This window comes from Acetobacter garciniae (assembly GCF_017377735.1).
In the GTDB taxonomy this organism is placed as follows: Bacteria; Pseudomonadota; Alphaproteobacteria; order Acetobacterales; family Acetobacteraceae; genus Acetobacter; species Acetobacter garciniae.
The window spans coordinates 170243-284436 of record NZ_JAFVMH010000003.1; the positions used below are offsets into that span (position 1 = coordinate 170243).

The following is a 114194-nucleotide window of genomic DNA, read 5'->3' on the forward strand; positions in this document are numbered from 1 at the left end:
GAATGACATTCCGGTTTTTGTCGCCCGCACCGCGCAGGAATTTCACGATCTGCTGCTGGCCACCCGCCCCGATCCCACAACCGGCAAGCCCGACCCCGCCCGCGTTGGGCCGTTCATGGCAACGCATCCCAACACGGCACGGGCGGCGGCCCAGGTTGCAAAACGGAGCATAACCAGCGGCTTTGCGGACGACACCTATCGCAGCCTCGACGCCTTCCGCTTTATCGATGCCGATGGCGTGGTGGTGCCCGTGCGCTGGGCGATGGTTCCCCTTGCGCCCGTTCAGGCCCCCGCAGCCCGGATCGAGGCCAACACCCTGTTCGATGGCCTGATCGCGGCATTGCGGCAGGGGCCCCTGCAATGGCGGCTGATGATAAGCATCGGCACGGTGTCCGATCCCACTTCCGATCCGACCGTCGCCTGGCCCGCCGACCGGGACCAGGTCGATGCCGGAACGCTGACACTGAACCGGGCCGAGAGCGAGGATAACGGTCCGTGCACCGGTATCACCTACGATCCGACGATCCTGCCTGTGGGAATCGCCGCATCGGACGACCCGATTCTGCCCGCCCGCTCGTCAGCCTATATGCGCTCTTTCGTCATCCGCTCGGGCGAGACCAAACCCCCCAGCGCCGTCAGCCCGGCAAGTATCGGGCCCGGAGGCCAGCCATGACCGTGCCAGCCACGATGCCCGTTATCCGTTTTTCCGTGCTGGCCAGGGTGTTGCACTGGCTGATGGCCATCATGATCCTGGGCATGCTCTTTATTGGCGTGTTCATGGCCGCAACCGTGGGGCCTGCCTATAACACCCTGCTCTCGCTCCACCGCCCCATGGGTATCCTGATCCTGGCACTGGCCCTTGTGCGGCTGGGCAACCGCCTGCTTGTGCCCCCGCCCCCCCTGCCGGACAGCCTGCCTGCCCTCCAGCGCGCGGCGGCGCTGGGTTCGCACATCCTGCTCTATGCGTTGATGATCGCAATGCCGCTGGTGGGGTGGGGCATGCTGTCCGCCGGGGGCTATCCTGTCGTGTTCTGCAAGGGCGTGCATCTGCCGCCCATCCTGCCGCACGATCCCGCCCTGTTCGCCCTGCTGCGGCATGTGCACACATGGCTGGGGCTGACGCTGTTCGCGGTTATCGTGATCCATCTTGGCGCGGCACTGCTTCACGCGCTGATCCTGCGTGACGGCGTGTTCCCCGCCATGGCATCGGCCCGTGCGGGGCGGCGCGATCCCGAACCCGTGCAGGGTGACAATAGGCACTGAGTGACAGATTGTGGTGCGTGAAAACCCGCAGGATTCACCACAACTGTATTATTCTGGCATCACTCCATGATTATATTCGCCCATATATAGGATTATGCACGCAGATATATGGACAACGGCGCATCGGGCTTGGCAGAAGGAGGACACATCATGTTCTTTATTCATAGTCTGGACCCATCGGATTTATGCACGATCGTTTTCATACCGTTTTCGTCGCCGGGACATTTAGCGCCCTGCTGCTGACAGGCTCGGCACTGGCAGCCCCCCTTGCCGCCACCCAGCAGGGCAAGACCGGCAGGCAGCCCGCCGTAAAAACGGCCACCACCAGAATACCGGCCTCCACACCCGCCAGCGCAGCCACCCAGACAACCCCTGCCAGCACAGCGCCTGCCACGGCCCCCGGTCGGGCCCCGCTTGCACGGGCGCGGGTTACCACGGCGCAGGCCACCACAGGCCCCATTGCCGGTATTCTCGATGGCTCCAATGGTGAGACGGTGAATGTCCATGGCCACCACGCGGCCGACGGCACCGGCGCCAAATACATGAACAAGATCGTCTATCTGGGCCCGCTGGGGAATAGGGACACGCTGGATACGCCCTATTCCGTCATGGGTGTGCCGCACGATGTCGTGGTCAACCAGCAGATCCGCAATATCAACGACATGGCGGAATATTTGCCTTCCGTGCAGCTTGAAATCCGTGGCGATCCCAACACGTCGCGCCCGCAGTCACGCGGGTTCGAGGCCGATGTGGTCTCCAACTCCCGCCTGGACGGGCTGAACGTGGTGTCCACCACCCCCTACCCGGCGGAATGGGTGGATAACCTGCAGGTTCTCAACGGCCTGGCGGGGGCCATGTACGGGCCTGAAAACCCCGCTGGCGTGTTCGAATATACGCTCAAGCGCCCGACCGACCGACGGACCGAACGGCTTTCGGTGGGGGTGGATTCCATCGGCACGCCCACGGTCAATGGCGATATTTCCGGTCGTGTCGGCCGCAATGGCTGGTTCGGCTACCGCCTGAACATGCTGCATGCCAATGGCACGGCCTACGCGCCGGATAGCTGGATCCGGCGTGAAATGGTCAGTGCCGATTTCGATATCCATCTGGACGACAAGACGGTCATCGAACTCGACGCCAGCCATTATACCTATGCCGAACGCGGCACCGCACCCGCCTTCGGGATTCCTGCCGCGGGCGTAGGCGGCAGCCTGCCCGAGGCACCGGACCTGAGCAGGCGTCTCGCCCCGGGCTGGAGCGGCTACAACATGGAAACCAACACCTTCCTGGGCAAGATCAAGCACCAGATCAACGATGACTGGAGCTTCACGCTGGGCGGGCTTTACCAGGACGCCATGCGCCAGTCCTTTGGCGTAACCGACACGCTGAGTGCAACCGAAGGGACGAAGGGATTTTATTCCGCGTCGACCAAAGCGGCCACTTCGGCAAACGATTTCCGCGTCGGCAGCAACATGGCGTATTTTAACGGTCGGGTTTACACCGGGCCGGTCAGGCACGACCTGGTTATTGGCACCAACGGCTACATGATGGGGAATTTCAATCCCGTCGGTGTGGCAGGGGCAGTCCCAAGCACCGGGCTGGCGATGGGAACGTACAATTTGTACGGGGCCGCGCCCACCAATGGCCAGCAGGCTTATTATAGCCAAAGGAATTTCAAATCCAGCAGTGTCATGAGCCAGTCCTTTATCGTCGGCGACACGCTGCGGATTGACAAGCACTGGTCGATCATGGGCACGCTGGCCTGGAGCTGGATCAACCAGAAAAGTCGTTCGACTGCTGCAAGTGCCGTGCGTCAGCTTCCGCCAACCAATGCGGCTTTCAGCCCGACGGCCAGCCTGCTCTATAAACCCACCGAAAACCAGACCCTCTATTTCACCTATGGCCGGTCGGTCGAAGCGGGTCCCGTCGCCACGAACAGCGCCAATATTTCCAACCCGAACGCCGCATTGCCTGTTGGACATTCCGAGGAATATGAAGTCGGATACAAGCTCCGTTACCAGAAAATGCAATTCAACGTTTCGGGTTTCCGCATGAGCTCACAATATGCCATGCCCGCCCCCGCCGCGAATTCCTCCTGTTCGGCCGGCAGTAACTGTCTGGCCTACGGATATTATGGAACGCAGCGCAATTACGGTGTGGAAACCCAGATTTCGGGCGAGGTTCTGCCCAACCTGTCTGTTCTTGCCGGCTTTACCTGGCTGGATGCGGAACTGGTGGGCAGCCGCATAGCCGCCTATAATCACAAGGAGATTGTGGGTGCAGCCCCCTTGCAGGCCAATCTTTTGCTGGATTACCGGCTGCCTGCCTCGCTTGGATCCTTCGCCGCTGGCTGGGCGTTCAACGCCAATGTCCATTACATGGCGAACCGTGCGGCAAATATCCAGAACACGCTGCATACCGGATCGTACACGACGCTGGACCTGGGCACGCGCTATGCCTTCCATGTCGCCCGCTTTCCCTGGGTGGTGCGTTTTGGGGTGAGCAACGCCACGAACGAACGGTACTGGGCTTCGGTCTATACAGGTGCGCCGGCGGGCACGTCGGGTGCGGCATCCAGCCTGTATGCAGGACTGCCCCGTATCTACCACTTCACCTTCTCTTCCGAGTTCTGATCTGCTTTTTCGAAAAACCGTCTAGGGAAAAGGGTTTTGCTGCGCGGGCTCGCAGCAAAACCCTGATTTGGCGCGAAGCCGGGCTTGTCTGCCGCGGCTTCGTATCAATCGATATGCTGACCGTATCCAAAAATTTCCGGGTGTCGCCTTTTTTCATGGGTGACGCTCCCTGACGCTTTTTGAAAAAAGCGCCACCAAAAACTTTTACCTTTATTTCTTAAGGCGTTGTTCGGTCCGGGGCTTGGGGGCGGCCCGCCGCGCGGTGGTGCGTGCTGTTTCTGCTTTCTCCCGGTCGATCGATACGGCAGGTGCCTGTCTGCGTCATGGCGGGGCCGCATGGGCATGCCTACAGGCTGTGGAGCGTTGCGCGTAAGGTGGCGCGCAAACAGTCGTGGAGAAGTAGAATGCCGGACACCGTCCTTTACACGCCCCAACAGGTTCAGGACCTCCTGTCCCGGGGGGAGGTCGTGTTGATCGATGTGCGCGACCGCAAGGATTTTGATGCGGGCCATCTGCCGGGCGCTCTCAACATGCCCGATATTTTTACCTATCTGGCGGAAACGACGCCCGAGGGGCTGAAAACACTCCAGACCACGTTTGCCGACCTGTTTTCCGGTTACGGGCTCGACGGTCAAAAGCTCGCCATTATTTATGAGGACGCCCTGCATACCCGCTATGGCGGGTCCTGCCGGGGCTACTGGATCCTGCGTTATCTGGGGTACCCCAGGGTCGGTGTGCTTGATGGGGGCCTGCAAGCCTGGAAACAGGCCGGCGGCACCCTGACAACCCAGGCCGCAGCCCCGGTCCGCACCGCCTTTCCCTTGAAGATCTGCTCCGAACTGATGGCGACCTATGAAGACGTGCGTTTGGCGCTGGATAACCCGCAGGTCAAGCTGCTGGACAATCGCGACCGGGTCGAATGGCTGGCCGAAAGCTCATCCCCCTATGGCGTGGATTTTGCCCCGCGCAAGGGGCGTATTCCCGGTGCTGTCTGGATCGAATGGTACGATTTCATGAAGGTCACCGATGCGCAGGCGTCCTTCCGTTCGAAGGAGGAAATCCGGGCCCTTGCGGCCTCCCGCGGGCTGGAGCCGGATGACGATATCATCATCTACTGTTTCAAGGGCGCTAGGGCGGCCAATACCTATCTTGCCTTGTCCGAAGCGGGTTTTCACAAACTGCGCATCTACATGGGGTCCTGGAACGAATGGTCGCGCAACCCGAACCTGCCTATTGAAGGCGGTATTCCCAAGGCCGCGGCACCCCTGCCCAGGCACTGAGCGGCAAAAACGGAGCAGGGGCATAGCGGCCCCCTGCCATAGCCGAACGGGCCCGGCAGGGCGTGGATAGCCGTATTGATCGACGATCCCGGTTTTGCAAAAAGCCCTGTCGCCTTATTTGAAGCGGCAGGGCTGGTCCACCGTCGGGGTTTCGTCGGTCTGGACCACCATCAGCTCCACCGGGCCATCCCCCACATTCCCCGCAAAATGCCCCACGCGTTTCTGCGCGTCCATGCGGCTGAGCTGGTCTTCCCCCAGCGAGACCTCGCCCGGGCCCATTATCACCTTCGTTCCGTCCATGGCGGTGACATACCACGCACCTTTGAGCGGAATAATCCACTGCACGACGGGGTCGGGGTGCCACAGCCCGTTCCAATGTGCGGGCTGGACGGTAAAAATGACCTGGGCGTGGCCAGCCTTCAGCCGGTCCTGCCATTGCGGGCCAGCGGGTCTGGACATGCTCTTGAGGTCGAAATTGCGCAACGGGCAGCGCGTCATGTGGCTGATGCCGTCATGGCTGGTCCAGTTGTGCCAGTACCACAGGGTGGGCGGCTGCGGGGTGCCGGTGCCGCCAACGTCGCCCGCGTCATGGCCGGTACTGCCCGCAGCCATTGCGGTTGCCTGCTGGCCCGGCGTGCCGGCGTGCGCCGCCCCGGCAGGGCCCTGAAGGCCCGCCACCCCCCCCAGCCCGGCAATGGCACAGGCGCGCAGGGCACGAAGCGTGGTGTAAGACAGAAGCCTGCGCATGGGTGTTGTCTCCCTGTCAGGGTAAAAATGGCACCGCCTGATGGGGGGCTGGCGGTGGTGGCAGGGCAGGATACACCGGTTTTGCCCCCCATGGGTATTGGCCGGTCGTGGATGTTCGCATGGCAGGGCGCTTCGCCGGGCAGGGGGTCATTGGCCCGGCAAGGTCTTCGCCCCATATGGGTGGGTGCGTTATTGCACCATGTGTTCCATTACCACTTCACGCTGGGCGTCTTCGGCCGGGGTGGTTCCGGTCCGGGGTGCGTGGGGCGTGCGGATCAGGAACACCAGCCCGGCGGAGATCGCGGCCACGGCGGCGAACAGCCACATGACCGGCCCTGCGTCATGGAAGCGCGTCAGGGCGGCCCCCATCAGCGACGTGGCGAAAAACCCGGCAAGATTGGCGAAGGAACACGCAACCGCCAGCCCCGCCGCCGCCGCCCGCCCGTGCAGGAAGGTGGACGGAATGGTCCACAGCGTGGGCAGCGCCCCCAAAAGCCCGGCATTGGCAATGGCGCCGAACACCACCAGCCATACAACGCCGTGCCCGGGCATGCCGCACAGGCCAAGGGCCAGGGCGCCGATCACCACGGGAATGAACAGGTGCCAGCGCCGTTCGCCCCTGCGGTCGGAACTGCGGCCCAGCACGATCATGCTGACGGCCGCGGCAATATGGGGAATGGCGACAATCAGCCCCAGCCGCCCGTAATCCCCCGCCATGCGGGCATGCAGGAAGGTGGGGAACCAGAACGCCACCGTATACAGCCCCAGCAGGATCGCCCCGTCGATGATGCCGAGCATCCACACCCGTATATCCGTGAAGGCAGCCGACAGTTCCCCCCGGCGGTGCCCGGCACTGCCTTCCTCGGCCAGTTCGCGCGCCAGGTGCTCGCGCTGGGCGGGGCTGAGCCATGTGGCGTCATGCAACCGGTCGGGCAGGAAGAACCACGCCCACACACCCAGCACAACAGGGGGCAGGCCTTCGATCAGGAACAGCCAGCGCCAGCCGGCAAACCCCGCACTGCCCGAAAGATGGGCCAGGATCCACCCCGATACGGGAGAGCCCAGCACGCTGGCCAGGGGAATACCCAGCATGAACAGCGCGATCACGCGCGCACGGCGTGCGGCAGGCACCCACTGGCCAAGGTAGAACAGTGCCCCGGGCATGAACCCCGCTTCGGAAACACCCAGTGCAAAGCGCGAGAGATGGAACAGCCAGGGCGTGTGGATAAACCCGCTCAGGGTCGAGATCAGCCCCCAGGTCACCAGAATGCGCGCAAGCCATGGGCGCGGTCCCACGCGTTCGAGAATGATGTTGCTGGGCACTTCGCATAGCACATAGCCCAGGAAGAACAGCCCGGCCCCAAGCCCGAAGGCGGCGTCGTCCATGTTCAGGTCATGGAGCATCTGCAACTTGGCAAAGCCGACATTCACCCGGTCGATATAGGCGGCCAGAAAGCCCAGCGTCAGGAACGGCACGATACGAAGGCATACGGAACGATGCAGTTGCGCAACGTCATGTGCAGCGGATTCGTGCGAAGGCGTGGTGCGGCTTGACCCCGAAGGCATGCGTGTTCTCTCCATATGCCGCGTATACGTCTTATCTGGCCATGCAGCATACCACGAAAAACCGGATGGGGAAAAGACGCGAACGGGGCGGCATTTTCCGTCCCCCCACAGGCACCGGCGTTTCCGGCACATGGCCTGTGTTATGCATGTGTCGGCGGGATTGTGCGTGGGGCGTAATAAATTTCTTGACGCGGGCGATCCGTTCCGGTCATAGGCATGTATAGCGTATACGCTATTAAATCTGTTTCCCATGCAGAATGAAAGGCCGCAAGTCATGTCAGAGGGTAAGCGCGTTGGTGTTGTCGGTGCCGGAATGGGGGGTATCGCGGCTGCGGCCCTGATGCAGCGGGCAGGCTTCGATGTCGTCCTGTACGATCAGGCGCCCAGCTTCATGCGCCTTGGCGCGGGTATCCAGTTCGGGCCCAATGTCATGAAGATCCTGCGCCGCCTGGACCTGGAAGCCCCGCTGGAAGCCGTGTCCTGCCTGCCGGACTACTGGACCAGCCGCAACTGGGATGACGGGGCAATTCTGGCCAATATTCCGCTCAATGCCGAGCGCGAACGCTACAAGGCGGCCTATATCACCATCCACCGGGGTGATCTGCAGCAGACCATGCTCAACGCCGTGGACCCCGCGCGCGTGCAGTTCGGCAAGCAGTTGACCCGGTTCGAGGATAACGGCAAGACCGTGCGGCTCGACTTTGCCGACGGCACGTCCGATACGGTGGATATCCTGGTGGCCGCGGACGGGATCAATTCGCGCATCCGCGAACAGATTTTCGGGCTCGATGCGGCTGTCTACACCGGTTGGGTCGCCCATCGCGCCATTATCCCGGGTGCGGCCGCCAAGGCCGTGGGGGCGGATGTGAACGCCAAGTGGTGGAGTGCCGACCGGCATATCGTGTGCTATTACCTAGACCGCAACGAGGATGAATTCTACCTCGTCACCGGTGAGCCCGATGAATGGACGAGTGCATCCGGCCAGTTGCCCAGCACGCGTGAAGCGCTTCGCAAGTCGTTCGAGGGCTACCACCCCATGGTGCAGGCCTATATCGACGCGACGACCGAGGTCACGAAATGGCCGCTGAAAACCCGCAACCCGCTGCCGCACTGGCATCAGGGCCGCGTTGTCCTGCTGGGCGATGCCTGCCACCCCATGAAGCCCCATATGGCCCAGGGTGCGGCCATGGCGGTGGAAGACGCCGCCGTGCTGACCCGCTGCCTGGCCGAACTGGGCACGCAGGATCTTGAACGCAGCTTCCGCACCTATTTTGCCTGCCGCAAGGACCGCGCCACCAAGGTGCAGCGTATTTCCAACGCCAACACATGGCTGCGCCAGCCCGAAGACCCGTTCTGGTGCTACGGGGATGATGTCTACCAGATGGACCTGCGCGCGGTCGAAGCCACGGTCTGATCCCCGGCCATTCACCCCCCGCCCGGCCCTGTGTCTGCGCAGGTGCCCGGTGGGGAAGGCAAGGCGGGGGGGCAACGCGGGCGCTAGGGGGCGATCTTGTCCTGCGTCCGGGTTTCGAAATCCCCGGCGTCATGGCGTTCGTGCAACTGGCTTGCGGGTTCGCCATTCACGCGGTTGACCATGCGCCCGCGCTGCACGGCGGGCCGGGCTGAAAGCCTGTCCGCCCAGGCTTTGACATGGGTGTAATCCTGCACGCTCAGGAACTCGGCGGCATTGTACAGCCAGCCTTCGACCAGCCCGCCATACCACGGGAAAATGGCCATGTCGGCAATGGTATATTCATCCCCCGCAACGTAAGGGCATTCGGCCAGCCTGCGGTCCAGCACGTCCAATTGGCGCTTGGCCTCCATCGCGAAGCGGTTGATCGCATATTCGATCTTTTGCGGCGCATAGGCATAGAAATGCCCGAAGCCGCCGCCGATATAGGGCGCGCTGCCCACCTGCCAGAACAGCCAGTTCAGGCATTCGGTCCGCCCGGCGATATCCTTGGGCAGGAACGCCCCGAATTTTTCAGCCAGGTACAGCAGGATCGACCCGGATTCGAACACCCGTAATGGCGTGGCTCCGCTATGGTCCACCATGGCGGGGATCTTGGAATTGGGGTTGATGGCGACAAAGCCCGAGCCGAACTGATCGCCCTCCCCAATGCGGATCAGCCAGGCGTCGTATTCCGCCCCGGCATGACCGGCCGCCAGCAGTTCCTCCAGCATGATGGTCACTTTCACGCCGTTGGGCGTGCCGAGCGAGTAAAGCTGGATCGGGTGGCGGCCCACGGGCAGCGGCTTGTCATGGGTCGGCCCCGCGACGGGGCGGTTGATATTGGCAAAACGCCCGCCGCTTGCGGCCTGCCATTCCCACACGCGGGGCGGCACATATTCTGGGGTGTCGGTCATTGGCGGAGTCTCCGGAAACAGGGGTTCTCCAAACTATGGCGACTGGCGCGAAAAAAAACAGACCGCTTTACGCTTTACGCCATGCCCCATCCGCGTTGCGTACCGCCTGGCCACGGGTTTGCAGGGCCTCCAGCGTTGCCCCCAGCACCTCGGTCGCGGCAGGGCGCAGGGGGGCGGCCAGGTTCTTGTAAATCCGTTCCAGCAGGGTGGCTTCGCTCTGCCAGTCGGGCCCCAGCATGGCGTGAATCTGTGCAAGCCGGCGCTGGCGGGCCCGGATCAGCCCTTCTATAAACGGGTGTGGCTCGGTAATCGGCGGGCCGTGGCCGCTCAGCACCAGGGCGTAGTGCTTTTCGTGGATGGTCTTCAGGCTGGTCAGGTAGGCATCCATGCTGCCATGGGGCGCGCGCATGACGACGGAGCTGGACCACCCCATGATATGATCGCCCGCGATCAGCCGGTTTTCACCAATATCGAGGCAGATATGGTCCATGGTGTGGCCGGGTGTTGCGATCACGCGCAGGCCGCATACCGTGCTCTGGTCCACCAGGGCGGGGCCGTGGCTGCCACCCAGAATGGGGGCGTCTGCCAGCCGGGCCAGGGCAGGGGCGCCGCGTTCATGGTCGGCATGGCCGTGGGTGACGACAATGGCGCGCACCTGCCCACCTGCTCCCGCCAGCACGGCGCGCTGGTGCGCGGGATCGTCCGGGCCGGGGTCGATCACCACACAGCCTTCATCGGTTTCAACCAGCCAGGTATTGGTGCCGTGATAGGTCATGGGCCCGGGATTGGGGGCCACGATCCGCGCAACGCCGCGGGATTCGCGCAAAAGGCGCCCGTATTCGGGTGCGTCCTCCGTATAGCGTCTTGCGCGTGTGTTCAGCTCGCTCACCTGGGCCCCATCTGCTTGTTGGCGCAAAACTATCGGACTGCCGCGCTACGTGCCAGCAAATGTTGCCCCGCCGCCGGCCCGCCCATGGCCCGCCCCGCCCGACATACCCCCCGCACGGCAGGGCATTGGGTGCGTGATGGAGCGTTCAGATAACCCCTTGCCGCAACGCGGCGTTGGCGCGCAGGCGCTGCCAGCCAGGCCGGGTCAGCTTTCTTGCGCAGGATGGTGCCTTCCATGCCTGCTTATCCGGCGCGCAGGTTCTGGCAGCGTCTGGCGGCCCGGTTCATGCGCGAACACATTTGCGTGGCAGGCATGCGGCCGATCCATGCCGGGGTCACAGATGCCTGCATGATCGTCTCCTTCACGCCGCAGTCTGAAGGGGGGAGGAAGGTGGTTCTTTCGGGCTCAGGACGCCAGCGCGATCGGGGGTGTTGGCGCGCGCCGTGCAAGCCATGCATCGATTTCGTCTGTCTCAAGCGGTCTGGAAAAGTAAAAACCCTGGATAACGTCGCATTCGGTGCGCCGTAACATGCGCCATTGCTGTTCGGTCTCGATCCCTTCGGCAACAACCGTCATGCCCAGGTTTTTGCCGATCTGGATAATCGCCCTGACAACTTTGCGGAGTTTTTCGTCCCGTTCAATCCCGTTCATGAAGCTTCTGTCGATCTTGACTTCATTGACCGGAAGGCTGGCCAGGTTGGACAGGCTGGAAAAACCGGTGCCGAAATCGTCCATCGACATGCCAACGCCGAACTGCCGCAACGTGCGGGCCGTGCGGATGGTCTGTTCATGATTGTCGATCATGGTGGATTCCGTGATTTCGATAATCAGCGATTCTGGCGGAATGCCGGTTTCATCCAGAATTCTGAAGATCAGATCAGGCAGTTCCGGATTATGGAAATGGATTGCCGACAGGTTGACCGAAACCGTATGGATGGGGCTGCCACTTGCAATCCATCTGGCCATCTGCTGGCAGGCCGTGCGCAGGGACCATTCGCCCAGTTGCCCGATCAGGTTGGCGTCTTCCGCCAGGGGAATGAAGCGGGCGGGAGAGATCGCCCCGAATTTCGGGTCCGTCCAGCGGGCCAGGGCCTCCATGCCTTGCAGGCGCGTATCCTGGACACGGATCTGGGGCTGGTAAACCAGGCGCAATCGGTTATTGGCAATGGCATCGCCCAAGGCCTGTACAAGAAAGAAACGCTCTTCCGCTTTCTGGTTCATTTCCGGGCTGAAAAACCGGTAATGGCTTTTATCGCGCTCCATTTGCGCATTTGAAAGCGCGGACTGCACGTGCTGGAGCAATGTTTCGACATCGTCGCCTTTTTCAGGCCCTGTGCAGATGCCGATATGCACGTTCGGGTTGATTGTAATGCCGTGCAGGCAAATGGGGGCGGACAGGCCGAAAATAAATCTGTTGCCGATACTTTCAGGGTCTTCCAGATGCCGTGTTGCCACGACTGCGAATGTGTCGCTGTCCATGCGGCAGACAGTGCCCCGGGTGCCGATCATCTCCTTTAACCGGTTGGCAAATTCCACCTTGATATCGTCGGTCGATGACTGGCCGAGGGCTTCGGCAATGCCTTCGACCGGATCGAGATGGATCAGGACGAGCGTCAGGTTTTTCCATACCGGCTGCCCGACCATTTTTTGCAGACTGCTTTTCAGCCACGCCAGATTGGGCAGCCCGGTCAGCGCGTCGTAACGGGCAAGCCGGGCAATGTGGCGTCGCGCATTTTCGCGTTCCAGCCCCAGCGTGCCCAGATGACAGCACTGGTCATGGATACGCCGCTCCCACTCCGTCGGCCCTCTTTGTGTGCGGAAATAAAACGCCATGGCCCCGGCCACCGTCCCGTCGCTCAGGATCAGGGGGGCGGACCAGCAGGCCACCAGGCCCAGCGGCAGGACAAAATCCTTCCACATGGCCCAGCGCGGGTCGTGGGCGATATCGGTTACGCTCACTTCCTCCCCGGTGAAAATGGCGGTCCCGCAGGAACCTGCCTGCGGGCCGACACTGCACCGGTCGGTCGCTTCCGCAAGCGCGGGCGGCAGGCTTGCCCGGCCCACCATCTGAAGGCGGTTCTCGTCATTCACCGCCACGACCGAGGCGACGACATCGGGGGCTATCAATTCGATCTGACGGCACATGAAATCTGCGATCTCATGGAACGGCAGGCTGGTTGTCAGGGCGCAGACAACGCTTCTTTGCAGGTTTTGCAGCTCTTTTTCATAAGTGATATCGCTCAGGATCATGATGACAGCCGTGATCTGGCCGTCCTTGTCCGTGACGGGCGTGACCGCCGCCGATATCCAGATATCCTTCCCATCCTGCTGGCGGGCACGGAATTCCATTTCCGACCTGACGCGCTCGGTGACAATGGTCGGAAGTGTTTGCAGGGTCGCGCTGTCGTCATCATGTCCCGACAGGACGTGGGCAAAATCGCCCTGGTCATCGGGTGAAAGAGTTTTACCAAAAACTTCTTCGGCTTTAGGGTTTGAAAATATAATATGATAATTCTGATCAAGCACAAGTACACCCCGGTCTGTCAGCCGGACGATATCTTCATAAATTGTTTTATGTTTCGATATCTTTACATTCATGCTTGTACTCAGCGCCCTTAATTTATTTACAAATTCTGCTCTGGGTCGACAGGGCTACGGGACATTGCTGAGCCGGGGCGGCTTGTCATTGATATAAGTCAATCCGCGGGCAATCCCGCGTGCCACGCATTCGGCGCTGCGGATCACACTATTGCGGGGCAGGGGATGCGTGCAGCCGCAATATGGGGGCGTTTGTGTTCCCCCAAGGCCTGGCGGCATTGTGGTGCGGGGTGGCACGGGTGGTAGGGCAGGGTTGTGAAAAACGCCCGGCGATAATCCGCCGATTCTGCGTGCAGCCGCACGATCCGCCGCGTTTGTCTGGGCGTTGCGGCAGGTAAGAGACCGTTTCGAAACAAACGATTGGTAAAAAGAATAAAAGTTTTGGGTGAAGCTTTTTCCAAAAAGCTTCAAAGAACCTCACCCTCCGCACCGGTCATGGGGGCAGAAGCCGAAGGCCCCCATGGTGCTGGCTGTCCGGGTGTCAGAACCACACGTCGGAAATGATATGCCCTTCGGGGTAGGGGTCCGTGGGGTCCAGCCCGTACTGGCCCATGCTGGTAATCCAGGCCTGTCCGGCAATGGTGGGAATGACCGCGTCGCGCCCGGCCACGGTGGTGGTGGACTGCACCCGTCCGATAAAGACCGTATCGGCAATGGAGACATGCTTGAAGCGTTCGCCCACGCCGATCTGGCCCTTGGCGTGCATGACGGCCAGCCGGCCCGACGTGCCCGTGCCGCAGGGGGAGCGGTCAAGCCTGCCATGCAGCACCACCGTGCCGCTGCGGCCTTCGACCCCTTCGGGCGTGCGGGTCAGCGGGCCTTCGAAAATCACGTTGGAGACGCCGAATATCTTGCTGTTTTCGGGGTGGACGGTGGCAAGCTGCTCGTTCACCGCCGCCTTGATCTTCTGCCCCGTCAGGCACATGTCGCGCGCTTCGTCCGGGGTGACGGCAAAGCCCAGCGCATGGGCGTTGACATGGGCGTAGGTCATGCCGCCATAAGACGTATCGACCCGCACGGTGCCCAGCCCCGGAACCTCGATATCCCTGTCCAGGTCATAGACAAAAGCCGGGCGGTTGGTGAACTCCACCTGTTCGACCTTGCCGTCCTTGCAGGTGCAGCGGCATTCGATCAGCCCGCCGGGGGCTTCCATCGTCAGGACCGTCAGCGGTTCGCGCATGGGAACAATGCCGGTTTCCAGAACCACCGTGGCCACGCAGATCGTGTTGGACCCCGACATGGGCGGGTATTCCGTGCTTTCGAGAATGACATAGCCGATCTCGGCCGCCGGGTCGCAGGCGGGCAGAAGCAGGTTGGCGTTCACATACGGCGCACCGCGTGGTTCGAACAGTACCAGTTTACGAATATCGTCGCAATTCGCCTGGAGGTATTCCATTTTTTCGAACATCGTCTGGCCGGGCACGTCGCGCACGCCCCCGGTTATCACGTTCCCGACCTCTCCGGCCGCGTGACAGCCGACAACCGTAAAACTTCTACTCCAGCGCATGAATTTTCCCTTGTTATGGTCCCATGACGTTCAGATGGCTGCGTTCTTGCAAGGCCCCTCGCCTGTGCGGGTTTTGGCCACGCTGCAAACCCATCGAAAGGCCGTCCGTGATGCCGATCGTTCTACAAACGCAAGAGTGTTGTATCCGATTGGCAGGGCCGTCAAGTAGAGGGAGCGCGCCCGCGCGATGCTCCGTAGGGTCCATGCCCAGCCTGTGGGCGGCCCGGTTTTTGCACGCAGGGCAGGGATGCCTGCCCTGCGCCCTCTCTCGCGGCGGCAGGGGGGACCCGCGCCTTCCCTCATCATCCCGTTGTCACCGAATGCTGGGGGAGATCGATGCCGGGCGTGGTGGGCCGGTTTACAAACGTCCCTGCCGGCGGATGGCGGGTTTTGCCTGCCGGGGGCCCGGCAGGATTGCCAGCCCCACGGCCGTAAGAAGGCTACAGGTCGAGAGCAGCATGATCCATAATGGCCAGCCTGAATCCGGCCGCCACATCAGGCTTGCCCACAACGCCAGCCCGGCTGCCAGCGCAGCCCCCGCGCGCAGGGCGTGGCGATGGCTGGGTGAAGGGGGTGCTGTCCCCAGTTTCTGGCGCGGCCAGGCCAGGGTAGCGGCCCAGAGCAGGCAGGCCGTCTGGGCCATGGCTGCGGCCAGCCATACCGCCCCGGTCATGGCCCGGCCTTCTTGTGCGACGCTTCGGCTGGCGCAGGCGCGTGGCCCTGGCGGTTCTTGCCGTGGCGCGCGCGGCCCAGGCGCGGGCCGTAAACGGCAATGGCCCCGGCCACAATGCCAGCAAGCATGCATAGCCCGTCCACCCCCGCGAACAGGCCGAAGGAGGTGGAAAATTCCGCGCGGGCATCTGGCGCAGTTGCCATATCCAGCACCGGCGTTGCCAAGCCCATAAGGGCAATGCCCGCCAGGATGGCGCGCCAGCCCTGGCGGGGGGCGACAAGGCTGCTCAGCACCACGCAGCCCAGCCAGGTGGCGAAAAACCCGCCAACCTCCACGTTGGGCCATGCGGGCCCTGCGGGCGGGGCCAGCCGGTTGAGGTACAGATAAACCAGGCAGGCGCAGGGCAGGCCGGTCAGCACGCCCGCATTCAGCCGCTCAAACACCACTGCGGGGCCCGATGCCGCGCTGGCCCGGCGGCGCGCGGTGTAGAACAGCAGCCCGGTGGCGACCATGGCGGTGGAGGCAAGCCCGCCCACGAACCAGAACCAGCGCAGGGTTGGCTCCATCGTGCGGCCCATATGCAGCCCATGCGCCAGGGCGGTGGCCTGTTGCGCCAGATCCGGGCGGGGGGCACCCGGCCCGGCTGGGGGGCCAAGAACGCGCCCGGTGGTAGCGTCGAACGGGATGGAAACCCGGTCCAGCGCCAGGCTGCCCGGCCGTGTGGCAAAGACCGCGACCTGCCCTGGCGAAAAGCGCAGGTGTTCGGGTTCATGCCCGCTCAGGGCGCGTGTCTGCTCCAGCAGCGGGGCAAGGGGGGTTGTGGGGGCCCAATGCGCCGCCACGGTTGGCCGCGGGGGTGGTGTCTCCCCCGCCCGGCCCAGTACAGGCAGCGCGTTCCCTGCCGCCAGGATCAGCCCTGTATAGGTGACCATGACATGGAACGGCAGCACGGCCGTGCCCGTCAGCACATGTACATCCAGCAGGAACCGGGGCAGGGCGGCGCGCAGCCTGAGCGTGAAGTAATCGGGAATGACCCGGGCCAGATGGATCAGGATTCCGCCCAGCAGTTCGATGGCGAACACGAAGGTAAAGGCCGCGACCAGGCGCTGGCCCCACGGGCGGGGCACGCGCAGGGAATAATGGAGGTCGAAGAAAAACGTGCCCCCTTCGGTGCGGGGGGCGGTGATCACATGCCCGTCACGCGGGTCCAGCACCGGGCCGGAAAAGGCATGCCCGTCAAACCGTTCGATCCGCAAGGTGGGGTCGCGCGGGCCGGGCAGGCGCAGGAATGCCGGGGGCAGGCCATTGGCATCGTCTTGGGCAAGCATCTGGCGCGCCTGTTCCAATGCCGCGGGCGTTGCCATGCTGCGGGCGGGGACCGTGGCGGTCTGGGGCTGCATCCAGCGGGTCAGTTCCGTGTCGAATACGGCCAGCGTTCCGGTCAGGGTCATGGTGTAGATCGCCCAGCTTGAAACCAGGCCGGCCCAGCGATGCAGCCAGGACAGGCGCGCGCGGGTTTCAGGCGTCACGGCGCTGTGGCCCCGCGCGGGGGCGGGGCATCCGGGCCGGGAACGGCCGATGGAGTCTGCGCCGGGGTGGGCAGGGGCACGACAAGAGCCATGGGGGCGGGTTTTACACGCGCCCCGGCGGCAGGGGGCAAGGCCTGGGTCATGGCCAGTACCGCTGCCCCGCCCAGCATGGCGCCCAGCGGCAGCCAGAACGCCAGCCGCCGGCTGCGCACAAGGAAAGGCCACATCATGAACGGGGCTGCCGCCGCCGTTACGCACAGGCGGTAGATCTGCGCACTTTCACGCAGGGGCAGGGTGGTCAGGGAACTGTAGAAATCGATCGCGTCCGAGCCCCATAGCACCAGGGCCGCCCACAGGCACAGGGCCCCGGCCAGCCGTGGCGCATGGGCCCGCAGTTCGCTCACAGATCGGCCGAGAGGGAAAGCTTGAACGTGCGGGGCTGGCCTTCAAGCAGGTAGCCGTTGAAGGCGGAGGCCCAGAAGCGCGTATTGGCCAGGTTGTCCACCCCGAAACGCGCGGTCAGCGGCTTGGACCCGACGCTGAACGTATAGCGGGCCGCAAGGTCGAAACGGGTCCATACCGGCAGGTGCTGCGTGTTGGCGACATTCACCCACTGCTTGCCGGTGTTCACCACGCGCCCGATCAGCGTTGCCCCTTTCAGGAACGGCAGGTCGTATTCGATATTGCCGTTGACCGTGTAGTTGGGAATGCCAATGGCCGTATGCCCGTTATCCAGCCCGCCCTGGGTGTGCACCAGTGCCGCATCGATCAGGGTGAACCCGCCGTTGAAGCGCAGGCCCCGGATGATCTCGCCATTGACGGTCAGTTCCATGCCGCGGTTTCTCTGCAAGCCGTTTTCACGAAAGATAAGCTGCCCGTTATTGCCGTAGGGTTCCGTATACGCGTTGGGCTGCGAAATCTGGTAGAACGCCAGCGCAGTGCTGAACCGCCCTGTATCGTATTTCGCGCCCACTTCGTATTGCACGCTCTGATAGGGTGCAAAGACCTGGCCGAGATTGACCACATTGGCCCCCGTCGCCGTCGGCCCCTGCGACAGGCCTTCGATCCGGTTGAAATACAGCGCCGTGTTATGCGTGGGGTGGATCACCAGGCCCACCACGGGCGTGAACGCGCCCTTGTTGTAATGGGTGCTCAGGCTGTCGTCGGATGCGTAATTATAGCCGTTTTGCAGGATGTTCTGGTACCGGAAGCCCCCCGTCAGCGCGATGCGGCCTTCCCAGAAGGTCATGGTGTCCGACAGGTACAGGCTGTACAGCTTTGTCCAGTTCGACCGCAGCGGGTCGTTCAGGTTGCCGCCTACCCAGTTCTGCGCGGGGGCTGCGATCTGGCGCGTGTTGTACAGATTGGTCGCAAGTGGGGCGGTGGGCTGGTAATACATGGCGTAGGCGGTGCTTGCGTCTTCCCACAAGGCGGAACCGCCGGCATTGATCTCATGCGCGATGGGGCCGGTATTCACATGGGCGCGAACGCCCGCGCGCGTGCTTTCGTTCATCTCGTTATAGGGCACGAACATGCTGCCTATCGTGCCATCGCCCGTGGCCGCGTTCGAGACCGTGACGGAGGAATAGGTGCCTTTTTCCTGCCCGCTCATGGCGCCGAAAGCCCCGTAGACGGTAATGTGTTTTCCAAAATCATGTTCGACGTTCAGCATACCGAACAGATAGTTCAGGTTGTTATAGGTCCAGGCCTGGCTGAAATTGTGCGACGGGGCCGCGGGCCGGGGCACGCTTGTCAGTGTGGAACCCAGGAACACGCCGCCCCGGCCCCAGTTCACGGCCTGGTTCTGGTACGCCATGTCGAGCGAAATGCGGGTGTTGTCGTCATGCCAGTCGAAATCGCCGCCCACGGCTGCATCGTGCCGGCGTTCGTGGTCGATGGAGGTTTCGCCGTCCATGCCCGCCGCGTTCAGGCGGAAGCCGAACGCCTTGTTGGCGCCGAACCGGCGGCCGAAATCAAGGGCCCCACCACCCTGGCCGCTGCTGGTATAATCGGCGGTGATCCGGTTCAATGCCTCGGCTTCGGCATGCTTGAACAGAAGGTTGATATTGCCGCCAATGGCCGAACCGCTGGGGGCGGCCCCGTTCAGGAAGGCGCTGGCCCCGTTGAGCACCTGCACCTGGTCGTAAAGCTGGGGCGAGACAAGCTGGCGCGGCACGATGCCATACAGGCCGTTGAGCGAGATATCATCCCCATCCACGGGGAAACCGCGAATGACGAACATTTCCGAAAAATTGCCATACCCCATGGTGGTGCGGACCGATGGGTCGTTCTCCAGCACCTGGCCCAGGGTCTGGGACTGCTGGTTGAGAATAAGGCTGGAATTGTAGCTGCGGATATTGAAGGGAACATCCAGCCCCTTCTTGGTACCCAATGCCCCAAGCTGGCCGCCGCTGGTTACCTCCATGCGGTTGTTGCGTGCCGCACGCACCACAATATCCTCGGCCTGCGCGGTCGGGCTGGCGGGCTTGCTGGCGGGCGTGGCAGCCGGCGCGGGTGCGCGCGCCACGGTGCCGGCGGCCCCTTGGGTGGCAATCTGCCCAGTCCCTTGCCCGGCACCCTGCCGCCCGCCCTGCGGCGTTGCCTGCGCAATGCGGGTGGTGTGGGCGTGGGCGGCCTGCCCCGTGGTCTGTGCCGTCGCCTGGCCCAGGGCGGGCGTGGCCGCGGGTTGCGGGGCAGCGGCGCGGGCGCCGGGCAGCCCACCCGCAAGCAGAAAACCGGTGGCCCAGGCTGCGGCACGGGCGGTGGGGAAAGGTCTGGACATTGGGCGGGACTCTTTGGTTCGCGGGCCTGTGAGGTGCACCGTGATAATGCGAGTTATTATCAATATCAAGGTGCCTGACGCTGGGCAGGTGCGGTTTTTCAGCATGGAGGGCCATGGGCTGGTCCCGCTACCCAATGGCGGCCGCACCACGGCCTCCGCGCAAAATTGGCCTTATCGGCCCGGCTGCTGATAGACTTGGCCCATGGTTTCCACAAGGCCCCGGCACAAAGCCGCCCTGCATGACGCGCAAGGCCCCAGGCACGCGGCTTTTGCCCCGGCCCCCAACAACAGGTGTGTAAAGACATGACAGACACAGCAACCGCGCCATCCCGCACCGGTGCCCCGGCCACGCCCCCGTCTCGCATCGCGCTGGTAACCGGGGCTTCCGCCGGGTTCGGTGCCGCCATTACCCGCCGCCTGGTGCAGGACGGCTTTGGCGTGATCGCCACCGCCCGGCGGCAGAACCGGCTGGACGCCCTGGCCCGGGAACTGGGCAGTGCCGTCCTGCCGCTGGAACTGGACGTGACCGATCATGCCGCCATACGCGCTTTGCCCGCCAGCCTGCCCGAAGCCTGGCGCGCGGTGGATGTGCTGGTGAATAATGCCGGGCTTGCACTCGGGCTGGACAAGGCCTGGCAGGCCGACAGCGACGATTGGGAGACCATGATCGCCACCAATGTCAGCGGTGTGGTGGAAATGACGCGCGCGCTCCTGCCCGGCATGGTCGAACGCAATCGCGGGCATATTGTCATGCTGGGCAGCACGGCGGGGCGCTATGCCTATCCGGGCGCGAATGTGTACGGGGCCACCAAGGCGTTTGTCGCCCAGTTTTCGCAAAACCTGCGCAGCGACCTGCTGGGGCGCGCCGTCAGGGTGACCAACGTGGCCCCCGGCCTGTGCGGCGGGAGCGAGTTCAGTCTGGTGCGCCTGCGCGATGCTGCAAAGGCCGAGGCCGTCTACGACAAGACCAAGCCGCTCCTGCCCGAGGATATAGCCGAAACCGTATCCTGGGTGGTGAACCTGCCGGCCCATGTCAACATCAACATGGTCGAGATGATGCCGATCTGCCAGGCATCGGCCGGGCTGGCGGTCGACCGCACGATGGGCTGAACGCCCCGGCCCTGCCAGGACGGGGGCAGGCCTATGCCCCCTTTTGGTAGCGCCAGATCACGGCAGGTAGGGTCATGTCGCCCCTGCCGTCGCAAATTAATGGCGAATAAAAATCGTATAATATATGGGGCTGCTGCTGCGCAGGATTCGCCGGGAAACCGGCAGTTTTACACGCTGGCATGCGCCTGCGTGGCCGGAACGCGGGACAGTGCCTTTAAAGCACGTGCAGGAAAACGATTATACACAGTATAGGGGCATATAGTCGTTTTCAGATCGGATAATATTGACATACCAAAATTCAACGATCATATATCGTTTACAAGCGCATCCATAATGCGTTCATATATGTGGAATTAGAGAACCACCTGTCCATGGGTTGAAAAGCCTGCCCAGCGTGGTGGCAGAGGCTCCCGCAGCCAGACAGGTGGAGAACGGAGGGAACAACGCATGGCGATTTATATGCGCGAAGGGGCTGCGGCCTGCGTGGTCGCAGGGGTTGCGTTGCTGGCGGTCTGCCTGGGTGACCCCCATGGGCTGAGCCTGTCCGCCCTGTCGGATGCCGCATCCTGCCTGTTCCGGTACTGAGCCATACGGCGCAATCTCTGGCAGGGGTAGCCAGGGCGGGCATGCCTGATCGGCGCCGGCCTGTCGTTTTGGGGCGGCCCGGGCTTGATTTTGCCGGGGCGGCTGCACATCCTTTCTGAAAGGAAAAACCACCAGCAGCGGGAGTACGACCCCATGCCATGGACCCCGGACGATGCGCCCAAGCATACGCACAAGGCCGATACGCAGGAACTGAAGCAGCTCTGGGCCAAGGTCGCCAACGAAACGCTGGATCGCACCGGCAATGAGGGCCGCGCGATCCGCGAGGCCAATGCCGTGGTGGGTCGGCAGGCGGAATAGCCCGGTCTGCGGTGGTCCGTTTCCGGCGGGCTTTTGCGCGGCGCGTTTGTGTCAGGCTTTGAGCAGGCGTTCGATCCGGGCAGCCAGGTGGAACAACGCGGTATCCCCCCCGTTGCGGCCCATCAGCATCAGCCCCACCGGGGCCTCTCCCGGTATGTGGATGGGCAGGCTGATGGCGCACAGGTCCAGAAAATTCGCGATAGCCGTATTGCGCAGCAGCAGCAGGTTGATGGCGGCGTAATGCGCGTCATCCGCAAGGCTGTCGATCGTCGGGGCGATGATCGGCACGGTGGGCAGGATCACCGCATCGTAGTGCTGCATGATATCCGCGGCCTGGCGGATCAGCCGCGTACGTGTGGCCAGCAGGGTAATATAATCCGTCGCACTCTGCTCACGGCCCCGCAGGATACGCCGCAGCACAAAGGGGTCGTACTGCTGTTCATGCGCTTGCAGCAAAGGCAGGTGCCATGCCAGCGATTCCGCCGCCGTAAACCCACCCTTGCCATTGGCCGTGGCGATATCGGTCACCGGCGGGCACGCAAATTCCTCCAGACCCACGCCCTTGGCCGACAGGGTGCGCAGGCAGGTCTCCCACGTGCGGGCGACGGTGTCGTCCATGCCGTCCAGCACCAGCGTATTCAAGATCCCCAGCCTTGGGGTGCCGCCGTCGCGCCCGCTTGGGGCATCTGGCAGGTTCAGGGTGCCGGTGGCCATCAGGCTGTCGGCGGCCCAGCAGCAGGCCACGCTGCGGCCCAGGCTGCCGACGGAATCCAGCGTGGTGGAAAGCGGCACCGTGCCGTCGGTGGAAATACGCGCAGCCGTTGGCTTGTAGCCCACCAGCCCCGTCAGGGCGGCGGGAATACGACATGACCCCCCCGTATCGCTGCCAATGCCGACAAAGGCCATGCCGTCGGTCACGGATATGGCCGCCCCGGATGACGACCCGCCGGGAATACGCCTGTCCTCGCGCCGCCAGGGGTTGGCGGGCGTGCCGTAATGCGGGTTGATCCCCACGCCGGAAAAGGCAAATTCGGTCATGGTCGTCCGGCCCATGCCCAGCAGGCCAGCGGCTTTCAGGCGGGCAATGGCGGGGGCGTCCGTGGCGGCGGCTGGGGCATCGGCCAGCACGGTGGAGCCCGCGCGGGTCACATTTCCTGCTTCATCGAACAGGTCCTTGACCGAAACCGGCACCCCGGCCACGGCAGAAGGTGCACGCCCGGCCTTGCGCTGGGTGTCCACAGTGTCGGCCTGCGCACGCACCTGTTCGGCATGCACGCTCATGAACGTGCGCGCGCCTTCGCCCTGCGGGTCGGCAATACGGGCCAGCGCAGCTTCCACCAGGGTGCGGCTGCTTACGCGGCCAGAAGCCAGGGCTTGTGCGGCCTGGAGCAATGTCATGGGGGAAGAAGGCTGCATGGTGCGAAATTCCGTATCGTTGGCGGAGCGAGGCGGCACCCCGCCCCATTCCTTTTTCATACATCCCACGCCCTATCAATACGCCGCATGGTCGCGGGCCGATCAAATCGGCCGGGACGGGCCCCCCACAGGATGGGGCTGGTATCATGGTCCGGGCATTTTGCTCCATGCGTCAAGACATCGGGAAAGGGTTTTGAAAGGGGTGCGCTCCGTCAAGGCACGAACCACCAGGCAGCGGTTTGGGGAGTGTTGCGTCAAAAAATCGGTAAAAATGCTCCTGCGCCGAGTTTGTTGTTGCCAAATACCGGCCTGTTGTCACTCTTTTTCAAAGAAGCAATCTTTCACGAGGAGTATCCGGTATGGCGATCAATCTCCTGTTCAACCAGACCATCGATTATTCCGTATCGGACCTGCTCAATCTTGCCGTTGGCGGCAATATCCTGATTACGAAGGACGCAGGCACCCCGGCGGGCGATCCGGTCGTAGTCAATCTCAGCGACCTGGCCGATGCGCAGGCGCTCAGCAAGATCGTGGTCGAAAACGGCGCGACTGCAGTGGTCGGGGGCGGGCTTGCCTCGCTCAAGGCCTTGTCCGGTGTCATTGTGGATGGCGGCACGCTGGAACTGTCCTCCAACATCGCCAATATCGATGCGCTCAACAGTATCTCGATCGGGCCTGATGGCGGGACCATCAAGGTGGATTCCTCCCTCCTGGGGCTTGGCGTCCTGTCTTTTCCCGTCAATTTCGTTGACCAGAACGGCAACACCACCACGACCGCGCCGTCCAATTTCACGGTCGATTTTCCCGATTCAACCATCACCTACGGTCACTACGATCCGCTTACGAACCAGACGACAATCGGGCTGGACCTCAATCTTATCGGGCTGATCAATGTCAGCCTGGGCCCAAGCCTGGTGATCAGCGGCAACCCGTTCGGCCTGGACCCCACGGGCCTGACATTCACGACCTGGACCAGCACGTCCAACCCCGACGGCAGCGGCGGTATCCTGATCTGCTACCTGACGGGCTCCATGATCCACACCCCATCGGGCGATGTCGCGGTGGAGGATCTGCGCATAGGCGACAGGCTTGTCGCGTACGTGGACGGGGCGGAGGACATACGCCCCGTCACATGGGTGGGCACGGCGCGGGCGACGGTCCGCCCCCACCTGCCCGATGACGAGGCAGGCTATCCCGTGCGTATCCTGCGCGATGCGATCGCGGATGGCGTGCCGTACAAGGACATGCTGATAACACCGGAACACTGCCTGTTCCTGAACGGAACATTCGTGCCCGTTCGGATGCTGGTCAATGGCCGCTCCATTTTTTACGACCGTTCCCTGACATCCTACACGTATTATCATGTCGAAACCCAGGCGCATTCTGTCATCCGGGCCGACGGCGTGCTCAGCGAAAGCTATCTCGACACCGGCAATCGCAAGGCGTTCCGTCAGACCGGGGCTGTGGTCAGCATTGGCGGGCGTGTGCGCAACTGGTCGCAGGATGCCGCAGCCCCGCTGAACGTCAGCCGCGAGCATGTGGAACCCCTGTTCCGCAAACTGCAAGCCCGCGCCGGGGTGCTTGGCTATGCCGCGCAGACCGCGCCGCCGGCCCTGAATGCCCATTCCGACCTGCATCTTGTGACGGATCGCGGGCAGAGCATTCACCCCACCCGCATGGTGCATGGTCATGCCCTGTTCATGCTGCCCAGCGGGGTCGGGTCGGTCAGGCTTGTCTCACGAACCGCAAAACCATCCCGGATTATCGGGCCTTTTGTCGATGATAGGCGCAACCTTGGCGTTCTGGTCGGGGAAGTCACCCTGCACAAGGCCAATACCACCTGCCCGATCGACAGCCACCTGACCACGGCGGACCTGCCCGGCTGGGCCGAGTCCGAAACTGCCCCGTTCCGCTGGACCACAGGCAACGCGACCCTGCCACTGGGCGATGGCCTTGCGCAGGCAGGTGCGATGCTGAGCATCCAGCTCATGGCAGGTGGGCCCTATATCGTCGAAGCCGATGCACCCCTGGCCGAAGCCCGATCCGCCTGAACCGTTCCGCCGAGAAAGTTCAGTTTCCGCCCTTGGTACAAAGCGACCGCGGCAGGTCCGTACGGGTGAAAACCCCGTAAGGCCGGGCTGTCGCGCTCAGCCCCGTTGACCGCAAGGCCGTTCCCTGCTGCACGAATATTCAAGAATGCATAACGTGGTGTCACGTCATCATGTCTTCGATACGTCTATCTGATAGGATAAGACGGTTTTTGAAGATATCCGGCGGATTTGAGCGCGAACAGGGGAAGTGGCGTGAGCTGTTTGAGGCAGGGACGAATCTTTCTTTTTCTGATTTCATGCTTTGTATTCATAAAGATATCTCATCTGGCGTCCGCTGCGTCCCCGCAGGACGACGAGGGCTGGATGACGTACGGGAACCCAGTAACCATTATGCAATTTGTTATCCGTCCCGGCTTCTAAAGGGACAGGCGACGCGTGATTTTGCGGATGAACAACGATTTTCAGCCTCCGATGGAGGTGCACTGTCAATATTCGAGCGGAGTTATTTTCGGCTGGAACACGGCAAGGAAACGGTGAAATCGTCCCTGCCGGAACTCGTGAACGATGAAAGTTCATATATGAAAGGTCGAAAAGGAAAAATAACCTATGACGTCATACGAAAAAATTGGGCCGTATTTTCGGGAAATGACGGCATAGCAAAAGAATTTTACGAAAAAATAATAAGGCAGGATTATCAGTTCGTTGTTTTTGAAATAGAATATCCCATTAGCGAGAGAGATAAATACAAGCCCATTGTCGAGCGTGTTGCGAGGTGTTTTTCAAATACGCCGCCAGATGAATGATCGTGTTCGTCTCATCCGGCGCAGGTTTAAAATACCCCGTTGATAAAAAGGATAAAGTTTTGGGGCCTGCTTTCTTCAAAAAAGCGACGGTCCCTCAAGCTTTTTGAAAAAGCTTCATAGAAAACTTTTATGAATTTGCGTGTTATTGCCCAGCATGGTGCGCAAGACGATGTTTACGCCTGCTTTTATAAGCATCAAGGAGCGGTGGCATGCGGGTAAGAGCGCGTCAACGCTGGTATCGTCTGAACACGAAGGGGCTCTGCTCGTCTACCGTTCCGGCAGGCGCATACTATATGACAGATCGCGATGTTCAGATTGTTGCCAGCATAATCACTCACTGAAAGTGAGTGGTGTCCCGTACGGGATTCGAACCCGTGTTGCCGCCGTGAAAGGGCAGTGTCCTAGGCCTCTAGACGAACGGGACAGAGGCGTTGTTGACGCTTCGTTTAGAGAGGTTTCTCGGGAGCGTCAAGCGTCAAGAAACTCTTTTTTGCAGTTTTTTCAAAGACCCGCATAACGGGCTGCGCGGCGCGCCCCGGCGCTTCAAACACGGGCGTGGTCACGGGGCGTGGTCACCGGGTGGGGGCGGCGGTCGTCCGCGCGGATGGCGGTCTGAACCGGTCTTGGCGCGTTCAGGCCATTCAGCGCCGTTCTGCGCTCGGGCGGCAGGCCTTCACGCTTTTCCCTTGGCCGTGCCTGATCCAGGCGTGCCTACAGGCCCAGTTGGGTCAGTGCTTTGAGCAGGGGCGTGGGCAGGGGGGCCGTCGTGGGGGCGTGGGTCAGGTCCGGCGGCGCGTCGGCGGCGTTGAGATAGCGCCAGCCCTGGAACGGGCGCATGGGGCGGGGCTCCACCGGGATGATGCGGGGGGACAGCAGCAGCAGCGTGCCGTTTGTTCCATCCTCGCGCGTTTCGGTGCGGATGTCGCGCAGTTCCTGCCGGCACAGGATCAGCCCGCCGATCACGCGGTAGAGCGAACCACCGGCCAGCAGGGTTTCGGCCTGGCGGGGGAAGGCGCGCGTATGCACCACGGGCAGCCGTTCGGCGTGGCCGTCGATCTGGCGGGTATTGTGCGCAAGTTTCTGCCGCGCCACCAGGTCTTCCAGCGATGCAACGCCGACAACAAGCTTGATAAGGTTCAGCATGGCCCCAGCATAGGCGCAGTCCGTGTCGCGGCAAAGGGTGGAAGGATGCGACGCAGGCCCAAGTATATGCCCGACACGGGCCGACCCCTGCGAGGCTACAGGACCAGTGCTCCCAGCAGGGCTTCCAGCCGCAGCCGCCCCTGTGGCGTGGCCCGCAGGGTTTGCGCGGGTTGGACGGTGCAGGTGGGATCGGCTGGGACGTTCGTATCCGCGCTATCCAGCGTCAGGTAGCCTTCTTCCAGGGCGGCGGCCAGAATGGTGGGGTCTACCGCCTGGTCCAGTCTCAGGCCCGTGCGCGCGCTGAAGCGGTCCAGCTTTATGCCTTCGAGCACGCGCAGGCCCATCAGCAGCATTTCGCGCGCGCGTTCGGTGGGGCTTAGTGCTTCCTGCGTGGTCTGCCCGGTGCCGGTGCGTTCCACCCGCTCGGCCCAGGGTTCGGGCGCGCGGTGGCGGCGGGTGGCGTATAGCGCACCGTCAAGGCTCAGCCGGCCGTGGGCGCCGGGGCCCAGGCCCAGATAGTCGCCATACCGCCAATAGGTCAGGTTATGGCGGCTTTCATGTCCCGGGCGGGCATAGTTGGACACTTCATAGGCTTCCAGCCCATGGGCCTGGGTAATCTCGGCCGTGGCGTCGTACAGGGCGGCGGCGGTGTCGTCATCGGGCAGGGTGAAGGTATTGGCGCGATACAGTGCCTCGAACTTGGTGCCGGGTTCGATCGTCAACTGGTAGAGCGAGACATGGTCCGCCACCAGTTCCAGTGCGGTGCGCAGTTCCTGCCGCCAGGCGGCCAGGCTCTGGCCGGGGCGGGCGTAGATCAGGTCGAAGGTCACGCGGGGGAACAAAGCGCGCGCCGTCTCCAGTGCGGCCAGGGCCTGTGGGGCGGAATGTTCGCGGCCCAGAAAACGCAGTGCCGCATCGTCCAGTGCCTGCACACCCAGGGAGACACGGTTGACCCCCGCCTGCGCAAAGCCGTGCAGGCGGCCTGCCTCCACGCTGGTAGGGTTGGCCTCCAGCGTGATTTCAAGCCCGGGGGCGGGGTCGAACAGGGTGGTGGCGTCCTGGATCAGGGCGGCCACGGTATCGGGCGCCATGAGCGATGGCGTGCCGCCGCCAAAGAAAATGGAGGTCAGCCGCCGCCTGCCAAGCCGTGCGGCTTCATGCGCCAGTTCGGCGCGCAGGGCGGCGGCGAATCGCGCCTGGGGAATAACCTCGCGCACATGCGAATTGAAGTCGCAATACGGGCATTTGGCCAGGCAGAACGGCCAGTGGATGTAAAGGGCGAGAGGCTCGTCCGCCCCGCCGGGACGTTCCGTAATCAGATTGCGACCTTCACGCCCAGTTCCACCACGCGGTCCGGCGGAATGCGGAAGAATTCCATGGAGGAGGTGGAGTTGCGGAACATGAACATGAAAATGGACATGCGCCAGCGCGACATGCGCGGCACGGAGGACCGGGTGATCAATTCGCGTGAGGTGAAGTAGGACGCCTGGAGCGCGTCGAAGTTCACGCCATTGGCGCGCAGTTCTTCAAGGGCGCGGGGGATGTTGGGCATTTCCATGAACCCGTAGCGCAGGATCACGCGGTAGATGTCGGGGGCCAGTTCCTCCACCGTGACACGGTGGCCGCGTTCGGCTTCGGGCTGGTCCAGGTTCTGCACGGTCACGAACAGGACGTGGTCATGCAGGATCTTGTTGTGGCGCAGGTTATGCAAAAGGCAGGGCGGCACGAAGTCGGGCGTGCTGGTCATGAACACGGCCATGCCGGGCACGCGGATGGTGCGCGACTGCGGCAGCCGGGCGATAAAGCTGCCCATGGGCAGGCTGTCCTGGCGCTGGCGGGCGATAATAAGGCCGCGCCCTTTTTTCCAGGTCGTCATCATCAGCGTAAGCGTGCAGCCCAGCAGCACGGGCACCCAGCCGCCATCGGGGATCTTGAGCGCATTGGCGGTGAAGAACGTGCCGTCCAGCAGCATGAAGCCGCCGAAAACCGCCCCCACCTGCCAGGCCGGCCAGTTGAAATGCCGCCGGAAGACCACAATCGCTAGGATGGAGGTGCAGATGAACGTGCCCGTCACCGCAATGCCATAGGCCGAAGCCAGGGCATCGGAACTGCGGAAGGCCAGCACCAGCAGCACCGCACCCACGGCCAGGAAGCGGTTGAAGTCGGGCAGGTAGATCTGGCCTTCCTCTTCCGCGTTGGTGTGGGTAATGCGCAGGCGCGGCATGTAGCCAAGCTGGATAAGCTGGCGGCACATCGAAAACCCGCCCGAAATACCGGCCTGGCTGGCAATGACCGTGGCCAGCGTGGACAGCACCACCATGGGCCCCTGCATCCAGTGCGGGCAGAGCAGGAAGAACGGATTGGCCAGCGCCTTGGGGTCGGCGATGACAAGGGCCGCCTGGCCGAAATAGTTGAGCACCAGCATGGGCAGCACGAAGAACAGCCACGCCCAGCGAATGGGCGCGCGGCCGAAATGCCCCATATCGGCGTAAAGCGCTTCCGCCCCGGTTACGCACAGCACGACCGAACCCAGCGCCAGGAAGGACAGCCTGCCGTGATAGAACACGAATTCCATCGCATAGGTGGGGGACAGGGCCAGCAGGATATGCGGGTGGTGCAGGATTTCGACAATGCCGACCCCGCCCAGCGTTCCGAACCACAGCAGCATGATGGGGCCGAATATGGTGCCGACCCGCCCCGTGCCCAGCCACTGTACGCTGAACAGGCTGATAATGACCAGAACGGCCACGGGTATGACCAGGTCATGGGCGGCGGGAATGCTGATCTCCACCCCCTCGACCGCTGAAAGAACCGAAATGGCGGGGGTGATGATCCCGTCGCCGAAGAACAGGCAGGTGCCGACAATGCCCACCATGGCCAGCACCAGTCGCGTTCGCGCGCTGGAGGACACACGCTGGGCCAGCGACATGATGGCCAGGATCCCGCCTTCGCCATTATGGTCGGCGCGCATGATCAGCAGCACGTATTTGACGGTCACGACCAGGATCAGCGTCCAGAAGATCAGGCTGGCAACGCCCATGATCTCCCACGGGGCGACCTGATGATGGCCCGAAATCACCTCTACCGTGGAGCGGAACGCATAAAGCGGGCTGGTGCCGATATCGCCATACACCACGCCCAGCACGCTCAGCAGGGCGGCAAAGCCGACCGGGGCCGTGGTGTGCTGGGGCTGGTCGGCGTCGAATTCCGCTACCCGCCGGGGCTCGCCTGCCGCGCCATCGGGCTTGTGGCCGTCAGCGGCTCCCGCTTTGCCGCCCGTGGCACTGGCCGCGGGCGATGGGGCGGCTGAAGCGGCATTTGCAGCGGAGGGCGCGCCAGTTGCACCACCTGTGCCCGTTACGGCGGGGCTGCTGCCAGCCGTGCCCGTGCTCCCTGTGCCGGCCGCAGCCCCCGGTGTGCCCGCGCTGCCGTTCCCCGCGCTGCCTGTGGCGGCCCCGGTGGAGGTATTCGCGCCGGGCCCTGCCGGGGGTGTGTTTGCAGAAGCGCCCGCCGAAGCACGTCCGGCGGAACCAGGTGTCGCGGGTCCGTTGGGTGTACCGTTGGGCGGAGTGGCGGGGTCTGTCATGAGGCCTCGGGCTTTACGTCAAAAATAGGGCGGGTCCGGTTTGTCCTGCATAAGCGGCCCACAGGCACGAGGCAAGGCATACCGGCTGCCCGCCCATGCCGCCCGGCCTGATGCCGGCCCTGAGGCTGGGGTGTTGCCTAGGCCCCTGGCTGTGTCGCCGGGGGTTCCGTTGCCGGGCGGGGCCCGAATATGGCGCTGCCGACCCGCACAAGGGTCGCCCCCTGAGCGATGGCCTGCTCGAAATCGGCCGACATGCCCATGGACAGCACGGACAGGCTATGTTCGTGGGCCATGGCGCGCAAAAGCTGGAAATGCGGCACCGGGTCCTGCCCCGCGGGCGGAATGCACATCAGCCCGCGCAGGGATGCGCCAAAGCGTTGGCGGCAGGTGCGGATAAAGCTGTCCGCCTGCTCACGGGGCACACCGAATTTCTGCGGCTCGTCCCCGGTGTTCACTTCCACCAGCAGGTCGGGCAGGCGGCCTTCGGCCTGGGCCGCGCGGTCCAGTGCGTCGGCCAGAACCGGGCGGTCCAGGCTTTCGATCATGTCCGCGATCCGGACTGCCTCACGCGCCTTGTTGGTCTGTAGCCCGCCGATCAGGTGCAGGCGCAGCGCCGGTGTGGCCGCGCGCAGGGCGGGGAACTTGGCTGCGGCTTCCTGCACGCGGTTTTCACCGAACACATGCTGGCCCGCCGCAATGGCCTGGCGCACCGCTTCTGCCGGATGGAATTTAGAGACCGCAACCAGCGCTACGCTGGCCGGGTCACGGCCTGCCGCGCGGGCGGCGTTGTCCATGCGGGCACGAATGGCCAGCAGGCGCTGGCCCACATCGGACGGGGCGGGTGGGGCTGGAACACTCATCGCCGTCCAGAATCCGTGAAGACGCGCGCGCGGTCAAGCCCGCGGCGCGTGTTCACGGCGGTGGTCAGGCCGGCGCGTTCAGCCTGCCACGTCCAGCATGATCTTCCCGCTATGCCCGCCATCTTCCATGCATTTATGGGCGGCGGCGGCATCGTCCAGCTTGAACACCGCATGGACCAGCGGCTTGACCGTTCCGGCCTCCAGCAAGGGCCAGACATGGGTGTGCAGGTCGCGCGCGATGCGGGCCTTGCTGCCACTGTCGCGCGGGCGCAGGTTGCTGCCGGTCACCACCAGCCGCCGGGTCATGATCCGCACCAGATCCGCCTGTTCGGCCTTGGCCCCGCCCTGCAGGGCGATAATGACCAGCCGCCCGTCCATGGACAGGGATTTGAGGTTGCGGTTGAAATACGCCCCCCCGATCATGTCCAGGATGACATTCACCCCTTCGCCCTTGGTCAGTTCGGTAATGCGGGCCTGGAAATCTTCCTCGCGGTAGTTGATGGCCGTGGCCCCCAGCGTTTCGCACAGGGCGCATTTTTCCGCCGAACCCGCCGTGGTGAAAGCCTGCCCGCCAAAAGCGCGCACAAGCTGGATGGCGGTGGTGCCGATCCCGCTCGTGCCGCCGTGGATCAGCACGCGCGTGCCCGCAGGGGGGATTGCGGGCATGAACAGGTTGGACCAGACGGTAAAATAGGTCTCGGGCAGGGCTGCGGCCTGGAGCGCGTCAAACCCCTTGGGCCAGGGCAGGCATTGCCCGGCAGGCACCAGGCAGTATTCGGCATACCCCCCGCCATTGGCCAGCGCACATACGCGGGTGCCGATTGCGGGCATGGGCGTGCCTTCCTGCGGCAGGCCACAGGCCACGACCTCCCCTGCGATTTCCAGCCCCAGCCGGGGGCAGGCACCGGGCGGGGGCGGATACAGGCCCTTGCGCTGCATGATATCGGGGCGATTCACGCCCGCGGCCATGACGCGTACCAGCACCTCGCCCCGGCCGGGCTGGGGCACGGCTATGGTTTCGGTATGCAGCACGCTGGCCTCGCCCGGTTCGGCGAAGCAGACGGCTTTCATGGTGGAGGGAACGGCAGGATTCTGGGTCATGGCGGGGCCGGATATGAAGGAAAACGAGTTACGAAGTATGGGGCCGCCCAGCCCGGTATGAAAGGGGTGGGGCTGTTCACGTCCCTGCTACAGGCCCACCCGTGCCCTTGTGGGTGGCACGGCGTTGGGGGTTTCCGGGCGTTCCCTGCCTTGTGACGATGCGGGGCTGGTGGCATTGCGGGCGTCCCAGGCGTCCCAGGCGTCCCAGGCGTCCCAGGCGTCCCAGGCGTTCGGGTTTTGGGGGGTGGGGGTACCGCGCTAGCGGGCGTATTTTTCGCCCGCCAGGTCGCGGCGGGTGCGTTCGAGTTCCTCGGCATAGCGGCGCAGCACGTAGCGCTCGCTCAGCAGGCCCACGACCTGGCCCTGCGGCCCCACCACGGCCAGGGCGGGGTAGCTCGTGCGTTCGAACGTGGCCACGGCTTCGGCCACGCAGGACTGCGGGGTCAGCACTTCATGCGTGGCTTCGGCCAGGTCCGAAAGCGGCTGCTCGGCCCGTGTGTCCAGCGTTACGATCCGTGTGCCTTCCACTAGCCCGGCATAACGTCCATCCGCGTCCAGCAGCACGACATAGCGCGGCATGCGCCCGGCAAAACTGGTGCGGGCGGTGGCGATGGGCATGTCGGCGGGCAGGCTGTCCACGATCGGGCGCATCATGCGTGCCACCGTAAGCGAGCGCATCCACCCCACGTCCACGCCGGAGCGAATGTTCTCCCCCCGCAGATGGAAGCGCCAGGTGGCAAAGGTGTAGCCGAAAATGCGCCGCACCGTCAGCGATGCGACAATGGCGGTCAGGGCCACGGCGGCTGTCATGCCCGGGCTGTGGGTGGTCTCCAGTGCCAGCAGGATCATGGTCAGCGGGCCGCCGATAATGGTGGTGGCCAGCGCGCACATGCCCGCCACCGTGCATAAGGTCACGGGCAGGGGCATGAAGGGGGCCGTCACGCTGGCGAAGGCCGCCCCCGCCAGCACGCCCAGGTAGAGTGAGGCAAAAAACAGCCCGCCGCGGAACCCCGCCCCCACCGAAATGGAGGAGGCCACGGCCTTGAGCAGCAAAAGCCACAGCGCAAGGGACAGCCCCGGCGCATGGACCAGCCCCGCCCGCATGGCCATATGCCCCGATGACAGGACCGAGGGCGACAGCAGGGCCAAAAGCCCCACCAGCAGCCCGCCCACGGCCGGGCGCAGCCAGTCGGGCCTGACAAGGCGGCGCAGCAGGGCTTCGGTCGCGGCCACACTTTTCATCAGCGCCACGCCGATCAGCGCGGCCGCCACGCCAAGGACGGCCAGCAGTGGGTAGGCCGGCGGGGCCACGGTGGTGGGGGTGTCAATGACCATGGCGGGCAGTGTCGCCCCGGTCAGGTGCACCACCGCCAGCGCGCATAAGGTGGCGCTGGCAATGGGGGCCAGCAGCGGATAGGCGTAGGAGCCGATAATCAGTTCGAATGCATAGAAAGCTCCTGCCAGCGGGGCGTCGAACGCGGCCCCGATGGCCCCGGCCGTGCCCGCCCCCACCAGCAGGCGCACATCCGCACGGTGCAGGCGCAGGTTTCGCCCGATGCGTGAGCCAAAGGCCCCGCCGATCTGGCTGAATCCGGCCTCCAGCCCCAGCGATGCCCCGCACCCGTTCGAAAGGATGGTCTGCCCCGTCACCACAAGGCTGTCCCGCAGCGACATGCGCCCCCCATGCAGGGCGTTGGCCTCGATCGGGTCAACCGGGCGGGGGGGGCGACCGTGGCGGTTGGCGCGGTAATGCCACAGCCCCAGCAGCAGCCCTCCCAGCGTGGGAATGCCCAGTGCGCGCCACGGTGTCAGGCTTGCCAGCCCCGAAAGCCGCCCGTGCCCGGGGGCCAGCAGATGGTGCGCGAACAGGGTGGTATAGGTAATGACCGTGACGGCAAGCCCCGCCAGCGTGCCGGTTATGCAGGCCAGGAACACCAGCCACAGCGAATCCGTCCTGACCAGTGCGCGCAGGGCGACAAGCAGGCGCGTGGGCGTGCGGTGGGTACGCAGGTGCTCCAGCAGGGCGGTCATGCTTCAGCCATATCAGCATGACACTCGGCCACGCAACACGGACATCGAACCGTCACACGCCGGGGCGGGGCCTGCTGCGTTGCGTGGGCGGTTAGGCGGATCGCCTGCCCCCTGTACCGGATTTTTACGCCTGATCCCGGGTGTGTTCCCGTGTCTGGGCGGCGCTTGCCGCGAACAGGGTGGGCAGCCAGAAGATATACCACATCAGGCTCGGGCCCTTGATCACCTGGCTGAAATCGGTCATCGCGCTCAGCCCCACCTGCACCAGCAGGGCCACGTTGAGCGCGCGGTCCGCCCGGTTGGCGGTACCCAGCGCGCGCCGTGTCACCAGCACCGCGTACAGGCCCAGCAGCCCCACCCCGATTATGCCGCCATACAGCCAGGTGGACAGCAGCAGGTTATGGGGGAAGGATTCCGAATGCGGGCCTGCCAGCAGGTAGCCCGGACCATGGCCGAACCACGGCTTCTGGCAGATATCGTGCCAGGACCGCGCCCATATGGCCAGGCGGTGCGAATCCCCGCGCGCCACATGCCCCGCCACCAGATGGTGCAGCAGGGGCCAGTCCAGGCAGGCGAACAGGCCCAGGGCCAGCAGGGTCGCCAGGCCGATGACCAGAATAAGCCGCGGGCGTGTCAGGCCCAGCAGCACGCTGGCCGAAACACAGATCGCCCCTTCCGGCCCACGGCTGCCGGTCAGGACAATAAAGACAAGCCCCGCAAGGGCGGCCAGCCAGTAATACCACCCGCCCACGCGCAAAGCGCGGTCCAGCGCCATGAGCACCACAATGCCGATGACGATTGCCCCCATGATCGGGTGGCGCGTTTCCGCCCAGCCATTCATGCGCAGCACGTCGCCCGCCCACGCCATTGCAGGGTGCAGGCCCAGCCGGGCGAAGCTGATGGCCATGTTGGCCAGCCCCGCCAGCGCCATCACACGCGTGATCCGGGGGCGGAATGTGGCATCCGTTTCCAGGGCGTCGGCCAGGGCATGGATATAGATCAGCGTGCAAAACACGTTCCACAGCCACAGGGCCAGCTTGCCCGGCTGGGCCAGGGTGGGCGGGTCCCACAACAATGTGGTGGCCAGCCACAGGATCAGCACGCTGCCCGCCAGCAGGACGGGCGACATGCGCCGCAGGTCCAGGCCCGCGCGGGCCCGCCAGGCCAGCGAAAGGGCAAGAGGCAGCACCAGAACGTAAAAGAAATCCGACCAGACGGGTTCGGGCGAAAGCAGGAACCCCGCCCCAATGACCGCCAGGATCTGTTCGTGCAGCAGGGTTCTGCGGTCAGTCCGCCACAGGGTGAGCCAGCGTCTATATCCGGCCCTGAGCAGGCTTGCAGGCCGGCTTGCCGCCAGGCTTACCATGGCATGTCTTCAGGCGGGCGGGTGCCGGTCAGCACCGCGAGCATATGGGCCGCCACGGCGCGTTCGTTGAACCGCTCCATGTAGCGCGCCCGCCCGGCCGTTCCCATGCGCATGCGTGCGTCGCGGTCCTGCGCCAGGTAAGCGAGTTTTTCGCACAGTTCATCCACGGTCGAGAAGAACAGCATTTCATCGTCGCTGAAATACGCATTGTATCCGGTGGCGCGTTCCATGGCCACGACACAGCCATTGCCCACGATCTGTGCCAGCCGGTCCGAACTGTACAGCGGAAAATCCGCCCGGCGCGAAATGTTCAGCCCGATCGCACTCTGCTCTAGTGCTTGCTGGTAGGCCGCGGCCTTGAGATGGGGCGCGTTGTTGATGCCCGGCAGCTTCATGCGCAGGCTGGGCAGGCGGGTGGCCAGCATGTTGCAAAAATCGTTCATGTTCCACGTCCTGCCGCAGATTTCGCGCGGGGGCACGCCGGGGTTGCCGCAGGCGTAGAACAGGTCGAACGGTGCGTCGCGCAGCAGGTCCGCGCGGCCTTTTTCTATGGACGCATCCACCGGGTTGGGCATGAAGCTCATGGCGTGCCCGCCCGCGCGCAGGGCGGCAAGGGGTGCGCCCGCCGTGGTAATGAAGGTGACATCCACCACGTCGAACTTGCTGCGCAGGCGGCGGATGTTATCGGGTTCGAACAGGGGGTCGGCATTCCACTGGCCCACGCGCAGGGGTTTGATCTCCGCCCGGATGGCGGCCACCGTTTCGGCACCGATCATGTCCGCATGGCCCAGCAGCAGGATATCGGGCCGGTGGTGGCGGCAGAAGGCGAGCAGGGCCGCATTGACGGCACGGCGGCCGAACTTGCGGCTGCCGGTCCAGGACTTGGCGCGGGCAACGTCGCGGTCCGAGAAATTGAGAACGAGGTGGCCAAGCCGTGTCAGGCCGTTCGACAGCTTCAACTGGATGGAATGCGCAGGCGAGAGGCGTATGCCGGTCGGCATGTCACCGACATGAACGATGGTCAGGGGGGAAAAGGTCATCCTGTCTCTCTGTCACATGGCGCGGCACGGCGTGTCGCAGGAGGCTGGCCCGGGATGACGTACCATGCTGGCCCGACCCGGAGAGTGAATGGGGGTCTTTTATCCGGTCCTTTTTAAAAAAGACATCGCCAATAGCCTGATCCCGCACGGTTTATGCCCGGTACACGGCTGTGCGACCCTGCGGGGCAATCCGTTCCGCATCGAGAATAGGGTCAAACGCGCCGCCTGCCAATCCGGCGTGGCGGGGCCGGGGTATTGCCCCAAGCCCCGTGCGGTTACGGCCCGGGTGCGCAGCCACAAGCCCCTTGATGGCTCCGCCCCCGCGGGATGGGAGTGGTATGCTGGCTGCCGGTCCGTGGTCAAAGTCCCGGGCCTGCCCGTCCTTCAGGCGGGTGGGGGCAGGGCGTGCAGAATGCGCGTCGTTTCGTCGGCACTCAGGGCGTAGTGGAAGAACGTCTGATAAAAATCCCTTGTGGCGGCGGCAATGTCCAGGTCGGTGAACAGGGTGGGGTGCAGGTGCTGTGCGGCCCATTGCAGTTGCAGCAGTACCTCGGCCCCGTAGCGGTCCCAGGCGAACACGCCGCGGGGGCTGCGCCACCAGTGGCCGTTGCGATACGCCGCCAGCGCGCGCAGCGGGGAGGTTGCGGGAATGTCGGCCACACCCGCATCCACGATCACCGCATCGGGGTTCCATGCCGCGATCTGCTCGAACGTGACGGGGCGGTGGTTGCCGCTGACGGTTGCTGCGTTGCGCCCGCCTGCCGCCTGGATCCAGGCATCGATCAGCGTGTCGGTGCCATCGATCTGCAAGGGTTCAAGCCGTGCGATATGCAGCACGCGCGGCTTCTCGTTCTCGGCCAGATGGGCCAGGCGCTGGCTCAGCAGCGTGGTGATGGCATCCATTTTCTGGCGGTAAAGCCGGGCGGTGCCGGCGGCCTGGTCCGTGCCCAGGGCCTGGGCTGTCATGTCCAGCGAACGCAGCATGTTCGGCAGGGTCATGTATTCCGCCGCCAAGGCGGGCAGGCCGGTGCGGCGCAGGTCTTCCGCCTTGGCGCGGGAGGGGACGAAAACCAGCCCCACATGGCGGGCCAGAAGGTCCTCCGCACTTGCACTGTCGGGTTTGATACCGGTTTCAGCCCGCAGCAGGACGGGGGCTACGCGAAACAGCCAGGGCCGGTCCCTGGGGTTTTCGGCTGAAACCACGATGCGATCGGCCGCCCCCAGCATGACGGTAATTTCGTTATGGGCAAACCACAGATCGGCAATGGGCGTGGGGCCGGGCCTGATCGTGACGGCAGCCCCCGCCATGTCGGTGACTGTTCGCTCCGCCGCAGGTGCGGGGCTGGCCGCCCCGGCGGGCGCTGCGCCCAGTGCAAGAACAAGGGAAAGCGGGACAAGACAGGTGCCGGCCCGACGCAGCACCAGCCCCCCGCCCGGGCCCGCAGCCCCGCGTGTTACACTCCACCCTGTGGCACCGGACGGAGGAAGGGGCGTCCGCCCACGGCCCCGCGGCACAAGGCAGGCCGAAAGAAGGCGCGCGGGCGCAAGGCGGGCTGATCGGGCAAGGTGGGAAAGCATGGTGTCGCCTATCCTGTTTTATATACGCTAGGATATGGACAGGGGGCTTGCAAGACCAGCTCCCTGATCCGCGCATTGCGGTTCCCTGCCAGCCTGCGCGGCGCCCCCACATGCCCTGTCTGGTCTCTTGCGGCCTGCGGCGGCCTCAGACGGTTACGGTGCGGTTGCGCCGCCAGGTGTCTTCCAGTGCGGTGGCGGGGTCCGGGGCGGGGTCGCTCCACGCACCGTCCTGCCCGGGGGCCTGGGCCAGTGCGCGCCATGTGGCCTCCCCCGCGCGGCGTTCCACCACCACCGACCATGACGGCGGAATACGCTCGAGCAGGCGTTCCATTTTCTGCGCCGTGGTCAGCGGCCTGGCGTAATTATGCCCCATGATACGTTACTCCCGCGCGTTCAGGTGGGGTGGAAAACCGTGCGTATCAGTCCTGCGGCCTGCTTGCGGGATCCCTGAGCTTGCTGAGGATCTGCGCAATGGTTTCGGCAGGTTGATACAGGGTGGAAAAGGACCAGGCGTCTTCATCCGGTGCGGGGGGTTCCAGCGTTTCAAGCTGGCTGGGCAGCAGGCTTGCCGGCATGAAATGACCGCCCCGTGCTTCCAGCCGGGTGTTGAGCACCTGAACATCGGCATGCAGGTAGATGAACAGCGGGTTCAGCCCGTTGCGGCGCAGCTTGTCGCGATACGCCCGCTTGAGCGCCGAACACGCCAGAATACCCCCGTTGCCCTGCGCCGCGCAGTGTTCCAGCCAGGCATGGCACTGGTTCAGCCAGTCCTGCCGGTCCTGATCGACCAGGGGCACGCCCGCCGCCATTTTGGCGCGGTTCTGCGGGCTGTGCAGCACATCCGCATCCTGCCAGGGCCAGCCCAGTTCATTGTGCAGCCCTTCGGCCACGGTGGACTTGCCCGAACCGCATACCCCCATGATGACAATCAGCCGTGGCGCAATCCCGCGCGCCGCGGGCTGGGGTGCGTGCGGGGGCGTGGACATCGCGGCAGTTTGGGCCGTCGCCGTCGCTGCCGGTCCCGCTTCGGGGGTCAGGATTTTTATCCCCTCCGGTCCGGCCGTAATGGTTTGTGTGGCCATGTGCAGGAACAGTCCGTGTTCGACCACGCCCACAATGTCGGTAATGGCCTTCGCGGTGTCTTCAGGCTGCGTCATGGGGCCGAAGACGCAGTCCAGGATCAGGTTTTTCTCATCCGTGAGGAAAAAGGACCCGTCGCGCAGGCGGCGCGGGGTCACGCGCGCGCCCAGTTCGCCCAGCTTGCGGGCGGTGTTTTCCCAGCCGAAGGGAATGACCTCGACCGGCAGCGGGCAGCGCGCACCCAGGTGATCGACATATTTGCTGGCATCGGCCACCACCACGAACTGCCTTGCCGCGGCCGCCACGATCTTTTCCCACAACAGCGCGCCACCCAGCCCCTTGATGAGGTTGAGCGTGCGCGGTTCGATCTCGTCAGCTCCGTCTATGGCAATGTCCAGTTCGGGCTGTTCGCCGAAGGTGGTCAGGGCAATGCCTTCCTCGCGCGCCTGCTTTTCGGTCACGACGGATGTGGGAATGGCGCGGATACGCAAGCCTTCCTCCCGCACGCGGCGGCCCAGCTCCGCCACCACGAACTTGGCGGTGGACCCGGTGCCAAGGCCTACGGCCATGCCGTCACGGACCAGGGCGGCGGCGGCAATGGCGGCCTGCTGCTTGAAGGCGGCCGCGGGATCGGGCGGGGGGCTGCTCATGGATGTATCCTTGTACTGTGGTTGGCGGTGCGGGTTCGATGCGTGTCGGCGGCTGCTGCGGCTGCTCCGGCTGCTCGGGCAGGCCGGGGGCATGCGGTCATTGGGCGCGTGTTTATCCCGATGCGGCAAGCTGGTCCACAAACCAGGTGACATCGCCCATGGCGGTTATGGCCGCGGCCGGGCAGGCGGTGTCACCCGCGCGCACGCGGGCCAGGACCGGGGCCTTGGCCGCCCCTTCGGCCAGGAAGATCACATGCCGGCTGGCATGCAGGCACGGGTACGTCAGGGTCAGGCGCGTATGCGGGGCGGTGGCGGGCGTGCAGGTGCCCACCCAGGCACGGCGTTCGTCCAGCACCGCCTGGCCGGGAAAGAGCGAGGCAGTATGCCCGTCCGTGCCCAGCCCCAGCAGGTTCACATCGAACAGCGGTTTGCCGGGCAGCAGGTCGGCCCCGCCGTAGAGCCTGCGCAATGTCGCTTCATACGTGCGGGCCGCATCCTCGGCCGCGCCGCTGTCGGGCATGAGGAAGATATTGTCCCCGGGCACGGGCACATGCGCGAAGAGCAGGCGGGTGAACATGCCCGCATTGCTGTCGGCATGGTCGTGGGGGACAAACCGGTCATCGCCCACGAAAAACTGCATGCGCTGCCAGGGAAAGCGCTGGGCGTAAGGGGGGCTTGCCATCAGCGTATACAGGCGCTGCGGCGTGGACCCGCCGCTTAGCGCCATGCGAAAAGGCCTGTCCGACGGTTCAAGGGCCAGGGCCAGCAGGTGGTCCGCCAGCGCTTCGATCAACGCCTTTCCCGTGGGGAAGACCCGCATCTCACCCGTAACGGCACTGGCGGAGGCCGCGCCGCTTTCAGCCGGAGAAGTGCCGGGCTGCGCTGCGATGGATGGGGTGTCAGCGGGGTGCTGGGGCATGGGGTCAGCCTTGTCCTGCATGGGTGGGGGGCGTGGCATGGCGTTTGGCTGGCGGCTGCCGGGGCGGGGGCACGCAGCGCGGCAGGACCAGGTCTTCCATCGCGCGGGCCCAGCCATCTTCGGTGTTGGGGGCGGTGGTGTAATGCGCTTTCGCCCGCACATCGGGCAGGGCCTGCCCCATGGCGATGGACAGCCCTGCAATGGACAGCATGGGCACGTCATTCACCATATCGCCAATACAGGCGACGTTTTCCACCCCCACGCCATACAGGGCGGCCAGATGGCGTACCGCGTGGCCCTTGGTGGCCTGCGGGGGCGTAATATCCAGAAACCACCGGCTGCACCGTGCCACACTGGCGCGCCCGGCCAGCAGGCGGCCCATTTCGACCTCCTGCCGCGCGATGGCCTCGAAATCGGTGGAGGAACCGGTAATCTTGCCCACATCATGTACATGCGCCGCAAGGTCGGGCACCACGGTTGGGGTCATGCGCACGGCATTGCTTTCGGCCTGCACGTAATCGCCCAGCCGGTTATCCACCAGCCAGCCATGGCCCTTGAACAGCCATGCTTCCAGCGAACGGCTTTGCAGAATGCGCAATGCCTCGCGCACCGCATGCGGGTCCAGCACCAGGCTGGAGCGGATGGTGCCGTCGGCATTGAAAATGGTGCCGCCGTTCAGCGCGCCATAGGGTGTGTCTATTCCCAACTGGTCGAAATACATCTCCATCCCGCCGGGCGGGCGGCTGCTGACCAGGCAGAGCGGCACGCCCGCCGCCCGCAGCGCGCGTGCTGCGGCCTGCGCGCGCGGGGTCACCTGCTTTTGCGGGGTCAGCAACGTGCCATCCATGTCCGACACGACAAGGCTTATGCGCGCACTCGGCCCCACACGCCCGGGCACCTGCACACAGGGCCCGGCGGGGGCAGAGGGGGTATGGGTCTGCGCAATGTCCCCGCCCGGCGGGTGCCGGGGCGTTGTCGTGTGGTCCGGGGCCTGCGTATGGGTTGTCATGCTGCCTTCCCCCGCCATGGCGGGCTGTGCGTTCACATCCGTTTTGGGGGTAGCATGAACGGTGCGCCCCTAGTTCTTGCTTTCGACATGGCCGCCAAAGCCAAACCGCATGGCGGACAGCACTTTTTCGGCAAAGGTATTGCCGCTGCGCGAGCGAAAACGCGTGAACAGTGCGGCCGTCATGACGGGTACGGGCACGGCTTCCTCGATCGCGGCTTCGATCGTCCAGCGGCCTTCGCCGGAATCGCTGACTTCCCCGCTGAAGGTCGAAAGATCGCCATTGCGGGCCAGGGCCTCGGCCGTCAGGTCCAACAGCCAGGAGGAAACAACGCTGCCCCGCCGCCAGACCTCGGCAATATCGGCCATGTTCAGCGAAAAGCGTTCCCCTTCGGCCACAAGGGGCGAATCCTTGCGGTACATGACATCGAACCCTTCCGCGAAGGCCTGCATCATGCCGTATTCGATTCCGTTATGCACCATTTTGACAAAATGCCCCGCCCCCGCCGGGCCACAATACAGGTAGCCCTGCTCGGCCCTTGGGTCCAACCCGTCACGATCGCGCTGGGGCGTGCGCGCAATATCGCCCATGCCCGGGGCCAGAGCCGCCAGGATGGGGTCGATATGTTCGGCTGCTTCACGCGCGCCGCCGTACATCATGCAGTAGCCGCGCTCCAGCCCCCACACGCCGCCGGACGTGCCGATGTCCAGATAATCAATGCCCTTTTCGGCCAGAACCTGGGCCCGGCGGATATCATCCTTGTAATAGGTGTTGCCCCCGTCGATGACGATATCGCCCGGCCCCATCAGCCCGCCCAGCGTGGTGACGGTCTCTTCCGTAATGGCGCCGGCGGGCAGCATGGACCACACGATCCGGCGCGGGCCGTTGAGCTTGTCCACCACATCGGCCAGGCTGGCAGCCCCCGTCGCGCGGCCCCCTTCGGCCCGTGCGACCGTTTTTTCCACCGCTGCCGTATCGCGGTCGTAAACAACCACGTCATGTCCGTAGCGGGTCAGGCGCACGGCGATATTACCGCCCATACGGCCCAGTCCGACAATGCCGATCTGCATCTATTTCTCTTTCGTCAAATTCAAATCATGTGGCGTGGCTCAAAGCGCCGCGTGCAGCGCCTTGGCCAGCGCTGCGAGCCCGTCCTTGAGACTGCCGCGAATATGCACGCGTAAGGCACGTCGGCCCCGTTCGGCCAGCACGTCGAAATCGCCGCGCGCCTGGGCCGCCTTGACCACGCCGAACGTGTAGTTCGAGCCGGGTACGGGCAGGTCGCGCGCATCGTCAGCGGTAATCTGCAGGAACACGCCCGTGTTCGGCCCGCCCTTGTAGGCCTGGCCGGTGGAGTGCAGGAAGCGCGGCCCGAATTCCGCCGCCGTGGCCACGGTCTTGGCGTCGCGCACATGCAGGCGGGTGTGCTGGATCCATTCCAGCGTGTCGCGGTTGCGCTCGATATAGGCCAGAAGCCCCACGTAATCGCCCGGCTTCACCCGGTCGAAATGGGCCTTGAGCACCGCAGCCGCATCGCTGCCCGCACCTTTAAGGGCCGCGGCATTGGCCGCATCCGCGAAAAAGGCCAGCGGGCCGCATTGCGCGAAAGGCGTTTCGGGAGGGAGTGCTCCCGTTTTCTCGTATGCTTCGGTCAGCTTGCGGGTTTCGACCTTGCTGGCCTCCACATCGGGCTGGTCGAACGGGTCTATGCCCAGGATCGCGCCCGCGACGGCGGTCGCCATTTCCCAGCGGAAGAATTCCTGCGCGATCTGGCGCTTGGAATGCAGCGTGATGGTCACGACCGGGTGGCCGGCATCGATCAGCGTCGCAATGGCCTCGTCCTGCTCGTGGCGGTGTTCGGTGGCCAGGCGCAGGTAGATGAACAGCCGGTCCTGCCCGTAGCGACGGGGCCCGCCCAGTGTTTCATCATCGATGGGGATAATGCCACGGCCCAGCTTGCCGGTGGATTCCGCCACAAGCTGTTCCAGCCAGGCACCGAAATCCATGATCTGGGGGGTGGCGATAATGCTCAGCTTGTCGCGGCCGAACTGTTTGGCCGCGACCCCCATGATGATCCCCAGCCGCACGCCGGGGTTGATGGCGGGCGGCACGCTGGCATCGCACAGGCGCACGCCGCGCAGGGCGTCATCTATGAACAGGCGCAGCGGTATGCCGCTGGCGGCGGCGGGCACAAGCCCGAAATTGGACAGCACGGAATACCGCCCGCCAATTTTCGGGTCGCCTGAAAAGATTTTCCAGAATCCTTCCTGCTTCGCATGGGCTTCCAGCTTGGAGCCAGGGTCGGTAATGGCCACGAAATGCGAGGCCGCCCGGTCCTTGAGCGCGCGTTTCGCCAGGTCCTGGAAATAGGCCAGCATGATATTGGGCTCAAGCGTGCTGCCCGACTTGGACGCCACGATGAACAGCGCGTGGTGGGGGTCGATCTTTTTCTCGAACGCAGCGACCTGCTGCGGGTCGGTGCTGTCCAGCACGTAAAGATGGCCAAAGCCTTCATGCTTGCCAAAGGTCATGGCCAGCACTTCCGGCCCCAGGCTGGAGCCCCCCATGCCCATCAGCAGCACCTGGCGGAAGCCACGGGCCTTGACCTCGGCCTGGAAGGCTTCAAGCTCGGCCAGGTTGGCGCGGCGTTCATCCACCACGTCCAGCCAGTTCAGCCAGTTCGCTTCGGGGCCGCCGGTCCATACCGTGGCGTCCTTGGCCCAGATGCGGCGCAGCGTGCCGGCATGGCGCCAGTCTTCCATCCCGCTATCCACCGCCTTGGCAAGTTCATCGGGCAGGTGGGCTTTCAGGCTGGTCAGTTTCTCGCCCATCAGGGTGGCCTGCTTGGCCGCGACCGAGCCCAGAAGGGCATCGAACGCATCCGCGAAGGAGCGCACGCCTTCATCGAGCAGGGTTGCGGTCACGCCCTCAAGGTTCAGGCCAAGCTGTTCGGCCTGATCCATGACCGTGCGTGCGTCGTTTACGCCGGTGGTCAGGGTTTCATGCACGCGGCCATGGTCGCGGAAGGCATCCATGGTGGCGGGCGGCAGGGTGTTGACGGTCTGCGGGCCGATCAGGCTGTCTACATACAGGACGTCGCTATAGGCCTTGTCCTTGGTGCCGGTGGACGCCCAGAGCAGGCGCTGGGTCTGGGCCCCCGCCGCTTCCAGCGCTTTCCAGCGCGGGGTCTGCATGATTTCCTGCCAGTAGACATAGGCCATCTTGGCATTGGCTATGGCCACCTTGCCGCGCAGGGCCGCAAGGGCCGGGGCCTGCTTGTCGCCCGCCTTGATCCGGCGGTCGATCTCGGCATCGATCTTTGCATCGATCCGGCTGACGAAAAACGACGCGACCGAGGCCACGCGGGAGATATCGCCACCCTTGGCCTTGAGTTCTTCCAGCCCGCACAGCCAGGCTTCCACCACGTCGCGGTAGGCGGCCAGCGAGAAAATGAGCGTGACATTGACGTTGATCCCCGCCGCGATGCTCTGGCGTATGGCGGGCACGCCCTGCGGGGTCGCGGGAATTTTCACCATCAGGTTGGGGCGCGCGACATCGGCCCACAGCCTTGCGGCCTCATGCGTCGTGCCATGCGTGTCCCGCGCCAGATAGGGGGACACCTCAAGGCTGACAAAGCCGTCACGGCCCTTGCTGTCTTCATAGACCGGGGCCAGGGCTGCGGCTGCGGCCTGGATATCGGTCACTGCCAGTTTTTCGTACAATGCCCCGGGCGAAAGTATGCTCGTGGACAGCACGTCGCGCATCTGGGCGTCGTATTCCGTGCCTTCGCCCATGGCTTTCTGGAAAATGGCGGGGTTGGAGGTGACACCGCGAATATCGCCTTCGCGCACCAGTTTCGCCAGCGTGCCATCGAGCACGAAGGAGCGGCGGATAAAGTCCAGCCACGGGGATTGATGGAGCGTGGCCAGGGCCTGCAACGGATTGGCGACAGTGGTGGCGTTGGCTGTCATGTGCGGTATCCTTGTTCCCGGCCCGGCTGCCCCGTTGCGCAGTCTGGATGCTGCTGGGGCCGGGCGTTTGTCGTGTAACGCAGGGGGTGGTGGCGGGCTCCCGAAAGTGCCCACCATCCCGCTGGTTCCATGTCTGGCTGGCTATATGGCCGATTTTGTGGCCAGGCCCGCCTTATTTCCGTGCCGAACCCACCTGCCTGCGCGCGGCGTCCAGCACGGCCTGGGGTGTAAAGCCGAAATGTTCCACCAGCTTTTCCGCCGGGGCCGACGCGCCAAAGCTGCGCATGGCGATAATGGTGCCGCGCGGTCCGGCGTAGCGGTCCCAGCCGATGGGCGAACCCGCTTCCACCACCACGCGGGCGGTCACGTCGGGGGGCAGCACGCTGTCGCGGTAGTCCTGCGGCTGGGCTTCGAACAGTTCCCAACTGGGCATGGACACCACGCGGGCTGCGATCCCTTCGGCCACCAGGGCCTCATACGCGCTGACCACCAGCCCGACTTCCGACCCCGTAGCGATCAGGATCACCTGCGGCGTGGTCTCGCTGCTGGCCAGCACGTAGGCCCCGCGCGCAAGCCCCGTGGCTGGTGCGTAGCGCGTGCGGTCCAGCGTGGGCAGGTTCTGGCGGCTCAGCGCCAGGGCGATGGGGCCCGTGCGGTGGGTCATCAGGTAGCGCCAGGCTTCGGCCACCTCGTTCGCATCGGCCGGGCGCAGCGTGGTCATGCCCGGGGTCGCGCGGAGCTGCGCCAGTTGTTCGATCGGCTGGTGGGTCGGCCCGTCCTCGCCCACGCCGATGGAATCATGCGTGAAGATATAGGTCACCGGCAGCCCCATGATGGATGACAGCCGGATGGGCGCTTTCATGTAGTCCGAGAAGATCAGGAAGCCCGCGGCAAAGGCGCGCAACCCATACAGCGCCATGCCGTTGACGATGGCCCCCATGGCATGTTCGCGCACGCCGAAATGGAAGTTCCGCCCCGCATAGCTTCCGCCCCATTTGGCGGGCTGGAAGCTTTCCTGCCCCTTGAGCAGCGTCTTGGTGGAAGGCGCAAGATCGGCCGAGCCACCCAGCAGCCAGGGCACGCGGGCGGCCACGGCGTTCAGCACCTCGCCCGAGCTTGCGCGGGAGGCCACACCTTTTTCGCTGGCGGGGTAGAGCGGAATATCCGCGTCCCATCCGTCGGGCAGGGTGCCGTTGAAGATGCCTTCAAGCTCGGCCGCACTTTCGGGGTGGGCCTTCGTGTACTCCGCGAGCAGTTTTTTCCACGCGCTGGAGGCCGCAGCCCCGCGCGCGCCAAGCCCCGCACTGATATGGGGCATGACTTCGTCGGGCACGAGAAAGCTGCTGTCTTCTGGCCAGCCGAGCACCTTCTTGGTTTCGCGCACTTCTTCCGCACCCAGCGGCTCGCCATGGGCGGAGGCCTTGCCCGCCTTGTTGGGCGCCCCCCAGGCAATGACGGAATGGGCGATGATCAGGCTCGGGCGCGCGGTCTCCGCCTTTGCCTTGGCCAGCAGCGTGCAGAATGTGGCGGTGTCGTTCGCATCCGCCAGTTCGAGCACCTGCCAGCCATAGGCAGCAAAGCGTTCGGCCACGTTTTCGGTAAAGGCGACCTCGGTCGAGCCTTCGATGGAAATGCGATTGGAATCGTAGATCCAGGTCAGGTTGCCAAGCTGGAGATGCCCGGCCAGGGATGCCGCCTCGCTGCTCACACCTTCCATCATGTCGCCATCGCCGCACAGCGTGTACACATGGTGGTTGAACAGATCGAAGCCGGGCTTGTTGTAGCGCGCGGCCAGCCATTTTTCCGCAATGGCCATGCCCACGGAATTGCCGCAGCCGGCGCCCAGCGGGCCTGTCGTGGTTTCAACCCCCGTGGTGTGCCCGTGCTCGGGGTGGCCGGGGGTCCTGGAGCCGAACTGGCGGAACTGCGCGAGGTCGGCCACCGTCAGCGCGGGCTCGTTCGTGACGCGGCCATTGCGCACCTGCCGCACACCGCTGAGATGGATCAGCGTGTAAAGCAGCATGGACGCATGGCCGATGGACAGCACGAAGCGGTCCCGATTGGGCCAGAGCGGGTCCGCCGGGTCGTAGTTCAGCACGTTCTGCCACAGCGTATAGGCGACAGGCGCCATGGACATGGCAGCACCGGGATGCCCGGAATTGGCTTTTTGCACAGCGTCCATGACCAGCGTGCGGATTGTATCGATGCACAGCATGTCGGTGCCGGTCGCACCGGCCTTTGCTGGCCCACCGGCCTCGGCCCCCGCGGGAGCACATACAGGGGTGGGATAAGAAACGCGCATGCAAACCTGTCCTTCTACCGGGCTTTCATCCTGGAAAAGCCCATGAGCTTATAAACCCAAACCATCAGACCACGCCCACGCTCCTGCCGGGGGGATCACGCCCGGGGCCCTATGCTGCCCTGAACATGATCGGCACATTTCCACGGTTCCGGGTTTTTCGGCAAGGCTTCAGCTTGCGCGCGAAGGAACGCGGCGGTTCAGCCGTCTGGTTCTTTTGGCGCGAGCATAACAGATTATCCCTCCCTCCGCGCCGTTTTTTTCGGCTCTTTTCCGCGCTCGGGCGCAGCTTGCGCGGCAGGGCAGCGTGCGGGTCCGCGGCAGGGGGCGTTGGCTGCATGCCGGGCCCGCATTCCGGGCCAGCACAGCAGGCAGTCACAGCAGCCAGTACAGGGGGCAGCACACGGGTGCAGCATATGGCCAACGCAGCGGGGCAGGGCCACAGGCAGGGGGCAGGGCGTTTGCGGTCCGTGCCGATGCACGATATGCTTGCCGGCAATCGGCCGTGGCGGCACCTGTAGGGCCAGCGGTTCTGGCCGTGCAGCCTGTAGTGTCGTTTTTGCGGAGATCACCAATGACAGACGAGTCCATGCAGACTCCGGCAGGACAAGGGGCGGCCTCTACCGGCTTTACCCGCGACCAGGTGGACGCCCTGTTCCTGAACGCCGCGCGCGAAGGCCAGACAGACCTGCTGGCCCGTTTTCTCGATGCGGGGATGGACCCCAACCTGCGGGCGGAAAAAGGCTACACGCCGCTGATTCTGGCCACGTATAACGGCCATCTGGATGCCGCACGCCTGCTGCTGGCCAAAGGGGCCGCCCCCGACCAGCAGGATGAAAAAGGGGCTACGGCCCTGGCGGGTGTCGCGTTCAAGGGGGACATGCCCCTTGCGCGCCTGCTGCTGGAAAACGGGGCTACGGTCGATATTCCCAATGCCGTGGGCCGCACGCCGCTGATGTTCGCCGTCATGTTCGGGCGCGAGGACATGGCCCGCCTGCTGTTGCAGGCCGGTGCCAGCCCCAGCCTGCGCGACGGGGAAGGGCAGAACGCCGTGGACCTGGCCCTGCGCCAGGGCTACACCGTGCTGGCCCAGGATCTCAGGAAAGCTGATACCGCCAGCGCATAAATCCCCACCGCACGGACCGGGGGCGGAGCAGCCGGCGTAGCTGCGGCGCATATCTTGCGGGCCGTGTTCTCGAACTGCGCGCCGGCGCTCATCCCCATCGGCTCCGCGCCGGGCTTGATCCATAAGGCTTGCCCCAGGGGGTTCACCTGATGGAGCTTGGCTCAGCGAGCCTGCTTCAGACGCGCCTTGGCGGGGGTGGTCAGTCATGTGGTTTTGCGTAAAGGTGCCCCGCCCGCTTTTGATTTTGGACCCGCTTTGATTTGGAACCGTCAGCCATGAGCCGCTTCTGGAGCCCTCTCGTCCACACGCTTACGCCCTACGTGCCGGGGGAACAGCCCCGGCTGGCCGATCTGGTCAAGCTGAACACCAATGAATCGCCCTATGGCCCATCGCCCCGCGCCCTTGCGGCCATGCACGCGGCGGTCGATGACAGCCTCCGCCTGTATCCCGACCCGCAGGCGCTGGACCTGCGCACCGCCCTGGGCAAGCGCGTGGGGCTGTCCGCCGAATGCGTGTTCGTGGGCAATGGTTCGGACGAGGTGCTGGCCCATGCGTTCCAGGCGTTTTTCGCCCATGGCGCGCCGGTGCTGTTCGCGGATGTCACCTACAGTTTCTACACGGTCTATTGCGGCCTGTACGGCCTGCCCTATCGCCAGGTCCCGCTGGATGGCGCCATGCGCGTGGTGGTGGAGGATTACGCAGGCCCGTGCAGCGGCGTGGTTCTGGCCAACCCGAATGCGCCCACCGGCATAGCCCTGGGGCTTGATGATATCCGCCGCCTGCTTGCCCTCCAGCCCGATCGCGTGGTGCTGGTGGATGAAGCCTATGTCGATTTCGGGGCGCAGAGTGCAGCAAGCCTGGTGGCCGAATACCCCAACCTGCTGGTGGTGCAGACTTTCTCCAAGTCGCGGGCGCTGGCGGGGCTGCGCGTGGGCTTCGCCTTCGGCCAGCCCGAACTGATCGAGGCCCTGACCCGTGTGAAGGACAGCTTCAACTCCTATCCGCTGGACCGCCTGGCCCTTGTGGGAGCCACCGCCGCGGCCGAGGATGAGGAATGGCTGACCCTGAGCGTGGGCCGCGTCATCCACAGCCGCGCGACGCTGACAGAGGGGCTGGAATCGCTGGGGTTCGAGGTCTTGCCGTCCGCTGCGAATTTTGTTTACATGCGCCACCCCGACCGGGATGCGGCGGATATCGCGGCCCGGTTGCGAGAGCAGGCGATTATCGTCCGCCATCTCAAGGGTGAGCGCACGGCCGCGTGGCTACGGGTCACGATCGGCACGGACGCGCAATGCCAGACATTGCTGGCCGCATTGCGGGATATTCTGCACCGCAACACATAAGACGGTCCCGCTCACGGGCGCTGTCCTGCCGCGCATGCGGCGGGCTGGCGGCTTCTGCGCGGCATGGGGCCAATGCAGTTTTTTTTTGACGTTCGCCGCACGGGCGCAAGGGTCGCGTGCGGGTCATGATGATGGAGCAAGTCATGCGTTCATTCCAGGGGCAGTTGTCCGACAACCAGCCCATCCGCCGGTCCCTGCCGGAAAAGCAGAAGCAGTTGCGCGAACTGAAGGAAACCCTGGCGGGCATGAAGGCGCATACCTCGGCCTCCCTCAAGGAAAGCGTGCGCAAGCGTATTGCCCAGCTCGAGGCCGAACTGGCGGCGGCCCCCGTGCTCAAGGCCAGCGGCCGCAGGCAGGGTGACGCGGCCCCCCGTGGCGCGGGCCGCGCAGGTGCGCGCAGTGGCGGCGCGCGTGAAGGGGCCCGTGAAGGCGGCAGGGACAGCACGCGGGCAGGCGGGCGGATGCGCCAGCCCCTGGGCTGAGGGGGCGCTGGCTGGTTTTTTGCATCACGGGGCCATCGCGTGATAAGGAGCACCAGCCAGTCTTTCAGGTGCCATAGGGGCGTGGCCCGGCATGACGCCGCCATGCCCGAATTTTCAAAGCAGGGAGAGCCGTGATGGCCGGAACCCCCTCTTCCTCCTTGCCGGAACCGCTCTCCGAAGGCGGAACCCATCTGCATGACGGCCTGGTGTGGGCCATTTTCTGCCGTTTCGGGCACGAACCGGTCGAACTCCCGCGTGATGTGGTGGCCCAGCGCCTGACAACCGGCCGTTTCCCGCCCGAATTCGCCGGCCCCGATGGCTGGGCGTGGTTCCATTTCGATATCGTCCATACGCTCTCCCGCGCGCAGATCGAGAGCATTCCTTCCCTGCCCGAAGACGCGCGCCAGGTGCTGACCAACCCCGAACGCAGCACCCGGCTGGACAGCGAGGGCGATATCGTGTTCGGCGCCCTGCCGGCGTTCGACGATACCGGCATGGATGACGACCGCAATGTCAGCACATGGCGCTTCTCGCTCGAACCCGACCTGCTGCTGACAACCCGCCGCCACCCCATCCCGGCTTTGGGGGTGGTGTACCACGAATTATGGCGCGGGCTGGCCCCGCGTTCGCCCGCCAAGGTGGTGGACCGTGCGCTTTTGGAATTCGCCGATACGGTGCGGCGCGACTTCGCCCGGCTGGACGACCAGCTCGACCGTGCGGAAGACGTGCTGCTGATGCTTGACCGCGATACCGATCTGGGCCGGGTCAGCGGTTTGCTGGGCGTGGTGCGCCGCCGCTCCACCGAACTGCGCCGCGTCCTGGCCCCGGTGGACCGCCTGTTCCGTGACGAGGAACTGGAACTGCCCGACTGGGCGGAGGACGACCTGCGCGATCGGTCGCACCGCCAGGTTCACGCGGCCCTGGACGATCTTCTGGCGTTGCAGGACCGCGCGCGCTCCCTGCAGGACGAACTGGCGTCAAACCAGGCGGAAGAAACCAACCGGCGGCTGTATATCGTCTCCGTCGGCACCACCCTGATGCTGCCTGCAACCTTCGTGACCGGGTTTTTCGGCATGAATACGGGGGGCATGTTCCTGACGACCGGCAACTGGGGCACGGTCGAAGCCGGCGGGTTCTGTTTCCTCATCATGCTCGGCACATGGTTGATGCTGAAAATGACTAAGCTGCTCTAGGACGTGGTTTCGACAGTCGGCGGCTAGGGGATGGCCGGGGCGTCCTGCGCATCTCCGTGGACCTGGGCGCGGTAGGCGGCCAGCACAGCCGGGGGGGCGCCATCCATGCGAATGCGCCCGCCTTCCATCCAGATCAGCCGGTTGCACCATTTTTCCAGCACGCCAAGATTGTGGGAGGTCATGACCAGGATATCCGTGGCATTTACCATGGCGGTCAGCCGTCGTTCGGCCCGTTCCTGAAAATGCCGGTCGCCGGCCATGAACCATTCATCCATCAGCAGGATCTGCGGGGCGGTGGCGGTGGCAAGGCCAAAGCCCAGGCGTACGCTCATGCCGCTCGAATACAGCCGCACCGGCAGGTCCAGGAACGCGCCCAGTTCGGCAAAGGCTTCCACATCCGTTTCCAACTGGCGGATGCGCGGGGTGCTCAGGCCTTTTTGTCGCCCGAACAGGGTAATGTTTTCCCGCCCGGTCAATTCCGCGTTCATGCCCGAATGCAGGTCCAGCAGGGCGGAAACGCTGCCGTGAATATCCAGCCTGCGGGCACCGGGATGGTAAATGCCGCCCATCACGCGCAGCAGGGTGGACTTGCCCGCGCCATTATGGCCGAGCAGCCCCACGCGCTCCCCCGCCCCGATATGCAGCGAGATATCGCGCAGGGCCTGCACGTGAACGATCTTGCTGTGAGGATTGTGACCCAGGGTGATATCGCCCCCCACGCGCGGCCCGCGCGCGGTCCGCAGCAGGTTCTTGCCCTGGCTGAACAGCAGTTTCTTGAGCGAGCGCGACCCGCTGCGAAAAATCGGGAAATCGAGGTTGACGTGCTCGAGCGTGATGGAGGCCGCATCGTCGTTCATGCGCGCGTCTGCGGCCACGCCGGTGGGGGCCGTGGGCATGTCGGCAGAGGCCTGGGCGGCCGGAGCCATGTCGGACGCGGCCATGTCGGGGGGGATGGTCATATCCAGAAGGCCAGTCGGCGCCGCGCGCGGGAAAAGACAAGCAGGGCCGCAGCCCACAGGGCCACGCTGAAACCGCTGGCGACCAGCCACAGGCTGGGGGCTGCGGCATGGCCCAGCAGCGGGCTGCGCACGATTTCAAGCAGGGAATAGAACGGGTTGAACAGCAACCAGCGCGCCGCATTCTTGAGCTGGTGCGCATCCCATATGACGGGTGTGACGTAAAAGGCGATCTGCATCACGCTGCCGATAATGGGTGGAATGTCGCGAAAGCGCGCGCACAGGCTGCCCAGCAGCAGGCACAGGGCCACGCCATCAAGCATCCAGACCGCGATGGCGGGGAGGGCCAGGAATGCGATCGTGCCGGGCCACGCCCCCATGAGCACGAACACCGCGACAGGGGCGATGATGTTATAGCCGAACACGACACCGCAGCGCACAAGGGTACGGAACGCCTGGACCGAATAAGGCATGTTGACCGAGCGGATGGTATGCGCCGCATTGGTAAAGGTGGTGCAGCTTTCCTGCATGAGGGCGGATATGCCCGCCTGCCACAGAATAAGCGAAATTGCGAGATAGGGCAGGTATTCCCGCAGCACCAGATGGAAGATCTGCGCGTAGATCCAGCCCATGGAGCCGATCATGATCCCGGTTGTCAGCGTCAGCCAGAAAGGTCCGATCCGCGACCCGTTGAACTGCATGCGGATATCGAGCCAGCCCAGTGCGACGGCCAGACGCCACAGGCTGAGCCCTTCCCCGATATCGCGGCAGGCCAGCAACAGGCGCGAGCGTGTGGGTTCGGGGCGTCGGCCCGGTGTTCTTGCTGGGGTTTCGGGCGCACCGGACGGGGGCGAAGGTGCCTGCCCAAGGGGGGAAGTGGCCCGTTCGTCAGCCATTCCACCTGGTGCTTGGGGCACCGCCTGGTCCCGGTCCGTTTCCGGGTCCCGGGTTGCGGGAAAAATCTGCGTGGAAGATCCAGACGTGCCCATCATGCTGTATCGCCTATCCGATCCCCTGGCGTTCCGCAACCATGGGCTGCCCGGTCGTGGGGATCATGCACGCGTTTTCTTGCATGCGCGTAAGGCGGAGTATACATATTTCGCGGGTCTGTTGGGGGCCGCCCGGCTTTCGTGCCGGGGTTTCGGGCCGGATTGTTACAGGGGGCTGCGGGTTGCAGGCCGTGCCCCGTCATACGCAAAGGATGGAACGGCAGCATGACAGCCAGGCAACCACGCCAGCATGCAGCCCATGGGCGCACCCCTGGCACCGCCCATGGAGCCGCCCACGGGGTCACGACGCCGGACCCGTTTGCGACAGGAAATACCCCCGAAAACGCGCGCGTTGGCACGCCCCTGCCGCACGGCGCGCCAGGGGTAATGCGCATTGCGCGCGGCGCCGTGCTGTTGGGAATGCTGGCAAGCCTGGCCGCCTGCGCCAATGGACCGGGCGGTGACAATGTAAGCATGCCGGTCGAGGAAGAAGCCGCCTATTACCGCGCCCATGCCCGTGGGTATTACGCACCCCCCGGCCCCCCCAGCGATCCGTGGGGTCCCTATATACAAGAAGCGTCGCAGCGTTTCGACGTGCCCGAGGAATGGGTGCGCGCGGTGATCGACCAGGAATCGGGCGGCAAGCTGTATCATAACGGCCAGCTTGTGACCTCCGGCCCCGGGGCCATGGGGCTGATGCAGCTTATGCCGCCGACCTATGACGACATGCGCACCACCTATAATCTGGGTGGGGATGCGTACGAACCGCATGACAACATCATGGCCGGTACGGCCTATCTGCGCCAGCTCTACGATATTTACGGCTCCCCGGGCTTTCTGGCCGCGTACAACGCAGGTCCCGGCCGGCTGGAGGATTTCATAACCCGCAACCGCGTTCTCCCGCGTGAGACACGTAATTACGTGGCCGCCATCGGGCGGCGTATTGTCGGCATCTCGCCCGCCAACCGTTCCCAGGCCGACCTGCTGGTGGCCAGCCACGATACGCTGACCCAGTCGGCCCAGCCGCGCGTCAGCGGGGAAATGAGCGCGGTCCGCACCGCCTGGGCCAACAAGCGCGCATCCGAACAGCCCGTGCAGGTGGCCGAGGCCATCGGTTCGGATAGCGGGCAGGACGATACACAGGCCGATAACGCGCCCGACACGCAGGATAGCCAGGCGAATACCCCCTCCACCTACGGGCAGGACTGGCACGCCCTTGCCCGCCCGACCCGGGTGGCGGACGGTGCTGAAAGCCCCGATGCGGTGCGCGCAGCCTGGGCCCGGCGGCTCAGCAATTCCGAACAGTCCGTGGCCAATACCCCGCTCCAGGTGGCGCAGGCAGCCGATACCGCGGATACCGACAGCACCCAGCCCGGCCAGCAGGACGGGGCCGGGCAGGCTTCGGCGGACGGGCAGGCAGCCCAGGGCACGGACACGCAGGCCGTGGCGCAGGCCGATGCCAACGCCCAGGGCCCCGCTGCGCAGGCCAGCCAGGCCGATACCTCGGCGGAGTCCCCATCCGATAATACCTGGGTGGTGGCGCAGGCGGATACCCAGCCCAACACGCCTGATGAGCCTGCGCGCAACGGTTCGTTATCATCCGGAATGGGGCTTTTCCCCGCAGCCCATGCAGAGCCCGTACCCTTGCTGACCCATAAGGCCCGCGCGCCCGAACCGCGTAACTGGGCCATTCAGGTGGGGGCGTTCGGTTCCGCCGCCATGGCGCAACAGGCGGCGGGTCAGGCGCGGCACAAGGCGACGGCTTTGGGGGCGGCCCGTCCGTCGGTCGCTGCCGTGCAGGTTCGGCAAGGGCGGCTTTACCGGGCAAGGCTTGTGAACCTGTCGCACAGCCAGGCGCTGGATGCCTGCCGCAAGCTGAGCGGCTGTGTCGTGATCTCTCCCGATTCCCGCTCCTAGCCACACGGCATCAGCGGGATTTCAAGCCGCCCCGATCGCTTGCCGCCTTCAGGCTGGCGGAGCGGGTGCCGGGGTTGCTGCTGGCGTGGCGGCGGGCGCGCCTGCTGTGGGCAGCGGCGCATTGTCGCGGCCGGAATAGCGGCCGATAATCTGGCGGACCCCCCCTGCGGCTTCCTGTGCCGCCGCAACCGCGACATCGCCCCAATAGCCGTCGAGCGAATGGGCGGCGATATCGTGCAGCTGGGTGGCGGCCCCTGCTTCCTTGCCGGCCTTGTCCTGCACGCGCCAGACAATTTCGATATGCTGCTGCGGGTGGCCGGTCGTGCCTGCCGGGCCGTCCGTGATTTTGACCGTGCAGGTTACGGTGAAGTCGGCATTTTCGGCCGAATTCTGGATGGTATCCGCCCCGTCGCGGAAAGAGGCCGCAAAGGCCTGGGCCAGGGCCGTATTGCCATCGCCGGGTGCTCCGCTCACCCCGCTGAAATAGACCCGTGCCGCCCGGTGCTTGAGACTATGGGGGTCTTTTTCCATGTCGTCGGCCTGGATACCTGTCAGCACCGAGGCAATGCGCGGGGCCGCATCCTGTGCTGCGGCGGACAGGACCGGCTCCTGCGCGCCGGACCACAGGGCGGCGGGCACAGGGGCCCCTTCCTGCGTGGCGCGCACCTGGTTCTTGGGGGTCATGACCTGGTAGATGGGAACGACCTGCCCGTCGCGCAGTTCGGCGCGCATGCTCAGCCACCAGTCACCCGGCCGGGTGGGCTGGGCCATGGCGGGAATGGTCTGGCCCAGCAATGCGGTGGCGGTGTTCCAGGCCCATTGCCGTGCCCCTGCCTCGGGCAGGAGCGACTCGGTCGGGGTGGGAATGTCCAGGCGCGAGGGCGGGGCATTGTGCGCCAGGGCGGATGCATCCCGCCCGGGGTTGGAGAACGGGCCGGGCATGCTGAGGCAGCCGCCCAGCAGCAAAAGGGCCGCCAGCGGCAGGGCGGCCAGGGCCCGGGTGGTTTGGTCTGGTGCGGTTCGGGCCCGCGGGGGCGGGGATGTACGGGGCAGGGCAGAGAGGGGCGAGGCGGAAGCAGGTGGGCGAAGTCTCATACGGGGCGGGGTCCTGTGGCTATGACGGAAATCTGGTGGCCGATCGGGCCACCACCGGCCAATGTGCGCCGCCGGTGGCTGAAAAAACGACGTTCGTCGGATAATGTGTCCATCCCCAGGGCGGCGGCACGGCCAATGCCTGCACGCTGGAGACGAAAGACGCACCAGCCCGCCAGGTCGAACTGGTAATGGCCGGGCCGCAGGCCGGGGGCGAAGAAAATGGCCGCCTGCCGGTCGCCCGCCAGAATGGTGGCGCGCATGTCGGCACCCGTTTCATAACTTTCCTGGGCAATACAGGGGCCGACCACGGCCTTGATATCCGTTGCCGTGGCCCCCAGGTGGCCCATGGCCGCCAGTGTCGCTTCCAGCACCCCGGCCAGTGCGCCCCGCCAGCCCGCATGGGCGGCCCCCACCACCGTGCCATCGCTGGTGCTGAACAGGACGGGCGCGCAATCGGCCGTGATAACGCCAAGGGCAAGGTCGGGCCGGGTCGTGACCAGCGCATCCGCCTGCGCCCCGGCACCCGGTGCCCAAGGCTGTTCGGCGGTAATGACATTGGCCCCATGCACCTGGGTCACGCCCAGCAGGTGGGCGGGGGCAACGCCCATATGGGCCGCCACGCGCTGGCGGTTTTCCGCCAGGTTTTCCGGCGTGTCCCCCGAACGGGTGGAACAGTTCAGGCTGGCATAGGGCCCGGTGGACACACCCCCCTCACGCGTGAAAAACCCGTGTCGCGCCTGGCCCAGCAACGGGCTTGTCAGCGGGGAAAGCCGGAAGGAAGACCCTGAAGGTGCCACATCGAGTGTCATGCGGCTGGTCCTTTCGTAAAGCCAGGCGGTGGGGGGAGTGATGCTGACTGTAACGCCATGACACGGAACAGATGACCCATTTTTTCCGGCGCGGCCAGCCGTTCGGCCCCGCTGCGCAGGGCGGCGGCGTTATCGGGTGTGGTCGCACGGGCCAGTTGTTCGGTGCGTTCCATCAGGCCCAGCCCCAGAAGGAACGCGCCCTGGGTCTGCGCCCCGTACACGGTGGCCCCGGCCTGTCGGGCGGCGGCCCCAAAGGCGGTAAAGTCGACATGGGCTGTCAGGTCGGCCTCGCCCGCAGCTTCCAGCGGGGGGGCCTGGCGGGCATGGCGCAGGGCTTGCAGCGAATCCCCCGTCAGGGTCGAGGCATGGCCGTAATCGAGGAACAGGGCGGCCCCGGGAGTGTGCGCCAGCCGATGGCCCAGCAGGCGGGCGATCTCCAGTGCGGGTTCGCACAGTTCGACCACGGCCCCTTCCTCCAGCGTGCGGCCATCGGGCAGGATGGGGGCGGGGCAGAGGATCAGGTGAAAAACGCCATCGGCCACATGGCGTTCGTGCCAGCCGCCTTCTGCCTGCACGAACTGGCGGATGGGCAGGGCGTCGAGAAATTCATTCCCCAGCAGGATCAGCGGGCCCGGCGGCAGGTCCGCCACGCTGTCATGCCACACAGGCTGGGCGTAGGGCCGCAGGGCCTGTGCCTGTGCCGCGCGCATGAGGGGGGATGTTTCGACCAGATGCACGCGCATGGCCCGTGCCATGGCGGGCACCTGCCGGCTTATCAGCCGCAGCGCATCGGCCATGAGCGTGCCCCGGCCCGGCCCCGCTTCGGCCAGTATGAACGGGTCGGGCCGGCCCATGCCCTGCCAGACCATGGCCGCCCAGCCCCCCAGCAATTCGCCGAAAACCTGGCTGATTTCGGGGGCGGTAATAAAGTCGCTCAGCAACGGTGTGGTGGCGTAGTACTGCGCGTTGGCCTGCGCCATGAACCGGTCCAGCCGCAGCGCGTGGGGTGGGGGGGCGGTCATGCGGCGGTCAGGACCCGGGCGGGGGCTGGTCCGCGGCAGGGGCGGGCAGGCCCGCATAGGCGGGGTGGCGGCGGGCGTAGACCATCAGCGCAAGGCCCGCGGCCAGCATGGGCAGGCACAGGATCTGGCCCATGGTCAGCCCCCCGGCCAGGTAGCCCAGGAAGGAATCCGGTTCGCGGAAAAATTCGCAGAACGAGCGTGCGCAGGCATAGCCTGCCAGGAACATGCCCGCCAGAAAGCCCGGACGTTCGCGTATTGCCAGCCGGCGGGACGCAACGAACAGCACCACGAACAGCAAAAGCCCTTCGGTCAGCGATTCGTAAAGCTGCGAGGGATGGCGCGGGATCGGCCCGCCATCGGGGAAAATCATGGCCCAGGGCAGGCTGGCCGGGGCTTCGCGCCCCCATAGTTCCCCGTTGATGAAATTGGCCACGCGCCCCAGTCCCAGCCCGATGGGCACGGCCACCGTCACCCGGTCCGCGAAGGCCAGGAAATTCAGCTTGTACCGCCAGGTGAACAGCACCATGGCGATGACAACCCCAAGCGCCCCGCCATGGAAGGACATGCCGCCATGCCAGACTTCCAGCATGGAGAGCGGATGGCGCAGGTAGTAGCCCGGCTGGTAGAACAGCACATAGCCCAGCCGCCCGCCCAGGAGCACGCCCAGCGTCACCCATGTCAGGAAGTCGTCCGCCAGTTCGGGCGTTGCCACGCGCGGGGCAAGTGCCACCAGGCGGCGGAGCAGCATGATCCCAAGGACAATGCCCAGGATATAGGACAGCGCGTACCAGCGCACGGCCAGCGGGCCGACATGGACCAGAACGGGGTTGAACTGCGGAAACATCAAAACAGGAAGCATGCGGGTGTCCGGTGCCAGAAATGCCCCGTCGGGGGCACAGGGAATAAAGCAGACTGTAGGCCTTAAAGGTAAAGGCGGCCGTTTGTCAGGTACTCTTGCACATAACGCGTGACACCTTCTTCAAGCGGTGTGAACTCTCCCTTGTACCCCGCCGCGCGCAGGCGGGTCAGGTCGGCCTGCGTGTAGCTCTGGTATTGGCCGCGCAATGAGGGCGGCATGTCAACAAATTCCACGTCCCGCGCCACGCCCAGCGCGTCGCACACGGCATAGGCCACGTCCAGATACCTGCGGGCCCTGCCGGTGCCGCAGTTGAACAGCCCGCTGACCGAAGGCGTGTCGAACAGCCAGAGCAGCATGTTCACCACATCCCCCACCCAGATGAAGTCGCGCGCCTGCATGCCGTCGGAAAGGCCCGGCTTGTCCGAACGGAACAGCCGTACGGGCCCGCCTGCGCGCAGTTCGTCGTATTTGACCTTGACCACCGAAATCATCTTGCCCTTGTGGTATTCGTTCGGGCCAAAGACGTTAAAGAACTTCAGTCCCGCCCATTGTGGGGGGCAGGGCGCGCCCGCCTGGGCCGTATTGACGGCATAGCGGTCGAAAACATGCTTGGACCAGCCATACAGGTTCAGCGGCACCAGCGTATCCAGCCGGGCCGGATCGTCGCTGAACAGTTCGGGACGGTCCGCCCCGCCATAGGTCGCGGCGGACGAGGCATAGATAAAGCGTGTCTGCGTACGCGCGCACCACTGCCACAGATCCTGCGACAGGGCGACATTGGTGCGCCAGACCAGATCGCCGTCGCGTGCGGTGGTTTCGCTGATCGCCCCCATGTGGAACACGGCCTGTGCGCCGGGCAGGGATTCCAGGAAGGCGGGCAGTTCGTCGGGGGTGACCAGCCGTGTGGGCGGATGTGCCGCGATGTTGCGCCATTTCCCCTCTGTGCCCAGCCAGTCGACAATGACAGTGTCCAGCCCCCGGGCGGCCAGTGCCGCCTGAAGGCAGGAGCCGATAAAACCGGCCCCGCCTGTGATGATGATCATGAAGGCGCACTATAGGGGCAGGTCGTCATCCCTCCAAGTCGGCAAATCCATGGGCTGACCCCGAAAAAGTGCCGGCTTGTGCGCCAGCCCCCTTGCGTGCTGGCCCCTGGCACCCTGCCTGCGCCGGTTCCGGTGTGCCTGCCCCCGCGCCCCAAACTTCTCGCGCGTCCGTTGCCGCCGGGTGGGCTGCCGCCTTTAAAATTCGACGCGCATATAGCCAGGCGGGGCGCAGTTTTCTAGCATGGCCGGTGGTGATGAACACACACTGAACCGTACAGGACGTGAATCGTATGAGTGATGAAATTTCAGTTGTCGCTATTCTGAAGGCCAAGCCGGGGTGCGAGGCCGCCGTGGCAGCGGCTATGGTGGCGGGCATTGCCCCCTCCCGCGCAGAGGCGGGGAACAGGTCCTACGTGCCCACCCGTGACCAGGACGACCCGCACACGCTGATGTTCGTGGAACGCTGGGCCAGCCGCCAGGCCTTTGCCGAACATCTGGAAACACCGCATTTCAAGCTTCTGGCGGCAACGCTCGAAAGCCTGCTGAGCGAGCCCCCCAAGATCCACATGCTCGAAGCCCTGCCCACCTGAACCGCAGGTCACGCACCCGGTCAGGCACTGCGGTTTCCTGACCGGGTGCAAGAGCCCTTAATCCATTGGAGAGGGGCCGCTGGGGATACGCGGCTCGCGGCTGGCTGACCGGTTACAGGACCAGTGCCCTGTGGCGGGGCGCAGGTTTGCACGCCCATATGGCCCCACCTGCCCGACAGGAAAAAGGGATGCCCAAGGCCGCATTGCCCAAGTTCGCCCTGCACGCGCGGAGTGTCCGCCTATGCACGGTGTCAGGTGTAAAATTTTCAGGAAGAAAAAGTGGTGCACCCGAAAGGACTCGAACCTCTAACCCCCAGATTCGTAGTCTGGTGCTCTATCCAATTGAGCTACGGGTGCGCCGTGAGGGGGTGTTTAGCCGAGCGGCCCTGTCTGGGCAAGCCCCAAAAATCCAGTTTTGCGTTTTTTTTCGCTTATCGGCTTTTTTGCTTTGTTTTCCTTCGCTTGGTTGGCAGCCACACTCAGCCCCTGCCACGTCAGCGGCCCAGAAAATTGTGCAGCGCGTGCGAGGTGGGGCGGCGCAGCGTGACATGGGCGCGGCATTCGGGCGTGCCGTAGACGCCTTCGAACGTATCGCCCACGGGCCGGGCCTCGAACACCAGGGGCAGGGTCTGGTTCTTGGCGTCTTTCATGACAAGCTGGGCATGGTAATGCTGCTTGGCCTTGTCAGGCACGCCCCGCAGGATCAGCGAGCCTGTCTCGGGCACGAAAATCATCTTGTGGGTTTCGATCTGCATCAGCGACGTGCCGTTGACCGGGCAGTCCGTGCCCATGTCCTGCACCAATGTGCCCACCCAGTCCCCGTAGGGATCGTCCGCCGCCGACGCATCAGCCGCATAGGCGGCACTTCCCGGGGCGGGAAAGGCTGCAAGGCCGCAAGGCAGGACCATGCCGCAAAGCAGGGCCAGCAGCATGTGGCGGGTACGGGCCCCAGACCGGTGGCGGGGTGGGAACATGCGAATCTCCTGCATGGGCATGGTGTTGGAACTGAGAGATCTGTCGCGCACGCGAACTCTGGCCGGGTGCCGTGTTGCATGCAAGCCATCGCGGCTGGTGGCGGAGGCGCGCCGTGGTTTTAGAGGGTGACGATACGCCGCCATGGCATTATATCCGCTTGACATGACCACGTCCCCCGGTCGGCCATTCTGTTTACAGGACAGCCTGCCCGGCGCTGCCCAGAAAGACCAGTAGTCCATGTCCGTTAACGCCACATCGCCTGTATCCCCTGACACGCTGGATGAAACCCTGCACCAGGACCGTATCCTGATCCTGGATTTTGGCAGCCAGGTCACGCAGTTGATCGCCCGCCGGGTGCGCGAAAGTGGCGTTTACTGCGAAATCTGGCCCTATACCGCCACTGCCGAGCGGATACAGGGTTTTTCCCCGCGCGGGATCATTCTGTCCGGCGGTCCGCGCAGCGTCAACGACCCCGATGCACCGCGCATTCCCGCCGAAGTGTTCGACCTGGGTGTTCCGGTCCTTGGTATCTGCTACGGCCAGCAGGCCATGTGCAAGCAGCTTGGCGGGCAGGTTGAAGGCGGAGACCACCGGGAATTCGGCCGCGCCTTTGTCGATATCGTGGAAGACTGCTCCCTGTTCCGTGGCGCGTGGTCGCGCGGCGGCCGCGAACAGGTCTGGATGAGCCATGGCGACCGTGTGGTGGAACTGCCCCCCGGTTTTCGTACCGTCGCGGTCAGCGAGGGCGCGCCCTTTGCCGTCATCGCGGATGAAGGGCGGCGGCTTTACGGCGTGCAGTTCCATCCCGAAGTGGTGCACACCCCCCATGGCGCGGCCTTGCTGAAAAACTTCACCCACGATGTGGCGGGCTGTTCGGGTGGCTGGACCATGGCCGGTTTCCGCGACATGGAAATTGCCCGTATCCGCGAACAGGTGGGCACGGGGCGGGTGATCTGCGGCCTCTCCGGCGGGGTGGATTCCTCCGTTGCCGCCGTGCTGATCCACGAAGCCATCGGGGACCAGCTCACCTGCATTTTCGTCGATCACGGCATGCTCCGCGCAGGCGAGGCGGATGAGGTGATCCGCACCTTCCAGGGCCGGTTCAACATCCAGCTTGTCCACCGCGATGCATCCGACCTGTTCCTGGCCGCCCTGGACGGCGTGACGGACCCCGAAATCAAGCGCAAGACCATTGGCCGCCTGTTCGTCGAAGTGTTCGAGGAGGAAGCGACCAAGCTGGGTGGCGCGCAGTTCCTGGCGCAGGGCACGCTGTACCCAGATGTGATCGAGAGCGTGAGCTTTACGGGTGGCCCGTCCGTTACCATCAAGTCGCACCACAATGTGGGCGGCCTGCCCGAACGCATGAACATGAAACTGGTCGAACCGCTGCGCGAATTGTTCAAGGACGAAGTGCGCGACCTGGGGCGTGAACTGGATATTCCCGAAAGCATCGTCGGCCGCCATCCGTTCCCCGGGCCGGGGCTTGCCATCCGCATTCCCGGCGCCATCACGGTTGAAAAACTGGACCTGCTGCGCAAGGTCGATACCGTTTTCCTTGAAGAAATCCGCGCGGCCGGCCTGTACGATGCCATCTGGCAGGCCTTCGCGGTTCTCCTGCCCGTGCGCACCGTGGGTGTGATGGGCGACGGCCGCACCTACGACCAGGCCTGCGCCCTGCGCGCCGTCACCAGCACCGACGGCATGACAGCAGATGTCTACCCCTTCGACATGAGCTTCCTGACCCGTGTCGCAGGCCGCATCGTCAACGAAGTCCGCGGTATCAACCGCGTGACTTACGACATCACCTCCAAACCCCCGGGCACGATCGAGTGGGAATAAGGGCTGTGTCCTAACAGATGTTTCCCTGATAGATTTGGGCATAACAGAGGGCAGTAGGGTATGAGGGGCGGCGCTACATGAGTGTGCTGTTGCGGTCCGATCCCTAAAAGACCTTTTTAAAACAAGCTATTGATCAATAATGATAAAAGTTTTTGGGTGTCGCCTTTTTCCAAAAAGGCGACGTTTTCTGAAGCTTTTTGGAAAAAGCTTCACCAAAGACTTTTGTCTATTGATGCGATATTGCGGGGACAAGCTTTTGAAATGGCCCCTAAACCCGCGTCGGGCGTGAGTTATGCACCGCCGTCCTGTGCCCCGATCAGGTAAAGCGTGCCGCCGGGGGAGCATGCGGTAATAATTGCCAGAATGGCAGGCATGCCGGGGGCGCTTTCCCTGTTTTCTGTCGTGACGCTAAGACTATGCGCACAGGTCGGTGTCGATGAGGAAGCGTCATGAGTGTCACATGGGGGGATTTTCAGGCCATTATTCAGCTTTCAGCGGGCTTGAATGTCGCCATTTTAAGCTTTGTGGATATCAGTATTCCCGCCATCAAGGAGCGGCGACGGGTTTTTACCAAGGCGCGGCAGGAACTCGATATCTACCGCAAGAATCCGCATAAGACGACGGAAGAAGACAAGCAGCACCATAGCAATATGGTCGGGGAAATCGACAAGCAGCTTTTCGACCTGTGGCGGGAGACCAATGATTTTGAAAGCGTGGAAGATTCCATGATCAAGGTCACCGGCGTGTGCGGTTTTATCGGCGCTGTGCTGAGCATCGGCCTGCTCTGGATTTCGGGCCTGCACTATGACGATCCCATAGGGCTGAAGGGCGAATGTCTTGCGGTCCTGTCCTTTTTCTCTCTGGCCGCCGCCTTTACGTTGAACTACATAACGGCATCCAAGGCATCGCATTATACATCGCGCTGCAACACGCTGCGCCATCAGATGCAGCAGAAGCTCTGACAGCCGGCAACGGGTTCTGAGCGGCTACCCCTTCTGTCTTTTTGCGGTCTGGTCCGCTGTCGGGCACTTTTTTGCCGCGCCGTGCGGGGGATTTTACGCGGGCTGAAATTTACGTCATGCTCGGCTTCCCTGTAAGGAGAGGCAGAGATGATGAAACTTTATTATCTGGCAGGGGCCTGCTCCCTGGCCCCGCATATCGTCCTGGCCGAAATTGGCGTGCCCTACACGCTTGAAGCGGTCGATCTGGCCACCCGCAAGACGGAAACCGGGGCGGATTACCTGACAATCAACCCGCGTGGGGCCGTTCCCGCGCTCGAAATCGAACCGGGTGTGATCCTGACGCAGAATGCCGCCATTTTGCAATATCTGGGCGATCATTCCGACATTGCAGCGTTCAAGCCAGCCTATGGGTCCATGGCGCGGGCGCGCCTGCAGGAAGCGCTCGGGTTTTGCGGCGATTTTCATAAGACGTTTTCCGCCCTCTTCGCGCCCGACTTGACGGAGGAAGGGCGGGAAAGCGTCAAGCATGACATTCATCGTCGCATGCTCCAGTTTGAAGCCATGCTGGATGCGACCGGCCCCTATTGGCTGGGTGCGGAATTTACGCAGGCCGATGCCTATGCCGCCGTGGTCATGAGCTGGGCCGCCGTCAAGAACGTGGATATTTCCCACCACAAGAAGGCATGGGCGCTCAAGGAACGTGTCATGGCCCGGCCTGCCGCGTTAAAAGCCCTGAAGGAAGAAGGGCTGATCTGAAAAACGCATTCACTCTTCCACGCGGGCGCCGCCATCCGGCGTGCCTTCGCGCCAGTAACCCGCCGCCCGGACCTGCTCGCGCGCAAGCCCTTTTTCCACCATAAGGCAATCGCGCAGGGTGCGGGCGGTCCTGATTTCAGCGCCAACCCAGGCATGGATATCCGAACCGGGCAGGGTTGTCTGCCGCAGCGTGTTGACCAGCACGTCGGACTGGCCCGCAGGGGTGCCATTGCGCGGCAGCCACTGGATGGTGGCGTCGGCCTGCGTGTCGAGCACACGTTTTTCCGCCATGTCGGCAACCTCGATCAGGGCAAGGACCTTGCTGCCCGCGGGCAGTTCCTCCAGCCGTCGGGCTATGGCGGGCAGGGCGGTTTCATCCCCCATCAGCAGGGAGGCGGCATAGGTGTCGGGCACCAGGAACGATCCGCGTGGCCCACCCATGCCCAGCCACTGGCCGAGTTGCGCCTGGGCTGCCCAACTGGTCGCCGGACCATCGCCATGCAGGACGAATTCTATGGCAAGTTCACGCGTCTGCGGGTTGAAGGCGCGCGGTGTGTAGTCGCGCATGATCGCAGGGGCCGCCGGATCGCGCACCGGCTTGCCATCCGCGATTGCGGGCAGGACGGGTCTGTCTGTGCCCGGCAGCGGAAAGAACAGCTTGACGTGATCGTCCGCCGCCCCGGTGGTGAAACCCTCCAGATCGTCGCCGGTAAAAATGATCCGGCGCATGCGGGGGGACAGGGGTTCGATCCGCGCGACCTGGATCATGCGCAGCCGCAGGGGATAGCGCACACGCATTGCCGTGTGGCGAGGGAGTGAGGTCATGACAGGTTCCGAATTCAGGCTTCAGTGCGATGGGCCAAGGATTTCGCGGGCCGCACGGTTCAGGATTTCCGCTATGCGGCGGGCTTCCTCCACCGAACAGCCGCGCTTGCTCATGAGAGCCTGCTTGATCGTGCGCCGGGCCTGGTGGATTTCATCCGCCGCCTGCGGGTCGGATGCGTCCACACCGGCAAATGCTTCACGCACCTCGGACATACGGCTGCCGATCCGTGCCAGCGTGTCCAGAATGGCGTCCACCCGGGGGCGGTTCGCTTCAAGATGCGTGCGGCCTGCCTCCGTCAGCGTATACAGCTTGCGGTTGCCCTCGGGCGTTGCAGCAGCCTGGCCGATTTCGTCCAGATAGGTCAGGGCCGGGTAGATCATACCCGGGCTGGGGGCATAGAAACCGCCCGATTTTTCTTCCAACTGGCGGATCAGTTCGTAGCCATGGGCCGGGCGTTCGGCCAGTAGGGCGAGCAGGAGAAGCTGAAGCTCCTCCGAACTGAACTTGCGGCTGGCCGGAAAATCCCCCCCACCGAACCGGCGGCCGAAGCTGCCGCCAAAGCCATGCCCCCCGCCTGGGCCCCCTTTCTGGCGGCCCACGAACTGGAAGGGTGCATGATGATGATGTCTGGTTTTCTGTGTTCTGATCATGTCGTAAGATATACATATCGTAAGATATAACGCAAGACCTGTTTTTCATCGCCTTGCGGACCGCATGCCGGCCGGCGGCGTAATGGCCCCCACAGCGTTACGTTTTTGAAGGAAGTGCGGTTCCCGCCCGCCTGCGTCATGCGTGTGGGTCAGGTTCGGGTGGCGATGAGGCCGGGCAGGGACGCTGATGCCTCGGGCGGGGCCTGTCTTGCGGAGGGGATTCTATCAGGGCGGGGCGTGCGCCCTGCGCGGCAACGCTATTCCGTCCTGTTGGCCGGGGCGGAAAAATCCGCGATCCATTTTGGCAGGTCGGCGGGGGGCATGGGCTTGCTGAACAGGTAGCCCTGCATGACATCGCAGCCCATGGCGCGCAGCCGTGTTTCCTGGCAGATTTCCTCCACCCCTTCGGTCACGACCTTCACGCCCAGGCGCTTGCCGATATTGATCGCGGCTTCCGTCACGATCAGCGCGCTGACATCGCGTTCGAAATTCATGACAAAGCTGCGGTCGATCTTGATCTCGGTCAGGGGCATATGGGCTAAGCGCGACAGGGACGAAAACCCGGTGCCGAAATCGTCCAGCGACAGGCCCACCCCGATTTCGCGAATGGCGGTCATGGCATCCGTATGGTTCTGCATCATGACGCTTTCGGTAATTTCTATTGTCAGGCGGGTTGCATCCAGTTCGTAGCGGTGCAGCAGGCTCTTGATATGGCCTGCCAGATCGGTGCCGTAAAAATGGGCGGCCGAGATATTGACGCTGACAACAGGCACGTTGATGCCCGCCTTGTCCCATTTGACAATCTGGCGGCATGCTTCTTCCAGCGACCATCTGCCTATGGCGATGATCTGTCCGGTTTCCTCCGCAATGGGAATGAACCGTGATGGTGGCACTGCGCCAAGGGTGGGGTGGAACCAGCGTGCAAGGGCTTCGACCCCGTAAAGCCGGCCTGTCATGGTGCAGATCTGGGGCTGGTAGAATAATTGCAGCCCCGAATGCCGGATCGCCTTGCGCAGGGCCGAGCCGATGATCAGCCGCGACTTGATTTCGTCATTGGCGACGCCGCTGAGCAGGCGGAAACTGCCGCGCGCGGTTTTCTTGGCTTCGCGCATGGCCACGTCGGCATGGTTGAGGATCTGCTCGATTTCTATCCCGTCATGCGGATACAGGCTTATGCCGATACTGAAGGAAATGATCAGTTCCTGCCCGTTGATTTCTATGGGCTCGCTCATGGCGGTGGTGAAGTTTTCGGCAAATGTCCTTGTGGTTTCGGCGTTTCCGCCGGGAATGATCACCACGAAGTCATCACCACCCAGCCGCCCGAGAACGAAATTGCCCCGGCATTGCAGGGCAAGTCGCCTGGCCACGATCTGCAGCAGCGCGTCGCCCTGGTCGTAGCCCATGACATTGTTGATGTCCTGGAACAGGTCCAGGTCGAGAACCAGAAGGGCAAAGGGCGATGGTGACGCCTGGGTCGTCATTTCCTTGAGGATCGCGGTAATGGAGGCGCGGTTCAGCAGCCCGGTCAGCGCGTCGTAATGGTTCAGCCGTGTCAGGTGCTGGCGGGTGCGGCCCTGTTTGATAATGGCGGCACAGGACGGCACGCAGCCGGCAACGATTTTCTGGGGCCAGTCGGTAATCTTGTCGCGGTTGCGCGAATACAGGGCAAAAATGCCGATCAGTTCGCCCGTATTGCTGAAAACGGCGGAAGCCCAGCAGTCGCGCAGTTCGATTTCCTGCCCGTCGGTCGTTCGGGTGTGCCAGACGATGGCGCGTGCGTCTTCGGGGTTGGCGTGCAGGGCCGCCACGTCGTCTTCGGTCAGGATCACGTTTGTCAGTGCGGCGATCCTACGCCACGGCAGCCCTTCGCCCGAAAGGATTTCCAGCTCCCTGTTCGGCGTGACCTGAAGCAGCACGGCCACGCTGTTGGGCACCATGCGCTCGGCTTCGGCGCAAAGCAGGCCGGCAATGTCCTTTTCGGTCATCTCCCCGGCAAGCTGTGTGAAAACATGGTTCTGCAGATCAAGGATTTTCCGGCGGTGGCTTTCCTCCGTAACGCCCTTGATGAACGCCATGTAGTAGCGTTCGCGCTGGGGGCCAAGCAACGCGCTGGAGATCGACATCTCGGCCGCGACATAGTCCCCGTTGCTGCGGATAAAGGTTATTTCCCGCGATTTGCCGACAATGCGGTTATGGCCCGTGTCACGGTTCTGGGCAATGTAGCCGTCATGGGTGGCCTTGTGTTCGATCGGAACAAGGCAGTTCACGTTCTGCCCCATGACCTGGGCTGCCGGATACCCCCATAGCCGTTCGGCGGCGGTGTTGAAAAAGACAATACGGTTGCTGCTGTCGATAATGACGACACCGTCGGCGGCCTGCTCAAGCATGTCGAAATACAGGGACATATTCTCAACGACATGGGGCAGGGCTGAGGATGCAGACATTGACCGACCTTGATGAAACAAAAGCATGGAACCCGGATTGCAGAGGCCGGGCCTTCAATGAATGTCACCCTATCGCGGGTATCCGGCGGGGGGATACGCGAACCGACAGGACCATTCCACCAAGATACTGTTCCGGAAATAGCTTTGCCGGATAAAAAGATGTCAGGACAGGGTTGCCAGGCCGGGGCGCGGGGCCAGGCGGTAATGACGTTGCGGCTTGTGTAATCATTGTCATTGACTCCCCATGAGAAAGACGCGTGCAGGCGACCATGATCTCGGCAGCGCCATAATCAGGACAGCTGGGTAGATTACCCAAAAATAAAAACACGGTTCCCAAATATCGCATGAAATTGTGCTGCTCTGCGGCGGGCGACCCGCACGGACATTTTCAGGACCCTGGTCGCACCGACCCTGCTCCGCGTAATGGATTTTCAAAAACCGCAGCCCCGCAGATCTTGCGATCAGACGTCTTGCGAACCGGCACACAGGTGTGATTCGTCAGCCAGGTCATCTATCGCGAAACAATTGGGGGCCATGCGGCAGTAAAACAGAAGCGAGGAAATAGATTCAGGCAATAAAAGTGGAACCGAAACCACTATGGCAAAACCTGGGTTTTATGCAACAGGTTTCACAGAAACAAAACGTGATATCGATTTTTCCGGCAAGGATATGATTTGTTAATAATTTTATGGCGTGCCACGGGCCGCCTTGGGCATATACGTCGGATAATCGCAAAAAAAGGTTTACCGGATCTTAACATAATGGGGAGTGCATTCATTTGTCGGCAGGCAGGGGGTATCGGCTATATTTATCCGCAATAAATCCGTGCTGATCGTATTTGAAACGATAACCAGACCGTAGGGTCTCTATTATTTATACGCATGATGCGGATATCTGATAACGAAATTAACCTGAATGTATTAATTTCAGGCATTTCTCCCGTGACGGGCCTGCAATCCGCCTGATAGATTGGGTTCACCGCAACCCGCATCCAGGGAAAGGAAAAAGTCCATGCCAAGGACGCCTTTGGTGCGACCGGTCGTTGCAATCGTGTTTTTATTTGACTTGACAGTCAGGTGCGACACGGCGGTAACAGCTTGCAATTTGATGTAACGTGGCGGCAGCGCGACCAGATACCGCACCATTTCCCGCCAGAGCATGAGTCAAGAATAGGTATCCGTGTGAGCACTTCTCCCCCCCTTCTGGGCTCGTCTCAAAGACTGCGGGCCCGGTTGAGATCCCTGCTGCCCTATGCCCTGCCTGTGTTGACGGTCGTGTCATGTGGGGCCGCGATCGAAGTGCATGATTATTATCACGCAACGAGCGAGGTGACGGAGGAAGCCCTGCGGGACAGCCAGGCCTATGCCAGCCTGATCGCGGACCGGCTGAACACGCGCTTCACCGAACTGGATGTCGCCTCGGCGGAACTTCTTGTCCCGCACGGCAACCCCGCAGCCCCCCCTCCCGAGGTGGAAGAATCGCTGCGCCGTTACCTGCTGTCGCGTCCGTCATCCTATATGTTCAATGTTCTCTCCCCCGATGGGGAGACAATCCAGTGGTCCACCGCCCCGCTGGGCCACCGCACGGCGTCGAAGATCCAGGATTTTTCCTCCCTTCCCCACAGTGCCGATCACCTGCTGGGCCGAGTCCATTTGCGTGACGGAACGAAAGAGCCCGTGCTGCCCCTGCGCGTGCATGGCGATACGGACGATCATGCCGGCTATTTCCTGGCGTCGCCCTATCCGCTCAGCCGCCTGCTCGACACCCAGGAACTGCCTGCCGACTATCGCCAGGGCTGGTCGTTCACCCTGGTGGACAACCGCGACGGCACGTCCATCAGCCGCTGGCTGGACCCGCACGGGACATCCGCCTCCCCGCCCCCGCAGGACGGGACTACGGTGGTTTCGGTCCCGGTGGGGGAATATCCCTTCACGGTGCAGGTCGAGGTGCCGCCCGAGCGCGTGCGCCAGACCTATGACAGGCAGGCCCCTTCCCGCTGGGGGGTGGAGGCCCTGGCCTTCGCGGTGTTGCTGAGCGCTGGCGTGGTGGTGATCCGCCGGCGTGAGCGTGAGCAGATGCAGCATCTGACGCGGCTGACCGAATTCAACAGCTTCATGGCGCAGATCAACCAGTGCGTGAGCCAGGCGGTGGATGAAGAAACCCTGCTGCGCGAAATCTGCGACATGGCCATTCATTACGCCCATCTCAAGATCGCCTTCATCGGCCGCCCCGACGAGAACAGGAAACTCGATATCCTGGCCATCGGGGGCCCACCCGACTGCATGAAAGGGGTCATGATCTCCACCGACCCCAACCTGCCCGAGGGGCGGGGTGCCGTGGGGCAGGTCTGGCGGGGCGGCCAGCCGATTTTCAACGGCTCCTTCGCCACCACGGACTATACGCTGCCCTGGCAGGACTGGGCGGTGCGGCAGGGGGTGCGCTCCAACGCCGTGCTGCCGATTTATCGCGACAGGCGCATCTGGGCGGTGCTCAGCGTCTATCACGAGCAGGCCCATGTGTTCGACAGCCAGTTGCAGGCCCTGCTGCGCGAAATTTCGGCCGATATCTCCAACGGGCTGGAACAGCTTTATAACCGACGCCTGCAAAAGGCCCTGCTGGACAATTCGGTGGTGGGGATCCTGCTGGTGCGGGACCGTATCATCCAGATGACCAATACCCGTGTCGCGCAGATGCTGGGCGTGACACCCGATTCGTTCCTCAACCAGTCGGCGGAGATGCTCTATGCCGACAAGAACGAATTCGACCGCGTAGGCGGCATTTACGACCAGCTTCACGCCCAGGGCGAGGTCCGGGTGACCAGCGTGCGGCTGTCCCGGCCGGACGGGCGGATCATGATCGCCGATTTTTCGGGCGTGCAGCTTCGGGACCTGAACGGCAATGTCTCGGTCTGGACGATAGAGGACGTGACCAGCCGTGACGTGGCGCAACGCCTGTATCATGCGCTGATCAACACCGCCGATGCCGTGCTCCAGGCGTCCAGCGATACGGAAATGTGCGACCGGGCCTGTGCCGACCTGGTGCAGGATACCCTGTTCAACGCGGTCTGGATCGGGCAGGTGACCTCAGCCGACCGCGTGCATGTCGTGGCCCACGCGGGTGACGGCACGGACGGCATAGAACAGCTCGATATTCGCGTCAGTGCCGCCGACAGTTCCTCCCTCGTGGGGGCGCGGGCCTGGCGGCAGCAGACCCTGGCCTACAGCAATGACGAACTGGGCGACCATGTCGCGGCCCCGTGGTACGACTTTCTCAGCAAGAACCAGTGGCGCGCCGTGCTGGCCACCCCCATCTGGCGTGGCGGCTCGCTCTGGGCGGTCATCAGCTTCGTGTCGCCCCAGGCCATGGTTTTCGACGCGCAGAGCATTGCCCTGTGCCAGCGCGTTGCCCAGTTGCTCGGGCATGCGCTCGACACGCTGGATGCCAAGCAGCGTGTGGAAAAACTCCAGGTCGAGGAATCGCTACGCGCCCGCCATGACCTGCTGACCGGCCTGCCCAACCGCCTGGCGCTGGAGGAATACATGCCCCAGGCCCTGGCCCGCGCACGCAGGCGCGGCACGGCGGTGGGCGTGTGCATGCTCGACCTGGACGACTTCAAGCTGGTCAATGACAGTTACGGCCACGAAGCGGGTGACCGGCTGTTGCAGGAACTGGCGGCCCGCGTACAGCTTGGCCTGCGCCAGACCGATTACGTGGCCCGCCTGGGCGGGGATGAGTTCGTCGTCATTCTCGAAGATCTCGACGCCCTGCTGCCGGTGACACAGGCTACGACCGTGCTGAACCAGTTGCATGTGGCGGTTGAAAGCCCGTTCCAGGTCCGCGCGGAGGCCTTCGCCACAGTGGGCATGACGCTGGGGATTGCGTTCTTCCCCCTGGATGGAGAGGACCCGGACAGTCTGCTCCGCCGTGCGGATGCCGCCATGTACCAGGCCAAGGAAACCAAGGCCACCCGCAAGACGTGGTGGTGCCTGGCCAGTGCCACGTCCAAGCCGCATGCGGCGGACAGCACGCCCGAACCCATGACGTTCAACGCCTACGGGCCGGAAGCCGCGGAACTGCTGACCCGTGCCAAGACGTTCCTGACCCAGATACGCCAGGATTTTGTCGAGCGTTTTTACGAAATCGTGTGGGAAATGAGCGAGGGCAAGCGCATCCTGTCCTCCCTCTCGCCTGAAAAGCTTGCCCGCCTCAAGCAACGGCAGCTTGCCCATCTGGGCTTTCTGCTGGCCCCGGAAACCACCCAGGCGGAAATCGTGGACGTTGCCGAAAGGCTGGGCGCGGTGCATGCCCTTTCGGGCATGGGGGCAGCGCTGCTCAGTGAATCGTACAGTATTTACCGGCGCCTGCTCATAGACAGTCTCGATAATGCGATGCTCCGGGCCTATGACCGCTATCATATCCTGCTGACGACCGAAATCCGCCTTCAGGATGACAAGGGCACGCAGCTTGAAGCCGGGCAGGTGATCGAGCAGACCTATTTCTCCCTGCTTTCGGACCCCCTGCCGCCGATCGACAGCGTCTGGCCCGATGCCAGCGCGCGCAGCATGGAAAACCTGGCCGACCTGCCGGGTATTCAGGCTGTGCTTCTGTTCCGCATGAACCCGTCGGGGCAACTGGTGGTGGAAGGCAGCGCGGGCCCGCAGGCGCCCGGCCTGATGGAAGCCCTGAAGGATTCCATGGGGGATACGGTTTTCGAAACCCAGACGGCGTTCGGGCAGTCGGTCACGGCCATGGCCTGGCGGACCCGCCAGCGGCAGAGCTGCGCATCCTACGCGCTGGACCCGCGCGTGGCCGCCTGGAGCGAGGTCATGGAGCGGCTGGGCATTTCCTCCTCCATCAGTATTCCGGTCAAGCAGGAGGAAGAACAGGTGGCTGCCGTGCTGACCCTGTTCGGCACCTATCCCAGCCAGTTCGAATCGCTGATGATGCAGCAATTCGCCCGCGGGTTGCAGCGCCGGTGGGAACAGGTCTGGCAGCGCTGCTATTCCCGCAGCGTCCCGGCCGTGACCGAAGAACGGTCGTGCCAGTTGCGCGAACGTCTTTTCTCGGGCGGGCTGCGCATGTACGTGCAGCCGGTCGTGAACCTGAGAACCGGCGCCCTGCTGGAGGTGGAAGCCCTTGCACGGTTGCAGGACGAGAACGGGGATATTATTTCCCCCGCCATATTCCTTCCGCTTCTGGGCCGCAACGAACTGGACCGGCTGTTCCATCTGGGGCTGGAGCAGATCCTCTCCCGCGTGCGGGAATGGGATGCCGAAGGCCTGGGCGTCAGCCTGGCGATCAACATGCCGCCGACCTATCTGCTCAATGCCGAAGGCCCGCGCTGGGTGGGCGATACGCTCAAGGCCTATGGCATGTCGCCGCACCGGCTGACCATCGAACTGCTGGAAACCCAGAGCATAGACCCGGCCCTGCAAAGTGCCGTCATCCAGCGTTTCAAGGCGCTGGGGGTGCGTGTGGCCATTGACGACCTGGGCTCGGGCTATAGCAGCCTGCTGCGTCTTTCATCGCTGCCGTTCGATATCATCAAGATCGATCAGGGGCTTTTGAACCATATCCGCCAGACGCCCTTGCAGACCTTCAGCATGGTCAAGTCGGTGTTGGATATGGGGGCGGATTTCCGCGATATCGTGGTGGCGGAAGGGCTGGAAGATGCCGAGGTGATCGAGGCCATCTGCCATCTGGGGGGCAGTTACGGCCAGGGCTACGGCATTGCCCGCCCCATGCCCAGTGCCGATTTCCCGGCATGGTGCCGGGCGTACAAGGCCGAACTGTCCAGCCATGTGGCGCCTGCGAACGAGGTCCGATGTGCCCTGGGTGCCCTGGCCTATCACTGGATGGCAACGCGCGGCGGCCAGGATCTGACTGAAAAGGCGGTTGATGACTGCCCGATCACTCGGTGGCTGACGGCGTCCGGCCTGGCGGGCAGCCAGGCAGCGCAGTGGCATGAACAATGCCACCGTGGCCCCGCACCGCTTGAGGCTTCGCGCAGGTTTACTGACTGGCTGCTCGATCAGGTGGTGATGCCATCCGAAAAGAAATACCCCGCCATCATGGGCACCTGAAAGACCGGCCAGAACAACGAACCGATCAATAAAAACAAAAGCTTCAGGGACAGTCACCTTTGTGGAAAAAGGTGACACCCGAAAACTTTTACAGAGGGACAGGATATTTCGTAAAAGCCCAAGCCGCGCATTACTGGATATGCAAAGCGGCCTTGAGCGCGGCAGCACTGTCTTGCAGTTCGAAGCCCTTATGGCCGGGCTGGTACTGGAGGGAGGAGGCAAGGTTGCCCGTTACCACCGGATCAAGCCCAGCCGCCTGTGCCAGCGTCACCACGGTCTTGACGGCAGTTGGGTCGTCCCCCGCGATGGGCACGGCCATCAGCGGTGGCGGGCGGTGGGCTTGCGCTCGGATCGCGCTCATATCCAGCGAATTGAAGCCGCGCACCACCCGCGCATCGGGAAAATAGCGCTGCGTGGTTGCCCCCGCCCCGTCGCGGGCCGCCGTTGCGGCAATGGCCCCGTCGCGAAAGGCAAAGGGGTTGGTCGCATCCAGCAGGATCTTGCCTTTAAGGCCGGGGTTAAGCTGCGGGCCCAGGGTGGGAATGGCGTAATAGGGCACGGCCAGCAGGACCACATCGCCAAAATCGACGGCCTGCCGGGGTGTTCCGGCCGAAGCCAGTGGGCCCAGGCTTTTGGCCAGGTCCTGCGCATTGCCCAGTGTGCGGGCCGAAAACATGACCTGATAGCCCGCCTTGACCCACAGCCCGCCCAGCGTGCTGCCGACCTTGCCCGAACCGATGATCCCGATCCGCAAGGGTGGGGCTGCCGCCTGCCCGGGCAGCGGGGCGATTGCGCAGGCGGTCGCCATGGCGGCCAGAAGGTGGCGTCGGGTCAATCCATTCATGAATAATGCCATTCCTTGGTAACAGGTCCGCCCATGCCCGCAACCGGGTCCGAGGCGGGAAAGGGAAGGGTCAGCAGGCGTGCGCGCTGCACGCCGTCGGGTGCCTGGCGGACGATGTCGAATTCCTGCCCCGGCGGGTAGGCGCCGACAACGGCGAAATCGGCATCCGCCTCCAGTTTCTTATGGCCCGTGCCCGCTGGCAGAAGAACGATATCGCCCGCCTTGATGCTGACCTCCCGCCCGCCGGGACCGCCCAGCATCAGCCGGGCCGATCCACCGTAAAAGCCCAGCACTTCATGCCCGAGCGTGTGATAATGGTGGAACGGATATACGCCATTGCGCCATTGCGGCGGCCAGCCATTGCGCTCGAACAGGTCCTCGAACGCGGATCCCGGGTCATCGCCCGCAACCGGCAGCGCGTTGCGATAGACGATTACCGGCAGTTTCTGGTTGTTGGGCACCCAGTCATTGGCAGCAAGAAGAAAAGTCTGGACATTGGCCGGGGTGGCGGCCCCCTGCGCGCGAACATGGCCGCCGCCCAGGGCCAGGCCAAGTCCGGCCAGTGTTGCGTTGAATGTACGACGTTCCATGTGGCCGTATCCTCCATGAGTGCGTCGGGAGGAGGTATTTGCTGCCCCCTCATTCTGGCGTGAAATAATCAGCCAGACCGGTCCGATCGGGTTTCGATGCAGCCTTCACGCCCGATGTCACTCCATCCGCCACGGGTTTTCAACAGTTTTTCACCAAAGGTTGAAAAGGGTCGCCCACTTCTTCTCCCCTCAGCACAATCCGCGGCCAGGTGCGTGGCGCTCAATGCGACAATCCCCATTCCTGTGAATGAATACTGATCCAGCCTGCCCAGAAACAGCAATGAGGCGGGGAGAGCAAAATTTCTATAGTCGTTCCAGTCATTCCTGAACGCTTCCACCAACAGCGTTGCGACAGGCGCATTTTCTGGTTCATTGCCTGATGAGACGGCATTTTCTACTAAAGATAGTGTCCCTTTTTCCTTGTCATCAAGAGTATAAATAAAGTCCTGTACGCATGTCGTCGCGTATCTGCAAGCGCCACGGCGTGGTAGTCAGAGCCGTGTTCCTGAAGAAATGGGCCTGCTGCGTCGGAAACGGATCGGGTTTTCAGGACATGTCCCTGATCTCCTTTGCTTTGCCCTGTCGCGTTGAATGGCTTTTGCGCGGCTCTTTTGCCGGTTGGAAGAGTATGCGCATGTGCCTTTGACAGCCCGGCGGATATTGCCCCTTTGCGTTGCGCTGTGGGAGCAGGGCGGGCATGCCGTACGGGCCGATTATCGTGTTGTGACGTGTCTTGCATTCCGGAATGGTTTTTACTAGATCGGGCGCTGGGCGAAGGCGGGTCCGGCGATCGACCGGGCGGAGAGCAAGCAGTATGGCAAGCAGCGTGCAGGAAAGCCTGGCTGACACAAAAGCTGTCGTGACAGGGTTGAGGGAGAGGCGCCTTTACGGCGTCGTGCTGATTACGCTGTCGACGGTCATGTGGAGCACGGCCGGTTTTTTCGTGCGCGAACTGCACATGGATGTGTGGAGCACAGTCGCCTGGCGCTCGCTCTTCGGCTTTATCCTGCTGTTTCCGCTGGCTTTCATCCTGCGCGGCAGCGCCCTGTTCCGCGTGCGTGAAAGTGTGGGGGTGGGCGGGTTGATGAGCATTCCGCTCATGGCCATGTCCGTGTTCGGTTATGTTCAGGCATTGCAGTTGACCAGTGTCGCCAATGTCATGGTGGTCTACGCCACCGTGCCCTTCCTTGCTGCGGGCCTGGCTTTTGTCGTACTGGGCGAACGGCCCGGCCTGCGTTCGCTCTGCGCCGCGGGCGTTGCCATTACCGGTGTGGTCATCATGGCGGGTTCGGCCACCAGCATGTCAGATCTGGCGGGGAATTTCTTTGCCTTTATCATGACATTGGGGTTTGCCGCGTCCATAGTCATCGCCCGGCGCTGGACCGATTACGACGCCACGCTGGTCACTGCCTTGTCCAGCGCCTTCGGGGCGATCATCTGCTTTGGCGCGGCCCTTGTCATGCTGCCGGTCGTGCCCATGCCCAACATGACGCAGCTTGCCCTGCTTTTTGTGTTCAGCCTGGCAACACAAAGTGTCAGCTACCTTTTCTTCCTCGAAGGCAGCCGCCACGTTCCTTCGTCCGAGGCCGGGCTGATCACCCTGCTCGACGTAGTGCTGGGCCCGTTATGGGTCTGGCTGGTATTTGGTGAAAAACCGGGCACGCCGGCGCTGATCGGCGGTGCGCTGGTGCTGCTGGCCGTGGTGGGCTACCTGGCCGCGCCGCGCGGGCGCTCGGCCTGAACAGACGGGTTTGACGCCTTGAACAGGGCGAAAAACCAGCGCATTCAGGCCCGACAAAACCCGCCCGCCCGATTTTTGAAAGGGTAGGCTCTAACACAAACGCAAAGGTTGCGCCTGCGCGGCCTGTCCTTGCCGCGGGGCATGGGAACGCCCCTTTTCCCCGACGACAGGCCATGCTGTGGGCGGCTTACGCCAGCCAGGGGGCGACGGGCAGGTCCTTGGCGCGCAGGAATTCGGGGTTGAACAGCTTGGATTCATACCGCGCGCCGCCATCGGCCAGGATGGTGACAATCCGGTGCCCCGGCCCCAGCTTGCGGGCGGTGCGAATGGCGGCCGCCACGTTGATGCCCGATGACCCGCCGACCGAAAGCCCTTCCTCACCCAGCAGGCTGTAGATGATCTCCAGCGCCTCGGGGTCGGGAATGCGCTCGGCATCGTCTATGGGCGCACCCTCGAGGTTGGCCGTCACACGGGACTGGCCAATGCCCTCGGTAATGGATGAGCCTTCAATGGACAGGTCGCCCGACTTGACCCAGCCGTACAGGCCAGACCCTTCCGGGTCGGCCAGCACGATGCGGGGCGGGGTAACACCACTGCGGGCAGCCGCGTCGTGCAGGCCCAGCGCTGTGCCCGCCAGCGTTCCACCCGTGCCGCATGCGCAGGTAAACGCGTCCACCCGCCCGCCGGCCTGCTGCCAGATTTCGGGTGCCGTGGTGGCGCGGTGGCCTTCGCGGTTGGCAAGGTTGTCGAACTGGTTGGCCCAGACCCAGCCGTTTTCTTCGGCCAGGCGGCGCGAGACATGGACGTAATTGCCCGGATCGCGATACGGCTTGGCGGGAACCAGCCGCAGATCGGCCCCGATCATGCGCAAGAAGCCGATTTTCTCGCGGCTTTGCGTTTCAGGCATGACAATGACGCAGCGATAGCCGCGTGCATTGGCCACCAGTGTCAGCCCGATGCCGGTATTGCCCGCCGTACCTTCGACCAGCGTGCCACCGGGTTTGAGAACGCCGCGGCGTTCGGCGTCATCGATAATGGCCAGGGCCGCGCGGTCCTTGACCGAACCGCCGGGGTTCATGAACTCGGCCTTGCCGTAAATCTCGCACCCCGTGGCGGCCGACGCCTTGCGCAGCAGGATAAGGGGTGTGCCCCCAACTGCCGCGGGCATGTCGGCGGACGTGGCGGTCCAGCCGGGGTGGGGGACAGGAACGGCGTTCTGGGTCATGGGATCTGCCTTGATGACTATGGGCCAAAGTGACGCGACGGAGGGCGGGACAGGCTTTTTGCCGGCTCCGCCCGGTCGTGCGCGCACGGCAACCGGGAGGAAAAGCACGGGGTGGAGTTTTGTGCCCTGACCTTACCTTGCGTGCGTCGGGGGCACGGTGCCGGTGTTCCTACTGACCGGCATCGGGCTCCGCCTCGGCGTCGTATAACACTTCCAGCACGGCGCACCAAGGATAGCGCGGATCGTAGCTGGCCCCATCGGCCGAGGCCAGGCGGCCCTGCGTGTCGGTGGGGACATGGGTCAGGGCCACGGCATCGTCGATATTGCCGCCGATAATGCTGATCTGGTGGCCAAAGGGCGGCCCGTTCTGGCCCGTGGTCACCACGTAGCCGCAATGGGCGGGAAAGCCGTAGCTGGTGGGCAGGTTGGCAAAGCGGATGGTCTGCTTGCTGCTGCCGCGCGCGACACAGATCAGGTCCCCCGCCTTGGGCGTATAGGCGGCAGGGTCGTGGGCGCGCAGAATGGGCGACTGCCCGGCCGCCGCCGCGTTGATATAGGTGGCGTGGTTGGGGGAATAGGGAAAGCGCTCATTCGCCCCGGCCACGCGCATGACGTAGGAAATAAAGGCGGCCGACCATGCATAGGTGCTGTCATGCACGAAATCCGTCACCTGGCCATTGGCGTCGTGCTTGCCGCTCCAGGAGGTTTCGGTCATGCTCGGGTCCATGCCGATCCACCAGTATTCGCCCACGCGCTGCCACAGGCCGGGGGCGCGTTCGGGCTTGAGAGCCGCAAACTGGGGTTCGGGGCGCTGTTCGGGGTCGTCGTCATTGACCGGGCTGCCGAACAGCCGCCATTCGCGCATGGCAATGGCCACGACATCCTGACGGTTGAAGGGTTCGAAGTTCCGCGCCGCGAAATCGGGCACATGGCCCCCATTGGCACTTATGTCGCCCTGGTTCCGGGCCCACCACGCGGTGGACGGACGGGACGTGCCGGAAGGTTGGGGTGTGCAGGCCGCAAGGCCCAGTGTTGCCAGCAGGATGGCGGCAAACGGACGTGACATGTCGTCTCCATACCAGAACGGCCCCCCGGCCGGGCCGGAGCGGTGGCGGCCAAGGGCCGCCTGCTCCACGAATAAGCGCCGTGCCCGCAGGGTGGAAGGGGCTTTCTAGGGTGGCCGCGGTCGCTGGTTTCCTCTTTACCGCAGCAAACCCCGTTTTGCCCAGACCGGGGTTTTGTCAGCCCAGCCTTGCCTGCCGGATTGCCCCGGCCTGTCAGGCGTCTGCATCCGTCGTTACATCCGCCACGCGCGCCTGCACGCAGGCCAGGGCATCGGCGGGGGCCAGGGCCACCACAAGCCCGCGCCCGCCGCCGTTGATATAAAGCCTGTCCAGCGCGTTCAGGCTTGCGTCGAACACGACCGGCACGCTCGTGCGCGCGCCGAACGGGCTGATCCCGCCCACCTTGAAACCGGTCAGGGCCTCGGCCTTTTCGGCTCCCAGCATGCGCGCATTGCGCCCGCCGAACAGGGCCGCCACCTTCTTGAGATCCATTTTCAGGTGCACGGGCAGGGCGACGCACACCACCTTCGCCTTGTCGATTTCGACCATCAGGGTCTTGAATACCTTGTCGCGTTCAACGCCGATCCCGTCGGCCGCGTGCAACCCGATCCTGCCCGGGTCGGAAACGTAATCGTAGTCATGGACCACAAAGGCAATGCCGTGGGCGGCAAGAAAACGCGTGGTCGGGGTGTCGGCTGTTTCTGACATGGCCTGCCTCTTTCCGGTCGTTCCGGCTTTTGCCCCCGGGTGCGGGGCAGAAGCCGGGATTGAAGACTGTATGCGTTGTGGCACCCGCCAGGGGGCCGGCCTAGCCCCCCTTTTCGGGAAAGAGGCAAAGCAGGCCGGCCTGTGTCGCGGGGCAGCAGCCTTTTTCGGTAATCAGCCCGGTGACAAGGCGGGCGGGGGTGACATCGAATGCCGGGTTGGCGGCGGTGCTGCCATCGGGCGTTACCTGCACGCGCGCGATCTGGCCTGCATCATCCCGGCCCGCGACATGGGTGATCTCGGCTGCCGCGCGTTCCTCGATGGGAATTTCCGTGATTCCATCGGCAACCGTCCAGTCGATGGTGGTGGACGGCAGGGCCACCCAGAACGGTACGGCGTTGTCACGCGCCGCCAGCGCCTTGAGATACGTGCCGATCTTGTTGGCGACATCGCCCGTGCGGGTGACGCGGTCCGTGCCGACAATGACGATATCGACTTCTCCGTGCTGCATCAGATGCCCGCCTGCATTATCCGCAATGACGGTATGCGCGACACCATGGCTGCCCAGTTCCCACGCGGTCAGGGCCGCACCCTGGTTGCGGGGGCGCGTTTCATCGACCCAGACATGCACGTTCAGCCCTTCGTCATGGGCCATGTAGATGGGGGCAAGGGCGGTGCCCCAGTCGACCGTGGCGATCCAGCCCGCATTGCAATGCGTCAGGATATTGATCCGTTTTTGCGGCCCGTGCTTTGCCGCCAGCGCGCGCAGCAGTTCCAGCCCGTGGCGGCCAATGGCTTCGTTCTGGGCCACGTCTTCATCGCAGATCGCTGCGGCCTGGGCGTAGGCGGCCTGCGCGCGTGCGGCCGGTGGCAGGGGGCGCAGGTGGTTCAGCATTCTTTCAATCGCCCAGCGCAGGTTTATGGCGGTGGGGCGGGTGGCGGCCAGCATGGCGGCGGCGTCTTCCAGCGTTGCGTCATCTGCATTGACGCGCAGGGCCAGTGCCAGCCCATAGGCCGCGACAGCCCCGATCAGCGGCGCGCCGCGCACCTGCATGGTCTTGATGGCGTGGGCGACCTCATCGGCGGTGACAAGGGTCAGTACATCCAGCGCGAAGGGTAGGCGGGTCTGGTCAAAAATATGGACGGACCAGCCGTCTTTTTCATCGATCCATACGCTGCGGTACGGCGTTCCGTTGATTTTCATCGTGGGGCTCTTGCACAAAAAAGGAGAAAGACTGCCTGATAATATGGCGAGTTCCCGGCAACGGGCAACAGGGGGAACCCGCATGGATTGCGCAAGGAGCGCCCCCGGCGCACAAAAAGCCCCGTCGTCCCGTCTGCCGGCCCGCAATCGCAAAACAAGAACAGTAAGAGAACATAAGCGACCCGTCCTGCCCGGAGCGGGGGTTTATTTGTGAAACAGGCCTAGTATTTTTTGCATTTCCACCAATTTTTGTTATGTAGTGTGAGAAATGGTCAGGTATCTGTTATGACAGGTACACCTCCAGAATAAGGTCCTGCCGCATCGGGATTTTAAAATTCTGTTATATTTCCATCTTCTTTCAAAGAAGGCCTCGTAAGGACAAGACGCATGAGCGAGACAAAAAAACGCCGCAAGACGGTTGAAGCCGCCCCGGCCCCCGCCGCTGACACCGCCCGCCCCGCCCCCAGAAAACGTACCCCCCGGGCAAAAACAGCCGTGGTGGAAGAAATTTTTGAAGTGGACGTGGTGCCGGTGGATATGGTGGCTGAAACCGCTGCCACCCCGGCCCCTGCACGCAAGGCAGGCCGCGCGGAAAAAGCCGTGAAAGCCGCACCGGCTTCCCGCAGGAAGGCCGCAGCACCCGCTGCCCCCAAAACGGCCAAGGCCGAAAAGCCCGCGCGCGCAGCCCGCGCGACCAAGGCGACGAAAGAGGTCGTCAAGGACAGCGCGCCGGCAGCCAAGGCGGCACCCGCCCGCAAGACCACCAAGCCGAAAGACAGTGTGGAGACAAAGCCTGTTGCAGCCCCGCGTGGCCGCAAGGCCGCCAAGGCTGAAACGGCCAAGCCCGCCCCCAAGGCCGCGACGACCCCTGCCAAGTCCGGCCGGTCCGCCGCCAAGCCCGTAGCCAAATCCGCCGGGGCCAAGAGCGTTTCTGCAAAAGCGACGCAGGCCAAGTCGGTTTCCACCAAGGCGGCACCTGCGGCCAAGACCAAGGCGGTCAAGGCGAAGACGGCAAAAGCCCCGGTTGCTGCAACCACCAAGGCAACCCCCGCTACGCGCCGGCGCGCCGCTGCTGCGGATACGGAACAGGGTACCAAGCATCTTTCCGCCGTGGACAAACTGCGCCATGTCCAGGAACGCCGTCGCCGCAAGCGCTATGAACGCCTGGCAGCGGAAGCAGCGGCTGTGGAACCGGAAAAGGCAGCGCCTGCCCGCAAGCGCAAAGCTGCACCCGCCAAGCGTACCCGTACTGCCAAGGCCTGATGAAACCACCCGTTATCTGGCCCTGCGGGGTGCCAGGTAACGGGGGCACGACCTGACAAGCTCATGCGTTTCGGTCGTGGAAAGGCCCCACCTTGTAAGAGGCGGGGCCTTTTTTGTGTCCCCCGAACGGGCTTGGAATATGGCTGATATTTGAAGCTGTTTTCCATTAATGCGACATGGTGCGCTTTTTGAAAACGGTAGCGGGTTTTAATGGCTGTTTCAAAAGTCAGGCGGCGCAGGGCTGGCGAGGGATTTTTGGCCCCAAAAGGCGGACTTGAAGCCCCTATGCGGGGTACCGGGGCAAGAAGCCAATGCATTCAGGCTAGAAAAGATCCGCGCAGACCGACCCGGCTGGCTTTCGAAACAGTTTCTTGATGCTGTTTCCTGTTCCGCCCTGTCGGATGGCGGCAGGTGCCGGCCAGTTTGTCGGCACCGCCTTGCCGTTGTTTTACTTTCGGGGTGGCCCGCCGGGCCTGTTCAGTTCGCCTGGGCGGGCAGGTGTGCGCCGGCCAGTTCGGCAGCCGCGCGTAGTTCGCCCACGATCTGGCCGTTCCAGTTTTTCAATGTCCGGCGCATGAAATGTTGGATGTTGGGGCTGTCGAGTTTGCCGAACCGGGCGATCAGGGCGGCGGCGGCGGCTTCGGCCGCGCGAATGCCGCCGTCGCGGCATTTGATGGCAATGCCCAGGCCCTGTGTGGGCAGGGCCACGGTCATGACGCCTTCGGCCCCCATCTTGGTCAGGGCATGGGGTGCCACATCCTGCATGACCAGCGTGTCGAACTGCCCGCTGCCCGCGACCATGAACGGGTTGGTGGCAATGGCCGTGCGCAGGCGGGTGGCCGCAGCCGCGTGTTCGGCATCCAGCCCCACACCCGTGCCAAAGCGTGCAAAGCCCAGGGCCAGTGCGGAAAGCGGAATGGCCCAGGTGGGAATGGCGCAACCATCCACCCCACGGTTTTCTTCCGTGTGGGGGGCGCCGGTCACCGCGGTCAGGGTGCGGGCCATGGTTTGCATGATCGGGTGTTCTGGCCGGGTATAATGTTCGGGGTTCACCCCTGTTGCGCAGGCCAGGCAGATAAACCCGGCATGCTTGCCCGAACAGCAATTATGCAGGGCACAGGCTTCTTCCCCCGTGGCGGCCAGTGCGCGGGCACTTGCAGTGTCCAGCGGCCAGTGCGTGCCGCATTCCAGCGCCGTATAATCCCGCCCGGTGCGGCCCAGCATGTCGGTTGCGACCGCCACATGCGCAGGTTCCCCCTGGTGGGAGGCACAGGCCAGGGCCAGGGCCGCGTCAGGCAGGGCGTATTTGTCGGCAGCCCCCTGCGCGACCAGCGGCAGGGCCATGAACGCCTTGACCGTGGAGCGCGGAAAGACCGGACTTGTCACATCCCCTGCCGCAAAAACCACGCCGCCCTGGGCGTCCACCACCACTGCCGCACCATAATGGCGGGATTCGACCCGTCCACCGCGCGTTGTCTCGGCCAAAAGCACATCATCTGCCATGAAAGCGATCCCGTTCTGGTGGCGCGGTCAGTTTCCGCTCAGCAGGTAGCACCGCGCCGCAAATTCCGCCGAATGATCCGGCTCGGGCTCCAGCGCCTGGGCAACCATGGCGCGCCGCAAGCGAAGGACCACGTTGGGGCATAGGGGTTCGTCTGTCACGTTTTCCGCCAGTTTGGCAAGCCAGGGGCCTATGCCGTCGCGTTCGGTCAGCATGATGGGGGCGGTGCGGCTCAGCTTCAGGCCATCGGCAAGAAAGGCGGACGCGTTCTCGGCCGTGGTGACAAGGTAAAGGCAGGAATCCCCATCGCCCTGCATGCCGGTCTGGCTTTTCCCTGCCCTGGAGGTATGGCCCTGGCCCATCGGCAGGGCGGAGGTGGGCACGGGGGCCAGCCGCAGTTCATCGGGGGCGAAATGGGTGCGCGGCAGGTCCTGCAGCGGCAGGGAAAACAGGTCCGTCTGGGCTGCCTGCGCAGGCAGGGGCAGGTTGCCGGGAGTGATCGGGTGGTCGTTGTGGGGGGCAAGGTCGCCCATCCCGGCATGTCCACCTTGCCGCATGCCCAGCCTGCTTGCCGGTATGGTATCCTGCCGGGTCGCGGTATCCGGCCTGTTATTTTCTGCCTGCCCATTCGGGCCGGGTCCGGGATTAGGGCTGCGACACGCACGGGGCCGGGCCGCGCGGGGTGTTTTGGGTGGCGTTTTATAGTCGCGGGCACGGGATCTGCCTGCGCGCAGCCGGGCTTGCGGGTGTGCTGGTCCCAGGTCGCGCCCCGCACCGATAGCCGCAGCCGGACCAGGACCCGGACTGGCATCCCGACCTGTATCCAGGCTGGCATCCAAACCAGGAAAGCATGGCTGTGACCAGGAATGCGCGCGCGCCATGCGGGCCCTACCGTTCGGGTTCTTTCGCCGCATCATGCGGGGCGGTGTTGCGCAAATTCGCGGCACATTGCGCGCACAGGCCTTCCACCTCGACCGAGGCGCTGTGCATTGTAAAACTGTTGTCCTGGCAGATGGTTCTCAGCAGGTCCAATATGGCCGTGGCATTGGCGATTTCCGTTACCGCGCCGCAGCCACTGCATATCAGGAACTGCGCCGTATGCATGGCGGCCGCCTGCGCGGGGTCGGTGGGCTGTGGGGCGTGCTGGCAAAGCCCGGCATGGCTGTGGCCCGTGTTTTCATGGTCGCAGCATTCGGTCGCGTTGTCGGGGGCATCGTGCAGCAGATGCGTGCAGGGCACAAAGGCCGACAGGCGTTCAATCCGGTGGATCAGCCCGTGTTCGAGCAGAAAGTCCAGGGCCCGGTAGACGGTGGGCGGGGCCGGGCGGCCGCTGGCATGCTTGAGCTGTTCCAGCAGGTCATATGCGCCCACGGGGGTGGTGGCGCGCAGGATCAGGCCCAGCACATCGCGCCGTTGCGGGGTCATGCGGCCCCCCTGGTTGGCGCATAGCCGGGCGGCGTAGTCCAGTTGCTGGCGCGTGCGGGCTGAAAAACCGTAAACGTCCGCGCCGGGGGGGGCGTGCTGCGATGTGCTGGCCATGTTCGTCTTCCGTTCTCATTTTCTCTCTAGCGTAACCAAGCCGTGGGGGGAAGGCCAGATACGCGCGCAGGGGAGGTGACGGGCGGAAAAATTTAATGTAACACTATTACATAACGTAGGAGTGTTCAGGACAGACATGGCTTCAAGGACGCGCCATAGGCTTGCCGTGTGGCCGCGCGCCATGGCTGAAGGGGCAGCATGCGCCATCACGCGGGCGCTGGCTGCCATGCTTGCGGCCGTCTTGCTGGCATCCTTGCCCGGTCCGGCGGGCGGCGCGCGGGCGGCAACGCGTCCCTCGATCGTGGCGGCGGAAAACAGCTGGGGCGACCTGGCGGCCCAGGTCGCGGGGCCGGACATGGCTGTCACCACGCTGCTGGCCTCCCCCATTGCGGATCCGCATGTCTACGAACCCACCCCCGATGATGCCCGCCACATTGCCGATGCAACGCTGGTCGTGGCCAATGGCGCGGGATATGACGGATGGGTGGACAGGCTGGTCGCCGCGGCCGGCTTGCCCGCGGTGCGCTACGTGCGGGCGGATTCGTGGCCCGGCTGGCGGGACGGGGGCAACCCGCATCTATGGTTCGACCTGGACGCGGCGGCAGCCTTCGTGCGCCACGTCGCCACGGCCTGCCAGCAGGCCGACCCTGCCCATGCCAGTGCCTATGCCACGCGGGCGGCGGATGTGCTGGCCAGCATCGACACACTTGCGCAGACGCTCCAGGCCCTGCGTGCGCGGGTGGGTGGCCAGCATATTGCCGCGACCGAACCGCTTTTTGCCCCGCTGGCCGAACGGATGGGGCTGGTGATGGAAGAAAATGCCTATCAACTCGCGATCATGAACGGGGTTGAACCGGCCCCGGCCGCCATCGCCGCGTTCGAAACCGATCTTGCAGCCCGTAAACTGCGCCTTGTCGCGTATAACCAGCAGGTGGTCGAACCCTCGGTGGAGCGCATACTCGATCGGGCGCGCGCGGCGCATGTGCCCCTGCTGCCGCTGACCGAGACAATGCCCGCCGGCCAGCACTGGCAGGGCTGGGTGCGCACAACGGTGGAGCAGGCCGCCCACCTGCTGGAAACCGCCCCATGACCCAACCTCCCGCCCTGCAGGCCAGCGGGCTGAGTGTTATGCGCCAGGGCCGCCTGGTGCTGGACTCGGTCAGTTTTAGCGTCCCTGCGGGCAGTTTTGTGGGTGTGCTGGGGGGCAATGGTGCGGGCAAGACAACCCTGTTCCGCGCCATTCTGGGGCTTGAGGCCGCAAGCCACGGCACGATCTGCATAGAAGGCCACCCCGCCGGGCAGAAGGGGGGGCATGCCGGGCGGGCGGGCATTGGCTACATGCCGCAACTGCGCAGGCTGGTCGCGGGGCAGTTGAGCGGGTGGCACATGGTGGCCGCCGCCCTTGGTGGGGGCAGGCCGGGCCTGCCGTGGTACGGGCGCGCGGCCCGGGCGCGGGTGGATGCGGCGTTGGACGCGGTGGATGCGCGGGGCCTTGCGCACCGTCCGCTGGCCGCCCTGTCAGGCGGGGAACGCCAGCGCCTGCTGCTGGCCCAGGCCCTTCTGGACGATCCGCGCATTCTGCTGCTGGACGAACCCCTGGCCAGCCTGGACCCTGCGCGCATGCGCGAGACCGCACGGCGCATTTACGATCTGGCGCGGGCCCGGGGGCTGACGGTGCTGATGTCCACGCATGACATCAATCCTTTGCAGGGTTTCATGGACCACGTGCTGTACCTTGCACACGGCAAGGCGTTGCTCGGCCCGGTGGAGGAGGTGATGACCACATCGGCCCTTAGCGCGCTGTATGGGGCGCCGGTCGAGGTCATTCATGCCCAGGGCCGGGTGTTCGTGGTGGCCGAAGGCGGCGGGGACACGTTGCATTCATGCGATTGCGCGGGGCATATGGCCTGATGTTCGCCTATGACTTCATGCGTTCGGCCTTCATGGCGGCCTTTTTCGTCTCGGCCGTATGCGGGCCTGTCGGCTGGTTCCTGGTCCTGCGCGGTCAGGGCTTTGCCAGCCATGCGCTGTCCCATGTGGGTTTTGCGGGGGCTGCGGCGGCATTGCTGGTGGGGCAGCCCGCCTTTACGGGTTTTGGCGCCAGTGCGGTGCTGAGCGGCGTTGCCATGGGGCTGGCGGGCGAACGGCTGATGGGGCGGGACGTGACAATCGGCCTCGTGCTCTCACTGGCCATGGGGCTGGGGGCTCTATGCCTGCATTTCCTCACCCGTTCGGCCGGGGCCGCCACATCGTTGTTGTTCGGCGATATTCTGGGTATCGCGCACGCGACCCTGTGGTGGCTGGCCGGGCTTACGGCCGTCTGCCTTGCGGCACTGGGGCTGATGGCGCGGCCCTTGCTGTTTGCCTCCCTCCAGCCCGACGTGGCGGAGGCCAAGGGCGTGTCGCTGCGTGTGCTCGATATCCTATTTCTGGCACTCGTAGCCCTGGCCACGGCCGAATGCGCGCAGATTACCGGGGCGTTGCTGGTCTTTACGCTGATGATCGCCCCGGCGGCGGCCGCGCTGCGGCTGGGGCTGGCGCCGGTTGCGGGCATGGCGGCGGCGGCGGGGCTGGCATTGGTGGAATCGTGGGCGGGGCTGGCCCTGTCGTGGCAGAGCGGCTTTCCCGCCGTGTTCTGGATCGCGGCTTTGGGCTGCGGGGCCTGTGCGGCGGCCTTCGGGCTGGCCCGCGCCCTGGGGCGCTAAATCGAATCATTGATAAAGGTTTTTGGTGAAGCTTTTTTCAAAAAGCTTCAAAGACCGTCACCTTTTTGAAAAAAGGCGACTAAAGGCCCGAATGGAACCCGGTGGCTCGCCTAGCGGGGGATGGACCAGCCCAGCCAGGCCCAGAGCCCGATAAAGGCCAGCAATGCGCCCTGCATGACAAGGAGGACCCGCCCGGTCAGCACCGGCACATGCACGCCGTCGTCCCCCGCCGCCGCACCGGCCTGCGGTGCGCCATGGCCCTTCTGCCCGCCCGGCGTATTCCCCGGCAGCCGGAGTGCAGCGGCGGGAAAGGGAGCGGCGGGTGCGGGGCGGGTCATGGGCGGAACCTTTCTGGCTGGCGCGCGCCTGTGGCGGGGCGATGACCCCGGCCGCAGGCACCTTTACGGCCCGATCAGGCCGTGGCTGCGGGCAGGGTGTGGTAGGAGCGGTTGAAATACATCAGCCCGCCATGGGTTTCATGGCTGCGCAGGGCCGCCACCACGCCGAACATCACGCTATGGGTGCCGACTTCGACAATCTGGCTGATACGGCAGTCGAATGTCGCCACGGCCTCGTTCAGGACGGGCGCACCTGTAACCATGCTGCTCCAGTGGCCACGGGCGAAGCGCTCTTCCATGGTCAGCGGGCTGGCGAAATGCCCGGCCAGGTCCTGCTGCGGGGCGGCCAGCACGTTCACGCACAGGGCACTGCCTTCGTGGAAGGCGGCGCGTGCGCGGCTGTTACGGTTCAGGCAGACAAGCAGGGTTGGTGGCGTATCCGTGACCGAACATACGGCGGACGCCGTAAACCCGACCGGGGCTTCGAGCGTTCCTGTTGTAATAATGTTCACAGCTGCGCCAAGTTTGGCCATGGTATCGCGATAGGCGCTGGTCTCGGGGGCCAACATCTGCTCTCCTTTTTTTATACGAATGTGGAATTGTTTTTGTGCATGAAATGAAGAGGAAAGCAATGACGGAAGATGCCCTTTCCGCCACCCCCAGCGTGCGGACCAAGTGTGAAGGGCATTTGGGGCGGATCATCCTGGACCGTCCCGCCAAGCTGAACGCCCTGGATGCCGATACGGCGGCGGGAATCAGCCGCGTGCTGGCGGCCTGGGCGAATGAAGGCGGGGTGCGGCAGATCCTGCTGGAAAGCAGCAGCCCGCGGGCCTTCTGCGCGGGCGGCGATCTCAAGACCATTCGCGAGGTGCTGCTGAATGCCGGCCCCGATGAAGGCTTCGCCCGCATGGACCGCGCCTATGACACCATGCTGCAACTGGCGCGCTATACCAAGCCGGTCGTGTCCTTTCTGGACGGGATCGTCATGGGTGGGGGAGTGGGCATCGGCTGCCATGTGGGCTACCGCGTGGTGACGGAGCGCTCGGTCCTGGCCATGCCCGAAACCGCCATCGGGCTGGTGACGGATGCGGGCGGGTCGTGGCTGCTGTCCCGCGCGGCGGGGCATGAAGGGCTGCGCCTTGCCCTGACAGGCCAGCGCATGAGCGGGCAGGACGCGGTGCGCCTGGGCCTGGCCGACCGGCTTGTGCCTGCCGAAAGCCTGGAGTCCCTGCGTGACAGCCTGGCCCTTGAAGATGTGGAGGAGGTGTTCGCAAACCTGCCTACCGGCCCGGCCACGCTGGTCGGGGCTGACGCGGAACCGGGCTATGCGCTTGAAAGCTGCTACGCGGCCCCCGACCTGCCGAGTGCTATGGAGCGCCTGCGCGCAAGCCCGCTGGAATCCGCCCACCAGGATATGGACGAACTGTCACGCGCCTGCCCGTTTTCACTTTATGCGGCGTGGCACGCCTGGCACCGGGCGCGCAAGGCCCGCTCATTGGAGGAGGCATTCGACATCGAACGCCGTCTGGTGCGGTGCGTGCTGGGCCGTGCGGATATTGTGGAAGGGGTGCGCGCACGCCTTGTGGACCGTGACAATGCGCCTGTCTGGCAGCCTGCAAGCCTGCAAGCCATGACTCCGGCGGAATTGCAGGAAATCCAGGCAGCCTGAAAATGCAGCAAGGGGGAGGACCAAATGGTCCTCCCCCCTGCTGGAAAGTGGTCTGCCACGCCTTCGGACATCCAATATCGGTCGGGTAAAGTCGGTCGGCGCGGTTTTGAAGGGAGCTTTTGCAGGCCCGGATGCGGGCCGGCTTTTTCCTGCCGATCAGGCAGCAGACTGGCGCAGGGTAGCGCCAGTCTGGCGGGTGTTTCAGGCCGCGACGGGAACGGAAAAAGTCATGGGAGCGCGGGTGGCCCGGCCCACGGGCAGGACATCATGGCCGAACTGGGCTTCAAGAATTTCGGCGGCGGCCAGGTAGACAGCCGACAGGCCACAGAACAGCCCTTCATACCCGCCGATTACGGCCAGGGCCGGCATGTCCATCAGGTCCGCAAGGCCCAGCAGCGCGAACAGCACGGTCAGGGACGAGAAAATAATCTGGTGCGCGCGGGTTGCGCGCAGCGTGCCAAAGAACATGATGAGCGTGAAAAGACCCCACAGCAGAAGGTAGCTGCCCACCATGGCGGGCGTGCTGGCGGGCACCACGCCGGTATGCGGCATGGCGACCAGTACTACCAGCGAAATCCAGAATGCCCCGTAGGAGATAAAGGCTGTCAGCCCGAAGGTGTTGCCGGTGCCAAATTCGAGCATTCCGGCCAGAATCTGGGCCAGTCCGCCAAAAACCAGCCCCATGGCCAGAATGGCCGAGCCCATGGGCAGAAGACCGGCGTTATGCAGGTTGAGCAAAATGGTGGTGAGCCCGAACGCGACAAGTCCCAGAGGGGCCGGATTGGCCTTGGGCCGCGGGGCGGTGAGCTCGGAGGAGCCTATATGTGCCATGGTACGTCTTCTTAATAATTGTTTGTATGACACTTATATAAAAGATGAAGAGCGTTCTGGTTCGTTAAAAACGCCTTTAAGCTGGTAAAATAAAGTTCATTGAAAAGTCTTTTATGCATATGGAACTTTCACGCTCCAGCCTGCCCCCGCATTCCCGCAGCAGGGTGCCAGGCCGCCGGGCGCAAGGGTTGGGCGGCCTGGCCAGTTGCCCGGTCTCCATGGTCCAGTCCCCATGATTCAGTCCCATGGCCTGGTCCTGTGGTCTAGCCCAGCCGCAGGCCGGGCTGTTCGGGCATGGTGGAAACGGGCTCTGCCGCCCGGCGGGCCTGCATCGGGTGCTGGATGGGGCCGTTGTGGTGGAAAAATCCGGGCACGGCCATGATGATGTTGGCCGCCTGTTCCAGGCATGACACCGTGCGTTCGCGCGTCAAGGCCAGCCCCTGTTCCTCATGCGGGATGGAGCGGATCGCAAAGGATGCCTTGCGCAGCGTGTCGGCGGTGGCGGCGGGGTCCTGGCGCAGGGTGGAAAAAGACTCCAGCGCCGCATCCAGCGTCCTGCGCGCCAGCGGGTCCAGGCTGGCATGGGTGGCGTTCCAGCGCAGCCTGACGATCAGCCTGCCAAGGGACAGCGCGGCAAAGGCCGCATCCGTATAACCCTGCCGGTCCAGCCCGGTGGGAATAAAGGAAAGCCGCATCATCAGCCGCGAAATTTTCTGTAGTTGCAGCCCTTCCCACGCAACCCACTGCATGGCGCGGTCATGGGGTGCGCGGGCAAGCTTCTGCACCCCGCGCGAAAGCGAGGTGACAAGGCGTGCCGCATCAAGCCGGTGGTCGGCGGGCAGGATCACACGGAACACAATGGCCAGTAGCGCGCAGGCGGCCAGCATGGTCATCCAGTTATTGGTCAGTTCCAGGTCGTTATAGGTGATGGGGTTGTTGATCGAGAGCATCATCAGGAAGAACACCACATAACCGAAGGCGGGCAGGCCCAATTTGGGGTGAAACTGCAGCCACACGCCGGGCAGCAGGAACACGCACAGGCTCAGCCATAAAAGCGGGTAGCCGTCTATGCGCGGCAGGGCGAGCGTGTGGCACAGGAAGCCTGCCGGCACGCCAAGGGCTGTGCCTGCCGCCATCATCGGGCTGGCCTTGGCGGCTGATGGCAGGGTGGCCAGCAGGCTGGATGCGGCCACCACATACAGGATCAGCAGCGGGCCGGTGCTCCAGTGGAACACATACCACAACATGCCCGCCAGCATGGCGATGGCGGCCCCGCGCGCACCGTTGCGCAGGGCCATGGGCCATTCCAGATAGGGCACGATGGCCGCACGCGCCTTTTCGCGCCGCAGGCTGGTCAGGTTGTACAGGGCCAGGTCCATCTGCACCAGGGCGTCGCGCGTATTGTCCAGGGCCGCCAGCATGGCCGGGGCCAGCGGGGTGGCCGGGTCGCGTGTCAGGTGTTCCAGCGCCTTGAGCGCATCGTGCAGGCAGGCTGAAAGCGGGGCGGGGTTTTCAAGCCAGGCCGGTGTTTCGGTCATGTCCAGTATACGGGCCAGCGTATCGGCCATCAGCGCATGTACGCCGTGCGTTTCGTCCCCCGCTTCGGCCAGGGTCAGCCAGTAGGGATGGTAGCTGACGATCAGCCCGGTCAGGCGGCTCAGCCCCAGGCGCAGGTTGCCGATGCGCGCGAGCATGTCCGGGTCGTCGGCGGCTGCATATTCTATGGCCGGGGCCAGCCCCGCCATATGGGCCAGCAGCTTCGCGCGGCTGTCATAGACCGGCTGGGGCAGGTTGCGAAAGCTCGGCGCGGTTTCAGCCTCTTCGCGCTTTTCCAGCAGTTCCAGCACGGCCTCATCCCCCGTGGGGGCGTTGGTGGCGTGGGTCGTGGTGCGCTCGCTTTCCGCGATATGGAAGATCCAGGCATGGCGGATCGTGTCGCGAAAGGCGTCCCCCAGCTTGGCCAGCACCCCGCTTGGCTTTCGGGGCGATGTGGCCATGAACACGAACGCCGTCACCACCACACCCACCACCACGGCGGACAGGCGGCTCATGGCCGAGAGAAAGATGTTCTCGGGCTCGGCAAAGGCGGGGGCCGCGATAATGACGATGGTATAGCCCACCAGCACCGCCGCGTAGGAGCGGAAGAACCGCAAGAATGTGGCGACAGCGCAGGCAATGCCCACAAAGACCGACAGGGCGGCAAAATACAGCACGGGGGCCTGCACGAAAACCGCCATGACCCCCACGGCAATCGTGGCCCCGATAATGGTGCCCACCACGCGCCACAGGCTTTTGGACACCATGGCCCCGACCGTGGGGTTGGCCACGATCAGCACCGTGGTGGCCGCACTCAGCGGGGATTGGAGTTGGAACATGAAGGCGCAGAACACCGCAATGCCAATGGCCAGCAGCGTGCGCGCCGTATACGCACCCGTGCGCAGGAAGGCAGCCCAGCGTGCATCGTCCGCGAAGGGGGTGGCGTTGAGCACGCCTTGTAGCGCGGCCCGCAGCGGCAGCACCCAGTGGGTGCGCGGTTCAACCTGCGTGGACATTGCGGGCCTGGGGCAGGGGGTGGGCAGGGGGGCGGGCACTGGATCGGGCATTGCCGGACGGACCGTCCGGCTGCGCGTTCAGGCCCGGCTGGGACTGGGCGTTGTGGGAGACAAGCAGCGTGCTCAGCCCCTCTATCAGATCCTTGATGGTAGCGGGTGCCAGGCTTTCGCAGCTTTCACGTTCCAGTTCTGCGGCAATACTGTGGAACAGCGCGCAGCGGGCGTGCCCGGCTTCCGTCAGCACCAGCCTTTTGGCCCGGCGATCCTGCCTGTCGGGCCGGCGTGAGACAAAGCCCTGTTTTTGCAAAAGGTCGAGCACGCGCACCAGGGCCGAACAGTCCACATTCATGGCGGCGGCCAATTCGCTCTGTGTCGCACCTTCGGGCAGCATGGTCAGGTAGGCGAGCGGGCGCATCAGCGCCAGTGTCATGTCATGCGGGCGCAGGGCCCGGTCCAGCCGTGTGCGCCATAATGTTGCCAGCCGTGCCACGCGCAGGGTCAGCGCCATGCCGGGAAAGCGGGTTTCATCCAACGCGGGGGAGACGCGCAGGTCAGTCATGGAGGTCTCTTTTGTTAGTATGAGTATATTTGATATGGCAAATTTATGCCAAGATATTAGCATGCTGGGCATTGCGGTCAATCATGCCCGAACACACGGTGTTGAGACCGCCCCCGCACTGCGTCATCCACCGCCTGCATCAAGCCGCGCCCGGCCTGGATACCGGCCCCCCATATGGGCTTTTTGCAGGGCCGGGCCTTTGGCGCGCGATGGCGCGGGGCGGGTTGTTCGCGCAAGGGTGAGCGGCCATGTCACGCAATGGGTTGCGCTGGCGGGGCGGGGCTGGTTGGCTGGTTCCGACGCAATGATAAAAGGTGGAGCATGCGCCTATTTCCGGTAATGCTGGTCAGGCACGCGGCGGTGGCTGTACCTGAAGGGGTCTGTTACGGCCGCACGGATGTCGCACTGCAACCGGGGTGGGAGAGCATTGCATCCGGCCTGTCGGTGCTGGCCAAGGGTGTTCTGTGCCGGGTCCTGTATACCTCTCCCGCGCGGCGTTGCCGGGATATGGCGCGGTTTGTCGCCCATGCCACGGGTATGGAGATCAGGGTGGACCAGCGCCTGGCGGAGCTGGATTTCGGCGGGTGGGAAGGCCGGAAATGGCAGGACATAGACCGCGCCGCACTTGATGCCTGGGCGGCCGATCCCGCAGGCTTTGCCCCCCCGGGCGGTGAAAGCGGCCAGGCGCTGCGCCAGCGTGCCCAGGCGTTCTGGCAGGATATGCGCGCAGGCGGGCAAAATGCCTGCGTGCTTTCCCATGGCGGGCCGTTGCGCATTCTCTCGGCCCTGGCCCGCGGGGTGGAACCGCATCTGCTGGCTTCGTCCATGCCGCAGGGATTTGCACGCGTCATCATGGTGCCGCAGCACGCCCCACAGCCCGCCTACAGCCACGAGTCGCCCTGACGCCGCACCGCTCCACGCCAGAAGGCGGGGATGCGTCACCGGGCTGGCGTATATGCGCCCCCTCAGCCGCCTTCAGGCCTGCCCGATCCGGCGTGGCAATGCGCGGTTGCGGGGTGGCGGTTCAGCGGTGCAGCCAGCGGCGGCGGGCGGGGTTGCGCCGTTCCCAGCCCCGGCGTTCGAGTTCGGGCGTGTCCGAAGGGTCTGCGGGGTAGCCCACACACAGATAGGCCAGGAACTGCCAGTGCGGGTTGATGCTCAACTCGGCGATAGCGGCATCGGGGTCCAGGATGGACACCCACCCCACCCCTATGCCGCGCGCGGTCGCCGCCAGCCAGAACGTGTGAATGGCCATGACGGCGGACCATGTGGTGGTCTGCGGCATGGTGGACCGCCCCAGCCCCCGGCCCTGTTCGGGGTTGGTGTCGCAGAAGACGGCAATATGGTGCGGCGCGTCGTCCAGCCCCGCGAGCTTGAGCGTTGCGTAGCGCTGGGCGTCTTCCCCGCTGCGGCCTTCCAGCGCGCGGGCGTTGCAGTGCAGGAAGTTCTGCCGGATGGCGGCGCGGCGCTGCGGGTTGTCCACCCGCACGAAGCGCCAAGGTTCGCTCAGCCCCACGGACGGGGCCAGGCAGGCCGTGCGCAGCAGGTGGTCCAGCACCGCTTCGGGCAGAGGTTCGGTATGGAAATGGCGGACATCGCGCCGCCAGACAAAAAGCTGGTCCAGTTCCTCCTGCCAGTGGGCGGAAAACGTGACGGGAAAAGGATCGGGGGCGGAGGTCATGGGCGTATCATGCTGGCAAGTGCTTTCCTGGGCAAGACGCTGGGTGATATCGCGCCGTTCTCATGCGGCCAGTGCGGCGAAGGTTGCCAGCACCAGGCATTCCACAACCACCACGCACGCCCCCAGCACATCACCCGTATAGCCCCCCAGCAGGCGGCGCGCGGCCCATGCCATGCCAATCACCCCCAGGCAGGCAGCGATAATCGGTGCCAGGGTAAGGCTTAACGCCGTGGGGTGCGTGCCGGTCGCCCACTCTTTGGTCCAGTTTTCTCCCCACAGGGTCATGAGCCACAGCGTCAATGCGCCGGCACTGGCCAGGGCCACCCCAAGGGGCGCGCGTGGCAGGGGCGAAAGGGCACGGGCCAGCCCGTCTGTCCGGGCGGGTGGCAGGCGGGCAGGCAGGACCAGCATGGCCGCACGGCCCAGCACCCCCGCCAGAATGCAGGAGATCATGCCCACTTTACCCGGCTGCACGGCAAGGGCCGCCAAGGCTGCAACACGAATGCCAAAGGCCAGGCACAAGGCGCTTGTGCCAAAACTGCCGATATGGCTGTCGCGCATGATTTCAAGCCTGCGTTCGCGCGTGCGGCCCCCCGCGGCGTCGGCCATGTCGGCCAGGCCATCCTCATGCAATGCGCCACTCAGCAGGGTTTGCGCGGCCAGCGCCATGCAGGCCGCGACCAGCGGCGGCATATGGACCCGGTGTAAAAGAACCAGCACACAGCCGGTCACCGCGCCAACGCCACCCCCGATCAGCGGCCAGCACCAGATGGAGCGGCCCAGCGGCCACGGAGGCGGCGGCTGGGTGTCGGCGCCACCTCGGTAGCTGGCGGGCAGAAGCCAGTCCACGGGCAGGCGGGTCAGCAGTGCGAGCCCGCATGCCAGGTGCAGGCGCAGCACGGCCAGGGCGGGAAGGACGGCACGGCGCGTCATGTCTGGCGCAGGATCGCGGCCTGTTCGAACGTGGCCATGCCCGTATGGCAGGCAAGGGCCGCCCGCAGCAGCGGCACCGCCAGGGTAGCGCCCGAGCCTTCACCGAGTCGTAGCCCCAGCCCCAGCAGGGGCTCCATGCCCAGGAAATCCGCCAGCCTGCGGGTCTGCCCCGTCTGTGTCGCGCAATGCGACAGGCAGGCATGGGCCAGCCCGCCCGGGGCCAGCAAGGTCAGCGGCGCCGTGGCGGCAAGGCACACAAAACCATCCAGCAGCACGGGAATGTTGCGGTGCCGGGCGGCCAGCGTGGCCCCCAGCAGGGCGGCCAGTTCGTATCCGCCCAAGCGCCTTGCGGCCTCCAACGGGTCGGGCGTGGATCTGGCCGATGTGGGGGAAAGCCCGTCTGCTACCGGCTGGTTCACCGCGTGCTCCAGCCCCACTTTCAGCCCCAGTGCCGGGCCATGGCAGGCCAGGGCGGCATCGATCATCCGCGCCTTGTGGGACAGTCCGGCATCATCCAGCCCGGTGCCACGTCCGGCCCAGTTCTGGCCGGGTGTGAGCGTCATGTCCGGAGCACCGTTTGCACTCAAGGCCGCCGCCAGGGCCGAAGCCGCCGTGGTGTTGCCGATCCCCATCTCCCCCAGGCAGAGCAGGTCGCATTGTGCAGGTACGCTGTTGAAGCCCGTGGCCACGGCGGCCACAAAAGCGGCCTCGGTCATGGCGGGTCGGGTGGTGAAATCCGCCGTCGGAGCCAGTGCGTGAACGGGCACCGCCTTGAGTTCCGCCCCCACGCTGCGGGCGATCTGGTTGATGGCGGCCCTACCTTGCGCAAACGTGGCCAGCATCTGCGCCGTGACCTCAGTCGGCCAGGGTGACACCCCACGCGCCGCAACCCCGTGGTTGCCTGCAAAAATCAGCACATGCACGTGCTCCAGCCGGGGTGTGGCGCGTCTTTGCCACCCGCCCAGCCAGCGTGTCAGGTCTTCCAGCCGCCCCAGGCTGCCCGCGGGTTTGCACAGCGTGGCCTCCCGCGCGGCAATGGCGTCTTGCGCGTTGGTGTCCGCCTGGGGGAGCGCCACGCATAAAGCGCGCAGTTCCTCCATGCATATGGGGGCCGCGGGCAGGGTATGGGGGTGCTGGGCGGTGCTGTGGGTATCCATCAAGGCGGTCACACGGGCTTTCATAAAAGGCGGCATGGGCGCGAGTTTTGTGCTTTTATGCGCTGTCATGCAACGGAAATGAAAGCAGGCATTGGCCATGGGCAACACGGCGCTTTCCCCCACCGATACGGGCCTGCGGGGCACGGTCCTTGTGCTGGGGGGTGCGCGTTCGGGCAAGAGCCGCCTGTCCGAAGCCATGCTGACGGCCCTGCCCGCACCGTGGGTGTACCTGGCTACCGGCCGCGCATGGGATGAGGAAATGCACGAGCGTATTCTCCACCATCGGGCCGAACGCGGCAGCACGGGCTGGCTGACGGTGGAAGAACCGTTGGAGGTGCAGACCGTCATGCGCGAGCACGCCCATACCCCCCTGCTGCTGGATTGCCTGACCCTGTGGCTGTCCAACCTGCTGCTGGAGGAGCGCGACGTGCAGGCCGCCACAGCTGATTTCATGGCCTGCCTTGCCGCGCGCCGGGCCCCCACCGTTCTGGTCGGCAACGAGGTGGGGCTGGGCATTGTGCCCGAAAACCGACTGGCCCGCCGTTTCCGGGACGAGGCAGGCCGCCTGCACCAGCGTATCGCGCGCGACGTGCCCCGGGTGCTGTTTGTCGCAGCCGGGCTGCCGCTTACACTCAAGAACGAAGTGCCGCACTGAAAGCGTCAGCCCCGGCGATGAGCGACAACGACCACCGCTGGCTTTTGCTTCCACCACTTCTGTGTCAGGTTACTGCCCACGAAACCACGGCGCGCAGGACGTGTTCAACGCCGCAGGCCCGGACTGCTTGCAGGCTCAGCCAGGCAGGAAATGCGGCATGTTCCGTTTTGCGCCCACCGCGATATTAGGTGAGAGAAACAGATGTCGGATCATGCAGTAAACACGCAACTTCTGATCGGGGGGCAGTGGCGCAACGCTGCGGATGGCCGCACCATTGCCGTGCTGGACCCCGCGACGGCGGAGCTTATCGGCCATGTCGCCCATGCGGGCAAGGCTGATCTGGAACAGGTTGTGGCGGGTGCTGCCACGGGCTTTGCGGCCTGGCGCGCCCTGACCGCGTGGGACCGGTTCGTGATCATGCGCAAGGCCGCCAACCTGCTGCGTGAACGTGCCGAGACGATCGGCCGGATCATGAGCCGCGAACAGGGCAAGCCGCTGGCCCAGGCGGTGATGGAAATCAACGGTGCCGCCGGGATCATCGAATATTTCGGTGAGGAAGGCCGCCGCCTGAATGACGAGCTTATTCCCGCCCGCGTGCCCAATGTCGAACAGCGCGTGCTGCGCCGCCCGGTGGGCGTTGTGGCGGCCTTCACACCGTGGAATTTCCCCGTCAACCAGATCGCCCGCAAGCTGGGTGCCGCCCTTGGGGCGGGCTGCGCGGTTATCGTCAAGGCCCCGGAAGATACACCGGCATCCCCCGCCGAATTGATCCGCTGCTTTTGCGATGCGGGCATTCCCGCCGGCGCGGTCTCGCTCGTTTATGGCGAGCCCGCCGAAATTTCGGAATACCTGATCGCCCATCCCGTGGTGCGCAAGATCTCCTTTACCGGCTCCACCCCCGTGGGCAAGCATCTTGCGGCCCTGGCCGGCGCGCAGATGAAGCCTGTCACCATGGAACTGGGCGGGCACGGTCCGGTCATTGTCTGCCCCGATGCCGATCTGGACGTGGCGGCAGAACGCCTGGCCGCAGCCAAGTTCCGCAATGCCGGGCAGGTCTGCATTGCCCCCACGCGCTTTTTGCTGCACCGCGACATTGCCCCGGCTTTCGTGGAAAAATTCAAGGCCCAGATGAGCGCGCTCAAGGTCGGCAACGGCCTGCAGGACGGTGTGACCATGGGCCCGGTGGTGAGCGAACGCCGTCTCAAGGCCCTGACCGAACTGGTGGAGGACGCCCGGCAGAAAGGGGCGGAACTGTGGCAGCCCGAGATCGCCCTGCCCAACAAGGGCTTTTTCTTCCCGCCCACCATGGTGTGCAAGCCCACGCTGGAAATGCGCCTTTTGAACGAGGAACCCTTCGGCCCCATCGCCATCATGGACGAATATTCCGAACTGGAGAGTGCGGTGCGTGAAGCCAACCGGCTTCCCTACGGTCTGGCGGCCTATGTCTATACCCGCAACGAACGCACCGAACGCCTGCTGGGCGAGGCATTGGAAGCGGGCATGGTGGCCGTCAACCACCACGGCCTGGGCGCGCCGGAAGTCCCGTTCGGCGGCATGAAGGATTCCGGTTACGGCACGGAGGGCGGGCCCGAAGCCCTGCGCGCCCATACCATCATCCGTCTTGTCTGCAGCCAGCACGACCGCCCCGATTTCTGATCGGGCGCCCTATCCCCGGCGCCCCCGATCCGCGCCGGGGGGATGCGACCTTTCCTTCTTCACGCTCTTTCAACCCCCCACGGTTTGCCCGTGGGGCGGCCTCTCACGGGCTTTCATGCCTAGTAATAGGACTTGTGCCGGGCGCTGTTTTCCCGTAGGAAGCGCCCATGTCCGCGCCTGTCCCATTCGTCTAGAGGCCTAGGACGCCGCCCTCTCACGGCGGCAACACGGGTTCGAATCCCGTATGGGACACCATTGATTTTCCTGGATATTATTCATTTTCTAGGCCATGGTTTGTGGTTCAGTTGGACCATTAAATCTCAAAATCATCGACGATGCTCCCAAGATAAGATGAATCGAATTTCAGGCAGACATGCCGGAGCGTTGTCGGGTCTGTCGCTAGCCAGTCTGCGGCCTGATCGATCGGCACGCCGTCCATCGCAAACCATGATGCAACGGAATGCTTGAGATGGTGGGGGGCGGCTTCTGTGTCAGGCTGGCACCGGGCACGCCCCGGCAAATGACCACCGGGCCTGTAGGCCGGCCTTCCTATGCCACTGGATCACAACCGGGCATGGGCTCGGTGTTGCGTCCGTTCTATCTCTGCGTACGAGGTAGTCGATGACCGTCCGCTCCAGCAAATCTTCTTGATTGTCGGTTTGAGGCTGGCTCAATGAGACCGCAGTCAAGGTAGGATTTGGGCTGTTCACGAATACAGACACATTCGACAGGATGAGCATGGATGAATAACGCGATATCTGAAAGTTGGCGGGATCGGGCAGGCCTGTCTCATTATGAGGCTTTTTGGTATTGTTATATTATAACGTAACATATAGATTTGGCGGATCTCAACCGAATGAATGGTGTCCGTCATGCGCGAAAGACTTCCGGTAACGGTTCTGTCCGGCTTTCTGGGAGCGGGAAAAACGACACTACTCAACCACGTGCTCAATAACCGCGAGGGCCGGAAAGTCGCGGTTATCGTCAATGACATGAGCGACGTGAACATTGACGCGGATCTGGTGCGCGACGGCAGCGATCTGTCTCGCACGAACGAAACGCTTGTGGAGATGAGTAATGGCTGCATCTGCTGCACGTTGCGTGACGATCTGCTGCACGAAGTGCGGCGGCTTGCCGACGCGGGGCGCTTCGATTACCTCCTGATTGAATCGACAGGGATCGCGGAGCCCCTGCCGGTTGCGGCGACTTTCGAGTTTCGGGACGAGACGGGCGAAAGCCTGTCCGACATCGCGCGGCTGGATACGATGGTAACGGTGGTGGATGCCGTCAATCTGTTGAAAGACTACGCGTCAACCGATTTTCTGCGCGACCGGGGCGAGACAGCGGGCGAAGGGGATGACAGGGCGCTGGTTGACCTGCTGGTCGAGCAGATCGAGTTCGCGGATGTCGTGGTGCTGAACAAGGTTTCGACCGCAACAGCCGCGCAGCGCGAGGCCGCCCGGCAGGTTGTTCAGGCCCTTAATGCCGATGCGGATATTATCGAAACGGATCAGGGCATAGTGCCCTGTGCGCGTATTCTGGACACATATCGGTTCGATTATGACCGTGCTCATAAACATCCCCTATGGTACAAGGAACTGTTCGAATTTCATAACCATGTTCCCGAGACCGAGGAATACGGCATCCACACCTTTGTCTGGCGTGCACGCCGTCCCCTGGTGCCGGACCGGTTCAAAGCCTTTATCGATGCCGCATGGCCGGGAGTGATCCGGGCGAAGGGCCATTTCTGGCTGGCGACCCGTCCGCAATGGGTGGGCGAACTGGGGCAGGCAGGCGCATTGGTCCGCACACAGGCAACGGGACACTGGTGGGTGACGATTCCCAAAAACCATTGGCCAGACAGCGATGAATGGCGGGATCTGATTCTGTCCAGATGGGACCGGGTTTATGGTGACCGTCGGCAGGAAATTGTGTTTATCGGCACGACAGCAATGGATGACGCCGCCCTTGGCGCGGCCCTGAATGCCTGCCTTGTGCCGGAGTTCGACACGCAGCCGTTCGATCCATTGCTGTTCGCGCATCTACCTGATCCATTCCCTGTCTGGGGAAACGGAGAAATGGCGGATGCGTAGGGCCGAGGCGGATAACGAGCGGACATTGCGGAACGAGATGTGGCGACGGTATGCAGGCGATGACTGGGCAGCCTTCGACACGCTTCCCGGCACGATCCGCAAACGGGTGGCAGTGCATGCCTACGATGCCTGGTCGGTCAATGTGATGATGCTCTGGCAGCATTATAAACGGCTCTATGGGCGCACGGCGCGCGCCGAGCGGGCTCTGATCCGCTATCTCGATTATTGCGAGCGGCTGGAGCGGGAGGCTTTTGCTTCACGCTACAGCGAGGTTTACGGCATCGCTCTGCCTCATGATGCAGCGCGCGTTACGGTCCTGAGATGACGTTGACACCTGCACCGTACATCTGCCGCGCAGCCCTGGTCATGTTCTGGTTATGAGCCCTGAGCCTACGCGATCTGAGTAGACTGGACGTGATCTCGCCGCGAACGTGCCCTAAGTTTTGAGTCAGGGTCTGTGGGTTTCTATATGCCGCTTTGGCGTGCTGAACGAAAGCCTCTGGCATCATACCATTGAACCTGCTGCCGGCGCCCGTGGCGCCGACCCATCGGTTGTGACGCTTTGCACGATTGTCGCCCGCCATGCGCTCTTACTGGAATGGCCATTCTGCCAGGTGGTTCGGCAGGTTCAGCCAGCCTGTCGTTGTATGCAGGAGGTAGGCGATATCATATGGAAAGACAGACCATTTGGGGCGGCCCATCCAGACCCAACTCAAAGGCATGAGGCTCCATGCGGTCAGGAGCAATGAGGCTTCGCGCCGGGATATTGTCTCCAGGAAATCGGGATTCGAAAGCCAGTAAACATACAATAAGGGAAAGGTTACGATCGCAAGAACCCGGGTCTGGTCTTCGACAATGGCAAGTAAAGGGCATAAAAACGACAGGGCGACAAAAAAAGGAATGGATTTTTTTCCGTAATCGGAAAATTTCAGGGCGACCATCCATCCAAGGCCCAGAACGGACCACAGGATATATTGGAAGTGGAAGCAGAATTCATTAATGATCCTATCAAAGCTCTTTGATAAATAATAGACTCTTCCAGAATTGACGGTGATGTGATGGGCGTGGAATATCCCTAAAAGGATTATTTTTCCACAAATGACGCCGAGAAAAAAGACGAGGCAGAATGATTGTGAGAATTTCAGTTTAACATTGAATTTTTTATTCAATGTCGTGGCCAGTACCAGGCCCAGAGTTGCAAAAAAACCTTGTTCGAAATGCTGCATGCCCAGAAGGGTGCCGCTGATAAACGTAACAGGCAGCGTTTCTGGGAATGCGAGAGTAAGCATCATAAGGAATAACGTGATTGAATCCGTGCTTATCCAGAAATAAGCCGTTGCGGATACAGGTAAAATGCTAAAAACAACAATCGCAATTCGCGCGGTCCCGTTCGGAAAATGCGCAAAGGCCGTCCTTATGAAAAGAAATGTAAAAGCGAAGGAAAAAAAGAGATGGAACAGTAAAAAACCCGCGGCATGGTTTGCACCAATCGTCCAGGCTACGAAAGGGCCAAGCCAGTTCCAGAACAGGTACTGTGCATTGGGATCGGTAAACGGATTGACGAAAGGGTTCTGGGCAATGAGGCGCGATGCCTTCAAGTTGGGAATATACCACAGGCCAGTCTTGAATAATTCCAGGAACCCGATGGAAAAAAGAAACTTCCACAACGATGTCTCGAATATAAATTTTTCGATTTTATCCATAGTCGGCAAGTAATCTGGTCCTGTTAAATATAGCTTGAATTTTAAAATGGGAAAGAGCGATCGGGTATGGGGTTTTACCTGACTCGGTGGAAAAAGGCCGAATGGGCGGGGGTGCTTTTTCGGTGCCGTTTCATGGGCTCGAAACCGTATTGGGCGAAAAGCATGTTCAGGTTGGTTTCATTGAACCATTGCAGATGTTCGGGGGGGCAGATATCCGACCATTCCGCAATATTGGCCGGGGTCGTGTGGTGGCCTGCATCGGGGGCGGACAGGTAGACGACCGAACCTGGTCGTGTAATGGCGTGAACCGTTGTCATGAATTCGTCCGGGCTGCGTAAATGCTCAAGCAGTTCCGATGAAAAGACAAAATCGAACTGGCGGCCGCGGCCTGCGAACGCTGACAGGCCTTCAGCATAAAATGTCTGGCGCGGAAAATGCTTTTTTGCAAAGGCGATGCTGTTCGCGCTGACATCCACCCCCACGCCGCTGCGTGCGAACCGGCACAGGGCTGCAAGCATATGCCCGCCCCCGCAGCCCAGATCCACGATATCGCGGTTGAAGATATAGGGAATGAAAGGCAGGCTCCGCCAGAAGGCCCGCCAGCGGCGCGAACGGTCCTTGGGGTAGAAATCCGCATTGGCCGCGCGATAGTTGGTGGCATAATATTCCACGATCTGGGCATCCGAAGGCATGGGATGCACGAACAGGAAGTCGCATTTCGTACACTGGACGATCGGATAACCATCCTTTTCGAAACACTTATGGCTCGGTGCGTGGCAGATCGGGCATGGCGTGGGCGTGGGCTCGGGCTCGGCGGCGGATGGCGGGGTCGCGTTTGCGGAAAGCTCGGTGGGCAGCACGTCTTGGACCATGGTATCGCCTTGTCTTGTCGCCTTGCAGCCGGGGCCACCGGCCGCGTGCTGTGCTGATTGCCCTCAGTCTACCCGGCAGGGCGGTTTGTTGCGCACTCAAACTGTTATGATAGACTATGCCATGATTAGCACATGAACCGGCCGCGACCAAATCCGTGCCGGCCATGGGTGGGCGTCCGGCGGGCGGGTTTGTGGCCGTGACGTCGGGCGTCCGCATGCAACATGGGGAAGGAAAAGCCATGCAGTTGGATGCGCAGAGCCCGGAATGGTACCGGGCCCGGTACGAGCAGATGCGCGAACGCGCACGGCAGGCGGACAGGCAGCCCCGCCCGGCCCACCGGCCCGTTCCCATGGACGAGACGGCCGTGCTGGCGCGCGAGAATGTTGCGGGCGGGTGGTACTGGAGCACCTATCTGCCCCGTGGACAGGCTTTGCGGCTGGTCAACACGGCGGGCAATCACGGTGTTGCCGTGATGCTATGGAACGCGAATGACGTCAGCGAGCGTTACAACCCCGCCGATACGATCAAGCAGCAATGGACCACGCGCATTACGGCGGGGCATGTGCTGTTATCGGACATGGAGCGTGTTCTGGCCTCGGTCCTGAACGATAGCTGCGGGCATTGCGACACGCTGGTGGGGGGCAGTTCGCCGGACAGCAATGCCCGCAACTTCGGGGATGCACGCCTGCGCAACACGCGCGATAACATGCGCCTGATCGTGGGCAAGCACGGGATGGATGTGCGGGATATTCCCGTCTGTATCTCGTTCTTCTCGCATGTGCAGGTGGATGGGGACGGACGTTTTTCCTGGGTGGAAGGTGGTGTCCGCGCAGGCGATCATGTCGATCTGCGGGCGGAAATGAACCTGCTGGTGGGTGTGTCCAACTGCCCGCATCCGTTCAGTTCCCACACCACCTACAACCCCGGCCCGATCGAGGTGGTGCGCTGGCAGGCTCCGCCACCCGGCGCGGGCGATCCACGCGCCCTGGCGGGCGAGGAAATGCGCCGTGCCTTCGATGCGACAGATGCCCTGTTCGCCTGATACGGGAGAGTACGAAAAATGACCGATATATCAGGCAGGATCGTTCTTGATGCTGTTATTCCGGCCCGGGCACCCTGGTCCGCCGTGGTCAGGCAGGGGCAGGTGCTGCGCATTATCGATACGCACGGCCAGCAGGCGGTGGATGCGCTGTTCTACAACGCCCATGCCTATCACGAACGGTACAGCGTGCAGGAAACGCTGATCAACCAGGGTTCGGCCTATATCGGGCTGGGAACGGCACTGTATTCGAGCGAAAGCCGCGTGCTCATGTCCGTGGTGGCGGATACCTGCGGGCGGCACGATACGGTGGCCGGCGCATGCAGTTGCGAAGGCAATGCCGTGCGCTTTGGCCCCCAGACCCGCTACATGCATGCCTGCCGCGAGAATTTTCTGCTCGAACTGGCGCGGTACGGCATGAGCAAGCGCGATATCGTCAGCAACGTCAATTTCTTCATGAACGTGCCGATCCTGCAAAACGGTGAACTGGCGATCGATGACGGTATTTCCGAACCCGGCGGCTATGTGGACCTGCTGGCCCATATGGACACGCTGGTCGTGCTGTCCAACTGCCCGCAGGTGAACAATCCGTGCAATGGCTTCACCCCCACGCCCATTCGCGTCATCATCAGCGAGGGGCCGCGATCCTGAGCCCTGCGTCATGTCGTGATTTTTGCTTGGCGGTCGTCCGCGCTACCATGCGCCTGACCGTCCGGGAACTGACGTGGCGGGGAGTGTAAGGAACGCAGCGGCATGACACAGCACAAGGGGTGGGAAAAAGGGCCGGACCCCATGGAACAGCGCGCCCGTTACACGGCCCATGCGGCGGATATCTCGGCTCCGGCTGGTGGGGGAGGTGGCCCGGGTGCGCATGACCGGCAGGCCCCGAAGGCGGACGACCCCGCAGCCACCGCACACCGGGAGGATGCCGAGAGCCTGCACGCCTTTACCCGGCTGATCGCCCGTGCGTCGAACGGGGCAGGCGCATCGGCAGCGCCCCCTGCCATGGCGGTGGTCTGGCCGTGCGAACAGCATGCGCTGGAAGCGGCGGTGGATGCCGCGCGGGCGGGTATTGCAACGCCCGTCCTGGTGGGTTGTGCGCGTACGATCGGGGCTGTGGCCCGGCATGCGGGGCTGGACCTGCATGGCTGCGCGATCGAGGACACATCCACCCCCCAGGCCGCGGCGGAGACAGCGGTGGCCATGGTGCATGCGGGCCGTGCGCACGCGCTCATGAAAGGCAGCCTGCATACGGACAATCTGATGCACGCCATCGTCGCACCCCAAACGGGGTTGTGTACGCAAAGGCGGGTCAGCCACGTCTTTATCATCGCCACCGCCCGGTATGATGAGCTGCTTTTCGTGACCGATGCCGCCATCAACATCGCCCCGGACCTGATGGCCAAGCGCGATATCGTGCAAAACGCCATCGACCTGCATGTGGGGCTGGGCCTTGGCACGCCGCGCGTGGCGCTTCTTTCGGCGGTGGAAACGCTCAACCCCCGTATCCAGGGCACGATCGATGCCGCCTGCCTGTGCAAGATGGCCGAACGCGGGCAGATTACCGGCGGCTTGCTGGACGGCCCGCTGGCCATGGACAACGCGGTGGACCCCCAGGCCGCACGGATCAAGGGCATTGTCTCCCCCGTGGCGGGGCGGGCCCAGATTCTCGTCGCCCCGGATCTGGAGGCCGGCAACATGCTGGCCAAGAACCTGATCTACATGACGCAGGCGGATTCGGCGGGGCTGGTGCTGGGGGCCAAGGTGCCCGTGGTGCTGACCAGCCGGGCCGACAGCGTGCGCGCCCGCATGGCCTCCATCGCCATGGGGGCGGTTTACGCGCGCTACCTGGCCACGCGGGCGGATGGGGGGCAGGGCCACACATCCGCCCGCGACCCGGCCCGTTCGCGGACCGGCGGCTGAGTACGGCAGGCACGGATATGGTCCAGCTTGTCATGGCCCTGAACGCGGGGTCTTCGAGCGTGAAGTTTTCCGTCTGCCGGGCTGGCGAAGGCGTGCGGGCCCAGGCCGTGGGGCCGGTGGAGACCGTGCTGGCGGGCCAGGTCGAACGGATCGGCATTGCCCCGCGGCTGAGCCTGCATGACGGGGCGGGCACGGTACTCGCGGAGCGGAGATGGGCCGAAGCGGACGTGCCTTTCGCAACTCTGCTGGCGGAAATCCTGGCCCAGCTCGACCGTACCCTGGGCGGGCAGGCCATAACCGCCCTTGGCCACCGCGTGGTGCATGGCGGCCCCGATCACGCAGCCCCGCAGCGTGTCACGCCCGAACTGATCGCAGCACTTGAAGCCCTGACACCGCTGGCCCCGTTGCACATGCCCCATAACCTGGCCCCCATGCGGGCCATGGCCGCCCTGCGCCCCGATCTGCCGCAGGTGGCGTGTTTCGATACGGCGTTTCACCACGACCTGCCCTTATGTGCCCGGCGCTTCGCACTGCCGCAGTGTTACGAGGCCGACGGGATCAGGCGGTACGGCTTTCATGGCCTGTCCTATGACTATGTGGCGCGCTACCTGCGGCATGCCCTGCCGCATCTGGCGCAAGGGCGTGTGGTCGTGGCCCATCTGGGCAGCGGGGCCAGCCTGTGCGCGCTATCGGGCGGGCGCAGCATGGATACGACCATGGGGTTCTCGCCGCTGGACGGGCTGATCATGGGCACGCGCTGCGGCGCGCTGGACCCGGCTATCGTGCTCTACCTGCAGGAGCATTACGGCCTGGGCATCGAGGCTATACGAACCCTGCTGTACCAGAAATCGGGCCTGCTGGCGTTATCGGGCGGGTTGTCGAGTGACATGCATGTCCTGCTGGGCGATCCGTCCCCACTGGCGGCGCAGGCGGTGGAACAGTTCGTCTACCGGCTGGCCCAGGATGCCGCGGCCATGGTCAGCGCGCTGGGCGGGGTGGACGGCTTCGTGTTCACCGCCGGTATCGGCGAGCACGAACCCCCCATTCGCGCCCGTCTTGCCCAAAGCCTGGCCTGGCTGGGCATGCGGATCGATGCGGGTGCCAATGCGCGCAATAGCGGGCTGATCAGCACGGCGGACAGCGCCATGGAGGTGCATGTACTCCCCACGGATGAGGACGCCATGATCGTCCTGCATACGACCGAGCTTTTATCCGCGCAGGGTGGGCCTGCGGCCTGACGGGCAAGGCCGGAACATATGGGCCGGCCTTGCGTTGTCTGCTGTGGCCATGCACCCTCATGCCCGCGCGGTTGCCCGGCCCTTGCAGCAAAGGGGGGCGTGCCGTGCGGTCTATCGGTCAAGCTTGAGGCGGGCAGGAATAGGCTTTATGGATCAAAGTGATATGTGCCGTTTTTATTCTGGTGGATATGATTTGACATGACAGACAAGAGTGTTCCCGCCAGTCAAGGCGGTGTTTCCTATTCCGGCACGGTGGTGCCTGTTATTCTTTCCGGCGGGTCGGGCAGCAGGTTGTGGCCGGTATCGCGCAAGAGCTACCCCAAGCAGTTCTGGCCCCTGCTGGGCGAGAAAACCCTTTTGCAGGAAACCGCCCTGCGCGGACAAAAGGCCGGGCTGGGCGCACCCGTCATTGTCAGCAATGCCGAACATCGCTTCGTTATTGCCGAGCAACTGCGTGAAGCCGGGGTGCATGACGCGCGAATCCTGCTTGAACCGGTCGGTCGCAATTCCGCCCCGGCCATTGCGGCGGCGGCCTTCACCATTGCCGAACAGGACCCCGATGCCGTGCTGTGGGTCATGGCGGCGGATGCGGCCATTTCCGATCATGGGAGCCTTAAATCCGGCCTCGATGCGGCGGTGGCGGCGGCCCGCAAGGGGTATATCGTCACCTTCGGCATAAAGCCCACCCGGCCCGAGACCGGGTACGGCTATATCGAACAGGGCACCGCGCTCGACGGCGTGGACGGCGTCTATGCCGTGGCCCGCTTTGTGGAAAAACCCGATGCCGCCACGGCGGAACATCTGGCGGGGCAGGGCAATTACCTGTGGAATTCGGGCATGTTCGTTGCCAGCGCCGCCACGTTCCTGAGCGAGATCGAAAAGTTCGAGCCCGCCTTGTACGCCTGCGTGCAGCAGGCCGTGGCACAACGCAAGACCGACATGGATTTCGAACGCCTGGATCCGGAAAGCTTCAAGAAAGCGCCTGATATTTCGGTGGACTACGCGGTGGCGGAACGCACGACGCGCGCAGCAGTCGTCCCGGCCGGCTTTGGCTGGTCCGATATCGGCAGTTGGGACGCCCTGTGGGAACTGGGCGACAAGGATGCAAGCGGCAATGTCGCGGTGGGCGATGTGCTTTTGCAGGATGTGCGCAATTCCTATGTCCGCACGAACGGGGTGCTGACCGTGGCCCTGGGGGTGGAAAACCTGATCGTGGTCGTAACGCAGGATGCCGTGCTGGTTGCCGACAAGGCCCATGCGCAGGATGTGAAGACCGTTGTGCAGCGCCTGAAGGATACGGGCCGGCCCGAAGCGGAGAACCATCGCCTGATCTACCGGCCCTGGGGTTTTTACGAAGGGCTGATCGAAGGGCGGCGTTTCCAGGTCAAGCGGATCGTGGTCAATCCGGGGCAGAAACTGTCCCTGCAAAAGCACTTTCACCGGTCGGAACACTGGGTCGTGGTCGGTGGCACGGCGATCGTGACCCGTGGGGAGGAGGAAATTCTCCTGCATGAGAACGAAAGCGTCTACCTGCCGCTGGGCATCATGCACCGGCTGGAAAACCCCGGCCGCATTCCCCTGACCCTGATCGAGGTGCAGTCCGGCGCGTATCTGGGCGAAGACGATATCGTCCGGGTGGAAGATATCTACAGCCGCCCCTGATCCTGCCGTCTGCGGTCCTGTAGCCCCTGCCTGTCGCTCCCCCGCCCTTCAGCCCGGCGTGGGGGCGGCCAGGGCAAGGGCCGCGGCGGTGGCTACATCCTGGCGCAGCTTCACCACCGATGCCTTGCCGTCGGGGTGGACACGGTTGGTCAGGATCAGGACAAAGCCGCGGGTTTCGGGCACCAGCCACAGCGACGTGCCCGTAAAGCCCGTATGCCCGAACGAGGTAGGCGGAAAATACGCCCCGCGCGGTGTGGAATAATGGGTGGCGATATCCCAGCCCAGCCCGCGCAGGTCGGGTTTGCCTGCCGGTTGCTGGGGGGTGGACATCAGCACGACCGTATCGGTTCGTAAGGGAAAAGGGCTAGGCAGGCCTACACGTTTGTCCAGCAGGGCCTGGGCATAGCGGATCATGTCATCGGCGCAGGAAAACAGCCCGGCATGGCCCGCCACCCCGCCCATGCGCCGCGCGGTGGGATCATGCACGACACCGCGCAGAAGGTGGCCATTTTCGTCATATTGCGTGGGGGCAATGCGGGCGATC

The 114194-nt window shown here is 64.0% G+C and carries 94 protein-coding genes, 3 tRNA genes and 1 pseudogene (2 of these 98 running past the window's edge); 37 read left to right on the top strand and 61 right to left on the bottom strand.

Annotated features, from left to right (window positions below; genetic code table 11):
* The 4 genes from J2D77_RS08395 to J2D77_RS08410 all read left to right on the top strand — a co-directional run.
* A protein-coding gene (locus J2D77_RS08395) for a catalase family peroxidase (protein ID WP_230975658.1) crosses the window boundary here: on the top strand, nt 1-673 show its 3' portion. Its footprint begins 437 nt before the window's first position; the window shows 673 of its 1110 coding nt (coding positions 438-1110); its start codon lies beyond the left edge, outside the window; the stop codon is at nt 671-673.
* On the top strand, nt 670-1263 hold the full coding sequence (locus J2D77_RS08400; RefSeq protein ID WP_230975659.1) for a cytochrome b: 594 nt from the start codon (nt 670-672) through the stop codon (nt 1261-1263). The genes J2D77_RS08395 and J2D77_RS08400 overlap by 4 nt, the downstream gene beginning before the upstream one ends.
* Before the next feature lie 185 nt (nt 1264-1448).
* Nucleotides 1449-3896: a TonB-dependent siderophore receptor gene (locus J2D77_RS08405; RefSeq protein ID WP_207845830.1), complete on the top strand. Its 2448-nt coding sequence runs from the start codon at nt 1449-1451 to the stop codon at nt 3894-3896.
* A gap of 404 nt (nt 3897-4300) precedes the next feature.
* The gene (locus J2D77_RS08410; RefSeq protein ID WP_207845831.1) at nt 4301-5176 is read left to right on the top strand and encodes a sulfurtransferase; all 876 of its coding nucleotides are present in this window, start codon (nt 4301-4303) and stop codon (nt 5174-5176) included.
* A gap of 114 nt (nt 5177-5290) precedes the next feature.
* Here J2D77_RS08410 and J2D77_RS08415 read toward each other — a convergent pair whose 3' ends face one another.
* Complete coding sequence (locus J2D77_RS08415) at nt 5291-5788, bottom strand: cupin domain-containing protein (RefSeq protein ID WP_230975678.1); 498 nt, start codon at nt 5786-5788, stop codon at nt 5291-5293.
* A 324-nt stretch (nt 5789-6112) separates the two neighbouring features.
* Nucleotides 6113-7489, bottom strand: a complete 1377-nt coding sequence (locus J2D77_RS08420; protein ID WP_207845832.1) for an MFS transporter — start codon at nt 7487-7489, stop codon at nt 6113-6115.
* 274 nt (nt 7490-7763) lie between these two features.
* Between J2D77_RS08420 and J2D77_RS08425 the strand changes: the two genes are divergently transcribed.
* Nucleotides 7764-8903 carry an FAD-dependent monooxygenase gene (locus tag J2D77_RS08425; RefSeq protein WP_207845833.1) on the top strand — a complete coding sequence of 380 codons (1140 nt, stop codon included), beginning with the start codon at nt 7764-7766 and terminating at the stop codon, nt 8901-8903.
* 83 nt (nt 8904-8986) lie between these two features.
* On the opposite strand, the gene yghU is transcribed toward J2D77_RS08425, so the two are convergent.
* The 8 genes from yghU to J2D77_RS08465 all read right to left on the bottom strand — a co-directional run bounded on the left by yghU (nt 8987) and on the right by J2D77_RS08465 (nt 19834).
* A complete protein-coding gene (gene yghU, locus J2D77_RS08430; protein ID WP_207845834.1) occupies nt 8987-9856 on the bottom strand; it encodes a glutathione-dependent disulfide-bond oxidoreductase in 870 nt (289 codons plus the stop codon).
* A gap of 67 nt (nt 9857-9923) precedes the next feature.
* Nucleotides 9924-10745 (bottom strand): MBL fold metallo-hydrolase, encoded by an 822-nt coding sequence (locus J2D77_RS08435; protein ID WP_207845835.1) that lies wholly within the window; start codon nt 10743-10745, stop codon nt 9924-9926.
* Nucleotides 10746-11150: 405 nt separating this feature from the next.
* Entirely contained in the window at nt 11151-13343 is a 2193-nt protein-coding gene (locus J2D77_RS08440; protein ID WP_207845836.1) for an EAL domain-containing protein, read from the bottom strand.
* Between the two features lie 481 nt (nt 13344-13824).
* Nucleotides 13825-14850, bottom strand: coding sequence for a proline racemase family protein (locus tag J2D77_RS08445; protein WP_207845837.1), 1026 nt, complete (start codon nt 14848-14850; stop codon nt 13825-13827).
* Between the two features lie 358 nt (nt 14851-15208).
* Nucleotides 15209-15523: a hypothetical protein gene (locus J2D77_RS08450; RefSeq protein ID WP_207845838.1), complete on the bottom strand. Its 315-nt coding sequence runs from the start codon at nt 15521-15523 to the stop codon at nt 15209-15211.
* Complete coding sequence (locus J2D77_RS08455; protein ID WP_207845839.1) at nt 15520-17052, bottom strand: PepSY-associated TM helix domain-containing protein; 1533 nt, start codon at nt 17050-17052, stop codon at nt 15520-15522. The genes J2D77_RS08450 and J2D77_RS08455 overlap by 4 nt, the downstream gene beginning before the upstream one ends.
* Nucleotides 17049-17456 (bottom strand): hypothetical protein, encoded by a 408-nt coding sequence (locus J2D77_RS08460; protein ID WP_207845840.1) that lies wholly within the window; start codon nt 17454-17456, stop codon nt 17049-17051. The genes J2D77_RS08455 and J2D77_RS08460 overlap by 4 nt, the downstream gene beginning before the upstream one ends.
* Nucleotides 17453-19834, bottom strand: a complete 2382-nt coding sequence (locus tag J2D77_RS08465) for a TonB-dependent receptor (RefSeq protein WP_230975660.1) — start codon at nt 19832-19834, stop codon at nt 17453-17455. The genes J2D77_RS08460 and J2D77_RS08465 overlap by 4 nt, the downstream gene beginning before the upstream one ends.
* Nucleotides 19835-20137: 303 nt before the next feature.
* On the opposite strand from J2D77_RS08465, the gene J2D77_RS08470 reads away from it, so the two are divergent.
* The 3 genes from J2D77_RS08470 to J2D77_RS08480 all read left to right on the top strand — a co-directional run bounded on the left by J2D77_RS08470 (nt 20138) and on the right by J2D77_RS08480 (nt 21847).
* Nucleotides 20138-20944 carry an SDR family NAD(P)-dependent oxidoreductase gene (locus tag J2D77_RS08470; RefSeq protein ID WP_207845841.1) on the top strand — a complete coding sequence of 269 codons (807 nt, stop codon included), beginning with the start codon at nt 20138-20140 and terminating at the stop codon, nt 20942-20944.
* Nucleotides 20945-21391: 447 nt separating this feature from the next.
* Entirely contained in the window at nt 21392-21529 is a 138-nt protein-coding gene (locus J2D77_RS08475) for a hypothetical protein (protein ID WP_207845842.1), read from the top strand.
* A gap of 153 nt (nt 21530-21682) precedes the next feature.
* A complete protein-coding gene (locus J2D77_RS08480) occupies nt 21683-21847 on the top strand; it encodes a hypothetical protein (protein ID WP_207845843.1) in 165 nt (54 codons plus the stop codon).
* Between the two features lie 51 nt (nt 21848-21898).
* Here the strand turns inward: J2D77_RS08480 and J2D77_RS08485 are convergent, their stop codons facing one another.
* Nucleotides 21899-23263, bottom strand: coding sequence for an amidase (locus tag J2D77_RS08485; RefSeq protein WP_207845976.1), 1365 nt, complete (start codon nt 23261-23263; stop codon nt 21899-21901).
* Nucleotides 23264-23622: 359 nt separating this feature from the next.
* Between J2D77_RS08485 and J2D77_RS08490 the strand changes: the two genes are divergently transcribed.
* Nucleotides 23623-25314, top strand: coding sequence for a Hint domain-containing protein (locus J2D77_RS08490; RefSeq protein WP_207845844.1), 1692 nt, complete (start codon nt 23623-23625; stop codon nt 25312-25314).
* Nucleotides 25315-25523: 209 nt separating this feature from the next.
* Nucleotides 25524-26117: a hypothetical protein gene (locus tag J2D77_RS08495; RefSeq protein WP_207845845.1), complete on the top strand. Its 594-nt coding sequence runs from the start codon at nt 25524-25526 to the stop codon at nt 26115-26117.
* 348 nt (nt 26118-26465) lie between these two features.
* On the opposite strand, the gene J2D77_RS08500 is transcribed toward J2D77_RS08495, so the two are convergent.
* The 18 genes and pseudogenes from J2D77_RS08500 to tkt form a co-directional block, all read right to left on the bottom strand.
* A tRNA-Glu gene (locus tag J2D77_RS08500) sits at nt 26466-26541 on the bottom strand.
* A 287-nt stretch (nt 26542-26828) separates the two neighbouring features.
* On the bottom strand, nt 26829-27260 hold the full coding sequence (locus J2D77_RS08505) for a DUF1489 family protein (protein ID WP_207845846.1): 432 nt from the start codon (nt 27258-27260) through the stop codon (nt 26829-26831).
* Between the two features lie 95 nt (nt 27261-27355).
* Complete coding sequence (gene hemW, locus J2D77_RS08510) at nt 27356-28576, bottom strand: radical SAM family heme chaperone HemW (protein ID WP_207845977.1); 1221 nt, start codon at nt 28574-28576, stop codon at nt 27356-27358.
* Complete coding sequence (locus J2D77_RS08515) at nt 28576-30846, bottom strand: KUP/HAK/KT family potassium transporter (protein ID WP_230975661.1); 2271 nt, start codon at nt 30844-30846, stop codon at nt 28576-28578. Before J2D77_RS08515 ends, hemW begins: the two co-directional genes overlap by 1 nt.
* 137 nt (nt 30847-30983) lie before the next feature.
* Nucleotides 30984-31706 carry a YggS family pyridoxal phosphate-dependent enzyme gene (locus J2D77_RS08520; RefSeq protein WP_207845847.1) on the bottom strand — a complete coding sequence of 241 codons (723 nt, stop codon included), beginning with the start codon at nt 31704-31706 and terminating at the stop codon, nt 30984-30986.
* Between the two features lie 78 nt (nt 31707-31784).
* A complete protein-coding gene (locus tag J2D77_RS08525; RefSeq protein ID WP_230975662.1) occupies nt 31785-32807 on the bottom strand; it encodes an NAD(P)H-quinone oxidoreductase in 1023 nt (340 codons plus the stop codon).
* Between the two features lie 258 nt (nt 32808-33065).
* Complete coding sequence (locus J2D77_RS08530) at nt 33066-34838, bottom strand: chloride channel protein (protein WP_207845848.1); 1773 nt, start codon at nt 34836-34838, stop codon at nt 33066-33068.
* 124 nt (nt 34839-34962) lie between these two features.
* Complete coding sequence (locus J2D77_RS08535) at nt 34963-36204, bottom strand: O-antigen ligase family protein (protein WP_207845849.1); 1242 nt, start codon at nt 36202-36204, stop codon at nt 34963-34965.
* Nucleotides 36198-37244 (bottom strand): glycosyltransferase family protein, encoded by a 1047-nt coding sequence (locus tag J2D77_RS08540; protein ID WP_207845850.1) that lies wholly within the window; start codon nt 37242-37244, stop codon nt 36198-36200. The genes J2D77_RS08535 and J2D77_RS08540 overlap by 7 nt, the downstream gene beginning before the upstream one ends.
* Nucleotides 37245-37628: 384 nt before the next feature.
* The gene (locus J2D77_RS08545) at nt 37629-38822 is read right to left on the bottom strand and encodes a TroA family protein (protein ID WP_230975663.1); all 1194 of its coding nucleotides are present in this window, start codon (nt 38820-38822) and stop codon (nt 37629-37631) included.
* A gap of 145 nt (nt 38823-38967) precedes the next feature.
* The gene (locus J2D77_RS08550) at nt 38968-39195 is read right to left on the bottom strand and encodes a hypothetical protein (RefSeq protein ID WP_207845851.1); all 228 of its coding nucleotides are present in this window, start codon (nt 39193-39195) and stop codon (nt 38968-38970) included.
* Nucleotides 39196-39241: 46 nt separating this feature from the next.
* Nucleotides 39242-39808: a gluconokinase gene (locus J2D77_RS08555; protein ID WP_207845980.1), complete on the bottom strand. Its 567-nt coding sequence runs from the start codon at nt 39806-39808 to the stop codon at nt 39242-39244.
* A gap of 39 nt (nt 39809-39847) precedes the next feature.
* A pseudogene (gene rpiA, locus J2D77_RS08560) lies at nt 39848-40552 on the bottom strand (ribose-5-phosphate isomerase RpiA); the annotation flags it as partial.
* Nucleotides 40553-40664: 112 nt separating this feature from the next.
* A complete protein-coding gene (gene pgl, locus J2D77_RS08565) occupies nt 40665-41372 on the bottom strand; it encodes a 6-phosphogluconolactonase (RefSeq protein WP_207845981.1) in 708 nt (235 codons plus the stop codon).
* 103 nt (nt 41373-41475) lie between these two features.
* Nucleotides 41476-42516, bottom strand: coding sequence for an HAD family hydrolase (locus J2D77_RS08570; protein ID WP_331000086.1), 1041 nt, complete (start codon nt 42514-42516; stop codon nt 41476-41478).
* Between the two features lie 33 nt (nt 42517-42549).
* Entirely contained in the window at nt 42550-43548 is a 999-nt protein-coding gene (gene gnd / locus J2D77_RS08575; protein ID WP_207845852.1) for a phosphogluconate dehydrogenase (NAD(+)-dependent, decarboxylating), read from the bottom strand.
* Nucleotides 43549-43587: 39 nt separating this feature from the next.
* A complete protein-coding gene (locus J2D77_RS08580; RefSeq protein ID WP_207845853.1) occupies nt 43588-46449 on the bottom strand; it encodes a bifunctional transaldolase/phosoglucose isomerase in 2862 nt (953 codons plus the stop codon).
* A gap of 172 nt (nt 46450-46621) precedes the next feature.
* Complete coding sequence (gene tkt / locus J2D77_RS08585; protein ID WP_207845854.1) at nt 46622-48751, bottom strand: transketolase; 2130 nt, start codon at nt 48749-48751, stop codon at nt 46622-46624.
* 571 nt (nt 48752-49322) lie between these two features.
* Between tkt and J2D77_RS08590 the strand changes: the two genes are divergently transcribed.
* The 4 genes from J2D77_RS08590 to J2D77_RS08605 all read left to right on the top strand — a co-directional run bounded on the left by J2D77_RS08590 (nt 49323) and on the right by J2D77_RS08605 (nt 52892).
* Complete coding sequence (locus J2D77_RS08590) at nt 49323-49874, top strand: ankyrin repeat domain-containing protein (protein ID WP_207845855.1); 552 nt, start codon at nt 49323-49325, stop codon at nt 49872-49874.
* Between the two features lie 275 nt (nt 49875-50149).
* Nucleotides 50150-51217, top strand: a complete 1068-nt coding sequence (hisC, locus tag J2D77_RS08595; RefSeq protein WP_207845856.1) for a histidinol-phosphate transaminase — start codon at nt 50150-50152, stop codon at nt 51215-51217.
* Between the two features lie 143 nt (nt 51218-51360).
* Nucleotides 51361-51699: a hypothetical protein gene (locus tag J2D77_RS08600; protein ID WP_207845857.1), complete on the top strand. Its 339-nt coding sequence runs from the start codon at nt 51361-51363 to the stop codon at nt 51697-51699.
* Nucleotides 51700-51833: 134 nt separating this feature from the next.
* Nucleotides 51834-52892, top strand: a complete 1059-nt coding sequence (locus J2D77_RS08605) for a transporter (protein WP_207845858.1) — start codon at nt 51834-51836, stop codon at nt 52890-52892.
* A gap of 23 nt (nt 52893-52915) precedes the next feature.
* On the opposite strand, the gene J2D77_RS08610 is transcribed toward J2D77_RS08605, so the two are convergent.
* Nucleotides 52916-53788 (bottom strand): ABC transporter ATP-binding protein, encoded by an 873-nt coding sequence (locus J2D77_RS08610; RefSeq protein WP_407927096.1) that lies wholly within the window; start codon nt 53786-53788, stop codon nt 52916-52918.
* Nucleotides 53789-53847: 59 nt separating this feature from the next.
* Nucleotides 53848-54744, bottom strand: coding sequence for an ABC transporter permease (locus J2D77_RS08615; protein ID WP_230975664.1), 897 nt, complete (start codon nt 54742-54744; stop codon nt 53848-53850).
* A gap of 480 nt (nt 54745-55224) precedes the next feature.
* On the opposite strand from J2D77_RS08615, the gene J2D77_RS08620 reads away from it, so the two are divergent.
* Nucleotides 55225-56754 carry a transglycosylase SLT domain-containing protein gene (locus J2D77_RS08620; protein ID WP_230975684.1) on the top strand — a complete coding sequence of 510 codons (1530 nt, stop codon included), beginning with the start codon at nt 55225-55227 and terminating at the stop codon, nt 56752-56754.
* A 48-nt stretch (nt 56755-56802) separates the two neighbouring features.
* Here J2D77_RS08620 and J2D77_RS08625 read toward each other — a convergent pair whose 3' ends face one another.
* The 5 genes from J2D77_RS08625 to rfaD form a co-directional block, all read right to left on the bottom strand.
* Entirely contained in the window at nt 56803-57849 is a 1047-nt protein-coding gene (locus J2D77_RS08625; RefSeq protein WP_230975665.1) for a hypothetical protein, read from the bottom strand.
* Nucleotides 57846-58658 (bottom strand): peptidoglycan editing factor PgeF, encoded by an 813-nt coding sequence (gene pgeF, locus J2D77_RS08630; RefSeq protein ID WP_207845860.1) that lies wholly within the window; start codon nt 58656-58658, stop codon nt 57846-57848. Before pgeF ends, J2D77_RS08625 begins: the two co-directional genes overlap by 4 nt.
* Nucleotides 58655-59680 carry a class I SAM-dependent methyltransferase gene (locus J2D77_RS08635; protein WP_207845861.1) on the bottom strand — a complete coding sequence of 342 codons (1026 nt, stop codon included), beginning with the start codon at nt 59678-59680 and terminating at the stop codon, nt 58655-58657. The genes pgeF and J2D77_RS08635 overlap by 4 nt, the downstream gene beginning before the upstream one ends.
* A gap of 7 nt (nt 59681-59687) precedes the next feature.
* The gene (gene lgt / locus J2D77_RS08640) at nt 59688-60539 is read right to left on the bottom strand and encodes a prolipoprotein diacylglyceryl transferase (protein WP_207845862.1); all 852 of its coding nucleotides are present in this window, start codon (nt 60537-60539) and stop codon (nt 59688-59690) included.
* Nucleotides 60540-60601: 62 nt separating this feature from the next.
* Nucleotides 60602-61582, bottom strand: coding sequence for an ADP-glyceromanno-heptose 6-epimerase (gene rfaD / locus J2D77_RS08645; RefSeq protein ID WP_207845863.1), 981 nt, complete (start codon nt 61580-61582; stop codon nt 60602-60604).
* Between the two features lie 290 nt (nt 61583-61872).
* Here rfaD and J2D77_RS08650 point away from each other — a divergent pair, with 290 nt between their 5' ends.
* Nucleotides 61873-62172 (top strand): putative quinol monooxygenase, encoded by a 300-nt coding sequence (locus tag J2D77_RS08650; protein WP_207845864.1) that lies wholly within the window; start codon nt 61873-61875, stop codon nt 62170-62172.
* Between the two features lie 280 nt (nt 62173-62452).
* On the opposite strand, the gene J2D77_RS08655 is transcribed toward J2D77_RS08650, so the two are convergent.
* Nucleotides 62453-62529 (bottom strand) — tRNA-Arg (locus J2D77_RS08655).
* A 137-nt stretch (nt 62530-62666) separates the two neighbouring features.
* Nucleotides 62667-63104, bottom strand: a complete 438-nt coding sequence (locus J2D77_RS08660) for a hypothetical protein (RefSeq protein WP_407927097.1) — start codon at nt 63102-63104, stop codon at nt 62667-62669.
* A 280-nt stretch (nt 63105-63384) separates the two neighbouring features.
* Here J2D77_RS08660 and guaA point away from each other — a divergent pair, with 280 nt between their 5' ends.
* From guaA to J2D77_RS08675, 3 genes are all read left to right on the top strand, one after another.
* Complete coding sequence (gene guaA, locus J2D77_RS08665) at nt 63385-64986, top strand: glutamine-hydrolyzing GMP synthase (protein WP_207845865.1); 1602 nt, start codon at nt 63385-63387, stop codon at nt 64984-64986.
* A gap of 449 nt (nt 64987-65435) precedes the next feature.
* Entirely contained in the window at nt 65436-65948 is a 513-nt protein-coding gene (locus J2D77_RS08670; protein ID WP_207845866.1) for a hypothetical protein, read from the top strand.
* A gap of 150 nt (nt 65949-66098) precedes the next feature.
* Entirely contained in the window at nt 66099-66704 is a 606-nt protein-coding gene (locus tag J2D77_RS08675) for a glutathione S-transferase N-terminal domain-containing protein (RefSeq protein ID WP_207845987.1), read from the top strand.
* A gap of 9 nt (nt 66705-66713) precedes the next feature.
* Here the strand turns inward: J2D77_RS08675 and J2D77_RS08680 are convergent, their stop codons facing one another.
* From J2D77_RS08680 to J2D77_RS08690, 3 genes are all read right to left on the bottom strand, one after another.
* A complete protein-coding gene (locus J2D77_RS08680) occupies nt 66714-67529 on the bottom strand; it encodes a siderophore-interacting protein (protein ID WP_207845867.1) in 816 nt (271 codons plus the stop codon).
* Between the two features lie 21 nt (nt 67530-67550).
* Nucleotides 67551-68180 carry a helix-turn-helix transcriptional regulator gene (locus J2D77_RS08685; RefSeq protein ID WP_207845868.1) on the bottom strand — a complete coding sequence of 210 codons (630 nt, stop codon included), beginning with the start codon at nt 68178-68180 and terminating at the stop codon, nt 67551-67553.
* A 257-nt stretch (nt 68181-68437) separates the two neighbouring features.
* Nucleotides 68438-70624 (bottom strand): sensor domain-containing protein, encoded by a 2187-nt coding sequence (locus J2D77_RS08690; protein ID WP_207845869.1) that lies wholly within the window; start codon nt 70622-70624, stop codon nt 68438-68440.
* A gap of 1181 nt (nt 70625-71805) precedes the next feature.
* Between J2D77_RS08690 and J2D77_RS17525 the strand changes: the two genes are divergently transcribed.
* The gene (locus tag J2D77_RS17525) at nt 71806-76707 is read left to right on the top strand and encodes an EAL domain-containing protein (protein WP_207845870.1); all 4902 of its coding nucleotides are present in this window, start codon (nt 71806-71808) and stop codon (nt 76705-76707) included.
* 130 nt (nt 76708-76837) lie between these two features.
* Here the strand turns inward: J2D77_RS17525 and J2D77_RS08700 are convergent, their stop codons facing one another.
* Both J2D77_RS08700 and J2D77_RS08705 read right to left on the bottom strand, forming a co-directional pair.
* Complete coding sequence (locus tag J2D77_RS08700; RefSeq protein ID WP_230975666.1) at nt 76838-77551, bottom strand: NADPH-dependent F420 reductase; 714 nt, start codon at nt 77549-77551, stop codon at nt 76838-76840.
* The gene (locus J2D77_RS08705) at nt 77548-78141 is read right to left on the bottom strand and encodes a cupin (protein ID WP_207845872.1); all 594 of its coding nucleotides are present in this window, start codon (nt 78139-78141) and stop codon (nt 77548-77550) included. The genes J2D77_RS08700 and J2D77_RS08705 overlap by 4 nt, the downstream gene beginning before the upstream one ends.
* Before the next feature lie 814 nt (nt 78142-78955).
* On the opposite strand from J2D77_RS08705, the gene J2D77_RS08710 reads away from it, so the two are divergent.
* Entirely contained in the window at nt 78956-79882 is a 927-nt protein-coding gene (locus tag J2D77_RS08710) for a DMT family transporter (protein ID WP_207845873.1), read from the top strand.
* Between the two features lie 187 nt (nt 79883-80069).
* Here the strand turns inward: J2D77_RS08710 and J2D77_RS08715 are convergent, their stop codons facing one another.
* The 4 genes from J2D77_RS08715 to mtnA form a co-directional block, all read right to left on the bottom strand.
* Nucleotides 80070-81107, bottom strand: a complete 1038-nt coding sequence (locus tag J2D77_RS08715; protein WP_207845874.1) for a cysteine synthase A — start codon at nt 81105-81107, stop codon at nt 80070-80072.
* A gap of 169 nt (nt 81108-81276) precedes the next feature.
* Nucleotides 81277-82173 carry a DUF2272 domain-containing protein gene (locus tag J2D77_RS08720; RefSeq protein WP_207845875.1) on the bottom strand — a complete coding sequence of 299 codons (897 nt, stop codon included), beginning with the start codon at nt 82171-82173 and terminating at the stop codon, nt 81277-81279.
* 211 nt (nt 82174-82384) lie between these two features.
* A complete protein-coding gene (locus tag J2D77_RS08725; protein WP_207845876.1) occupies nt 82385-82879 on the bottom strand; it encodes an aminoacyl-tRNA deacylase in 495 nt (164 codons plus the stop codon).
* 100 nt (nt 82880-82979) lie between these two features.
* Entirely contained in the window at nt 82980-84080 is a 1101-nt protein-coding gene (mtnA, locus tag J2D77_RS08730) for an S-methyl-5-thioribose-1-phosphate isomerase (RefSeq protein ID WP_207845877.1), read from the bottom strand.
* A gap of 387 nt (nt 84081-84467) precedes the next feature.
* On the opposite strand from mtnA, the gene J2D77_RS08735 reads away from it, so the two are divergent.
* Nucleotides 84468-85343 (top strand): hypothetical protein, encoded by an 876-nt coding sequence (locus J2D77_RS08735; protein WP_207845878.1) that lies wholly within the window; start codon nt 84468-84470, stop codon nt 85341-85343.
* Between the two features lie 477 nt (nt 85344-85820).
* Here J2D77_RS08735 and J2D77_RS08740 read toward each other — a convergent pair whose 3' ends face one another.
* From J2D77_RS08740 to J2D77_RS08750, 3 genes are all read right to left on the bottom strand, one after another.
* The gene (locus J2D77_RS08740; protein WP_207845879.1) at nt 85821-86846 is read right to left on the bottom strand and encodes an asparaginase; all 1026 of its coding nucleotides are present in this window, start codon (nt 86844-86846) and stop codon (nt 85821-85823) included.
* 27 nt (nt 86847-86873) lie between these two features.
* Nucleotides 86874-87401, bottom strand: coding sequence for a hypothetical protein (locus J2D77_RS17285; protein ID WP_230975667.1), 528 nt, complete (start codon nt 87399-87401; stop codon nt 86874-86876).
* A 331-nt stretch (nt 87402-87732) separates the two neighbouring features.
* Nucleotides 87733-88383 (bottom strand): transcriptional repressor, encoded by a 651-nt coding sequence (locus J2D77_RS08750; RefSeq protein ID WP_207845880.1) that lies wholly within the window; start codon nt 88381-88383, stop codon nt 87733-87735.
* Between the two features lie 136 nt (nt 88384-88519).
* Here J2D77_RS08750 and J2D77_RS08755 point away from each other — a divergent pair, with 136 nt between their 5' ends.
* From J2D77_RS08755 to J2D77_RS08765, 3 genes are read left to right on the top strand one after another with little or no spacing between them, the layout of a single operon-like run.
* On the top strand, nt 88520-89473 hold the full coding sequence (locus tag J2D77_RS08755) for a metal ABC transporter solute-binding protein, Zn/Mn family (RefSeq protein WP_230975668.1): 954 nt from the start codon (nt 88520-88522) through the stop codon (nt 89471-89473).
* A complete protein-coding gene (locus J2D77_RS08760; RefSeq protein ID WP_207845881.1) occupies nt 89470-90294 on the top strand; it encodes a metal ABC transporter ATP-binding protein in 825 nt (274 codons plus the stop codon). Before J2D77_RS08755 ends, J2D77_RS08760 begins: the two co-directional genes overlap by 4 nt.
* A complete protein-coding gene (locus J2D77_RS08765) occupies nt 90294-91088 on the top strand; it encodes a metal ABC transporter permease (RefSeq protein WP_207845882.1) in 795 nt (264 codons plus the stop codon). Before J2D77_RS08760 ends, J2D77_RS08765 begins: the two co-directional genes overlap by 1 nt.
* Before the next feature lie 110 nt (nt 91089-91198).
* Here the strand turns inward: J2D77_RS08765 and J2D77_RS08770 are convergent, their stop codons facing one another.
* Nucleotides 91199-91426 (bottom strand): hypothetical protein, encoded by a 228-nt coding sequence (locus J2D77_RS08770; RefSeq protein WP_207845998.1) that lies wholly within the window; start codon nt 91424-91426, stop codon nt 91199-91201.
* 74 nt (nt 91427-91500) lie between these two features.
* Complete coding sequence (locus J2D77_RS08775) at nt 91501-91995, bottom strand: flavin reductase (protein WP_207845883.1); 495 nt, start codon at nt 91993-91995, stop codon at nt 91501-91503.
* A 62-nt stretch (nt 91996-92057) separates the two neighbouring features.
* Here J2D77_RS08775 and J2D77_RS08780 point away from each other — a divergent pair, with 62 nt between their 5' ends.
* Complete coding sequence (locus J2D77_RS08780; RefSeq protein ID WP_207845884.1) at nt 92058-93095, top strand: enoyl-CoA hydratase/isomerase family protein; 1038 nt, start codon at nt 92058-92060, stop codon at nt 93093-93095.
* 201 nt (nt 93096-93296) lie between these two features.
* Here the strand turns inward: J2D77_RS08780 and J2D77_RS08785 are convergent, their stop codons facing one another.
* The 3 genes from J2D77_RS08785 to J2D77_RS08795 form a co-directional block, all read right to left on the bottom strand.
* Nucleotides 93297-93926: an acetate uptake transporter gene (locus J2D77_RS08785; RefSeq protein WP_207845885.1), complete on the bottom strand. Its 630-nt coding sequence runs from the start codon at nt 93924-93926 to the stop codon at nt 93297-93299.
* A gap of 263 nt (nt 93927-94189) precedes the next feature.
* Nucleotides 94190-96478: an FUSC family protein gene (locus tag J2D77_RS08790; protein ID WP_207845886.1), complete on the bottom strand. Its 2289-nt coding sequence runs from the start codon at nt 96476-96478 to the stop codon at nt 94190-94192.
* Nucleotides 96462-97037 carry a MarR family winged helix-turn-helix transcriptional regulator gene (locus tag J2D77_RS08795; RefSeq protein ID WP_207845887.1) on the bottom strand — a complete coding sequence of 192 codons (576 nt, stop codon included), beginning with the start codon at nt 97035-97037 and terminating at the stop codon, nt 96462-96464. Before J2D77_RS08795 ends, J2D77_RS08790 begins: the two co-directional genes overlap by 17 nt.
* Nucleotides 97038-97358: 321 nt before the next feature.
* Here J2D77_RS08795 and J2D77_RS08800 point away from each other — a divergent pair, with 321 nt between their 5' ends.
* Nucleotides 97359-97940 carry a histidine phosphatase family protein gene (locus J2D77_RS08800; RefSeq protein WP_207845888.1) on the top strand — a complete coding sequence of 194 codons (582 nt, stop codon included), beginning with the start codon at nt 97359-97361 and terminating at the stop codon, nt 97938-97940.
* Nucleotides 97941-98061: 121 nt separating this feature from the next.
* Here the strand turns inward: J2D77_RS08800 and bluB are convergent, their stop codons facing one another.
* Genes bluB through J2D77_RS08815 form a run of 3 tightly spaced genes read right to left on the bottom strand, consistent with a single transcriptional unit; the run spans nt 98062 to nt 100808 of the window.
* A complete protein-coding gene (bluB, locus tag J2D77_RS08805) occupies nt 98062-98718 on the bottom strand; it encodes a 5,6-dimethylbenzimidazole synthase (RefSeq protein ID WP_207845889.1) in 657 nt (218 codons plus the stop codon).
* 60 nt (nt 98719-98778) lie between these two features.
* Entirely contained in the window at nt 98779-99651 is an 873-nt protein-coding gene (locus J2D77_RS08810; RefSeq protein ID WP_207845890.1) for an adenosylcobinamide-GDP ribazoletransferase, read from the bottom strand.
* On the bottom strand, nt 99648-100808 hold the full coding sequence (locus J2D77_RS08815; protein WP_207845990.1) for a nicotinate-nucleotide--dimethylbenzimidazole phosphoribosyltransferase: 1161 nt from the start codon (nt 100806-100808) through the stop codon (nt 99648-99650). Before J2D77_RS08815 ends, J2D77_RS08810 begins: the two co-directional genes overlap by 4 nt.
* Before the next feature lie 97 nt (nt 100809-100905).
* On the opposite strand from J2D77_RS08815, the gene cobU reads away from it, so the two are divergent.
* From cobU to J2D77_RS08840, 5 genes are all read left to right on the top strand, one after another.
* Entirely contained in the window at nt 100906-101463 is a 558-nt protein-coding gene (gene cobU, locus J2D77_RS08820; protein WP_207845891.1) for a bifunctional adenosylcobinamide kinase/adenosylcobinamide-phosphate guanylyltransferase, read from the top strand.
* Nucleotides 101464-101664: 201 nt separating this feature from the next.
* Complete coding sequence (locus J2D77_RS08825) at nt 101665-103119, top strand: NAD-dependent succinate-semialdehyde dehydrogenase (RefSeq protein ID WP_207845892.1); 1455 nt, start codon at nt 101665-101667, stop codon at nt 103117-103119.
* Between the two features lie 179 nt (nt 103120-103298).
* A tRNA-Glu gene (locus tag J2D77_RS08830) sits at nt 103299-103374 on the top strand.
* A gap of 605 nt (nt 103375-103979) precedes the next feature.
* Entirely contained in the window at nt 103980-105212 is a 1233-nt protein-coding gene (locus J2D77_RS08835; protein ID WP_207845893.1) for a GTP-binding protein, read from the top strand.
* Nucleotides 105205-105537: a DUF6525 family protein gene (locus J2D77_RS08840; RefSeq protein ID WP_207845894.1), complete on the top strand. Its 333-nt coding sequence runs from the start codon at nt 105205-105207 to the stop codon at nt 105535-105537. The genes J2D77_RS08835 and J2D77_RS08840 overlap by 8 nt, the downstream gene beginning before the upstream one ends.
* A gap of 265 nt (nt 105538-105802) precedes the next feature.
* Here J2D77_RS08840 and J2D77_RS08845 read toward each other — a convergent pair whose 3' ends face one another.
* Nucleotides 105803-106915 carry a hypothetical protein gene (locus J2D77_RS08845; protein ID WP_207845895.1) on the bottom strand — a complete coding sequence of 371 codons (1113 nt, stop codon included), beginning with the start codon at nt 106913-106915 and terminating at the stop codon, nt 105803-105805.
* 74 nt (nt 106916-106989) lie between these two features.
* Nucleotides 106990-107787, bottom strand: coding sequence for a class I SAM-dependent methyltransferase (locus tag J2D77_RS08850; RefSeq protein WP_207845896.1), 798 nt, complete (start codon nt 107785-107787; stop codon nt 106990-106992).
* Nucleotides 107788-108026: 239 nt separating this feature from the next.
* Here J2D77_RS08850 and J2D77_RS08855 point away from each other — a divergent pair, with 239 nt between their 5' ends.
* From J2D77_RS08855 to J2D77_RS08875, 5 genes are all read left to right on the top strand, one after another.
* On the top strand, nt 108027-108830 hold the full coding sequence (locus tag J2D77_RS08855; RefSeq protein ID WP_207845897.1) for an urea amidolyase associated protein UAAP1: 804 nt from the start codon (nt 108027-108029) through the stop codon (nt 108828-108830).
* Between the two features lie 18 nt (nt 108831-108848).
* Entirely contained in the window at nt 108849-109478 is a 630-nt protein-coding gene (locus J2D77_RS08860) for an urea amidolyase associated protein UAAP2 (protein ID WP_207845898.1), read from the top strand.
* Between the two features lie 102 nt (nt 109479-109580).
* Nucleotides 109581-110750 (top strand): bifunctional enoyl-CoA hydratase/phosphate acetyltransferase, encoded by a 1170-nt coding sequence (locus tag J2D77_RS08865; RefSeq protein ID WP_230975669.1) that lies wholly within the window; start codon nt 109581-109583, stop codon nt 110748-110750.
* A gap of 17 nt (nt 110751-110767) precedes the next feature.
* Nucleotides 110768-111988: an acetate/propionate family kinase gene (locus tag J2D77_RS08870; protein ID WP_207845899.1), complete on the top strand. Its 1221-nt coding sequence runs from the start codon at nt 110768-110770 to the stop codon at nt 111986-111988.
* A gap of 198 nt (nt 111989-112186) precedes the next feature.
* Nucleotides 112187-113650 (top strand): mannose-1-phosphate guanylyltransferase/mannose-6-phosphate isomerase, encoded by a 1464-nt coding sequence (locus tag J2D77_RS08875; protein ID WP_207845900.1) that lies wholly within the window; start codon nt 112187-112189, stop codon nt 113648-113650.
* Nucleotides 113651-113698: 48 nt separating this feature from the next.
* On the opposite strand, the gene J2D77_RS08880 is transcribed toward J2D77_RS08875, so the two are convergent.
* A protein-coding gene (locus tag J2D77_RS08880; RefSeq protein WP_230975670.1) for a serine hydrolase domain-containing protein crosses the window boundary here: on the bottom strand, nt 113699-114194 show its 3' end. 800 nt of this gene lie beyond the right edge of the window; 496 of the gene's 1296 nt are visible here — the last part of the coding sequence; the start codon falls outside the window, past its right edge; it ends in the stop codon at nt 113699-113701.

What these genes read in the sequence shown, in the direction of transcription:
- J2D77_RS08400 (WP_230975659.1), top strand. Translation starts at nt 670, where the DNA reads ATGACCGTGCCAGCCACGATGCCCGTTATCCGTTTTTCCGTGCTGGCC.
- J2D77_RS08405 (WP_207845830.1), top strand. Translation starts at nt 1,449, where the DNA reads ATGCACGATCGTTTTCATACCGTTTTCGTCGCCGGGACATTTAGCGCC.
- J2D77_RS08410 (WP_207845831.1), top strand. Translation starts at nt 4,301, where the DNA reads ATGCCGGACACCGTCCTTTACACGCCCCAACAGGTTCAGGACCTCCTG.
- J2D77_RS08415 (WP_230975678.1), bottom strand. Translation starts at nt 5,788, where the DNA reads ATGGCTGCGGGCAGTACCGGCCATGACGCGGGCGACGTTGGCGGCACC.
- J2D77_RS08420 (WP_207845832.1), bottom strand. Translation starts at nt 7,489, where the DNA reads ATGCCTTCGGGGTCAAGCCGCACCACGCCTTCGCACGAATCCGCTGCA.
- J2D77_RS08425 (WP_207845833.1), top strand. Translation starts at nt 7,764, where the DNA reads ATGTCAGAGGGTAAGCGCGTTGGTGTTGTCGGTGCCGGAATGGGGGGT.
- yghU (WP_207845834.1), bottom strand. Translation starts at nt 9,856, where the DNA reads ATGACCGACACCCCAGAATATGTGCCGCCCCGCGTGTGGGAATGGCAG.
- J2D77_RS08440 (WP_207845836.1), bottom strand. Translation starts at nt 13,343, where the DNA reads ATGAATGTAAAGATATCGAAACATAAAACAATTTATGAAGATATCGTC.
- J2D77_RS08445 (WP_207845837.1), bottom strand. Translation starts at nt 14,850, where the DNA reads ATGCGCTGGAGTAGAAGTTTTACGGTTGTCGGCTGTCACGCGGCCGGA.
- J2D77_RS08450 (WP_207845838.1), bottom strand. Translation starts at nt 15,523, where the DNA reads ATGACCGGGGCGGTATGGCTGGCCGCAGCCATGGCCCAGACGGCCTGC.
- J2D77_RS08465 (WP_230975660.1), bottom strand. Translation starts at nt 19,834, where the DNA reads ATGTCCAGACCTTTCCCCACCGCCCGTGCCGCAGCCTGGGCCACCGGT.
- J2D77_RS08470 (WP_207845841.1), top strand. Translation starts at nt 20,138, where the DNA reads ATGACAGACACAGCAACCGCGCCATCCCGCACCGGTGCCCCGGCCACG.
- J2D77_RS08475 (WP_207845842.1), top strand. Translation starts at nt 21,392, where the DNA reads ATGGCGATTTATATGCGCGAAGGGGCTGCGGCCTGCGTGGTCGCAGGG.
- J2D77_RS08480 (WP_207845843.1), top strand. Translation starts at nt 21,683, where the DNA reads ATGCCATGGACCCCGGACGATGCGCCCAAGCATACGCACAAGGCCGAT.
- J2D77_RS08485 (WP_207845976.1), bottom strand. Translation starts at nt 23,263, where the DNA reads ATGCAGCCTTCTTCCCCCATGACATTGCTCCAGGCCGCACAAGCCCTG.
- J2D77_RS08490 (WP_207845844.1), top strand. Translation starts at nt 23,623, where the DNA reads ATGGCGATCAATCTCCTGTTCAACCAGACCATCGATTATTCCGTATCG.
- J2D77_RS08505 (WP_207845846.1), bottom strand. Translation starts at nt 27,260, where the DNA reads ATGCTGAACCTTATCAAGCTTGTTGTCGGCGTTGCATCGCTGGAAGAC.
- J2D77_RS08515 (WP_230975661.1), bottom strand. Translation starts at nt 30,846, where the DNA reads ATGACAGACCCCGCCACTCCGCCCAACGGTACACCCAACGGACCCGCG.
- J2D77_RS08520 (WP_207845847.1), bottom strand. Translation starts at nt 31,706, where the DNA reads ATGAGTGTTCCAGCCCCACCCGCCCCGTCCGATGTGGGCCAGCGCCTG.
- J2D77_RS08525 (WP_230975662.1), bottom strand. Translation starts at nt 32,807, where the DNA reads ATGACCCAGAATCCTGCCGTTCCCTCCACCATGAAAGCCGTCTGCTTC.
- J2D77_RS08530 (WP_207845848.1), bottom strand. Translation starts at nt 34,838, where the DNA reads ATGACCGCCCTGCTGGAGCACCTGCGTACCCACCGCACGCCCACGCGC.
- J2D77_RS08535 (WP_207845849.1), bottom strand. Translation starts at nt 36,204, where the DNA reads ATGGTAAGCCTGGCGGCAAGCCGGCCTGCAAGCCTGCTCAGGGCCGGA.
- J2D77_RS08540 (WP_207845850.1), bottom strand. Translation starts at nt 37,244, where the DNA reads ATGACCTTTTCCCCCCTGACCATCGTTCATGTCGGTGACATGCCGACC.
- J2D77_RS08545 (WP_230975663.1), bottom strand. Translation starts at nt 38,822, where the DNA reads ATGCTTTCCCACCTTGCCCGATCAGCCCGCCTTGCGCCCGCGCGCCTT.
- J2D77_RS08550 (WP_207845851.1), bottom strand. Translation starts at nt 39,195, where the DNA reads ATGGGGCATAATTACGCCAGGCCGCTGACCACGGCGCAGAAAATGGAA.
- J2D77_RS08555 (WP_207845980.1), bottom strand. Translation starts at nt 39,808, where the DNA reads ATGTCCACGCCCCCGCACGCACCCCAGCCCGCGGCGCGCGGGATTGCG.
- pgl (WP_207845981.1), bottom strand. Translation starts at nt 41,372, where the DNA reads ATGCGGGTCTTCCCCACGGGAAAGGCGTTGATCGAAGCGCTGGCGGAC.
- gnd (WP_207845852.1), bottom strand. Translation starts at nt 43,548, where the DNA reads ATGCAGATCGGCATTGTCGGACTGGGCCGTATGGGCGGTAATATCGCC.
- J2D77_RS08580 (WP_207845853.1), bottom strand. Translation starts at nt 46,449, where the DNA reads ATGACAGCCAACGCCACCACTGTCGCCAATCCGTTGCAGGCCCTGGCC.
- tkt (WP_207845854.1), bottom strand. Translation starts at nt 48,751, where the DNA reads ATGCGCGTTTCTTATCCCACCCCTGTATGTGCTCCCGCGGGGGCCGAG.
- J2D77_RS08590 (WP_207845855.1), top strand. Translation starts at nt 49,323, where the DNA reads ATGACAGACGAGTCCATGCAGACTCCGGCAGGACAAGGGGCGGCCTCT.
- hisC (WP_207845856.1), top strand. Translation starts at nt 50,150, where the DNA reads ATGAGCCGCTTCTGGAGCCCTCTCGTCCACACGCTTACGCCCTACGTG.
- J2D77_RS08600 (WP_207845857.1), top strand. Translation starts at nt 51,361, where the DNA reads ATGCGTTCATTCCAGGGGCAGTTGTCCGACAACCAGCCCATCCGCCGG.
- J2D77_RS08605 (WP_207845858.1), top strand. Translation starts at nt 51,834, where the DNA reads ATGGCCGGAACCCCCTCTTCCTCCTTGCCGGAACCGCTCTCCGAAGGC.
- J2D77_RS08610 (WP_407927096.1), bottom strand. Translation starts at nt 53,788, where the DNA reads ATGCCCACGGCCCCCACCGGCGTGGCCGCAGACGCGCGCATGAACGAC.
- J2D77_RS08615 (WP_230975664.1), bottom strand. Translation starts at nt 54,744, where the DNA reads ATGGCTGACGAACGGGCCACTTCCCCCCTTGGGCAGGCACCTTCGCCC.
- J2D77_RS08620 (WP_230975684.1), top strand. Translation starts at nt 55,225, where the DNA reads ATGCGCATTGCGCGCGGCGCCGTGCTGTTGGGAATGCTGGCAAGCCTG.
- J2D77_RS08625 (WP_230975665.1), bottom strand. Translation starts at nt 57,849, where the DNA reads ATGAGACTTCGCCCACCTGCTTCCGCCTCGCCCCTCTCTGCCCTGCCC.
- pgeF (WP_207845860.1), bottom strand. Translation starts at nt 58,658, where the DNA reads ATGACACTCGATGTGGCACCTTCAGGGTCTTCCTTCCGGCTTTCCCCG.
- J2D77_RS08635 (WP_207845861.1), bottom strand. Translation starts at nt 59,680, where the DNA reads ATGACCGCCCCCCCACCCCACGCGCTGCGGCTGGACCGGTTCATGGCG.
- lgt (WP_207845862.1), bottom strand. Translation starts at nt 60,539, where the DNA reads ATGCTTCCTGTTTTGATGTTTCCGCAGTTCAACCCCGTTCTGGTCCAT.
- rfaD (WP_207845863.1), bottom strand. Translation starts at nt 61,582, where the DNA reads ATGATCATCATCACAGGCGGGGCCGGTTTTATCGGCTCCTGCCTTCAG.
- J2D77_RS08650 (WP_207845864.1), top strand. Translation starts at nt 61,873, where the DNA reads ATGAGTGATGAAATTTCAGTTGTCGCTATTCTGAAGGCCAAGCCGGGG.
- J2D77_RS08660 (WP_407927097.1), bottom strand. Translation starts at nt 63,104, where the DNA reads ATGCTGCTGGCCCTGCTTTGCGGCATGGTCCTGCCTTGCGGCCTTGCA.
- guaA (WP_207845865.1), top strand. Translation starts at nt 63,385, where the DNA reads ATGTCCGTTAACGCCACATCGCCTGTATCCCCTGACACGCTGGATGAA.
- J2D77_RS08670 (WP_207845866.1), top strand. Translation starts at nt 65,436, where the DNA reads ATGAGTGTCACATGGGGGGATTTTCAGGCCATTATTCAGCTTTCAGCG.
- J2D77_RS08675 (WP_207845987.1), top strand. Translation starts at nt 66,099, where the DNA reads ATGAAACTTTATTATCTGGCAGGGGCCTGCTCCCTGGCCCCGCATATC.
- J2D77_RS08680 (WP_207845867.1), bottom strand. Translation starts at nt 67,529, where the DNA reads ATGACCTCACTCCCTCGCCACACGGCAATGCGTGTGCGCTATCCCCTG.
- J2D77_RS08685 (WP_207845868.1), bottom strand. Translation starts at nt 68,180, where the DNA reads ATGATCAGAACACAGAAAACCAGACATCATCATCATGCACCCTTCCAG.
- J2D77_RS08690 (WP_207845869.1), bottom strand. Translation starts at nt 70,624, where the DNA reads ATGTCTGCATCCTCAGCCCTGCCCCATGTCGTTGAGAATATGTCCCTG.
- J2D77_RS08700 (WP_230975666.1), bottom strand. Translation starts at nt 77,551, where the DNA reads ATGAATGGATTGACCCGACGCCACCTTCTGGCCGCCATGGCGACCGCC.
- J2D77_RS08705 (WP_207845872.1), bottom strand. Translation starts at nt 78,141, where the DNA reads ATGGAACGTCGTACATTCAACGCAACACTGGCCGGACTTGGCCTGGCC.
- J2D77_RS08710 (WP_207845873.1), top strand. Translation starts at nt 78,956, where the DNA reads ATGGCAAGCAGCGTGCAGGAAAGCCTGGCTGACACAAAAGCTGTCGTG.
- J2D77_RS08715 (WP_207845874.1), bottom strand. Translation starts at nt 81,107, where the DNA reads ATGACCCAGAACGCCGTTCCTGTCCCCCACCCCGGCTGGACCGCCACG.
- J2D77_RS08720 (WP_207845875.1), bottom strand. Translation starts at nt 82,173, where the DNA reads ATGTCACGTCCGTTTGCCGCCATCCTGCTGGCAACACTGGGCCTTGCG.
- J2D77_RS08725 (WP_207845876.1), bottom strand. Translation starts at nt 82,879, where the DNA reads ATGTCAGAAACAGCCGACACCCCGACCACGCGTTTTCTTGCCGCCCAC.
- mtnA (WP_207845877.1), bottom strand. Translation starts at nt 84,080, where the DNA reads ATGAAAATCAACGGAACGCCGTACCGCAGCGTATGGATCGATGAAAAA.
- J2D77_RS08735 (WP_207845878.1), top strand. Translation starts at nt 84,468, where the DNA reads ATGAGCGAGACAAAAAAACGCCGCAAGACGGTTGAAGCCGCCCCGGCC.
- J2D77_RS08740 (WP_207845879.1), bottom strand. Translation starts at nt 86,846, where the DNA reads ATGGCAGATGATGTGCTTTTGGCCGAGACAACGCGCGGTGGACGGGTC.
- J2D77_RS17285 (WP_230975667.1), bottom strand. Translation starts at nt 87,401, where the DNA reads ATGCGGCAAGGTGGACATGCCGGGATGGGCGACCTTGCCCCCCACAAC.
- J2D77_RS08750 (WP_207845880.1), bottom strand. Translation starts at nt 88,383, where the DNA reads ATGGCCAGCACATCGCAGCACGCCCCCCCCGGCGCGGACGTTTACGGT.
- J2D77_RS08755 (WP_230975668.1), top strand. Translation starts at nt 88,520, where the DNA reads ATGGCTTCAAGGACGCGCCATAGGCTTGCCGTGTGGCCGCGCGCCATG.
- J2D77_RS08760 (WP_207845881.1), top strand. Translation starts at nt 89,470, where the DNA reads ATGACCCAACCTCCCGCCCTGCAGGCCAGCGGGCTGAGTGTTATGCGC.
- J2D77_RS08765 (WP_207845882.1), top strand. Translation starts at nt 90,294, where the DNA reads ATGTTCGCCTATGACTTCATGCGTTCGGCCTTCATGGCGGCCTTTTTC.
- J2D77_RS08770 (WP_207845998.1), bottom strand. Translation starts at nt 91,426, where the DNA reads ATGACCCGCCCCGCACCCGCCGCTCCCTTTCCCGCCGCTGCACTCCGG.
- J2D77_RS08775 (WP_207845883.1), bottom strand. Translation starts at nt 91,995, where the DNA reads ATGTTGGCCCCCGAGACCAGCGCCTATCGCGATACCATGGCCAAACTT.
- J2D77_RS08780 (WP_207845884.1), top strand. Translation starts at nt 92,058, where the DNA reads ATGACGGAAGATGCCCTTTCCGCCACCCCCAGCGTGCGGACCAAGTGT.
- J2D77_RS08785 (WP_207845885.1), bottom strand. Translation starts at nt 93,926, where the DNA reads ATGGCACATATAGGCTCCTCCGAGCTCACCGCCCCGCGGCCCAAGGCC.
- J2D77_RS08790 (WP_207845886.1), bottom strand. Translation starts at nt 96,478, where the DNA reads ATGTCCACGCAGGTTGAACCGCGCACCCACTGGGTGCTGCCGCTGCGG.
- J2D77_RS08795 (WP_207845887.1), bottom strand. Translation starts at nt 97,037, where the DNA reads ATGACTGACCTGCGCGTCTCCCCCGCGTTGGATGAAACCCGCTTTCCC.
- J2D77_RS08800 (WP_207845888.1), top strand. Translation starts at nt 97,359, where the DNA reads ATGCGCCTATTTCCGGTAATGCTGGTCAGGCACGCGGCGGTGGCTGTA.
- bluB (WP_207845889.1), bottom strand. Translation starts at nt 98,718, where the DNA reads ATGACCTCCGCCCCCGATCCTTTTCCCGTCACGTTTTCCGCCCACTGG.
- J2D77_RS08810 (WP_207845890.1), bottom strand. Translation starts at nt 99,651, where the DNA reads ATGACGCGCCGTGCCGTCCTTCCCGCCCTGGCCGTGCTGCGCCTGCAC.
- J2D77_RS08815 (WP_207845990.1), bottom strand. Translation starts at nt 100,808, where the DNA reads ATGGATACCCACAGCACCGCCCAGCACCCCCATACCCTGCCCGCGGCC.
- cobU (WP_207845891.1), top strand. Translation starts at nt 100,906, where the DNA reads ATGGGCAACACGGCGCTTTCCCCCACCGATACGGGCCTGCGGGGCACG.
- J2D77_RS08825 (WP_207845892.1), top strand. Translation starts at nt 101,665, where the DNA reads ATGTCGGATCATGCAGTAAACACGCAACTTCTGATCGGGGGGCAGTGG.
- J2D77_RS08835 (WP_207845893.1), top strand. Translation starts at nt 103,980, where the DNA reads ATGGTGTCCGTCATGCGCGAAAGACTTCCGGTAACGGTTCTGTCCGGC.
- J2D77_RS08840 (WP_207845894.1), top strand. Translation starts at nt 105,205, where the DNA reads ATGCGTAGGGCCGAGGCGGATAACGAGCGGACATTGCGGAACGAGATG.
- J2D77_RS08845 (WP_207845895.1), bottom strand. Translation starts at nt 106,915, where the DNA reads ATGGATAAAATCGAAAAATTTATATTCGAGACATCGTTGTGGAAGTTT.
- J2D77_RS08850 (WP_207845896.1), bottom strand. Translation starts at nt 107,787, where the DNA reads ATGGTCCAAGACGTGCTGCCCACCGAGCTTTCCGCAAACGCGACCCCG.
- J2D77_RS08855 (WP_207845897.1), top strand. Translation starts at nt 108,027, where the DNA reads ATGCAGTTGGATGCGCAGAGCCCGGAATGGTACCGGGCCCGGTACGAG.
- J2D77_RS08860 (WP_207845898.1), top strand. Translation starts at nt 108,849, where the DNA reads ATGACCGATATATCAGGCAGGATCGTTCTTGATGCTGTTATTCCGGCC.
- J2D77_RS08865 (WP_230975669.1), top strand. Translation starts at nt 109,581, where the DNA reads ATGACACAGCACAAGGGGTGGGAAAAAGGGCCGGACCCCATGGAACAG.
- J2D77_RS08870 (WP_207845899.1), top strand. Translation starts at nt 110,768, where the DNA reads ATGGTCCAGCTTGTCATGGCCCTGAACGCGGGGTCTTCGAGCGTGAAG.
- J2D77_RS08875 (WP_207845900.1), top strand. Translation starts at nt 112,187, where the DNA reads ATGACAGACAAGAGTGTTCCCGCCAGTCAAGGCGGTGTTTCCTATTCC.